Annotated in this window: 127 protein-coding genes, 2 tRNA genes and 1 CRISPR repeat array (2 of these 130 cut by a window edge); of the genes, 60 read left to right on the top strand and 69 right to left on the bottom strand. The window is 50.2% G+C overall.

Features of this window, described 5'->3' with window-relative positions:
• Nucleotides 1-408: direct repeats of the CRISPR family, unit length 30 nt; unit sequence GTTCAGGGAGAAACAAGGAGAGGGTGGAGC (it extends 364 nt beyond the left edge of the window).
• Nucleotides 409-633: 225 nt separating this feature from the next.
• The 7 genes from GAH_RS01590 to larC all read right to left on the bottom strand — a co-directional run bounded on the left by GAH_RS01590 (nt 634) and on the right by larC (nt 6225).
• Nucleotides 634-717 (bottom strand) — tRNA-Ser (locus tag GAH_RS01590).
• Nucleotides 718-777: 60 nt separating this feature from the next.
• On the bottom strand, nt 778-1278 hold the full coding sequence (locus GAH_RS01585) for a rubrerythrin family protein (RefSeq protein WP_048094384.1): 501 nt from the start codon (nt 1276-1278) through the stop codon (nt 778-780).
• Nucleotides 1279-1329: 51 nt separating this feature from the next.
• Complete coding sequence (locus tag GAH_RS01580; protein WP_048094383.1) at nt 1330-1857, bottom strand: hypothetical protein; 528 nt, start codon at nt 1855-1857, stop codon at nt 1330-1332.
• Nucleotides 1854-2471 (bottom strand): metal-dependent transcriptional regulator, encoded by a 618-nt coding sequence (locus GAH_RS01575; protein WP_084632224.1) that lies wholly within the window; start codon nt 2469-2471, stop codon nt 1854-1856. Before GAH_RS01575 ends, GAH_RS01580 begins: the two co-directional genes overlap by 4 nt.
• A complete protein-coding gene (feoB, locus tag GAH_RS01570) occupies nt 2468-4390 on the bottom strand; it encodes a ferrous iron transport protein B (RefSeq protein ID WP_048094382.1) in 1923 nt (640 codons plus the stop codon). The genes GAH_RS01575 and feoB overlap by 4 nt, the downstream gene beginning before the upstream one ends.
• Nucleotides 4391-4424: 34 nt before the next feature.
• On the bottom strand, nt 4425-5081 hold the full coding sequence (gene radB, locus GAH_RS01565; RefSeq protein ID WP_048094381.1) for a DNA repair and recombination protein RadB: 657 nt from the start codon (nt 5079-5081) through the stop codon (nt 4425-4427).
• A complete protein-coding gene (larC, locus tag GAH_RS01560) occupies nt 5059-6225 on the bottom strand; it encodes a nickel pincer cofactor biosynthesis protein LarC (protein ID WP_245604045.1) in 1167 nt (388 codons plus the stop codon). Before larC ends, radB begins: the two co-directional genes overlap by 23 nt.
• A gap of 44 nt (nt 6226-6269) precedes the next feature.
• Here larC and GAH_RS01555 point away from each other — a divergent pair, with 44 nt between their 5' ends.
• From GAH_RS01555 to GAH_RS01540, 4 genes are read left to right on the top strand one after another with little or no spacing between them, the layout of a single operon-like run.
• Nucleotides 6270-8681, top strand: coding sequence for a CDC48 family AAA ATPase (locus GAH_RS01555; protein ID WP_048094380.1), 2412 nt, complete (start codon nt 6270-6272; stop codon nt 8679-8681).
• A gap of 48 nt (nt 8682-8729) precedes the next feature.
• Nucleotides 8730-8963, top strand: a complete 234-nt coding sequence (locus GAH_RS01550) for a PRC-barrel domain-containing protein (RefSeq protein ID WP_048096641.1) — start codon at nt 8730-8732, stop codon at nt 8961-8963.
• Nucleotides 8963-9649, top strand: a complete 687-nt coding sequence (locus GAH_RS01545) for a DUF1614 domain-containing protein (protein ID WP_048094379.1) — start codon at nt 8963-8965, stop codon at nt 9647-9649. Before GAH_RS01550 ends, GAH_RS01545 begins: the two co-directional genes overlap by 1 nt.
• Nucleotides 9650-9680: 31 nt before the next feature.
• A complete protein-coding gene (locus GAH_RS01540) occupies nt 9681-10508 on the top strand; it encodes an arginase family protein (protein WP_048094378.1) in 828 nt (275 codons plus the stop codon).
• Here the strand turns inward: GAH_RS01540 and GAH_RS01535 are convergent.
• Nucleotides 10483-11316, bottom strand: coding sequence for a class I SAM-dependent methyltransferase (locus GAH_RS01535; RefSeq protein ID WP_048094377.1), 834 nt, complete (start codon nt 11314-11316; stop codon nt 10483-10485). The genes GAH_RS01540 and GAH_RS01535 overlap by 26 nt on opposite strands.
• Before the next feature lie 102 nt (nt 11317-11418).
• Between GAH_RS01535 and GAH_RS01530 the strand changes: the two genes are divergently transcribed.
• Entirely contained in the window at nt 11419-12168 is a 750-nt protein-coding gene (locus GAH_RS01530; RefSeq protein WP_048094376.1) for an ATP-binding protein, read from the top strand.
• The gene (locus tag GAH_RS01525; protein ID WP_245604044.1) at nt 12161-12823 is read left to right on the top strand and encodes a DUF166 domain-containing protein; all 663 of its coding nucleotides are present in this window, start codon (nt 12161-12163) and stop codon (nt 12821-12823) included. The genes GAH_RS01530 and GAH_RS01525 overlap by 8 nt, the downstream gene beginning before the upstream one ends.
• On the opposite strand, the gene GAH_RS01520 is transcribed toward GAH_RS01525, so the two are convergent.
• Nucleotides 12798-13670, bottom strand: coding sequence for a UbiA-like polyprenyltransferase (locus tag GAH_RS01520; protein ID WP_048094375.1), 873 nt, complete (start codon nt 13668-13670; stop codon nt 12798-12800). The genes GAH_RS01525 and GAH_RS01520 overlap by 26 nt on opposite strands.
• Nucleotides 13671-13709: 39 nt before the next feature.
• On the opposite strand from GAH_RS01520, the gene GAH_RS01515 reads away from it, so the two are divergent.
• Together GAH_RS01515 and GAH_RS01510 are read left to right on the top strand one after the other, a co-directional pair.
• Complete coding sequence (locus tag GAH_RS01515; protein WP_048094374.1) at nt 13710-14561, top strand: triphosphoribosyl-dephospho-CoA synthase; 852 nt, start codon at nt 13710-13712, stop codon at nt 14559-14561.
• Entirely contained in the window at nt 14549-15112 is a 564-nt protein-coding gene (locus GAH_RS01510) for a DUF447 domain-containing protein (protein ID WP_245604043.1), read from the top strand. The genes GAH_RS01515 and GAH_RS01510 overlap by 13 nt, the downstream gene beginning before the upstream one ends.
• Here the strand turns inward: GAH_RS01510 and GAH_RS01505 are convergent.
• The 5 genes from GAH_RS01505 to purM form a co-directional block, all read right to left on the bottom strand.
• Nucleotides 15109-16023, bottom strand: coding sequence for a C-GCAxxG-C-C family protein (locus GAH_RS01505; protein WP_169745332.1), 915 nt, complete (start codon nt 16021-16023; stop codon nt 15109-15111). The genes GAH_RS01510 and GAH_RS01505 overlap by 4 nt on opposite strands.
• A gap of 111 nt (nt 16024-16134) precedes the next feature.
• Nucleotides 16135-17307: an NAD(P)/FAD-dependent oxidoreductase gene (locus GAH_RS01500; RefSeq protein ID WP_048094372.1), complete on the bottom strand. Its 1173-nt coding sequence runs from the start codon at nt 17305-17307 to the stop codon at nt 16135-16137.
• Entirely contained in the window at nt 17304-17483 is a 180-nt protein-coding gene (locus GAH_RS01495) for a 4Fe-4S binding protein (RefSeq protein WP_048094371.1), read from the bottom strand. Before GAH_RS01495 ends, GAH_RS01500 begins: the two co-directional genes overlap by 4 nt.
• A 20-nt stretch (nt 17484-17503) precedes the next feature.
• Nucleotides 17504-18400, bottom strand: coding sequence for an arsenic resistance protein (locus tag GAH_RS01490; protein ID WP_084632222.1), 897 nt, complete (start codon nt 18398-18400; stop codon nt 17504-17506).
• Nucleotides 18390-19370, bottom strand: a complete 981-nt coding sequence (purM, locus tag GAH_RS01485; RefSeq protein WP_048094369.1) for a phosphoribosylformylglycinamidine cyclo-ligase — start codon at nt 19368-19370, stop codon at nt 18390-18392. Before purM ends, GAH_RS01490 begins: the two co-directional genes overlap by 11 nt.
• 51 nt (nt 19371-19421) lie before the next feature.
• On the opposite strand from purM, the gene larE reads away from it, so the two are divergent.
• Entirely contained in the window at nt 19422-20234 is an 813-nt protein-coding gene (gene larE, locus GAH_RS01480) for an ATP-dependent sacrificial sulfur transferase LarE (protein ID WP_048094368.1), read from the top strand.
• A 3-nt stretch (nt 20235-20237) separates the two neighbouring features.
• Here larE and GAH_RS01475 read toward each other — a convergent pair whose 3' ends face one another.
• Entirely contained in the window at nt 20238-20552 is a 315-nt protein-coding gene (locus GAH_RS01475) for a cupin domain-containing protein (RefSeq protein ID WP_048094367.1), read from the bottom strand.
• A gap of 149 nt (nt 20553-20701) precedes the next feature.
• Between GAH_RS01475 and GAH_RS10760 the strand changes: the two genes are divergently transcribed.
• Genes GAH_RS10760 through GAH_RS01465 form a run of 4 tightly spaced genes read left to right on the top strand, consistent with a single transcriptional unit; the run spans nt 20702 to nt 21735 of the window.
• Nucleotides 20702-20860: a PIN domain-containing protein gene (locus tag GAH_RS10760; protein ID WP_169745331.1), complete on the top strand. Its 159-nt coding sequence runs from the start codon at nt 20702-20704 to the stop codon at nt 20858-20860.
• Between the two features lie 2 nt (nt 20861-20862).
• Entirely contained in the window at nt 20863-21039 is a 177-nt protein-coding gene (locus tag GAH_RS10515) for a PIN domain-containing protein (RefSeq protein WP_245604042.1), read from the top strand.
• A gap of 50 nt (nt 21040-21089) precedes the next feature.
• Nucleotides 21090-21281, top strand: coding sequence for an antitoxin family protein (locus tag GAH_RS01470; protein WP_048094366.1), 192 nt, complete (start codon nt 21090-21092; stop codon nt 21279-21281).
• Nucleotides 21265-21735 carry a type II toxin-antitoxin system VapC family toxin gene (locus tag GAH_RS01465; protein WP_052747714.1) on the top strand — a complete coding sequence of 157 codons (471 nt, stop codon included), beginning with the start codon at nt 21265-21267 and terminating at the stop codon, nt 21733-21735. The genes GAH_RS01470 and GAH_RS01465 overlap by 17 nt, the downstream gene beginning before the upstream one ends.
• 14 nt (nt 21736-21749) lie before the next feature.
• On the opposite strand, the gene GAH_RS01460 is transcribed toward GAH_RS01465, so the two are convergent.
• Both GAH_RS01460 and GAH_RS01455 read right to left on the bottom strand, forming a co-directional pair.
• A complete protein-coding gene (locus GAH_RS01460; RefSeq protein WP_048094364.1) occupies nt 21750-23024 on the bottom strand; it encodes a thiolase family protein in 1275 nt (424 codons plus the stop codon).
• Between the two features lie 49 nt (nt 23025-23073).
• Nucleotides 23074-25326 (bottom strand): DUF2341 domain-containing protein, encoded by a 2253-nt coding sequence (locus GAH_RS01455; RefSeq protein WP_048094363.1) that lies wholly within the window; start codon nt 25324-25326, stop codon nt 23074-23076.
• Nucleotides 25327-25406: 80 nt separating this feature from the next.
• Between GAH_RS01455 and GAH_RS01450 the strand changes: the two genes are divergently transcribed.
• The 3 genes from GAH_RS01450 to GAH_RS01440 are packed head-to-tail and all read left to right on the top strand — an operon-like array spanning nt 25407 to nt 29669.
• Nucleotides 25407-26939, top strand: a complete 1533-nt coding sequence (locus GAH_RS01450; RefSeq protein WP_048094362.1) for a type II/IV secretion system ATPase subunit — start codon at nt 25407-25409, stop codon at nt 26937-26939.
• Nucleotides 26940-26941: 2 nt separating this feature from the next.
• The gene (locus GAH_RS01445; protein ID WP_048094361.1) at nt 26942-28867 is read left to right on the top strand and encodes a type II secretion system F family protein; all 1926 of its coding nucleotides are present in this window, start codon (nt 26942-26944) and stop codon (nt 28865-28867) included.
• Between the two features lie 37 nt (nt 28868-28904).
• Nucleotides 28905-29669 carry a metallophosphoesterase family protein gene (locus GAH_RS01440; RefSeq protein WP_048094360.1) on the top strand — a complete coding sequence of 255 codons (765 nt, stop codon included), beginning with the start codon at nt 28905-28907 and terminating at the stop codon, nt 29667-29669.
• Here GAH_RS01440 and GAH_RS01435 read toward each other — a convergent pair.
• The 6 genes from GAH_RS01435 to GAH_RS01410 form a co-directional block, all read right to left on the bottom strand.
• Nucleotides 29666-29893 (bottom strand): hypothetical protein, encoded by a 228-nt coding sequence (locus GAH_RS01435; protein ID WP_048094359.1) that lies wholly within the window; start codon nt 29891-29893, stop codon nt 29666-29668. The genes GAH_RS01440 and GAH_RS01435 overlap by 4 nt on opposite strands.
• A 41-nt stretch (nt 29894-29934) precedes the next feature.
• The gene (locus GAH_RS01430) at nt 29935-30792 is read right to left on the bottom strand and encodes a cytochrome c3 family protein (RefSeq protein WP_048094358.1); all 858 of its coding nucleotides are present in this window, start codon (nt 30790-30792) and stop codon (nt 29935-29937) included.
• 375 nt (nt 30793-31167) lie between these two features.
• A complete protein-coding gene (gene nrfD / locus GAH_RS01425; protein WP_048094357.1) occupies nt 31168-32370 on the bottom strand; it encodes an NrfD/PsrC family molybdoenzyme membrane anchor subunit in 1203 nt (400 codons plus the stop codon).
• Complete coding sequence (locus GAH_RS01420) at nt 32371-33132, bottom strand: 4Fe-4S dicluster domain-containing protein (RefSeq protein ID WP_394298884.1); 762 nt, start codon at nt 33130-33132, stop codon at nt 32371-32373.
• On the bottom strand, nt 33122-33607 hold the full coding sequence (locus GAH_RS10260) for a multiheme c-type cytochrome (protein ID WP_052747712.1): 486 nt from the start codon (nt 33605-33607) through the stop codon (nt 33122-33124). The genes GAH_RS01420 and GAH_RS10260 overlap by 11 nt, the downstream gene beginning before the upstream one ends.
• A gap of 167 nt (nt 33608-33774) precedes the next feature.
• On the bottom strand, nt 33775-34086 hold the full coding sequence (locus GAH_RS01410) for a hypothetical protein (RefSeq protein ID WP_048094356.1): 312 nt from the start codon (nt 34084-34086) through the stop codon (nt 33775-33777).
• A 73-nt stretch (nt 34087-34159) separates the two neighbouring features.
• Between GAH_RS01410 and GAH_RS01405 the strand changes: the two genes are divergently transcribed.
• From GAH_RS01405 to truA, 4 genes are read left to right on the top strand one after another with little or no spacing between them, the layout of a single operon-like run.
• Complete coding sequence (locus tag GAH_RS01405; RefSeq protein ID WP_048096631.1) at nt 34160-35080, top strand: NOL1/NOP2/sun family putative RNA methylase; 921 nt, start codon at nt 34160-34162, stop codon at nt 35078-35080.
• Nucleotides 35073-35468: a methyltransferase RsmF C-terminal domain-like protein gene (locus GAH_RS01400; protein ID WP_048094355.1), complete on the top strand. Its 396-nt coding sequence runs from the start codon at nt 35073-35075 to the stop codon at nt 35466-35468. The genes GAH_RS01405 and GAH_RS01400 overlap by 8 nt, the downstream gene beginning before the upstream one ends.
• Before the next feature lie 30 nt (nt 35469-35498).
• A complete protein-coding gene (locus GAH_RS01395) occupies nt 35499-36287 on the top strand; it encodes a carbon-nitrogen hydrolase family protein (RefSeq protein WP_048094354.1) in 789 nt (262 codons plus the stop codon).
• Nucleotides 36281-37063, top strand: a complete 783-nt coding sequence (truA, locus tag GAH_RS01390; RefSeq protein ID WP_052747711.1) for a tRNA pseudouridine(38-40) synthase TruA — start codon at nt 36281-36283, stop codon at nt 37061-37063. Before GAH_RS01395 ends, truA begins: the two co-directional genes overlap by 7 nt.
• On the opposite strand, the gene cobA is transcribed toward truA, so the two are convergent.
• From cobA to GAH_RS01360, 6 genes are all read right to left on the bottom strand, one after another.
• Complete coding sequence (gene cobA / locus GAH_RS01385; protein WP_048094353.1) at nt 37041-37790, bottom strand: uroporphyrinogen-III C-methyltransferase; 750 nt, start codon at nt 37788-37790, stop codon at nt 37041-37043. The two genes, truA and cobA, sit on opposite strands and share 23 nt — an antisense overlap.
• The gene (gene hemC, locus GAH_RS01380) at nt 37787-38668 is read right to left on the bottom strand and encodes a hydroxymethylbilane synthase (protein WP_048094352.1); all 882 of its coding nucleotides are present in this window, start codon (nt 38666-38668) and stop codon (nt 37787-37789) included. The genes cobA and hemC overlap by 4 nt, the downstream gene beginning before the upstream one ends.
• The gene (hemL, locus tag GAH_RS01375) at nt 38650-39921 is read right to left on the bottom strand and encodes a glutamate-1-semialdehyde 2,1-aminomutase (RefSeq protein ID WP_048094351.1); all 1272 of its coding nucleotides are present in this window, start codon (nt 39919-39921) and stop codon (nt 38650-38652) included. Before hemL ends, hemC begins: the two co-directional genes overlap by 19 nt.
• Nucleotides 39922-40887, bottom strand: coding sequence for a porphobilinogen synthase (gene hemB, locus GAH_RS01370; RefSeq protein ID WP_048094350.1), 966 nt, complete (start codon nt 40885-40887; stop codon nt 39922-39924).
• Nucleotides 40805-42127 (bottom strand): glutamyl-tRNA reductase, encoded by a 1323-nt coding sequence (hemA, locus tag GAH_RS01365; protein ID WP_048094349.1) that lies wholly within the window; start codon nt 42125-42127, stop codon nt 40805-40807. The genes hemB and hemA overlap by 83 nt, the downstream gene beginning before the upstream one ends.
• A 136-nt stretch (nt 42128-42263) precedes the next feature.
• Nucleotides 42264-42446 carry a DUF5350 domain-containing protein gene (locus GAH_RS01360; protein WP_048094348.1) on the bottom strand — a complete coding sequence of 61 codons (183 nt, stop codon included), beginning with the start codon at nt 42444-42446 and terminating at the stop codon, nt 42264-42266.
• 94 nt (nt 42447-42540) lie between these two features.
• On the opposite strand from GAH_RS01360, the gene GAH_RS01355 reads away from it, so the two are divergent.
• Genes GAH_RS01355 through gatD form a run of 4 tightly spaced genes read left to right on the top strand, consistent with a single transcriptional unit; the run spans nt 42541 to nt 45972 of the window.
• Complete coding sequence (locus GAH_RS01355) at nt 42541-43056, top strand: ArsR family transcriptional regulator (RefSeq protein WP_048094347.1); 516 nt, start codon at nt 42541-42543, stop codon at nt 43054-43056.
• Entirely contained in the window at nt 43046-43276 is a 231-nt protein-coding gene (locus GAH_RS01350; protein ID WP_048094346.1) for a DUF504 domain-containing protein, read from the top strand. Before GAH_RS01355 ends, GAH_RS01350 begins: the two co-directional genes overlap by 11 nt.
• Before the next feature lie 31 nt (nt 43277-43307).
• A complete protein-coding gene (argH, locus tag GAH_RS01345) occupies nt 43308-44762 on the top strand; it encodes an argininosuccinate lyase (RefSeq protein ID WP_048094345.1) in 1455 nt (484 codons plus the stop codon).
• Nucleotides 44743-45972, top strand: a complete 1230-nt coding sequence (gene gatD, locus GAH_RS01340) for a Glu-tRNA(Gln) amidotransferase subunit GatD (RefSeq protein ID WP_084632398.1) — start codon at nt 44743-44745, stop codon at nt 45970-45972. The genes argH and gatD overlap by 20 nt, the downstream gene beginning before the upstream one ends.
• A 4-nt stretch (nt 45973-45976) precedes the next feature.
• Here gatD and GAH_RS01335 read toward each other — a convergent pair whose 3' ends face one another.
• The 3 genes from GAH_RS01335 to GAH_RS01325 are packed head-to-tail and all read right to left on the bottom strand — an operon-like array spanning nt 45977 to nt 48400.
• Nucleotides 45977-46936 carry a peptidase U32 family protein gene (locus GAH_RS01335; RefSeq protein ID WP_245604039.1) on the bottom strand — a complete coding sequence of 320 codons (960 nt, stop codon included), beginning with the start codon at nt 46934-46936 and terminating at the stop codon, nt 45977-45979.
• Nucleotides 46936-47802 carry a peptidase U32 family protein gene (locus GAH_RS01330; protein ID WP_048094343.1) on the bottom strand — a complete coding sequence of 289 codons (867 nt, stop codon included), beginning with the start codon at nt 47800-47802 and terminating at the stop codon, nt 46936-46938. The genes GAH_RS01335 and GAH_RS01330 overlap by 1 nt, the downstream gene beginning before the upstream one ends.
• Complete coding sequence (locus tag GAH_RS01325) at nt 47771-48400, bottom strand: U32 family peptidase (protein WP_048094342.1); 630 nt, start codon at nt 48398-48400, stop codon at nt 47771-47773. Before GAH_RS01325 ends, GAH_RS01330 begins: the two co-directional genes overlap by 32 nt.
• 111 nt (nt 48401-48511) lie before the next feature.
• Between GAH_RS01325 and GAH_RS01320 the strand changes: the two genes are divergently transcribed.
• Nucleotides 48512-49504, top strand: coding sequence for a tetratricopeptide repeat protein (locus GAH_RS01320; RefSeq protein WP_048094341.1), 993 nt, complete (start codon nt 48512-48514; stop codon nt 49502-49504).
• A gap of 105 nt (nt 49505-49609) precedes the next feature.
• On the top strand, nt 49610-49807 hold the full coding sequence (locus tag GAH_RS01315; protein ID WP_048096625.1) for a TRAM domain-containing protein: 198 nt from the start codon (nt 49610-49612) through the stop codon (nt 49805-49807).
• Here the strand turns inward: GAH_RS01315 and GAH_RS01310 are convergent.
• Complete coding sequence (locus tag GAH_RS01310; protein ID WP_048094340.1) at nt 49804-50103, bottom strand: winged helix-turn-helix transcriptional regulator; 300 nt, start codon at nt 50101-50103, stop codon at nt 49804-49806. The two genes, GAH_RS01315 and GAH_RS01310, sit on opposite strands and share 4 nt — an antisense overlap.
• 36 nt (nt 50104-50139) lie before the next feature.
• Nucleotides 50140-50601, bottom strand: coding sequence for a deoxycytidylate deaminase (locus GAH_RS01305; protein WP_048094339.1), 462 nt, complete (start codon nt 50599-50601; stop codon nt 50140-50142).
• Nucleotides 50602-50673: 72 nt separating this feature from the next.
• Here GAH_RS01305 and GAH_RS01300 point away from each other — a divergent pair, with 72 nt between their 5' ends.
• From GAH_RS01300 to GAH_RS01275, 6 genes are read left to right on the top strand one after another with little or no spacing between them, the layout of a single operon-like run.
• Complete coding sequence (locus tag GAH_RS01300) at nt 50674-51504, top strand: D-aminoacyl-tRNA deacylase (protein WP_048094338.1); 831 nt, start codon at nt 50674-50676, stop codon at nt 51502-51504.
• A 44-nt stretch (nt 51505-51548) separates the two neighbouring features.
• Nucleotides 51549-53066: an AMP phosphorylase gene (locus GAH_RS01295; protein ID WP_048094337.1), complete on the top strand. Its 1518-nt coding sequence runs from the start codon at nt 51549-51551 to the stop codon at nt 53064-53066.
• 13 nt (nt 53067-53079) lie between these two features.
• A complete protein-coding gene (locus tag GAH_RS01290) occupies nt 53080-54204 on the top strand; it encodes a citrate/2-methylcitrate synthase (protein ID WP_048096623.1) in 1125 nt (374 codons plus the stop codon).
• 48 nt (nt 54205-54252) lie between these two features.
• The gene (locus GAH_RS01285; RefSeq protein WP_048094336.1) at nt 54253-55410 is read left to right on the top strand and encodes an LL-diaminopimelate aminotransferase; all 1158 of its coding nucleotides are present in this window, start codon (nt 54253-54255) and stop codon (nt 55408-55410) included.
• The gene (gene lysA, locus GAH_RS01280; protein ID WP_048096620.1) at nt 55403-56662 is read left to right on the top strand and encodes a diaminopimelate decarboxylase; all 1260 of its coding nucleotides are present in this window, start codon (nt 55403-55405) and stop codon (nt 56660-56662) included. Before GAH_RS01285 ends, lysA begins: the two co-directional genes overlap by 8 nt.
• 39 nt (nt 56663-56701) lie before the next feature.
• A complete protein-coding gene (locus tag GAH_RS01275) occupies nt 56702-58213 on the top strand; it encodes a xylulokinase (protein ID WP_048094335.1) in 1512 nt (503 codons plus the stop codon).
• On the opposite strand, the gene GAH_RS01270 is transcribed toward GAH_RS01275, so the two are convergent.
• The gene (locus tag GAH_RS01270) at nt 58205-59602 is read right to left on the bottom strand and encodes a pyridoxal phosphate-dependent decarboxylase family protein (protein WP_048094334.1); all 1398 of its coding nucleotides are present in this window, start codon (nt 59600-59602) and stop codon (nt 58205-58207) included. The two genes, GAH_RS01275 and GAH_RS01270, sit on opposite strands and share 9 nt — an antisense overlap.
• 147 nt (nt 59603-59749) lie before the next feature.
• Between GAH_RS01270 and GAH_RS01265 the strand changes: the two genes are divergently transcribed.
• From GAH_RS01265 to GAH_RS01215, 11 genes are all read left to right on the top strand, one after another.
• Nucleotides 59750-59885, top strand: a tRNA-Trp gene (locus tag GAH_RS01265).
• 52 nt (nt 59886-59937) lie between these two features.
• Entirely contained in the window at nt 59938-61149 is a 1212-nt protein-coding gene (locus GAH_RS01260; RefSeq protein ID WP_156967353.1) for a hypothetical protein, read from the top strand.
• Nucleotides 61150-61194: 45 nt separating this feature from the next.
• On the top strand, nt 61195-61440 hold the full coding sequence (locus tag GAH_RS01255; protein ID WP_048094332.1) for a hypothetical protein: 246 nt from the start codon (nt 61195-61197) through the stop codon (nt 61438-61440).
• A gap of 6 nt (nt 61441-61446) precedes the next feature.
• Nucleotides 61447-61848 carry a hypothetical protein gene (locus GAH_RS01250; RefSeq protein ID WP_156967352.1) on the top strand — a complete coding sequence of 134 codons (402 nt, stop codon included), beginning with the start codon at nt 61447-61449 and terminating at the stop codon, nt 61846-61848.
• Between the two features lie 34 nt (nt 61849-61882).
• Nucleotides 61883-63430: a hypothetical protein gene (locus GAH_RS01245; protein ID WP_156967351.1), complete on the top strand. Its 1548-nt coding sequence runs from the start codon at nt 61883-61885 to the stop codon at nt 63428-63430.
• A gap of 66 nt (nt 63431-63496) precedes the next feature.
• Nucleotides 63497-64870, top strand: coding sequence for a hypothetical protein (locus GAH_RS01240; RefSeq protein ID WP_048094329.1), 1374 nt, complete (start codon nt 63497-63499; stop codon nt 64868-64870).
• On the top strand, nt 64863-65228 hold the full coding sequence (locus GAH_RS01235) for a hypothetical protein (protein ID WP_048094328.1): 366 nt from the start codon (nt 64863-64865) through the stop codon (nt 65226-65228). The genes GAH_RS01240 and GAH_RS01235 overlap by 8 nt, the downstream gene beginning before the upstream one ends.
• Nucleotides 65221-66249, top strand: a complete 1029-nt coding sequence (locus GAH_RS01230; RefSeq protein ID WP_048094327.1) for a hypothetical protein — start codon at nt 65221-65223, stop codon at nt 66247-66249. Before GAH_RS01235 ends, GAH_RS01230 begins: the two co-directional genes overlap by 8 nt.
• The gene (locus GAH_RS01225) at nt 66246-66506 is read left to right on the top strand and encodes a hypothetical protein (protein WP_048094326.1); all 261 of its coding nucleotides are present in this window, start codon (nt 66246-66248) and stop codon (nt 66504-66506) included. Before GAH_RS01230 ends, GAH_RS01225 begins: the two co-directional genes overlap by 4 nt.
• 112 nt (nt 66507-66618) lie before the next feature.
• Nucleotides 66619-66885 carry a hypothetical protein gene (locus GAH_RS01220; protein WP_048094325.1) on the top strand — a complete coding sequence of 89 codons (267 nt, stop codon included), beginning with the start codon at nt 66619-66621 and terminating at the stop codon, nt 66883-66885.
• 46 nt (nt 66886-66931) lie between these two features.
• Nucleotides 66932-67120, top strand: a complete 189-nt coding sequence (locus GAH_RS01215) for a hypothetical protein (RefSeq protein WP_048094324.1) — start codon at nt 66932-66934, stop codon at nt 67118-67120.
• Here the strand turns inward: GAH_RS01215 and GAH_RS01210 are convergent.
• From GAH_RS01210 to GAH_RS01175, 8 genes are all read right to left on the bottom strand, one after another.
• Complete coding sequence (locus GAH_RS01210; RefSeq protein ID WP_048094323.1) at nt 67117-67377, bottom strand: type II toxin-antitoxin system RelE family toxin; 261 nt, start codon at nt 67375-67377, stop codon at nt 67117-67119. The two genes, GAH_RS01215 and GAH_RS01210, sit on opposite strands and share 4 nt — an antisense overlap.
• A gap of 75 nt (nt 67378-67452) precedes the next feature.
• Nucleotides 67453-67914 carry a hypothetical protein gene (locus tag GAH_RS01205; RefSeq protein WP_048094322.1) on the bottom strand — a complete coding sequence of 154 codons (462 nt, stop codon included), beginning with the start codon at nt 67912-67914 and terminating at the stop codon, nt 67453-67455.
• 54 nt (nt 67915-67968) lie between these two features.
• A complete protein-coding gene (locus GAH_RS01200) occupies nt 67969-68508 on the bottom strand; it encodes a hypothetical protein (protein WP_048094321.1) in 540 nt (179 codons plus the stop codon).
• Nucleotides 68492-69433, bottom strand: a complete 942-nt coding sequence (locus GAH_RS01195; protein WP_048094320.1) for a DUF6731 family protein — start codon at nt 69431-69433, stop codon at nt 68492-68494. The genes GAH_RS01200 and GAH_RS01195 overlap by 17 nt, the downstream gene beginning before the upstream one ends.
• Before the next feature lie 44 nt (nt 69434-69477).
• On the bottom strand, nt 69478-69828 hold the full coding sequence (locus tag GAH_RS01190) for a winged helix-turn-helix transcriptional regulator (RefSeq protein ID WP_048094319.1): 351 nt from the start codon (nt 69826-69828) through the stop codon (nt 69478-69480).
• 18 nt (nt 69829-69846) lie between these two features.
• Nucleotides 69847-70296 carry a hypothetical protein gene (locus GAH_RS01185; RefSeq protein WP_048094318.1) on the bottom strand — a complete coding sequence of 150 codons (450 nt, stop codon included), beginning with the start codon at nt 70294-70296 and terminating at the stop codon, nt 69847-69849.
• Nucleotides 70296-71288, bottom strand: coding sequence for an AAA family ATPase (locus tag GAH_RS01180; RefSeq protein WP_052747710.1), 993 nt, complete (start codon nt 71286-71288; stop codon nt 70296-70298). The genes GAH_RS01185 and GAH_RS01180 overlap by 1 nt, the downstream gene beginning before the upstream one ends.
• The gene (locus tag GAH_RS01175; RefSeq protein WP_048094317.1) at nt 71285-71632 is read right to left on the bottom strand and encodes a winged helix-turn-helix transcriptional regulator; all 348 of its coding nucleotides are present in this window, start codon (nt 71630-71632) and stop codon (nt 71285-71287) included. Before GAH_RS01175 ends, GAH_RS01180 begins: the two co-directional genes overlap by 4 nt.
• Before the next feature lie 126 nt (nt 71633-71758).
• On the opposite strand from GAH_RS01175, the gene GAH_RS01170 reads away from it, so the two are divergent.
• Genes GAH_RS01170 through GAH_RS01150 form a run of 10 tightly spaced genes read left to right on the top strand, consistent with a single transcriptional unit; the run spans nt 71759 to nt 75519 of the window.
• Complete coding sequence (locus GAH_RS01170; protein WP_048094316.1) at nt 71759-71941, top strand: hypothetical protein; 183 nt, start codon at nt 71759-71761, stop codon at nt 71939-71941.
• A 3-nt stretch (nt 71942-71944) separates the two neighbouring features.
• Nucleotides 71945-72457, top strand: coding sequence for a hypothetical protein (locus GAH_RS01165; protein ID WP_156967350.1), 513 nt, complete (start codon nt 71945-71947; stop codon nt 72455-72457).
• A gap of 13 nt (nt 72458-72470) precedes the next feature.
• Nucleotides 72471-72626 carry a hypothetical protein gene (locus tag GAH_RS10625; RefSeq protein ID WP_156967349.1) on the top strand — a complete coding sequence of 52 codons (156 nt, stop codon included), beginning with the start codon at nt 72471-72473 and terminating at the stop codon, nt 72624-72626.
• Between the two features lie 2 nt (nt 72627-72628).
• Nucleotides 72629-72751, top strand: a complete 123-nt coding sequence (locus GAH_RS11005) for a hypothetical protein (RefSeq protein ID WP_281173930.1) — start codon at nt 72629-72631, stop codon at nt 72749-72751.
• Entirely contained in the window at nt 72748-72888 is a 141-nt protein-coding gene (locus tag GAH_RS10620; protein WP_156967348.1) for a hypothetical protein, read from the top strand. Before GAH_RS11005 ends, GAH_RS10620 begins: the two co-directional genes overlap by 4 nt.
• Nucleotides 72875-73003, top strand: a complete 129-nt coding sequence (locus GAH_RS11000) for a hypothetical protein (RefSeq protein ID WP_281173929.1) — start codon at nt 72875-72877, stop codon at nt 73001-73003. Before GAH_RS10620 ends, GAH_RS11000 begins: the two co-directional genes overlap by 14 nt.
• Entirely contained in the window at nt 72996-73169 is a 174-nt protein-coding gene (locus tag GAH_RS01160; protein WP_156967347.1) for a hypothetical protein, read from the top strand. Before GAH_RS11000 ends, GAH_RS01160 begins: the two co-directional genes overlap by 8 nt.
• Nucleotides 73147-73335, top strand: coding sequence for a hypothetical protein (locus tag GAH_RS10615; RefSeq protein ID WP_156967346.1), 189 nt, complete (start codon nt 73147-73149; stop codon nt 73333-73335). The genes GAH_RS01160 and GAH_RS10615 overlap by 23 nt, the downstream gene beginning before the upstream one ends.
• A complete protein-coding gene (locus GAH_RS01155; protein WP_048094313.1) occupies nt 73322-73618 on the top strand; it encodes a hypothetical protein in 297 nt (98 codons plus the stop codon). Before GAH_RS10615 ends, GAH_RS01155 begins: the two co-directional genes overlap by 14 nt.
• A gap of 26 nt (nt 73619-73644) precedes the next feature.
• Nucleotides 73645-75519, top strand: coding sequence for a hypothetical protein (locus tag GAH_RS01150; RefSeq protein ID WP_048094312.1), 1875 nt, complete (start codon nt 73645-73647; stop codon nt 75517-75519).
• Nucleotides 75520-75523: 4 nt separating this feature from the next.
• Here the strand turns inward: GAH_RS01150 and GAH_RS01145 are convergent, their stop codons facing one another.
• Nucleotides 75524-75703 carry an AbrB/MazE/SpoVT family DNA-binding domain-containing protein gene (locus tag GAH_RS01145; RefSeq protein ID WP_048094311.1) on the bottom strand — a complete coding sequence of 60 codons (180 nt, stop codon included), beginning with the start codon at nt 75701-75703 and terminating at the stop codon, nt 75524-75526.
• Nucleotides 75704-75783: 80 nt separating this feature from the next.
• Between GAH_RS01145 and GAH_RS01140 the strand changes: the two genes are divergently transcribed.
• Nucleotides 75784-76035, top strand: a complete 252-nt coding sequence (locus GAH_RS01140; RefSeq protein ID WP_048094310.1) for a hypothetical protein — start codon at nt 75784-75786, stop codon at nt 76033-76035.
• On the top strand, nt 76022-76534 hold the full coding sequence (locus tag GAH_RS01135) for a hypothetical protein (protein WP_048094309.1): 513 nt from the start codon (nt 76022-76024) through the stop codon (nt 76532-76534). The genes GAH_RS01140 and GAH_RS01135 overlap by 14 nt, the downstream gene beginning before the upstream one ends.
• A 343-nt stretch (nt 76535-76877) precedes the next feature.
• Here the strand turns inward: GAH_RS01135 and GAH_RS01130 are convergent, their stop codons facing one another.
• Nucleotides 76878-80303, bottom strand: coding sequence for a fibronectin type III domain-containing protein (locus GAH_RS01130; protein ID WP_048094308.1), 3426 nt, complete (start codon nt 80301-80303; stop codon nt 76878-76880).
• 234 nt (nt 80304-80537) lie between these two features.
• Here GAH_RS01130 and GAH_RS01125 point away from each other — a divergent pair, with 234 nt between their 5' ends.
• The gene (locus GAH_RS01125; protein WP_156967345.1) at nt 80538-83897 is read left to right on the top strand and encodes a hypothetical protein; all 3360 of its coding nucleotides are present in this window, start codon (nt 80538-80540) and stop codon (nt 83895-83897) included.
• Here the strand turns inward: GAH_RS01125 and GAH_RS01120 are convergent.
• The 18 genes from GAH_RS01120 to GAH_RS10255 all read right to left on the bottom strand — a co-directional run bounded on the left by GAH_RS01120 (nt 83880) and on the right by GAH_RS10255 (nt 101253).
• Nucleotides 83880-85304 (bottom strand): MATE family efflux transporter, encoded by a 1425-nt coding sequence (locus tag GAH_RS01120; protein ID WP_156967344.1) that lies wholly within the window; start codon nt 85302-85304, stop codon nt 83880-83882. The two genes, GAH_RS01125 and GAH_RS01120, sit on opposite strands and share 18 nt — an antisense overlap.
• Nucleotides 85301-86308: a lipid II:glycine glycyltransferase FemX gene (locus tag GAH_RS01115; protein ID WP_156967343.1), complete on the bottom strand. Its 1008-nt coding sequence runs from the start codon at nt 86306-86308 to the stop codon at nt 85301-85303. Before GAH_RS01115 ends, GAH_RS01120 begins: the two co-directional genes overlap by 4 nt.
• On the bottom strand, nt 86283-86801 hold the full coding sequence (locus GAH_RS10995) for an acyltransferase (RefSeq protein ID WP_052747709.1): 519 nt from the start codon (nt 86799-86801) through the stop codon (nt 86283-86285). Before GAH_RS10995 ends, GAH_RS01115 begins: the two co-directional genes overlap by 26 nt.
• Nucleotides 86798-88384, bottom strand: coding sequence for an alkaline phosphatase family protein (locus tag GAH_RS01105; protein ID WP_169745330.1), 1587 nt, complete (start codon nt 88382-88384; stop codon nt 86798-86800). The genes GAH_RS10995 and GAH_RS01105 overlap by 4 nt, the downstream gene beginning before the upstream one ends.
• Before the next feature lie 7 nt (nt 88385-88391).
• Complete coding sequence (locus tag GAH_RS01100; protein WP_048094303.1) at nt 88392-89357, bottom strand: glycosyltransferase; 966 nt, start codon at nt 89355-89357, stop codon at nt 88392-88394.
• A 12-nt stretch (nt 89358-89369) separates the two neighbouring features.
• Entirely contained in the window at nt 89370-90353 is a 984-nt protein-coding gene (locus GAH_RS01095; RefSeq protein WP_048094302.1) for a GNAT family N-acetyltransferase, read from the bottom strand.
• A complete protein-coding gene (locus GAH_RS01090; protein ID WP_048094301.1) occupies nt 90340-91338 on the bottom strand; it encodes a GNAT family N-acetyltransferase in 999 nt (332 codons plus the stop codon). The genes GAH_RS01095 and GAH_RS01090 overlap by 14 nt, the downstream gene beginning before the upstream one ends.
• 2 nt (nt 91339-91340) lie before the next feature.
• Nucleotides 91341-92657: a polysaccharide deacetylase family protein gene (locus GAH_RS01085; protein ID WP_156967342.1), complete on the bottom strand. Its 1317-nt coding sequence runs from the start codon at nt 92655-92657 to the stop codon at nt 91341-91343.
• A 68-nt stretch (nt 92658-92725) separates the two neighbouring features.
• Nucleotides 92726-93754: a hypothetical protein gene (locus GAH_RS01080; protein WP_156967341.1), complete on the bottom strand. Its 1029-nt coding sequence runs from the start codon at nt 93752-93754 to the stop codon at nt 92726-92728.
• Between the two features lie 98 nt (nt 93755-93852).
• Nucleotides 93853-94899, bottom strand: a complete 1047-nt coding sequence (locus GAH_RS01075) for a DUF354 domain-containing protein (RefSeq protein WP_048094298.1) — start codon at nt 94897-94899, stop codon at nt 93853-93855.
• 6 nt (nt 94900-94905) lie between these two features.
• Nucleotides 94906-96057 (bottom strand): carboxylate--amine ligase, encoded by a 1152-nt coding sequence (locus GAH_RS01070; RefSeq protein WP_048094297.1) that lies wholly within the window; start codon nt 96055-96057, stop codon nt 94906-94908.
• A gap of 2 nt (nt 96058-96059) precedes the next feature.
• A complete protein-coding gene (locus GAH_RS01065; RefSeq protein WP_052747708.1) occupies nt 96060-96764 on the bottom strand; it encodes a PHP domain-containing protein in 705 nt (234 codons plus the stop codon).
• Nucleotides 96742-97506: a polysaccharide deacetylase family protein gene (locus GAH_RS01060; protein ID WP_052747707.1), complete on the bottom strand. Its 765-nt coding sequence runs from the start codon at nt 97504-97506 to the stop codon at nt 96742-96744. Before GAH_RS01060 ends, GAH_RS01065 begins: the two co-directional genes overlap by 23 nt.
• A 24-nt stretch (nt 97507-97530) precedes the next feature.
• Nucleotides 97531-98352 carry an archaeosortase C gene (gene artC, locus GAH_RS01055; protein ID WP_048094295.1) on the bottom strand — a complete coding sequence of 274 codons (822 nt, stop codon included), beginning with the start codon at nt 98350-98352 and terminating at the stop codon, nt 97531-97533.
• On the bottom strand, nt 98337-98966 hold the full coding sequence (locus GAH_RS01050; protein ID WP_048094294.1) for a PIG-L deacetylase family protein: 630 nt from the start codon (nt 98964-98966) through the stop codon (nt 98337-98339). Before GAH_RS01050 ends, artC begins: the two co-directional genes overlap by 16 nt.
• Complete coding sequence (locus GAH_RS01045) at nt 98967-100460, bottom strand: hypothetical protein (RefSeq protein ID WP_156967340.1); 1494 nt, start codon at nt 100458-100460, stop codon at nt 98967-98969.
• Nucleotides 100457-100792, bottom strand: coding sequence for a DUF1616 domain-containing protein (locus GAH_RS01040; RefSeq protein WP_048094292.1), 336 nt, complete (start codon nt 100790-100792; stop codon nt 100457-100459). Before GAH_RS01040 ends, GAH_RS01045 begins: the two co-directional genes overlap by 4 nt.
• Nucleotides 100789-101253, bottom strand: coding sequence for a VanZ family protein (locus GAH_RS10255; RefSeq protein WP_052747706.1), 465 nt, complete (start codon nt 101251-101253; stop codon nt 100789-100791). Before GAH_RS10255 ends, GAH_RS01040 begins: the two co-directional genes overlap by 4 nt.
• A gap of 94 nt (nt 101254-101347) precedes the next feature.
• Between GAH_RS10255 and GAH_RS01030 the strand changes: the two genes are divergently transcribed.
• The gene (locus GAH_RS01030) at nt 101348-101809 is read left to right on the top strand and encodes a hypothetical protein (RefSeq protein ID WP_048094291.1); all 462 of its coding nucleotides are present in this window, start codon (nt 101348-101350) and stop codon (nt 101807-101809) included.
• Here the strand turns inward: GAH_RS01030 and GAH_RS01025 are convergent.
• From GAH_RS01025 to GAH_RS01015, 3 genes are all read right to left on the bottom strand, one after another.
• Nucleotides 101806-102063 carry a hypothetical protein gene (locus GAH_RS01025; protein WP_048094290.1) on the bottom strand — a complete coding sequence of 86 codons (258 nt, stop codon included), beginning with the start codon at nt 102061-102063 and terminating at the stop codon, nt 101806-101808. The genes GAH_RS01030 and GAH_RS01025 overlap by 4 nt on opposite strands.
• Before the next feature lie 10 nt (nt 102064-102073).
• Nucleotides 102074-103045: an MraY family glycosyltransferase gene (locus GAH_RS01020; RefSeq protein ID WP_048094289.1), complete on the bottom strand. Its 972-nt coding sequence runs from the start codon at nt 103043-103045 to the stop codon at nt 102074-102076.
• Nucleotides 103046-103166: 121 nt separating this feature from the next.
• Entirely contained in the window at nt 103167-103523 is a 357-nt protein-coding gene (locus GAH_RS01015; protein WP_048094288.1) for a hypothetical protein, read from the bottom strand.
• Between the two features lie 159 nt (nt 103524-103682).
• On the opposite strand from GAH_RS01015, the gene GAH_RS01010 reads away from it, so the two are divergent.
• Nucleotides 103683-104441 carry an undecaprenyl-diphosphate phosphatase gene (locus GAH_RS01010; protein WP_048094287.1) on the top strand — a complete coding sequence of 253 codons (759 nt, stop codon included), beginning with the start codon at nt 103683-103685 and terminating at the stop codon, nt 104439-104441.
• Nucleotides 104442-104559: 118 nt separating this feature from the next.
• Entirely contained in the window at nt 104560-106503 is a 1944-nt protein-coding gene (locus GAH_RS01005; RefSeq protein ID WP_048094286.1) for an IGHMBP2 family helicase, read from the top strand.
• On the opposite strand, the gene GAH_RS01000 is transcribed toward GAH_RS01005, so the two are convergent.
• Nucleotides 106483-107304, bottom strand: a complete 822-nt coding sequence (locus tag GAH_RS01000; RefSeq protein WP_048094285.1) for a DMT family transporter — start codon at nt 107302-107304, stop codon at nt 106483-106485. The genes GAH_RS01005 and GAH_RS01000 overlap by 21 nt on opposite strands.
• 67 nt (nt 107305-107371) lie before the next feature.
• Nucleotides 107372-108013: a hypothetical protein gene (locus GAH_RS00995; RefSeq protein ID WP_048094284.1), complete on the bottom strand. Its 642-nt coding sequence runs from the start codon at nt 108011-108013 to the stop codon at nt 107372-107374.
• 123 nt (nt 108014-108136) lie between these two features.
• Here GAH_RS00995 and GAH_RS00990 point away from each other — a divergent pair, with 123 nt between their 5' ends.
• Nucleotides 108137-110719 (top strand): ATP-dependent helicase, encoded by a 2583-nt coding sequence (locus tag GAH_RS00990; protein WP_048094283.1) that lies wholly within the window; start codon nt 108137-108139, stop codon nt 110717-110719.
• Here GAH_RS00990 and hypD read toward each other — a convergent pair.
• Nucleotides 110716-111468, bottom strand: partial view of a hydrogenase formation protein HypD gene (hypD, locus tag GAH_RS00985; RefSeq protein ID WP_048094282.1) — the 3' portion only. 306 nt of this gene lie beyond the right edge of the window; only the last 753 of its 1059 coding nucleotides appear in the window; its start codon lies off the right edge, out of view; the stop codon is at nt 110716-110718. The genes GAH_RS00990 and hypD overlap by 4 nt on opposite strands.

Here is a 111468-nt window from a genome sequence, read left to right as displayed (position 1 = left end):
GAGCCGGAGGGAACGAGAAGACCGGCTCTGTCGTGCTGCTGAGTTCAGGGAGAAACAAGGAGAGGGTGGAGCTACTTCTTCACAACATCCTTCACGGGGAACGTGTCCCCGTTCAGGGAGAAACAAGGAGAGGGTGGAGCTATTCTTACCGAGCCTGCCTTTGACGTATGGGGGGAGTTCAGGGAGAAACAAGGAGAGGGTGGAGCGTCAATGTCGGTGAACTTTCTCTTAATCCCTGTCGGGTTCAGGGAGAAACAAGGAGAGGGTGGAGCGTGTTCTGCTCCTCTATTACGATAGATCCCCCTCCAAGTTCAGGGAGAAACAAGGAGAGGGTGGAGCAAGACGAGGGTGTTTGAGAAGCTTCAGCTCATCGAGGAGGTTCAGGGAGAAACAAGGAGAGGGTGGAGCGCTTTGGCACCTTCGGGGATCTCCTTATTTCGTTGGTTCAGGGAGGAGCATTTAAAGTTTGAAGCCATATCCTACCAAAAGTCCGTACCACCATCACATTAAGAAAAGACGTAAAAGAGCTCGCAGACAAGTTCGAACTCAACATCAGCGAAATAGCTGAGAACGCAATAATTTAGCGTGTCAGAGAGCTGCTTTTGGTTAAATACGGCTTCACATTGGAAAACACGCCGGGGGTGGGACTTGAACCCACGCGTGCCTTACGGCACACGGGCTCTCCAGGCCCGCGCAGTGCCTCTCTGCCACCCCGGCCCGCAGGTTGAATTTTCCCGGGCAGGTTTATCAAACTTTTGGTAAAAATGGAGAGCAGGTTCAGAAGACCCTGAAGGTCTCCCTGGAGACGCTGCAGAGCGGGCAGACCTCCGGAGCCTCGCCGACGAATATGTAGCCGCACGTCGGGCAGACGTAAATCTTCTCCTCAAACGCCTTGTCCCTTCCGCTCTCCACAAGAACCTTGAGCCTCCTGTAGACTTCCGCATGCTCCTTCTCCGCCTCCATCGCCCATCTGAAAGACGTTGCTGCCCTCTTTTTGTTCTCCTTTATCGCCTCCTCGTAGAACTTCGGGTACATCTCCTCGACCTCGTAGGTCTCGCCCTTAATGGCCTCCTCAAGGTTGGCAACAGGATCGTCCAGATCCCTTAGGTTCTTGAGGTGGTTTTTGGCGTGAACGAACTCTGAGAAGGAGAAAGCCTCAAAAACTCTCGCGAGGTTTCTCAACCCCTTCTCCTTTGCCAGCTCGGCAAAGATCCTGTACTTCACGCTGGCCTGACTCTCGCCTGCAAAGGCACCCTTAAGGTTTTCCTCGGTTGACATGCTATCACCCTTTTTACTGTGTAGTTTCGAAAAATATATAGTTTTTGAACATCAACCAAAAAGTTCGAGAATTCTACCTTTCACTTCCCTATACGCACCCTCGCTGAAGTCCCGCTTGTAAGCCCTTAGGATCTCCGCAAGCTCTTCGTGCCCCATCAGCCTCAGTCGGGTGTTTAAGTACACCGCGAACTGCGTCAGATTAGAGGGTCTGTTTTTGAAAACGCTCCTCTCGAAGTCGACGAAGACGACTCTCTCCGAGAGTATTACGTGCCTGTCGGGGTGGTTCATCTCCTCCTTCTGTATTCCGAGCCTGTCGAGAGTCCTACAGATGTCGAGAATCTTCTCGACCTCTCTCTTTCTCAGAGAATCCAGCACCTCTCCCAGATGTGTGCCCTGCACGAACTCCATCTCTATCTCAAGCTCCGACGGCCTTACGGAGTACAGCTTCGGAACGAAGCTGAAGGGCTGGAGCATCGTCAGAACTCTGGCCTCCTTCCAGAAGTTGTACTCAAGCCCCCTCCTGAACCTCTTGATGACCCTGTCTCCCCTCAGCACAATCTCGGAGTGTCTCCCCCTCATACCCTCATTACGTGTATTGCCTCTCCAATTTTCTCGTCGAGGGCGATCTGCGTGTTGCCAACCTGAACGAGGAATGTTGGGAACACCCTCAGGACTCTGATCCTCTTCCCGGGAAGGAGGCCTATTGAGATGATTTTCTTTATGATGTCCTCGTCCCCGGACAGGTACTTTATCTCACCCTCCTCCCCCGGAGACAGGGAGGTGAGCCTGACAACGAGGCTCTTGACCTCCTCCTCTCCCCTTATGCAGCACTCTCCCCTCGGTATCTCCCTGCCGTGGGGACAGACTGTGGGATGCCCGAGGAGTGTGCAGATCGCCTCCTCAACCTCCTCGCTTATCACGTGCTCGAACCTGCATGCAGAGCTCTCAACTTCATGCTCGCTCGCCCTGAGAACATCGTGCAGCAGCCTTTCAGCAAGCCTGTGGAGCCTTATTATCTTCTTCGCCCTCTCGAGACCCATTTCGGTCAGCCTGCCGTGATCGTCTATGTATCCGAGCCTCCTGAGCTCTTCTCTGAGCCTGCTGTCCTCAATCTCGAAGCTCTCCTCATTCTCAACAGTTCTCACGTAGATCTCCTTCAGCAGGTTCTCCAGCTCTTCCCCGTTTTTCCTCACATGATCACCTCTAAGGCGAGCCTGAGTATGTATCCGGTTGTGAATGCTATTGTCAGCGCGGTTAAAAACGTGACTGCCGCGAACCTAATTCCCCTCTCCTTGGCCATCGCAGAAAACTGTGCCACACAGGGCACGAAGAGCGTCAGCGTAACCATGGCCACGATCACCTGAGAGTAGTCAAGCAGGCCGGACGAGATCAGGTCGTAGAGCCCTGCGGTGCCGTAGTCCCTCCTGAAGAATCCGTACAGGAACACCTCCGCCATCTTGTCCGGCAGGCCGAGGAATCTCGATGGATACGTGAGGGCCGAGATCACAAGGTCGAAGATGCCCGTGATCCTTCCAACCCATATCGCGACGCTGATCATGACGAATATGGGGATGACCTCCTTGATGTACCACTCGAGCCTCGAGAACGTCTTCATGAACACGTTTGAGATGGACGGCATCCTGAGCGGTGGGATCTCCATATAGAAGACCGGATTCTCTCCGGGCATGTACTTGGAGGCGAGCAGGCCTATCGCAATTAGAATCCCGAACACCACCCCGGCCCAGAGCATCAGCGAGGTGAAGTCCGGGGCGATTCCGAGCATTATCCCCAGCTGGGCTGAGCATGGTATGGCAACTGCGAGCATGAGCGTGGCTATCATCCTCTCCCTCCTCGACTCGAGCACCCTCGTGACAATCACTGCCATCGTCCCGCACCCGAGTCCGAGGATCAGGGGTATGACAGCCCTCCCGCTCAGGCCGACCTTCTTGAACAGCCTGTCGAGGAGCATGGCCATTCTCGGCAGGAAGCCAGAGTCCTCGAGGAGGGAGAAGGCGAGGAAGAACATGGTAACGATGGGAAAGACTATCGCTATTGCGTACCTCAGTCCGAGGGTTATCACCCCGTACTCCCCTCCTATTAGCTCCCTCGCCCAGTAGCTTGGGACGTTCGCCTTGAGCCACGAGTTGAGGGGGACGTTTATGTACGTCTCGTACCACGTCTCGATGGCGTCCACAAAGATCTGCGCCCCGAGAACTCCGGCGAAGAGGTACAGAAGGACGAGGGCCAGAAGGGACATTGGGATTGCAGTTACGGGGTTCAGGCTGAGCTCGTTGATCCTGTCGTAGTACCTCCTCTTTTTCTCCTCGTAGCTGACGACTCCGCTCAGAATCTCGGAGGAGATTCTCTGGTAGTCAAGCGCGAGGTGGAATGCAGGAGACCTCCCAAACCTGTGCCTGATTCTGCTGAGGAACTCCCTGTCGAGGCCGTACTCATCGATAACATCCTCGTCGTTGGCGAGGGCAAGGATCGCGAGTATCCTCCTGCTTACTGCATGCTCACCCTCAATCTTCTCCTCCACCTCCTCTATCGCCCTTTCGAGGTCATCCGAGAATCTGAATGTCTTCTTCTCCTGCTCGCCTTCAGATACCTCCCTGATCTTCTCCACGAGCTCCCTGATGCCCTTCCCCTTTGTCGCAACTGTGGTGATGACTGGAATTCCGAGCCTCCTCTCAAGCTTCCTCGCGTCTATCCTCATCCCAATCTTCTCGGCCTCATCCATCGCGTTGAGCACGAGGATGACCTTGAAGCACGAGTCGATAAGCTGGAGGGTCAATGGCAGGCTTCTGTCTATGTTCTTCGCATCCACGACGTTCACGACGACCTTGGGCCTCGAGCTCAGGAGAATCCTCTTCGCGACCCTCTCCTCTTCGGTTATCGAGAAGAAGGAGTACATTCCCGGCAGGTCTGCTATGCTCATTCCGAGGCTCTTTATCCTCCCTACCATTATGTCCACCGTTGTTCCCGGGTAGTTGGAGACGTCCGCGTACCTGCCGGTGAGCCTGTGGAATATCACGCTCTTTCCAACATTGGGGTTGCCCACCAGCAGCACGTCGTAGCATTCGATGATGTCGCTTGACCCATGGCAGTGCATAAATTTAGGGTAGCCTAAAAACATATAAACTTTGCTAAGGCTCTATGCCCCTGTCGGTGATTTTGAAAAAGCAGTAGATGCCTTCAGGCCTCGACCTGTGCTTGATGAGCCTCGCAACCCTCTCGTTTCCGCTCTTCTCGAACGAGATTATTGTTTTTGACAGGTGGTCTATGCTCGGGCCTCCGAGGGGCTTTATCACCCCCGTGCCTATATCCGTGAACATCTGGTTCGTGAACACCACTGCAAGGTCGTGCTTCCTCGCAATTCCGAGGAGGAACGTGAGCTGGGAGGTGAGCTCCCTCTTCATCTTCAGCTGCCTCTTCTCGTCCTCAAGCTCGCTCCTGTACAAAGCGGTGAGGGAGTCTATCACCACAAGCTTCACGTCCTCGCCCTTCACGAGCTTTGACACTTCCCTGATCGCCGTGCTCTGCTGTCTGAAGTCAAAGACCTCGTAAATGAACACGTTCTTTAGCAGCTCCTTTTCCTGAAAAATCTGGTCTATCCTCTCGCCTGAAAGACCCTCTGTGTCTATGTACGCGACCTTGTGGCTCTTCGCGGTGTTGTAGGACAGCATCAGGCAGAACGACGTTTTTCCCGTGCCGCTTTCCCCGTAAATCTGCGTGACACAGGCGGTCTCCACCCCTCCTGAGAGGAGCTCATCTATGCACTTACTCCCGGTTGGCAGCTTCATCCATCTCCCTCTTCACGATCTCCCTCAGCCTGCTCATGCTAATCCCGGTCTCGACCGCTATCCTCCTGAGATCCTCGTACTCTGGCTTAGCCCTCCCCCCTGCGACCTTGACTCCTACCTCATATTGTCTTCCCAGCACCTCGACCTCAACTCTCCCAGCCCTCCTGACCTCCTTGACCCTGTGGTACGCCGGGAGTATCCTCACGCCTATGGTGGTGGTGTGCTCCATCATGGCCCTCGCAACATCCTCAGCATTGCTCAGGTCGCTTATCGCCCTGATAAGGTAAGCAGGCCTCCCCTTCTTTCCGAGAGCAGGTATCACGGAAACGTCGTGGCTGAGCTCCATTATCCTCTCCACCGCGAAGGCCAGATCCTCCCCGCTCATATCGTCCACATTCGTTTCGACAATCGCTATCTCATCTCTCTCAAAAACTTCGGCGAGAATCAGCCTGAGGACGTTGGGAACCTCTCTCTCCACGCTCCCCGCTCCGTAGCTAACCTCCCTCACCATAAGAGGGTTCGGCGGCTCCCCCTCGGAGAAGTGGGCTAAGATGGCAGCCCCTGTTGGCGTGAGCAGCTCACCCTCCCCATCGATCACGAGCTTCAATCTGCTTTCTCTGGCGATCTCAAGCGTTGCGGGAGCGGGAATGGGGTATCTGCCGTGCATGGTCTCGGCAAACCCCCTGCCTGTCATGATCGGTGTGGTGAACACCCTGTATCCCATGTCCATGAGCCTCAGAATGCCTATGACGGCCGAGACGACGTCGAAGATGGCATCATCGCCTCCAACCTCGTGGAAAACTGCTTTCCTGTAGTCTCTCCCGTGAACCCTTCCCTCGGCAACCGCGAGCCTCTCGAACACCTTCAGACTCTCGGCCTTAACTCTGCTGTCCAGTTCAGAACCTCTGATCAGCCCGACAACCTCTTCAAACGTCCTTGTTTTCCCGCTCCCCTCGCTCACCTCGATCAGCGGGGCGGATATGCCCTTTCTGCTCACCTGCCTGACCTCAAAATCGAGGTTGAGGTTCAGCTTCCTTACAACATCCTCGAGATCCCTTTCGGTGAGCGTGACGTTGAGGAGGGACGCGAGGATCATGTTTCCGCTCGCTCCTGAAAAGCAGTCAAATATTGCTGCTCTCATCATACCACCACAACACTTTTTATGCTCCCTCCGGTTTAACTATTACTATGGAAGAGATCACTCTGAAGGTTAATCAGGCTTACCCCAGCGATTCGGGGAGGGGTATAGCCAGACTCGATCCCGAAACGATGTTCAGGCTCAACATCTCACCCGGAGACATCATCGAGATTGAGGGGAGAAGGAAGACCGTTGCGAAGGTGTGGAGAGCACCGAAAAAGGACTGGGGCAAGGGAATAATCAGGATAGACCGCTTCATAAGGGAGAACGCGGGGGTCAGCATAGGAGATACGGTCAAGATAAGGAAGGCGGACTACAAGATAGCCAAGCAGGTCATCTTCGCCCCGCTCAAGAAGCTGGACTTCAGGATCCTCGGCGGGGATGTGGAGGGGTACCTGAAGCACCAGTTCCTGAAGAGGCCCGTCGTTGAGGGTGACATCGTCCCCGTTCTCGGAACAGCCTTCAGCTTCGGCAGGCAGCCCCAGCAGGCGGTTCTGCTTGCCGTGGTCAAGACGGAGCCCAAGGGTGCGGTTATAATAGACGAGATCACCAAGATAGTCTTCAGGGACAAGCCCGTCAAGGGCTTCGAGAGGTTCGGGAGAGGTGGAGTCACCTATGAGGACATTGGAGGCCTGAAGAAGGAGCTCCAGAAGGTCAGGGAGGTCATAGAGCTTCCGCTGAAGTATCCGGAGCTCTTCAAGAGGCTCGGCATAGACCCGCCCAAGGGCGTGCTTTTACACGGCCCTCCGGGAACGGGGAAGACCTTGATAGCTAAGGCCGTCGCGAACGAGATAGGGGCGAGCTTCTTCACGATAAACGGGCCGGAGATAATGAGCAAGTTTTATGGGGAGAGCGAGCAGAGGCTGAGGGAGATTTTTGAGGAAGCGAAGGAGAACTCTCCGAGCATCATCTTCATTGACGAGATTGACGCCATAGCCCCCAGAAGGGATGAGGTCACGGGAGAGGTCGAGAGGAGGGTCGTGGCCCAGCTTCTCACCCTGATGGACGGCCTCGAGGAGAGGGGGCAGGTCATAGTCATAGGTGCAACCAACAGGATTGAGGCCGTCGATCCTGCGTTGAGGAGGCCGGGCAGGTTCGACAGGGAGATCGAGATAGGTGTCCCTGACAGAGAGGGGAGGTTCGAGATTCTGCAGATACACACGAGGAACATGCCGCTCGAGCCGGACTACTCCTTAGAGTTCGTCATACCCGCCCTTGAAAGCCTGAGGGAGTCCCTCAGGGAGAATGGGGACGTCAGGTGGAGGGACATAGACTTCTTCATGGAAGAGGTCAGGGACATGGAGAAGGCGGACGAGATCAGGAAGGCCGTTGAGAACATGCTGCCGTCCGACCTCAGGGAGGAGCTCTCGAGGGAGATCATAAGGGCGATGCTGAGGTACCTTGCCGACCAGACCCACGGCTTCGTCGGTGCGGACATCGAAGCGCTGTGCAAGGAGGCGGCGATGAAGGCATTACGCAGGATTCTGCCCAAGATCGACCTGAACGAGGACACCATACCCCCAGAGGTTCTGGAGTCCGTGAGGGTGACTATGTCCGACTTCAAGGAGTCGCTGAAGGAGATCGAGCCATCGGCGATGAGGGAGGTGTTCGTTGAGGTTCCGAAGATAACGTGGGACGACGTTGGCGGGCTCGAGGACGTGAAGAGGGAGATCGTCGAGGCGGTGGAATGGCCCCTCAGGTACCCGGAGAAGTTCAAGAAGTTCGGGATCAGGCCGCCGAAGGGCATACTTCTCTACGGCCCTCCGGGCACGGGGAAGACCTTGATAGCTAAGGCCGTCGCGAACGAGAGCGAGGCGAACTTCATAAGCGTCAAGGGGAGCGAGCTCCTCTCGAAGTGGCTCGGTGAGAGCGAGAAGGCTGTCAGGAAGATATTCAGGAAGGCAAGGCAGGTGGCACCGTGCATAGTCTTCTTCGACGAGATTGACGCGATAGCTCAGATGAGGGGGATTGACGAGGGGAGCAGGGCTGTGGAGAGGGTGGTCAACCAGCTGCTAACCGAGATGGACGGGCTTGAAGAGCTCGATGGGGTGGTGGTGATTGGCGCGACAAACAGGCCCGACATCCTTGACCCCGCACTGCTAAGGCCCGGCAGGTTCGACAGGCTCGTCTACGTGAGGCCGCCAGACAAGGCGAGCAGGTATGCGATATTCAGGATCCACACCAAGGACATGCCCCTTGCCGATGACGTGGATCTCGAGGAGCTTGCTACAATAACCGAGGGTTACGTTGGCGCCGACATCGAGGCAGTGTGCAGGGAGGCGGTCATGCTCGCCCTCAGGGAGAACCTGAACGCTGAGAAGATAGAGATGAGGCACTTCCTTGAGGCGATAAGGAAGATCAGGCCGAGCATGACGGAGAGCATGATAAGCTTCTACGAGAAGTTTGAGGAGAGAGTGAAGGAGGCGAAAAGGAGCGAGAAGGCTCTGCTGGGCTACGGTTAGCGAAACTTTTATACCCTTCAAAACTTTATTGTTAAACAGGTGGTGCTGATGGTTTTAGCAAGGGAAATGCTCAACAAGGTCGTGCTGCTTTCTGACGGAACAATAGTGGGTGTTGTGCACACCCTCACGTTCGACTACAAGACCGGGAGCCTTGTAAACGTGGTCGTCAGGCCCAAAAACGAGGTTGAGGGGTTGAAGAAGGAGGATGGTTACTACATAATTCCGTTCGAGAGCGTCAGGTCTGTGAGCGACTACGTCGTGATAGACAGGAAGAGGATCTGATGAGGGATTACTTCTTCCCACCCCTCGTCCTTCCGCTTTTCCTGCTGCTCATACTTCTACCCCTGTTTCTACTCTTCTTCGCCTTTTCCGCATCTTCGGCAATCTCCATCGTCCTCGACATGCCGGTCAGCGATGCTATGCTCGTCTTCGTGATGATCGCGATAGGCTCGCTGATAAACATCCCTCTCTACGAGAAGGAGGGGAGGGTGGTCGAGCAGAGGTACAGCTTCTTCGGCTTCATCTACACCGTCAGGAGGAGGACGAGGATAATAATCGCGGTGAACGTTGGGGGATGCGTCATTCCCGTCCTTCTTTCAGCCAAGCTCCTCACGAGTCTGAACCTGAACGCGTTCCTGCTCAGTTTCGCCATAACCACTCTGGCCACGTACTCCTTCGCCCGCCCCGTTCCCGGGGTCGGCATAGCCGTTCCGATGTTTCTCCCCCCGCTCGTTTCTGCCCTCTCAGCCTTCCTCTCCGCCCAGATCTTCTCCCTTCCAGCGATCGACATTCCGAGGCTCGCGTTCTCTGCGGGAGTCCTCGGCTCGCTTGTCGGCGCGGACATCCTGCACCTCAACGAGATCGAGAAGGTTGGGGGAGGAGTGGTGAGCATAGGTGGGGCTGGAACGTTTGACGGCATATTCCTGACAGGAATATTCGCGGTCTTCTTCGCCCTCTGGCTTGTGTAAGGTTTTTAACGATAAATCGCAACGTTTGATCATGAAGCCCACCGGCGTTTTCTACCACGAGAGCTTCAGCAGGAGGAGCTACCTGACCGTGGGCACGAGGCTCAGGGACTTTCCTCAGGCTTTCGAGCCACTCAAAAGCTTCGAAAACTTCAGGCTAATTGAGAGCCCGAGGGTGAGCGAGGATCTCGTCCTTCAGGTTCACACTCCAGAGCTTCTTGAGGGCGTGAGGGCAGACACTCTGTGCAGCACCGCTTGGCACTCAGCTGGTGGAGTTGTTAAGGCGGTGGAGATGGTCTACGAGGGCGAGCTGAGAAACGCCTTCGCCTACATAGGTGCTGGAGGGCATCACGCCGGGAGAAGCTACTTCTGGGGGTACTGCTGCTTCAACGATGTTGTGCTGGCCACGAGAAACCTGAGGAACAGGCACGGGGATGTGAGGGTCGCGGTGATCGACACAGACGCGCACCACGGGGATGGAACGAGGGAACTCGTGAAGGGCGATGGGAGCTTCCTGCACTACTGCATATGCTCTTCAAGCTACGAAAGCAGTGATGGGCTGAAGGTTGACGTGAGCTACTTCACAACCCCCTACCACTCAGCCGTGGAGGGGTTTGGGGAGCGCGTGTCAGAGTTCGAGCCCGACATCCTGATCTGGTACTTCGGACACGACACGCATGTTGGCGACTACGGCGACATAGGGCTCACGGTCGCGGACTATACAAGAATCGCGAGGTTTCTGAAGGGGCTTGCTGCAAGGTGCTGCGACGACAGGCTTGTGGTGGTTCTTGGCGGGGGCAGCGTGCCGGAGATAGCAAGAGAATCGACGCTTGCGATCATCCGCGAGCTCTTGAAACCCTGACGTCGAAGACGTACCTGTTCACCCTCGGCGCGAAGTTCCCGCACTCCCTGTAGAACAGCACCTCTCCCTCGAAGCCAAGGTCTCTGAGCCTCTCGAGGATCCTCTCCCTCTTCTCCTCCACCTCCTCCTCTCCCGCGAAAGTGTAGATGTGGATCACTCCCCCATCCTTGACCTTCTGAACCGCTATGTCCAGAAAATCGTCCGCGTTGTACGGGGCTGGCATCAGAACTCTATCGAACTCGCCCTCAAGCCTCGGCACGACCTCCCTGACGTCCCCCTCGTACACCCTCACTATGCTCTCAACCTTGTTGAGCCTCACGTTCTCCCTGAAGTAGCTGACAGCCGCGGGGTTTATCTCGACACCCACGACCTCCCTTGGTCTTGATAGCCTCGCGATTACGATCGCGTAAGGCCCGACGCCCGCGAACATCACGAGAACTCTCTCACCCTCCCCAACAAGCCTCGCTATTCTCTCCCTCTCCCCTGACAGCTTGACTGTGTAGTAGGCCTTCGTCGGATCGACCCTGAACCTGCACCCGTGCTCCCTCGCGATGGTCTCGGTTTCGCCGCCATAGATCACCTCGTACCTCGCCACCCTGTACTCTCCGCTCACCTCCCCTGTCTTCCTGAGAATCGTCTTGACGTGCTTGTGCTTGGTGAGAATCGCCTTAACGATCTCGTCCTTCAGGTGGTAAACCTCGTCTGGGATATCCACTATCACGACGTCGCCGATTATCTCGAAGCTCCTCCTGACCTTCGCCAGCTCCTCCGGCTTAACCCTGTCTTTCAGCAGGTCTCTGAGGCTCATCGAACAGACTCCTCTGGCGAGATATAATAACTTTCCAGAGGTGTGGTGAAGCGCGGGTCAAAAAACGCTAACGTTTAAATCACTGCTGGAGTGAGTGGAATTATGGTCAAGCTCGCGGTTTCAGGAAAGGGGGGTGTCGGGAAGACAACCCTCACCGCAGTCCTCGCTCATCTATTCGCGAGGGACGGGTACAACGTCACAGCCATTGACGCTGACTCTGCCATGAATCTTCCAACAGCTCTTGGCGTCAGCGGGGTGAAGCCCCTCTCGGAGCTGAAGGAGGTCATTGACGAGAGGGTGAGGGGGCCGATGGGAACGTACAGGGTCAACCCCAAGGTTGACGACATCTTCGAGATGTACTCGGTGAGAAACGAGGATGGCGTCAGAGTGGCGGTGCTCGGCACCATAGAGAAGGGAGGTGATGGGTGCTTCTGCCCTGAAAACGCGTTTCTCAGGGCGATTCTCAGGCATGCAATATTCAGGGAAAAGGACGTGCTCCTTCTGGACATGGAGGCCGGCATAGAGCACCTCGGAAGGGGTACGGCCAAGGGTGTTGACCTGCTGATAGCCGTGGTCGAGCCCGGGATGAGGAGCTTCGAGACCCTCGCGAGGATAGAGAAGCTCGCCAGCGACATAGGGATAGACAGCATCGCTGTTGTTGTCAACAAGTACATAGAGAGCGAGAGGGCGAGGGAGCTTGTGGAGAGCATAGAGAAGCCACTTCTTGGAGTAATTCCCTACAGTCAGGAGTTTGTGAGGGCCGACCTTGAGAATATCCCGCCATACAAGGTTGTTGATCTCAAACCCTTTGAGGAGATCAAGAGGAACATAGTGAAGCTTGTGGGTGAGTGAGGTGAGGGTGGCAATAGTTCTGAGGAAGAAGTACGGCAGGAGGGCGGCTGAGCAGATTGCAAGGAAGTTTGAGGTCGTTACCTTCAGGCTGCCCGACGAGCTGCCTGAGATAATAGACGAGCCTGAAGAGATCGAGCTCCCGGACTACATCTTCGACGCGGACATAATCCTGAGCTACGCGCTCCACCCGGACGTCAACTACGAGATCATCAGGAGGGCCGAGGGTACGCGCGTCAAGTACGTGATACTGCCCGGAGGTGCCAAGAGCGGATCGAGGATGCAGCTGAAGGAGCTCGGAGAGACGCATGGTGTTAGGGTGGTGTGGGAGGACGTGTGCTGCGCCACTCCACTGATCGATGACGAGGAGATCGGGGAGTTCTTCAGGGAGTTCGGGATGCCCGAGTTCGAGATCGTGGTGGAGGACGGGGTGATTAAGGACGTTATCGTCAAGAGAGCGGCGATTTGCGGCTCCACGTACTTCGTGGCAGAGAAGCTGAAGGGCATGAGGGTCGATGAGGCTCCCTCAAAGGCTGGCTACTTCACCCAGATCTACCCGTGCTTCGCCTCCCGCGGAATTGACGGCAAGATTCACCGCGCCGCCCACATCCACAAGAGGCAGGTGGAGAGGGCTATAGGAGAACGTCAAGAAAAGTGAAGACGAGCAGAACCGAGCTGAGAGCAGCGTTCATGTAGAAGAAGGCTATCTGAATGGCCTTCTCGTCCTTTCCAAGGTTGACGATCAGGTGCTCAGCTATTATGATCGCCAGAATAGTCGCGAGACCGATTCTGACAAACAGCCCGGGGCTGTAGACGTGGAGCATCGCGTAGCTCAGGATTGAGAAGAATGCGATGTGGTTGATGAACGCCACAGCCTTGCTGGCCCTTATGCCAAATCTGGCCGGGAAGCTGTGGAGGCCGTGCTTCCTGTCGAAATCGTAGTCCTGCAGGGCGTAGATCATGTCAAACCCGGCAACCCAGAATATCACGGCCACGCCTATCAGGAACGCCAGCATGTCCTTTCCGAGGAAGTCGAAGCTGTTGGTGACGGCTATCCACCCTCCCATCGGTGCAAAGGCAAGATTGAGCCCGAGGACGTAATGGGAGAGAACTGTAAACCTCTTGAGGTAGGGGTAGACGTAGGCGGTAATCACGGGGATTGGGGAGAGTATGAACGCGGTCTCGTTGATCAGGTATGCGGAGACGAAGTAGACGGCGAGGGAGATCGCGACTATAGCATAGGCCTCTCTCAGGGAGATGAGCCCGGCGGGAATGTGCCTGCTCGCGGTTCTCGGGTTCAGGGCGTCTATCTCCCTGTCTATTATCCTGTTGAGGGACATGGCGGCAGTCCTCAGCCCCGTGAATGCTGTAGCTATCAGTATGAACGTTCTCAGGCTGATGAGCCCGTTCTGGGCGAGAAACGCCCCGAGGTAGGCGAAGGGGAGGGCAAAGAGGGTGTGCTCGATCTTTATGAAGTCCATTATCAGCCCAAGCTTTTTAATCATTGAACGCAAATCTCGCTGTGGGTTTAAAAAGGTGATACCATGTTCGAGAGCCCGGAGAAGGCTGCAGTCTCAGCGGTGCTTTCCATGCTTCTCGAGGTCTCTGCGAGCCCCAAACCGGGAAACGTGGATAGAGATCACGACTTCCACGATCTGAGGTACGAGCACTTCTTAGCCTCAGCGTCTGCAAGCTTCCCAGTGTTCGTGAGGATAGCTCAGGGAAAGCTTGGTGTTGGAGAGGGCGTCTTTGAGCTCGTGAGAACCACTTCTGAGCTACACCTCGCGGATAACGTGCACTTCGGTGCCTTCCTCCTTCTCTCACCGCTCGTGGCCTCTCTCGGGGATGCTGGGAGGGCGAGGGAGCTGGTCGAGAGCACCTCCTGGAAAGACTCGATTGCGGTCAAGAGGGCATTCGACCTGTCGAAGGCGAGGGTTGTTGACGCGCACACCATGGATTTGAGGGGTGATGAGGTGGAGAGGGAGATTGAGGAGAAGGGACTTAGCCTTGTGGACTGGATGAGGCTCGCGCCGGAGGAGAACTTCATAGCCAAGGAATATGTTACCGGATTCAGGCTCAGCTTGACCGGAAAGGAGAGGATCATGGAGTTCTACGGCGAAACGGAGGACGTGAACAGAGCCATAGTTTTGTGCTACCTCTCCTTCCTGTCAGAGCTCGAAGACCCCCTCATAATCGCCAAGAGGGGAAGAGATGTGGCGGTCAGGGTTAGGGAGATGGCGGGAGAGGCGCTGGAGGTTTACCAGAGCACGGGAAACTTCGCGGTATTCGAGGAACTTGACCTGAGGGTTAGGGGTCTCGGCGTGAACCCCGGAAGCGTCGCGGATCTCGTGATCTCTTCGATATATTTAGCTCTTGCTGAGGGGTGGAGGTTTTGATATCCGAATTCGGGCTGAGGGAGGGGATAAACGAGGTAATCGGCATAACACTGGGCGAGTGGATCAACACGGCACCGCTGGGCATAATAGTGGGAGATGACGTGAGGGTCAGGCTCTACGGCAATCACACGAGGAGGTTTCTGGAGAGGACTGGAGTTCTCTACGTGAACGTGATTCACGATCCTGTCGTCTTCGTCATCTCCGCGTTCGAGGATCTGGGGGAGGAGTGGTTTGAGAGCCTGAACCCTCCGGTGATAAGAGGGAGTGAGAGCTGGCTGAAGTTCAGCGCCAGGGTTGAGGGGAATTACGCTATTCTCGACTTTGCTGAAGGTGAGGTGCTCAGGAGTGATTTGAGGGCTATCAACAGGGGTTTCAACATGCTGATTGAGGCCACAGTTCATGCGACGAGGTACGTCCTCTCAGGCAGCGAGGCTCTCGCTGAGAGGATAAGATACTGCGGAAGGATCATCGAGAGGTGCGGTGGAAGGAGAGAAAAGGAGGCTTACGAGCTCCTTCTGGGGTATGCCGGCCTAAAAAAAGAGGAGGGTTAGATCTTGGGGTGCACCTCTATGCTCTCTATGTGGGTTGCACCCTTGTCGCTGTGGCAGCTGACACAGTACATCTTTCCTCTCGTGTCCTCCAGAGTGCTTCCCTTGTTGGAGTGGCACGAGCCGCAGGTGTTGAGCTCGGTGTTCTTGTCGTAGTACACGTAAGCGAACGTTCCATCGTGCATGGCGTTTATGAGCTCGATCGTCTTTCCGGCGACATCTGCCGTGAGTCTCGCACACCTCTCGCTCCTCTCCTTGGAGAACGCCCTGTAGCCCGAGGCGGTGCACCAGTTCGTGACCGAGGCGTGACACAGCGGGGAGTTTGCGACGGAGGTGGGCATCGGATCGAGAGAGGCCTTCATGGCCTTGGGCGGCTTGTACTTGGGCAGCTCCTCGTACTGGTACCAGGCGAAGAGCTCGTTGATCACCTTGTCGGCCTCCTCTTCAGGCAGAACCAGATACGTTGCCCATGCTGCACCGTTTAGTGCACCGCAGACCGTGCTCCACCCGACTATTCCACCCTTTCCAACCGTGGCCATGCTGGTAACCGGAATGAACTCCTTGTATGGAGACCCTACCTCGTCCGCGAGTGCCTTTATGATCGCGTAAAACGCGCCAAAGCAGCAGTGCGCTCCGGGAAGCTTCTCACCGCTGAACGTCTTCCCGCAGTACCCCTGATAGCCGAGCTCCGCGACCTCGTACGGGTCGAGCTTCCTGTACTCCCAGGGCGGCTCCGGAATCTCGACGATCTTCTCCACGACCTCAGCTTCCGGTGTGGGCGTTGTGGCTGGAGTGGGTGTTGGCTGGGGCTTCTTGGCAAGCTCCTCTTCCTGCACGCATCCCATCAGTGCAGTCGCGAACGCTGCACCCATCATGCCGAGAAAACTTCGCCTGAACATATTCATCACCATCATTATAGTTGTCATTCCTCCCTATAAACCTTTTCGACTTTTGAATTTTTCATGTTTAAATGTGTAGAAATTCGAACCGGAAAGAAGAGAATGAAGCTGGGAAAAAGGAGGGAGTTACTTCAGAAACTCCCTCAGATCCCACAGAAGCTTCGGGTGCTTCTTGAACAGCTCGAGCGCGAGCCTCTTTACGCTCATCTCCTCTATGGGCACACCCTCCAAGCTCTCGGTCAGCTTGTCGAGCGTAGCATCATCGAGCTTCACCATCTTCTCCTGCAGCTTCTTGTTCCTGACGAGGTTCTCACCGAAGTCTCCCTTCCAACGCTCGTCGTACCTCTTCAGGAAGCCTGCGGTGTAGTCTTTCGCCTCAACCGACTCGTATGCGGTCAGTCCTGCATAGTATCCGGCTTTCATCGCGTTTATTATCCCTCCACCAGTTATCGGGTCAGTGTGCCTTGCCGCATCTCCTGCGAGCATCACGTTGTCTGCAACCGCACTGTCTATCGCGCCCTTCACAGGGACACCGCCGACCACAACCTCTACGATCTCTCCCTCAGGGAAGTTCTCCTTCACGAATCTGTCGAGGTACCATTTCGCGTTCCTCTCGGCGAGGCTCGGCATCACACCTATGCCCACATTCGCAGCATCCTTTCCCTTGGGGAAGAGCCAGATGTAGCCGCCCGGTGCGTACTTCCTGCCCACCCAGAAGTAGGTCTTGTCGTCCTCGAAGTCTATGTTCGTCATCAAGTACTGCACGCAGCTCTCGATCTCGTTGAGCTTTAGAGTTGTGTCTATTCCCGCCCACTTGGCAACCCTGCTCTCAACCCCATCAGCCCCGATCACCAGCTTCGTCATTACCTCCTCGAACTCGCCCATGCTCCTTATTCCGAGCCTTACAATCCCGTCCTCTCTCCTGAACGACACTGCAGCAGTTTTTGTGAGAACATCCGCACCGGCCTTGCTTGCGAGCCTTGCGAGGTATCTGTCGAATATCTTCCTCTCGAGAACGTACCCAACCTCATTCCCGGCGCTCTCTGCAGAGAGAACGACCTTGTGGTTTGAGGGGGAGATTATCTCAGCACTCTCAATCTCGCTGGCGATCCACCTGCTGTCAGGCTTCACGAAGCTCTCAAGACCCTCCCTGCTAACACCTTCAGCACACCTGACCGGAACTCCGATCTCCTGCCTCTTCTCGATCAGCAGGACGTCAAGACCCTTTTCAGCAGCCGTTTTCGCGGCGATGCTGCCAGCAGGCCCGGCTCCAACAACAACGACGTCGTAGTCTGTCATTCGACCACCTCTAAAGCGTTCATCGGACACGTCTTCACACAGGCCATGCAGAGGGTGCATTTATCGTGATATATCTCGAGGTATGTCTCAACAAGCTCGTTGGCGTTGAACTTGCAAACGGCCACGCATGCACCGCAGTAGCCACACTTGTACCTGTTGACAGCAAGTCTTTTCATGGCATTAAGACAGGGCACCCTTAAATAACCTTTTCTCCTTTTCTCACCTTCGCATAAACGAACAGGGTCACTATCTGGGTGAACTGGTGCACCATAACATAGACAGCATAAACGGGCGAGAGCGATAGGGTCAGAATTGCAATAACGCTCGAGTTGTTCTTTCCGGCGGTGATGAACACGTAGGATAAGTGCTCCCTCAGGCTCATGCCGAGAATTTTGGAAAGCAGCTCGGCGAGGAGGATTGCCGAGAGTATGAAACCGAGGGATAGGGGTATCTGGCTCAGGATGTACTCGGGATGAACAAACCTCGCCTTGGAGAAAAATATCGTGAAGACGAGCAGGTTCAGGCTGAACTCCGTTAGCCTGGATATCCTCTCCCTGTCTGGGTTGAAGAACCTGCCCGCCAGATTTCCGAAGGCTATTGGCAGTATGACTACAACGAATAGCGACCTCACAACCGCGTGCATGTCGAGGGCTATGCTGTGCAGTCCCGTTATCGCTTTGAGAAGCACGGGAAACGCCACAACTCCGGCGAGGAAGTTCACGGCCATGAGAGATACCGAGAGTTCGAGGTCTCCACCGGAGATAAGCACGTAAACCGGGTTCATGCTCGGAACGGGCATGAGGAGTGAAGATGTAAGAGCAATCCCCATCTCGTAGTTCTGCGCGAGCCTTAAGACAAGCAGCGCATAGAGTGGGGAGTAGATGAAGTTGATGATCAGCGAGGCAATTAGGGGCTTTCTCGCAAGCCTCGTCGCCCTGAGCCTGAGCAGCATCATCGAGGGTAGGATTGTGGTGAAAACGAGGATGGTTATGACCGTGGAGAGGAGCCCCTGAACGCCGGTGGTGTCGAAGGTCCTGCCGAGAACGTATCCCACAGATGCGGAAACGAAAATCAGGAGGAGCTTAGACGTCAACTCTCACCTCATTCAGGTAGACTCCCTCTCCCTCCTCGACATGTCCAACGATGTCTCCCTCCACCTCTCTCCTCAGCTCCTCGGCCGTGCTCTCGTCGCATATCAGCATGAAGCCCATCCCCATGTTGAACGTCCTGTACATCTCCGTAACGTCTATGTCGCCAAGCTCCTGCAGGAATGTGAATATTCTCTGGGGCTTCAGCGGGCTGTCGATCACGAACTTGACCTTCTTCAACCTCTTCAGGTTCAGCAGCCCTCCGCCTGTGATGTGGGCCATCCCGTGGATGTCATGCTTTCTGGCAATCTCCAGCACCTCGGAGTATATTCTGGTTGGAACGAGCAGCTCCTCCCCGATAGTGTGGTTCTCGAATTTATCGAAGTAGCTCAGGCCGCTTTCCTCCACAAGCTTTCTTGCCAAAGTCAATCCATTGCTGTGGATGCCCGAGCTCGGAATTGCAAAGATAACATCTCCCGGCTTGATCCTCTCTCCTGTAATCATTCTCTCCTTGTCCACGAAGCCTATAACCGTGCCCGATAGATCCCATCCGTTTACGATGTCGAGCGTTGCGGTCTCACCGCCGACGAGGGTCATGTTTGCCATCTCGCATCCCTTATTCAGCCCCTCTCCTATCTCGGCCATGATTTTCTCGTCAGGCCTGTTTGTGGCTATGTAGTCCACCATTGCAACTGGCTCGGCGTTTATTGCGTAGAGATCGTTGACGTTCATCGCCACGCAGTCTATACCTATGGTTCTGAAGTTGTTCATGATCTCGGCAACCTTTATCTTTGTCCCCACGCCATCGGTTGTGATTGCGATTCCAAACTCTCCAGCATCAATCACGCTCGCATAGTGGTTTGTCAGAATGGGCTGCCCGAAGCCCTTTCTCACAAACTTCAGCCCGGATATGAGGCTTTTTACGGCCCTCTCCTCTCTCTTTATGTCGACTCCGGCATCAGCGTAAGATTTCATGCTCAGCCTTTCACACCAAACCTTAAAAAATCTACTGCAAATTGTGGAGCAATGGAGAAGCTTGAGAGGCTGAGGAACTTCATATCTCAGTTTGAGAGTGTTGCCGTAGCCTTCAGCGGAGGTGTTGATAGCTCCACTTTGCTTGCCCTTACCGCTGAGGTTCTTGGAAAGGAGAGAGTTTTTGCCGTGACTGCCTCCAGCCCTACAGTCCCATCCCGCGACCTCGAGGATGCGAGGAGATTTGCCGAAGAGATTGGGGTGAGGCACGTTTTGATCGACCTGAACGAGCTTGAGGACGAGAACTTCAGGAAGAACCCTCCGGACAGGTGCTACTTCTGCAAGAGGATGCTTCTCTCAAGAATAACCGAGTTTGCCGAGAAGGAGGGGATACAGGCGGTCTTTGAGGGCACGAACGCTGATGAGCTCAGGGGACACAGGCCGGGATACAGAGCAATAGCGGAGTTCGAGAACGTCTATTCCCCCTGGGCAATGTTCGGCATCACAAAGGAGGAAATAAGGGAGGTTGCGAGAAGCATGGGGTACGAGTTTGCAGACAAACCGTCGATGGCCTGTCTTTCATCAAGAATTCCGTTCGGGGTTGAGATTGACGAGGAGAAGCTCAGGAGGATTGATGCTGCTGAAAACCTCATCATAGCCATTGCAGGGGTCAGGCAGGTAAGGGTGAGGGATTTTGGTGAGAATGCGGTGATTGAGGTTGGCAGGGAGGAGAGGAGCAGGCTTTTCAGCGAGCACGTGATGGACAGGATTGTCGAGGAGCTGAGGAGGCTTGGTTATAAGAATGTGCTGATGGATCTGGAGGGGTACAGGACCGGGAAATTATCGGAAAAAGTTGCTGGGGGATAGTCTTTAGTCTCTTATCATCACCAGAAGCATCTTGAACCTGCTCAGGGCCTTCAGAGCGTGGGGCTCGTTGGCCGGCATCACTATCATGTCTCCTTCCTTGAGGTGATACGGCCTGCCGGAGATCTTCACCTCAACCTCTCCCTCAACAACGTAAACTATTGCATCGAACGGAGCAGTGTGCTCGCTCAGCCCCTGCCCCTTGTCGAAGGCGAACAGCGTTACGGTACCGGTTTCCCTGTCTATTATCGTTCTGCTCACGATTGAGTCTTCTTGGTAGCTGATGAGATCTTTGAGATTTGAAACCTCCAAATCCGGCATTCAGATCACCCAGTGGTAGTTTTGTCGCAGGTGGTTTATAGTTTTATTTGATAGTCGCAAAAACGCAAAAAGTCGTGGTTTGAAATTCGGTTCTCTGTTGATCTCCACAAAAGCATCACCTGTCAGATACAAGAGAGGAAGCCACCATTTTGATTGGTAAAGTGGAGGATGGAGAGATCTCCGGATTTATCAGCGATGTGGTAATATCTGAAGTTTCTTACGGCTATGTAAGGGCAGTAACGGGCCTAAAGGCTTATGAGCTTAAAAGAAAAGTCGGAAAATTGGGATTGACTTTACTCCTCTTGTAGATTTGTTTGGCCTTTTTGAACTGCTTCCAAGCAATGTTGGAATTGAAACTGTGGATTTCATGAGGAAATATGAGTTCTTACTAAACGACGCTTTGATAGCGGCTACATGCAGACATTATGGCATAAAGAGGATAGCAACATTCGATAATGATTTTGAGAGGTCGATTTCCTTGAAGTAGTCACACTGTAGGAAGGTATTTTATATTGTCTGGCTACATAAATTAATTTGATGCCAGAGGTGATAGAGGTAATCTATGAAAATGGAGTTTTAAAACCTGTGGGAAAAGTCAATCTTAAGGAAGGTGAGCGGCTGAAAGTCATTTTGAAGAGGGTAGATCTTGAAGAATTTGTAATGGCCAAATTGCCTGAAAACAAGATTAAAGAGCTTGAAGAGAGGTTCGAAAGTGAAGGTGTTCATTGATACCTCGGTTCTCATCAGGCACTATTATGGAGTTGATAAATCTATAAGGCTCCTCAATTTTGCTTTAAACGAAAACGATGCGGTCATTTCACCCAATGTTATTGAAGAAACGTTCTTTAAGCTACTTTACATTGAAACCGAGAGGCTTTTCGGCAAAACTGGGAAATATGCTGTTAAAGACAGGTTCCTGAAGCACAGAGAAAAGTTCAGGAGTGTTGAGAAGTACATTGTCGGATTCATCATCGAAAATGTCGAGTCGGGCATTATTGAGCTGCTGAACGTTAACAGCGAAATTTTAAGAAAATCGGTTGAAATCGGATTTAATTATGGACTGCTTCCCAACGACGCTCTGATAGCAGCAGCCTGCAAGCATTATGGAATAAAGAAAATAGCGACCTTCGATGATGACTTCAGAAAAGTGGATTTCCTTGAAATAATCACACTACACGAATAAAAATTGAAAAGAACTCAAACCCTCTCAAACACCACTGCAATTCCCATTCCACCGCCGATGCAGAGCGAAGCAAGACCGTAATCTGCCTTTCTCCTCTCCATTTCGTGGATCAGCGTGACGGTAATCCTCGCTCCTGTCGCTCCGATGGGATGTCCTAGGCTGATTCCGCTGCCGTGAACGTTCACCCTCTCGAGATCAAGGTTCAGCTCCTTCACCACAGCCAGAGCCTGGGCAGCAAAGGCCTCGTTCAGCTCTATAAGCTCAATGTCGTCCAGGCTTATCCCTGCCCTCTTCACCGCCTTCTGGATCGCCGGAATCGGCCCGAGGCCCATGTACGCGGGATCAATACCTGCCGAGGCGTAGCTCACAACCCTCACCTTCGGCTCGAGCCCCAGCTCCTCTGCGTACTTCTCATCCATCAGAAGCAGAGCAGCAGCGCCGTCATTCACTCCACTTGCATTCCCTGCCGTGACTGTTCCACCCTTCTTGAAGACGGGCGGGAGCTTTGCGAGCTTTTCAAGGCTCGTGTCTCTTCTCGGGTGCTCGTCCGTGTCTACAACAACCTCTCCCTTCTTGGTCTTGATGACGACAGGCTCAATCTCCTGAGCAAAGATGCCGTCATCTATCGCCTTCACGGCCCTCATGTGGCTCTCGTAAGCCAGCTCGTCCTGCTCCTCCCTGCTTATGCCGTAGAGCTCGGCTATGTTCTCTGCCGTGTTGCCCATATGGTATCCATAGAACTTCTCCCACAGCCCGTCGTAGACCATCACGTCAATGACCTCATCTATTGCGTTGATGCTCATCCTGTAGCCCCATCTCGCCTTTCTCATCGCATACGGGGCGTTGCTCATGCTCTCCATTCCACCCGCCACAACAGCCTTTGCCCCATCGCCGATCGACTGAGCTGCAGCCACAACAGCCTTCAATCCGCTTCCGCAGACCTTATTGAGAGTATATGCAGGAATCTCCTTTGGAATTCCAGAGTAAATTCCGGCCTGTCTTGCCGGGTTCTGGCCCTGCGCGGCCTGCAGAACGTTGCCCATGATCACCTCATCAATCTCGACCTCAACACCATCGAACTCGTAGTCTCCCTCAAGCTCTATCCTGCCCTTCGGCAGCTTTGCCGGGTAGAAGTCGTATGAGTCCTTGGTTGCGAGTGGCTTCACTCCGGCTCTCTTCATAAGGGCTCTTATCGCAATCGCTCCGAGTTCGTAAGCCTGCAGATCCTTAAGCGAACCTCCAAACTTTCCCACAGGGGTTCGCACGCCATCAACAATGACCGCTGGCATAATGTCACAGTTGATGGTGACAATATAATCTTTCCGTTTTTGGTAACTTTCAGTACCTCTCCTCTGGGCCAATGATGACTGTGGGCTCAGAGCTCGCGTACTTTCTGACGTAGATGTAGTCCGCATAGAGCGGGCCGTACCCGAGGTGCTCCACGAATCCAACCTTTGAGTATCCCGTGAGCTGGTATGCACTCGCAACGCTCTGGCTCCACGTAAGGGTGCCATCCACATACAGCCTGAAGCTATCGGGATGTGCTTCGACCTCTATTTTGTACCATGTCCTCGCAGATATTGAGCAGGGCCAGTGGGTGTACACCCAGCCCTTGTCAACCCCGCCGATGTACGGTCTGAATATGTCCCTGTTACCTCCGGTGTACAGCTCCATTCCCCACCAGTTCCCGTCATCCACGTAGTGGAGCAGCACGCTGCCTGCGGGATTCCTGTCGTAGATGTATGCGCCCACGATGTAGTCCTGCAGGCCTATGTTGCAGTTCAGGGGCACGGCGAAGTGCTGAAAGCTCGTCGAGCCAGTTGGATAGAGATAGAGGACATTTCTTCCAGAGAATGCAAGCCCAGTTATCCAGGCATTTTTCGAGTACCAGTCCGACACATCTCCGTCGTCAAAGTCGTCAAAGAAAACGAACGTGCTCGTCCCGTTGCTTTCGGAATTTGCTGCGGAATTTCCGTAGTACAGGTATATGGTTGTCGTTCCGCTCGCGGGAATGCTCGGAACCTTCACCCAGATCTTCGCGGAGGTTCCGTAGTTCCACTCTTCTATCCAGTAGCTCAGCGCGTTTCCGAACTCGTCGGTGAACCTCACGTCCGAACCGTCTGAGCTGGTGGCACTCCAGTTGAACGAGCCATCGAGGGTGATGAGGACCTGGTAGTCTGTCAGTCCGGTTCCGGAGTTCTCCTGAATCGTTATCGGCACCCTGTAGCTCCACCCGGCGAGCCAGAACTTCGTGACGTTCACGACGCTGTAGCTCAGCACGTCTCCCGCATCACCGGCGAAGGCGTATATGCTGACACTCCCGTTGGACTTCGCGAACGCGAGGGTGTAGGCGATACCGTCTGCGTTCGTGTAGGCTGAGGTCGTGTTCAGCTCGACAACGCTCGTGTTGCTCACAGCAAAGCTAACGGGGACTGACGGGATTGGCTGCCCTGACGTGTCGGTCACCTTCACGGCAAGCAGCCTCAGAAATCCGGACGTGCCAACATCCCACGTCCCGCTGGTGTTCAGCCAGCTCACCTGCAGAATTCCTCCTGCAGCGCTCCCCGTGCTTTTCACGGTGACCTCGTAGCTCTGCGAGAGGTTGGCGTAGGTGAACGTAACCGAGCCAGTTCCGGGTGTGGTGGCCCTGAACGTGGCCCTTGCCACCCCTGCCGTGTCGGTTTCCGTGAGGTCTGGTGTTGCTGTCCCCACTCCGCCAGAAACCGTCACGTTAATCCTCTCCCCGGCAACCGGGTTGAGGTACCTGTCTATGAGCTGCACCTCGAAATCCACAGTGTCTCCGGGAGAGAGGGTGTAGCTGTCGAACGGGTTAAGCTTGATCATGGCCTGCGCTCTCTCCCTGCCACCCTCAACCGGGGACAGCACGGTTGCCGAGAAGAAACCCGACGGGATCTCTATGCTCACCCTGTTCCCCGTGACGTTGTATCCCAGCCCCCTCCAGTAGTTTGGGTAGTAGCTATCGAAGCTGACGGTTATGTTCTTGGCGTAGTACCTCCCGCCCGAGGAAACGACGTGGAATGCGAACTCATGCGGGGAGTTGTATGCAGATGACATCTCACCCCTGATCAGAACGAGGTTCAACCCGTTTTTAACCATCTTCTGGTCTCCAACGGCCGCAACTCTGCCGTTGCTCTCCTGAAAGAGGGCGGTGTTCTCGAGAACGAACGTGGTGTCTGGATAGAAGTAGTTCTCCACCGTCAGGTACAGCCTCGCGCTCTCGAATGCCCTCTCCACACGCACCTCGGTTCCGTTGGGAAGGGTGAGGTTCATGCTCACGTTAATCGTGAAGGGCTCGAGCCTTATCGAGAACCCTGCGGGCTCGGGGGTGAGCAGGAAGAGGTAGTCCGGGTACTGAGGGGTTTTGACCACGAGATACGCGTTCTCGCCAGATGAAATCTCTGCAGAGAACTTGTCGAACTCCGATTTGATGACCTTGACGTTGTCGGCCTCTATTCTCTTCAGCTGGTCAGGGATGAGGGTGGTCTGGACAAATGCGAGGAAGATTATCAGTATCTGAAGCAGGAGAATGAATCCGATTACGGGCGAGACTCCCCGGCTGTCTCTCAGCACAATTCAGTTTTTCCTGTGGAAACTAATAAAGTTTCTGCCGATTCACAACCCTTTTATTTTTGGAGAGCAATTGAAGTTCGATGCTCAGCAATCCTCGCTACGACGACCTCAGGAGGATGATGGACGACTACGGTGTTGAGGTGCTCGAGGAGCAGGAGGTTCCCGAGGGTGAGAGGCTTGTTGACGAGTACTGGGTGATTGACGGCATAGCCAAGGTCAGGATCCTCGAAAACGAGGAGAGTCTGAAGAGGTCGTACAACCTTATGGAGCCCCAGGTCTCTCACGACGAGGCCACGCTCCTCTTCACGGTTTACGAGGATGTGAGGCAGAAGCTGATCTACTCGATGGATGATGATGCTTTCAGCTCGCTAATGAGAACTGTTAGGGAGGTGCTCAACGACTATGCAGTGAAGACGTCAGACGTGCTATTTCTGAAAATGCTCTACTACTTTGTCAGGGACTTTCTCGGCCTCGGCATAGTGGAGCCAATTCTGCATGACGAGAACATCGAGGATGTAAGCTGCGACGGGTACGACATACCCATCTTCGTGTACCACAGGAAGTACGGAAACCTCGCCACCAACATCACCCTTGACAAGGAAACGCTCGACAACTACGTGCTACTGCTCGCCCAGAGGGCCAACAAGCACCTGAGCTACGCAAACCCAATAGTTGACGCAACCCTGCCGGACGGAAGCAGGATTCAGATCACCTATGGTAGTGAGATCTCGACAAGGGGGAGCACATTCACGATCAGAAAGTTCAGGAGTGAGCCGTTCACACCCATTGACCTGCTCGAACTCGGAACCCTCTCTGCGAGAATGCTCGCCTACTTCTGGCTCCTGATCGAGCACAAGAGGAACCTGATGGTGATCGGCGAGACCGCAAGCGGAAAGACGACCACGCTCAACGCCCTGCTCATGTTCATCCCTCCAGACAGCAAGGTGGTGTCCATAGAGGACACGAGGGAGATCCAGCTGTACCACGACAACTGGATTCCTGAGGTGACGAGGCTAAGCATAGAGGGGCAGGAGATTGACATGTACGATCTGCTTAAGGCCGCCCTCAGGCAGAGGCCGGAGTACATAATCGTGGGAGAGGTGAGGGGAAGGGAGGCACAGACACTCTTTCAGGCAATGGCCACAGGACATGCCGCCTATGCTACATTCCATGCCGGTGATGTTAATCAGCTCATACACAGGCTCGAGGAGGAGCCGCTGAACGTTCCGAGGGTTCTGATCCAGTACCTTGACACGGTCATCATCCAGAGCAGGTGGGTGACGAAAACAGAGAAGAAAAGGAGGGCAAAAGCTGTTTTCGAGATACTCGGGATAGAGCCTTCCTCGAAGGAGATTCTGCTCAATCCCGTCTACAAGTGGGATCCTGCCGGAGACGTGTTCCTTGAGAGCTCGTCCTCGAACAAGCTCGAGACGATTTCCCGCTCCACCGGGATGAGCATATCGGAGATCCTTGAGGAGCTGGACAGGAGGACGAGGTTTCTGGAACTCATGCACGCCCGTGGTGTGAAGAGGTTCAGGGACGTGACGAGGATGATCTCCCTCTACTACACCAATCCCGAACTCGCGTTCAGTCGCCTTGAGTCGGAGGATTAGCGATGTACGCTCCGGGGTTCCTGAAAAGGAGGTACTCGAGAAAGTACCTGAAGAACAGGGAAAAGTACGAGGAGCTTGAAAAGGCGCTGAGGAGCTCGAGGTTGCCGCTTACAGTCTACGAGCTCCTCGCATCATCGTCATTCTACTCGCTGCTGACCTTCGTCCTCACAACTCTGCTGTTTTCCCTCGTGCTCGCATTTCCCCTTCACGACGTCTCCACGGCTTTCGTGAACCTCGTTCTGGACAGGCTTTCTGGAGTGTCCTTTTACGCTGATCGCCTAAGTTCGTTCCTGACCCCGGATGCTGCTGGAAAGCTCAGGCTCTACATGCTCGAGTACTACTTCCTGCTCAGCGTGATTCCCGGCTACGTTGCCTACCGCCTCGTGAAGTACCTGATCCTCTCCTACCCGTTCTTCGTGAGGGACAGGAGGAAGGGCGAGATAGACCTTTACGTTCCGCACGCGATAAACATGATGTACGGAATGGCCGTTGGCGGTCTCAGCCCCGTGGAGATAATGAGAGAGATCTCGAAGCTCGAGCACCTCTTTGGGGAGCTGAGCGTGGAGTTCAGGGAGGTGCTGAAGAACTTCGAGGTTTTCAGGAAGGACATATTCACCAGCCTCAGGTACGTCAGGGATACGACTCCGAGCAGGAGGCTCTCCGCATTCCTCGACAGCCTGATAGTAGTGCTTCAGGGTGGTGGCAGCTTTTCATCCTACCTCAAATCGAAGTCGGAGGAGTACGAGGAGGAGCAGGAGATAACCTTCAGCGAGGCGACGAGCTTCATGGAAATCCTCTTCGAGATCTACATCTCAATCTTCATGATGTTCCCGATGCTGCTGCTTATAGTCCTCGTCGTCTCAAAGTTTGTGTCAGGCAATGTGATGGACGGGTACGTGTACCTCATGTACGTTACCCTCCCACTGGCGTCAGCCTTCATAATAATGCTGGCCAAGTCCACCCTCCCGTTTCCGAAGGCGGAGATAAGGAGGGTCAGAGAGGAGGTTCACGGAACCCATGTTTGCATCTACGACAAACCCGTGAGGCGCTACAAGTTCAGGAGGGTGAAGAAGGCGCTGTCATCGGTTTTCAGGCTCCTCACTCACCCCTACACGACGCCGATCGCCTACATGGATCTGAGAATAGCGGCTGCGCACGTCCTCATCTTTTCTGCGGTGGTAATTTTCGCCCTGACGAGGTATGGCTACCTGAGACCTGAAGACTACGCAATCCCAGCCTTCGTCGTGTTTCTGGCCCTCGTTGCGATAGTGGAGGTGAAGCACAGGATCATAAGGAGCGCGGAGGAAAAGCTTCCTGAGTTCTTCAGCGAGTTCGCGATGCTGAACGAGTCCGGAGTGTCGATATTCGAGGGCGTCAGGCTGGTATCGAAGTCCGGAACGGACGTCCTCTCAAGGGAGTTCAGGAACATCAGCAGGTACATAGAGCTCGGCCTGCCACTGACAAGATCCATAGCGAGGCTGTCATACAGAATAAGGAGCGAGATATTCGCGAAGGCAATACCCATCGCGGTTAAGGCGCTCGAAACGAACACGAGCATAAAGGACGCGTTCACGACGGTGTCGAGGTATGTTGAGGCCGAGCTGAACTTCAGGAAGAGGCTGAAGTCCAGCCTGATGCCGTACCTCGCCATAGTGTACATGTCCGTTGGAGTCTTCCTGTTCGTCAGCTACCTCCTCATCTCGAGGTTTCTGGTCGTCTTCTCCGGGATGAACGTCAGCGTCATGGGCATCTCTGCGACCTTCGACGTGGAGCTGATCAGGGAGACGTTCATGAAGACAGTCTACCTCGTCTCGTTCCTTTCCGGAATCATCGCGGGAACGATATCTGAGATGAGGGTGAGCGGCGGGCTGAAGCACGCGTTCATTCTGACGCTGATGAGCTATCTTGCCTTCACGTACTTCATCTGATGTGAAGGGATATATACTCGCTTTTCAGACATTAGCTATGCTCGAGCTAATCGAGCAGGCTCTGGAGGTCAGGTATCCTAAGGTTCTCGAGCTGTCCCCTGACAGGTTCAGCGTGGTCGGCGACATTCACGCGGATCTCACAGCCTTAAATCTGATCCTGAGGAGGGCCGTCAGGCCGGTGATATTTCTCGGTGACTATGCGGATCGCGGCGACAGACCGGCAGACGTTTACAGGACGATCCTTGAGGGTTACATCTCCGGCGAGTTCATACTCCTCAGGGGGAACCACGAGACTCAGGACGTGCACCCCCACGACCTCCCCTACAGGCTCGAGGAGGGCGGACATGACGGTGAGGTATACCTCGCTCTGAGAAGGCTCTGGGACTCGCTGCCAGTGTGTGCGGTGGTCAACGAGCTCTTCCTCGTTCACGGCGGGGTTTACACTAAGGCCTGCAGAATTCTGGACGAGGGTGTGTCGCTGTCCGATTTGAGAAGAGAGGCGGCCATGGTGGAGATGCTGTGGAACGACCCGTGGGAAAAGGATGGATGCGATCACAACTACGAGAGGGGGCTCGGTTTCTTCTTCGGCAGGCTGGCAACACGCAGGTTCCTCGACGACATTGGCGTGAGGACTGTCATCAGAAGCCACGAGCCTTACAAGGTCCTGAAGGCAGAGCAGGACGGGATGGTCGTTACGGTCGGATCCACGGGAGTTTACGGGACGAGAATAGCGTTTCTGAACATAACGGGAAAGGTGAAAAACGGTTACGAGGTTGTGGGTAAATACGGGCACGTTCTTTAGGCGAACTTGGTCTTGAGGGTCGCGAGTATCTTCAGCAGCCCGTTTATCGCAAAGAGTGCACCTATGAGAGCGATCATCACGTGCACTCCGCCCTCGTACGCCGGTATTGCGCCCGAGCTCATGACCCATACCCACATTCCGGCTATCTGCAACCCGCCCACGACGAGTCCGGCAAATATCAGCATGAGTATGAGGTTCTTGAGGTCAAGCCTGCCGAACTTCATAATCTCTAAAAAATTGAGGAGTTATTTAAGCTTTCCGAGTTTCACTTGTGGCAGACCGTACAGCTGAGCGTCGGATAGTGGTCAACCCTGTCGGTGTGGCAGCTCTCGCACGTTGGCCTGATGTCTATCTGCTGGTGCGGCACGTGGCACGACTTGCAGTCCTTGTCAGCATGATTCTGGTGGATCGGCTTGTCCGGCAGGCTGTGGCACGTCTGGCAGGAGAACGGCTCCTCCGTTATGTGCGGCTGGTGGCACATGTCGCAGTTGCTGTTCGCGTGGGCTCCTTCGGGCATTGAGAGGATTATGTTCCTGTCGCTGTGGCACTTCCTGCAGTCCTGCGGCTTCGGCAGGATGTCCTCTCCGTTCACCTTGACGTCTGCGAGGAAGTTGTGGCAGTTCGTGCAGTGGAAGTTCATCTGCTTGACCTTGATCACCTTGTCGCTGTGGCAGTTCAGACATTCATTCCTGTCGGGAACGAACCTGTGAACCCTCCCTCCGTGGCAGTCTATGCAGTTCGCGTGGGCGTTCTCGAGGTGGAATTTATGCCCAGCGGTCTCGGCAACGTATGGCCACTTCTCGCTCTTTGTGAAGTGGCAGTGCTCGCACCTCTCGTTGGGTATGACCACGTGGACGTCATCCGAGACTTCCTCCGGCCTCAGGGTGAAGTACGTCACCAGCAGCCTCATGTTGTCCTCCATGTTTGCCTTGTGGCACTCGTGGCAGGTTATCTCCCTGTGAGGGCTCTCGTTCCACTTGTACCATGCTTCCTCCATAAGGTGACAGGTTTTGCAGAAGCGGGGATCGTCCTCTACGAACTTGTAGGTGTTGTAGCCCTCAACTGCGATGAGAATTCCGGAGATTATGAGCAGTGCTATCAGCGGTAGTGACTTGAAATTCATAGCCCACCTCTCAGGTGAATTAATAAAAATTTTGCGATTCTGATGCGGTTTGTATCTGAAAACGAAAACCGATGAACGCTCGGCACACTTCAATGGATTTTCTCTTAGAGGTTTTAGCCGATATTCCTCAGCAAATTTGCGTTTAACGCTGAAAATGAGGCCGCACCTACCTTCTTCGCCGTTAATTCTGCTTTAGATGTGGCCAAAACGATATATACTTTCGTTTCTGTAATTACAAATAATGAAGTTTGTTGGCTCTCTCGGGAAGGGCGAGTTGTTCAGGCTGTTCGGAAAGCACGTCTCCCCAGCAAAGGCCCGCTTTTTCGAGACGATAGGATTCGACTTTGTTCCGGGAAAAAATAAAAAAGGTAGGATTTACTCGAGCTCTGCCCTCTCCCACTCGTGCGGGTGCTCCCATGGTGGTAGCAGCTTTATGAGCACCGCAAGTATGATGAACGGCAGTATCCAGATTCCAACTGCAAGCAGCACGCTCTCTGGGCCAAAGAGCGGCATTATGTACGTGGTGTATCCCATGTAGGTCTTGGACAGGATCTGCCCGCCTATGACCACGTTCCACCTCATCGCAAACACGCCTATCAGCGTGAGCACTGTGGCGAATATGTAGATGTACTTCCTGATGCTGAACCTCACAAGCCCGGTTCTCGCGAACAGCAGCAGGAATATTGGCACGAGCGTTCCCAGGAATATCTGTATGACCACGAACGTCCAGAATATCTTCTCCGAGATCAGGTACCTTATCGCGTCTATCCCTTCTTCCTGCGTGTAGAACAGGTGTGCGAGCTCCATGAACTCAAGGCTCAGGTCGAGCAGGTAGGAGTAGAGCAGGTAGTTGGCGAGCGTGTCCGTGCATGCTCTGTCAAGCTCAACCCCTCTTATGTAGCTGCTGACTATGTATATCAGCAGGACGAGCGCTATTCCCGAGACCATCGCCGAGAACAGGAAGATTATGGGCATCAGCGGTGAGTTCCACCACGGGTTCGCCTTCACGCTGCCGAATATGAATCCAACATATCCGTGCAGGAATGCGGCTGATGGGAGGCCTATGACCGTGACGATGTTCACGATCTTGTTGTCAGACCTGACAGCTTTCTCGCTTATGTTATAGTCGCCGAGGGTGAGGATTCTGTAGATCATTCCCTTCAGTCCCGTCTTCTCCTGAGCCCACATGACTATGTCTCTTCTGTAGTCGAAGTACAGCTCTATCAGCAGCACGGCCATCAGGTACCATGCGTAGACGAACCCAAAGCCTGCCATGGCCGAGGTGAGGTGAGGCGTCATCATTATCTCCAGAGCCCTCTCGGGATGCCCGAGGTGGGCGACGAGTGGTAGTGGAGCACACAGCAGGAACGCGAGGGCTGTGAGCAGGGCAAGCCTGTAAGTTGGCTTCACGGCCTCGACCTTGAATATTCTCTCAAGCGAGGCGACTATGAACGCTCCGGCCACAAGGCCTGTGATGTATGGGTACAGGGCGATCAGAACGCTCCAGTTCACTTCAACCTCGTTGGGGTAGATGTAGCCCTGAACGTGCTGCAGAGCCTCCCACAGAATCTCGCTCATTCACCTCACCTCCGAGTCAAGGCCTATGTAGAAGACCTTGGGCTTCGTGCCCATCTCAGGCTTCAGAACCTGAATCTTGTTCTCCTCGAGGATCCTGTGGATCTCGTCCTCCGGATCCTTGAGGTCTCCGAACCTTCTTGCCTGCGTGGGGCAGACCTCAACGCACGCAGGCTTGTATCCCCTCGTTATTCTGTGGTAGCACCACGTGCACTTGTCTGCCGTGTTCCTCCTGCTCTCCCTCGGCCCGTCCCTCGGGTAGAGGTACCTCGCGCCGTACGGACAGGCCTGAATGCAGTACCTGCACCCTATGCAGTACTTCTCGTCCACCAGCACGACCCCGTCCCTCGTCTTGTATGTCGCTCCAACGGGACACACCTGAACGCAGGGCGGCCTGTCACAGTGGTTGCAGAGCTTTGGAACGAAGTACGACTTGGCTATGCTCCTCTCATCGTAAACCGGTGGAAAGCCGTTGAACCCGCCGTTTGGTGAGTCCACCTTGGGCTCCTCCTCTCCCTTCAGCCAGACCCATCTCTCGACCCACGTTCTGAAGAAGAACGGGAGCCTCGGAACCTCGTTCTCTATCTTGCAGGCCCTCACGCACCTGCCGCATCCTATGCACTTCCTCGTGTCAACAACGAAGGCGTAGTGGTGAGCATTCCAGTCGTAGCCCTCGACAGGCTCCTGAGCTCTCACAGCGTTTCTGATTCCCGCAAGTCCGGCGATTCCGGCTATTGCGAGCAGGAGCTTCCTTCTACTCACCATTTTGAGCACCTCCCCTGAAGACCCACGGAGAGTGTGGGTTGTGGCAGTCTATGCACGCCCTCCCATACCCGTGCTCGTCTGTGAACTTCTGCGGGAAGCCCTCGGGCCTCGTTGGGTTGTACTCGTGACAGAGCTTGCACAACGCTCTCGTTGGATCTATGTCTGCCTTCACGTTCTGCGGGTCTTTTACATGACCCATGCTCGGGCCGTGACACGTCTCACAGCTGAGCGTCATGTGAGCCCCCCTGTCGAGGAACTCGACCTTCTCAGCATGGCACTGCATGCACGTCTCCTTGCTCGCGAACTTCATTTCAAGCTGCATCGCCTCTCTGACCGCATCGCCCCTGAACCACCTGTAGGAGTAGTCGTCGGTGAACTCCCCAAACGTTAGCGGGACGACTATCGCCCTTATGGCGAGAAACAGCAGAATCACGGACAGATACAACATCAGGAACCTTCTTGGTGCGGCTCTCATCCATTCACCCCGGTTATCACTGTTAAATCAAATGCTGAAAGCTCCTTTAAAAACTTTTTCCAGCCCGTCGAAAATTCTGAAGGTCTGGCTGGGTAACAGGAGCTACGGGATCAAAAATTGTTCAAATTTATATTCGTTCACGAGATATTTACGTGAAAGTAAAGAAGTCAGAGGCCGAGGGCCTTTGCAATCATCTGAAAGACGTCGTTCGCTATGTTTATACCGTTCATCTCGAGCAGAACGTTCAGAACAGCCCCTATTATTGCTCCGACGATCAGGGAGGAGATTATCCGGATTTTGATTATCAGGATTATCGCTATTATCAGCAGAACGAGCGTGGAGACTGCACCAATCTGCGCGAGCTGCTGCTGGGTCTCCTCCATCGCCATGCCCATGAAGTTGAAGAGCGTTGCTATGCCGGACATTCCGAACAGCAGGCCTATGATGAGGCCTATTGCAATAATCGTGTTGTCCCCCATGTTATTTCCTTCCACTCCGGGAAATATAAGGTTGACGTCACGTTTATTACCCGCGTGTGGGGAGGTGATGATGATGGACGAGCTGAGGGATACGAACAGGGCGTTCTTCGACAAGTACTCGGAGATAGACGACTCGAGAGAGTTTCTGGAGTTCATGGCAAAACCTCTGAGGCAGAGCTTCAGGGTCAACACGCTGAAGGCAGAGGTTGGTGAGGTTGTGGAGCGCTTATCCTCTCACTTCGAGCTTGAGCAGGTACCGTGGGTTGAGGAGGGCTTCTTCGTTTATGGTGAGGGCATCACAAACACCCCCGAGTTCTCCCTCGGCCTGATTTTCATGCAGGAGGCGAGCTCGATGATACCTCCACTTGCCCTCGACGTGGAGCCGGGGATGCTCGTCCTCGACATGGCCGCCTCACCCGGAGCCAAAACAACCCAGATGTCTGCCTACATGGAGAATACGGGGTGCATAATAGCGAACGATGTGAAGTACCCGAGGATAAACACACTCATCTCAAACCTTCAGAAGTTTGGGGCTGTGAACGTGAGGGTGACCATGAAGGACGGCAGGTACTTCGGCAGGTTCAGGGAGAAGTTCGACAGGATTCTGCTCGACGCCCCGTGCAGTAACGTGGGCATGATAAGGAAGAACTACAAGTACCTGAAGCTATGGAGGCAGAGGGACGTTGAGGCTCTCTCAAGGCTCCAGAAGAGCCTCATAATGGCTGCCTACAAAGCTCTGAGGCCGGGAGGAGTTCTGGTCTACTCCACATGCACCCTCGATCCCGAGGAGAACGAGGAGGTTGTGGACTACCTGCTGAGCAACACGGATGCGAGACTCGAGAGGATAGATCTTCCCGTGAAATCACGTGAGCCGGTAACCGAGTTCAGGGGGAAGAGGTACGATGAGGAAGTCAGGAAGTGCCTCCGGATTCACCCGCAGGACAACGACACCGAGGGTTTCTTCGTTGCGAAGGTGGTGAAGCCCGATGAATGAGAGCGAGATTCTCGAGACCCTGAGGGAGCAGTTTGGGGTTGAGAGCATCAACTTCAGGCTGAAGGTCATGGGCAAGAACAGGATCTACGCCTACAGGGACTGCTCGCTCGACGTTGAGGAGTACCACTCCGGAGTGTACTTCGGCAGGATCGAGAGGGACGGGATAAGGCTCTCCATCGAGGGGTGCTACCTGCTTGCAGACCAGCTGAGGAGGAACGTGGTTGAGGTCAGCTATGAGGAGATGGAGAGGTGGCTGAGGGGCGAGGATCTGGAGAGAGAGGAGAGGGGCTACGTGGTGCTGAGGTGGAAGAACTACTACCTCGGCTGCGGAAAGGGGAACGGAAAGAGAATAAGGAACTTTGTGCCGAAGGACAGGAGGCTCAGGTAGATTTTTAAGGTAACTCCCCAATCAGTCACCATGAAGCTCAGACTTTCGGCAGTCCAGTGCAGGGTTGGAACCGAGAAGGCCTTTGAGAGTGCTGTCAGGCTGATCTCTCAGTCAGACTCGGACGTTTACCTCCTTCCCGAGTACTTCTCATACCCCGTTGGAGACATGTCGATTTCAACGTCCAGAAAGACCTTGGAGTGGCTCGAAAGCGTTAGCAGGGAGCTCTCCACGGCGGTTGCCGGAAACGTGATAGTAAAGAGGGAGAACGGGCTGTACAACACCCTACACGTCTACCATGACGGGGAGCTCATAGCCACTCAGGACAAGCTCCACCCGACGAGGAGTGAGAGGGAGCTCGGCATCAAGTGCGGGAGAAAGCTCGAGGTCTTCGAGATCTACGGGGTGAGATTCGCTGGACTGATATGCGCGGACATCCTCTATCCAGAGCTCTGCAGGGTCGCGGGACTTAAGGGCGCAGAGATCGTGCTGAACCCGGTTGTGTCCTTCAAGAAGTCCGAGCTTCCGGCGCAGGAGTTCAGGTACTGCCTCTACTTCACGAGATCGTTCGACAACGCATACGCCATAGTCAAGGCTGGTGGGGCGGGCTTCACATTCCTCGGGGACGAGTGCGTTGGGAGGAGTCTGATCTCGACCCCTGACGGAATCCCAGCCAAGTTCAGGGACGAGAACGCCGAGGAGCTCATCACGGCCGAGGTGGACATAAGGAGGATCAGAGAGTACAGGAAGGTCAACTACTCGATGCAGGACAGGAACGTCAGGGCGATAGAGGACATCCTCGACGGAGGGATCGAGTGCTGAGGGTAGCTTTCAAGCTCGCGTACTTCGGCTGGAACTACCACGGCAGCCAGTACCAACCTCACGTGCCTACGGTTGACGGAGAGCTGTTCAGGGCGTTTGAGAGGATGGGCATAAACGCGAGGGAGAGGAGGTACAGGACTGCCGGCAGGACCGATGCGGGAGTGAGCGCGCTGGGTAACGTGTTTGCCCTCGATCTGGACACATTCGATCCATGGATGGTGAGGGTTCTGAACTCTCACCTGCCAGAGGACATCACGGTCTGGGCTTACAGGGTCGTGGACGATGACTTCGATCCGAGGAGGAACGCGGTGTCAAGGCTCTACCAGTACGTCATGCTCGACGAGGGGTATGATGTTGAGACGATGGACGAGGCTGCGAGGATGCTTGTGGGGAAGCACGACTTCTCGGGATTCGCGAAGAACTGCAGGCCGTGTGTGAGGGAGATCTACGTCTCAAAGGTGGAAAAGGATGGAGAGCTGCTGATCTACACAGTTGAGGGGAACGCGTTTGCCTGGAACATGGTGAGGAAGATTGTCACGGCCCTGAAGATCGCGGGGCGTGAGAAGAGCCCCGAGATTGTGGAGAGGGTTCTGTCAGGTGAGCAGATCCCCCTCACTCCCGCAAGCCCCTACGGCCTCATTTTAAAAGACGTCAGATACAGTTTCGACTTTGAGGTTGAGGAGAAGGGGCTTGCGACGCTAAGGGAAAGGATCGCGGAAAACTTCAGGAAATTTGCCCAGCTTTACGGAGTGTTCAGGATTCTTTCAGATTTCTGAGGAAGTTCCTGACCTTCTCTTCAACCTCCACAACGCCACCTATCACTATCACCGCCGGGGCTTTGACGCCCTCTTTTTCGGCGATCTCGGCTATGTCGCCGAGCCTTCCCCTGACAACCCTCTGCTCTGGAGTGGTGGCCCTCTCGATTATCGCAACGGGCGTTTCGGGGCTCTTTCCGTGCCTCAGCAGCCTCTCCACGTTTTCCCTCAGGGTTGACACGCCCATCAGTATGACTATCGTGGCGTTCAGCTTGGCAAGAGCATTCCAGTTCAACCTTTCCCTCTCCTGCTTCCCGGTTATGAGGACGAGGGCGGGATCGTACCTCCTGTGGGTCACCGGAATCCCCGCATACGCAGGGCCAGCTATTGCGGAGCTTATTCCAGGCACGACCTCGAAATCGATTCCGTGCTCGGCAAGAGCCTCAATCTCCTCCCCACCCCTCCCGAAAACGAACGGATCTCCGCCCTTGAGCCTCACGACCTTCTTCCCCGTTTTTCCGTACTCTACAAGCAGGCTGTTGATCTCCTCCTGCCTCTTCTTGTGCCTCCCGGCCCTCTTCCCCACATCTATAAGCTCGGCTTTGCTCTCCTTCCTTATCAGCTCCTTTATCTCCTCTCCAATGAGCTCGTCGTAAAGTATCACGTCCGCCTCCCTTATCAGCCTCAGGGCCTTCAGCGTGAGGAGCTCAACCTCCCCCGGGCCCGCCCCGACTATGTAGACCGTCATACTAAACCACTCAGCCCCCTCAGAATCTCCTCGACCTCTTCCTCGCTCCAGTCCCTGCTCACCCTCTCATCCACCCTCGCCTTGACCTCCCCACCCTCTCCAAGAACCTCGCAGACCAGCCTGATTTTGTTTCCCGCGCTCTCTGCGTAAACCCCTGCAGGCACTGCACATCCAACGCCCAGATAGCTTATAACAAACCTCTCGAGCATTGCCTCCCTGTAAGTTTCGTCGTGGTTCATGAATGAGGCAAGCTCCTCCTCGCCCTCCCTCGTCGCAACGGCTATGATTCCCTGATTGGCTGAGGGGACAAAGGTGTAAGGGCTGAGCCTCTGGTACTTCAGCTCCTCGTGGATTCCGAGCCTTATCAGCCCGGCTTCGGCCAGAAATATCCCGTCGTAAATCCCCTCGCTTAGCTTCCTCAGCCTCGTGTCCACGTTTCCCCTGAGATTCTCGATCTTCAAATCCTTCCTGAGCTTCAGAACCATTGCTCTCCTTCTGAGGGATGATGTGCCAACAACCGAACCGCCCTCAAGCTCCTCGAAGCTCCTCCCGTCTCTCGTCACGAAAGCATCGCATGGTGACTCCCTCTCAAGCACTGCGGCTATCACTGTTCCTTCAACCCTCTGGGTGGGAACGTCCTTGAGGCTGTGGACGGCAACGTCCACCTCTCCCCTCTTCAGCGCGAGGTCTATCTCCCTCACGAACGCCCCGATTCCCTTGAACTCGTGGAGGGGCCTGTCCTTCTTTATGTCGCCGGACGTCCTGATTATCCTGATCTCGGTCTCGTAGCCCTCTCTTTCCAGCTCCTCTCTAACCTTGTGCGCCTGCGCGAGGGCGAGCTTGCTACCCCTCGTCCCTATCACAACTCTGCGAGACATTTCAGGATCACTTCTGCTGTCCTCTCCACATCCTCCATGCTGTGGGCTGTGCTCATGAAGCAGCTCTCGTACTGGGAGGGCGGGAAGAACACGCCGTTTTCGAGGAGCTTCCAGTAGAACTTCATGAACCTCTCCTTATCGAGCCTCAGCGCTGAGGCGTAGTCCCTCGGCCTCTCGCCGAAGTAGACACAGAACATCGACTCAATGCTGTCCACCTCAACTCCCTCGACCTTTCCATCCTCAATACCATCTCTTACAGCCTTCACGAGCTCCTCGGTCTTCCTCCTCAGCTCGTCATACGGCCTCTCTTCCGAGAGAATTTTGGCGGTTGTGTAGCCAGCCGTGAGGCTCACCGGGTTCCCGCTGAAGGTTCCGGCCTGATAGACCGCTCCAGATGGCGAGAAGTGCTCCATTATCTCTCTCCTTCCTCCAACAATGCCTATGGGGAACCCACCTCCAGCAATCTTTCCGAGGGTCGTTATGTCAGGCTTGACTCCGTAGTACTCCTGAGCACCTCCGAGGGAGAGTCTGAAGCCCGTGATCACCTCGTCGAAGATGAGGAGCACGTCGTTCTCCTCTGTTATCTTCCTCACCTCTCTGAGGTACCCATCCTCCGGAATTATGAGCGTCGAGTTCCCCATGACGGGCTCGAGTATCAGGGCCGCAAGCTCGTCCCTGTTCTTCTCCACAATTTCTGCGAGAGCCTCGACGTCATTGTACGGGGACTGCAGCGTGTTCTTCACGAAGTCCTCAGGGACTCCGGCAGAATTGGGGGTGCCGTGGGTCGTGGCACCACTTCCCGCCTTCACAAGAACGGAGTCGTGGGCTCCGTGGAAGCTCCCCTCGATCTTGACGAACTTGTCCCTGCCGGTAAAGCCCTTCGCGAGTCTCAGGGCGGACATCGTTGCCTCGCTGCCCGTGTTGGTGAACCTAACCATGTCGATTGAGGGATATATTGAGGTGATCAGCTTCGCGTATTCAATCTCAAGCTCTATCGGCGTTCCGTAAACCCACCCGTTCTCGAGGGCGCTTTTAACGGCCTCCTTCACCCTCTCGTCCGCATGCCCGAGAATCAGCGGCCCGTAGGCCATGCAGTAGTCTATGTACTCGTTCCCGTCCACGTCGTATATCCTCGAGCCCCTCGCCTTTCTCGTGTAAAACGGAAACGGCTTTACAGCTCTCACCGGGCTCGAAACCCCACCCGGCATCAGTGTTTTTGCCACATCGTAAAGCTCCTTCGACCTCTCCCACATTCACAAAACCTCCGCAATCTCCTTTGCGTGATAGGTTATTATCAAATCAGCTCCGGCCCTCTTTATGGATGTGAGGATCTCGTACGCGATCTCCTTCTCATCGAGCCAGCCCATTCTGCCAGCGGCCTTGACCATGCTGTACTCCCCGCTGACGTTGTAAGCAGCCACCGGCACGTTAAATGCCTCCTTGACTCTCCTTATGATGTCCAGATAGCTCAGCGCGGGCTTGACCATTACTATGTCTGCGCCCTCTTTCAGGTCGAGTTTCACCTCCCTCAGAGCCTCGCTGCCGTTGTGGATGTCCATCTGGTAGCTCTTCCTGTCTCCGAACGCGTATTCGCTCTCCGCAGCCTCTCTGAACGGGCCGTAGAATGATGAGGCGTACTTGGCTGAGTAGCTCATGATCGCAACGCTCTCAAACCCGTTCTCGTCGAGGGCACTCCTTATTGCCTTCACCATCCCGTCCATCATTCCGGATGGAGCGACGATGTCAGCACCGCTTTTTGCGTGGCTGACAGCTATCTTCCCAAGTATCGGGAGCGTGGGATCGTTCAGCACCTCCTTGCCCTTCACAATTCCGCAGTGGCCGTGGGTTGTGTACTCGCACAGGCAGACGTCCGTGATGAGGACCGCATCTTCATGCTCCTTCCTGACATTCCTCAGGGTCTTCTGAATGACACCATCATCGTCAAAAGCTGAGGAGCCGACATCGTCCTTGTGGGAGGGGATGCCGAAGAAGATGAACGCCCTTATGCCGAGCTCCATGGCCTTCCCCACTTCATCCGCCACGTCGTGGATGGGGAAGCGGAAGTAGCCGGGCATGGAGGGTATTTCCTTTGGGGATGAGATGTTCTCGTCAACAAAAACGGGCATTATCAGGTCGTCAGTGCTGAGCCTGCTCTCCCTTAACAGGGGCCTCAGCCTGTCTCTCCTCAACCTCCTCATTCTCAGAGCGGGAAACTCCATTAGACCCACCTCCAAACAGATACTCCACGGCCTCGATAACCTCGGAATTTCCGTTCCTTGCAGCTTTTCTTATCCTGACGGTTGGCTTCCTTAGGAACTTCTTTATAAGCGAGTTGGCGAAGCTCTCTATCATCGGCAGCACGTCCTCGTCCACGCCGTATTTGGCGCTGAGCTTGTTGTAGAACTCGATTATCTCCTCGTTCTTTATGTAGTCCGCGTGCACGTACATCATGCATATCGCGTTCCTCGCCTTGAGCTCCTTGAGCCTGTCCATGAGGTCATCCAGCTCCTCCTTTATAATTTCTTCAGCCTTCTTCGCCTCCCTGAGCCTCTTTCTCAGGTTCTCGGTGCTGATCTCCCTCAGGTCGTCTATGGTGTAGAGCGTGACTCCCTCGACCTCTCCGACCTCCGGCTCCACATCCCTCGGGAGGGCTATGTCTATTATGAGCAAAGGCTCCTTCCTGAGGGCCATCACCCTCTCAACAGCGCCCCTCGTGATCACGTGGTGCGGAGCGGATGTTGCCGAAATGACGACATCGCACTCCACCATGTACCTCTCTATCCTGTCGAACGGCACGACCTCCGCGTTTCCAATCTCCTCAGCGAGCCTCCTCCCTCTCTCTGGAGTTCTGTTCGCCACGTATATTTTCTCAAGGTTCTTGTGGGCTATCGCCTTTGCCACGAGTCTTCCCATCTCTCCGGCTCCGATTATCATCGCCCTCTTCCCTCTGAGTGTCCCCAGCGTCCTCTCCGCAAGCTCCACTGCCGCACTTCCTATGCTGACCGCTCCCTTGTTTATCCTCGTCCTGTTCCTGACCTTCTTTCCGACCTGAATCGCCTTGGAGAAAACGAGGTCGAGAACCTCCCCTATGCTTCCGTACTCCTTTCCGAGGTTGTAGAACTCCTTCACCTGACCGAGTATCTGATCCTCTCCGACCATCATCGACTCGAGCCCGCTCGCAACCCTCAGCAGGTGCTCGAGGGTGTCCCTGTCCTTGTGGATCTCTATTATCCTCTCCGGCACCCCCATCTTCCCGGCAAACTCCTTGAGGGTCTCGAGGGTCTTCGTGCCGTAAACATAAACCTCAACACGGTTACAGGTGAGAAGGATCGCGCACTCCCTTATGTTCGGGTAGCTCATCACCCTGTCGAGGAGCTGGCGATAATCGCCGTGCCAGGCCTTTTGAATCTCATCTATGGATGCCTTCTTGTGGGAGATGACGAGGTTGGCAATTTCCATTATGTGTAAAGTTCCCGGGGCGTATTTTAAATCTTTTCTGAGGTCGTGCTCAACTGCCCTGACCTGAGAGCAGACACGCAGGTTCCTTTAAAAGTGGGTCAGAATAGCCTGAGGCAGAAAATCGTCAAAAAGGGGATCAGGTCTTTGCACCGAGTATGCTCTTCGGGCTCCTCTTGATCCTTCTCCTCCTCTTCCCGTCGGACGTGTACTTCTGGTTGGGCCCGGGCTTCTTGTACGTCTGGTACTTGGACGGAACGAGCCTCTGCCCACCCTTCCTGTTCTTGATCTTGATCCACTGAGTCGTGCCTGTTTTACCCATGGTGGAGACTGTCAGGAGAGAATTTAAAAAAATTTTGGTGCCAATTATCCCGAAGGCAAAATAATAAATATCGCAAGAGAGAAAGTTTTAGTGGATGGTCAGAAGAGCCAAGCTCGTTAACGATGCCGTGGATCTCGTCCCGGTTCTTCAGCTATTCTCCACCGAAACGTACAGGAGGGTGTACGAGACCCTGCTGAACGAGTGGAAAACTCTGAGCGAGCTAAGGGAGCTTTACGGTGAGGGTGTTGAGGAGGCGCTGCGAATTCTAAAGAATGCCGGTATGCTTGAAGTGAAGTGGAGGATGCCCTCTGAACCAACCGGAAAGCCGGAGAAGGAGTACCACGTGAGCTACACCCACCTGAGCATAAACGTTTACATCTCCCTGAAGGATCTCAACACAATCCTCAACGCAATCTTCATGGCCGAGGATGAGGAGAGCGAGGTCGTCGGCAGAATCACCGAGCAAATAAGCAGGGGAAGGATCTCGGTGCAACACATAAGCAGGGAGACCGGAATGGACAGCCTGTTCATTAGGGCGATAGCCAAGAAGTCCCTCAGGCTCAACCTCAAGGGACAGCTCGTCGAGATGGCAAAGGAGGATGAGATATAGCATAAAGAACATTCTGGACAGGCTGAAGTGGCATCCAGACTACGATTTTGAGAAAGTGGTTGTCAGGTACGTGGACAGGCCTAAAGGCATCTCCGAGATCTCGGGCAGCGACATCACCGACGTGGGCCACAAGTTCATCTACACCCACACCTCTGCCATCCCCCACCACAGGGTTGTTGAGATCCTGTATTCTGGTGAGGTTGTCTGGAGGAAGGGATAAAGTTATTTAGGGAGAGCACCAAAGCCAAGCGATGACCGTCAGGAGCAGGCTCGAGGGCAGGATGGATGAGAACGCCCTTAAGCTCACGACCTCAATGGATTTTGACGAGAACATCTTTCAGTACGACATTCTGGTGGATTACGCTCACGTGATCATGCTCGAGAAGTCCGGAATAATAGACAGGAATTCTGCGGCGAGAATACTCAGAGCGCTTAGGGAGATTGAGAGGAGCGGATTTGAAAGCCTTTCTAAGGAGTATGAGGATGTGCACGAAGCCATTGAGGCCAAGGTCATAGAGCTGGCTGGAGATGACGGCAAGAAGATGCACACCGCGAGGAGCAGGAATGACGAGGTTGCCACCTGCCTGAGAATGTTCGCGAGGGACAGGATCCTCGAGCTCCTCTCAACTCTCCTCGAGCTGAGGTCGGTGCTTCTTAAAAAGGCGAAGGAGAACGCCAACGCCGTAATGCCCGGCTTCACCCACCTCCAGTACGCCCAGCCCACCAAGCTCTCCCATCACCTGCTCGCATACCACGACATGATCGAGAGGGACTTCCAGAGACTTCTCGACGCGTTCAGGAGGGTGAACCTCTCACCTCTCGGCTCCTCTGCTTTTGCTGGAACCTCCTTCCCAATAGACCGGCGGCTCGTTGCCGAATACCTTGGCTTTGACGGCGTGGTTGAGAATGCAATGGATGGGGTCTCGAGCAGGGACTTTCTGATTGAGTCGGTCTTTGCCTGCACCTCTTTGATGCTCTCGTTCAGCAGAATCTGCGAGGAGATCGTGCTGTGGGCGTCTGAGTTCGAGTTCGTCGTACTTCCAGATGAATTTGCGTCCTCGTCAAGCATAATGCCCCAGAAAAAGAACCCCGACACGGCGGAGATCATAAGGGCCAAGGCTGGCCGAATGGTGGGGGATCTGGCCGGAGTGATGGCGATATACAAGGCGATGCCGTTCGCCTACAACAGGGACTTTCAGGAGATGAACAGGGTTATGTTTCAGGTGATGAACGAGACGCTTCTTGCGGCGAGGGTCATGGCAGGGCTGATGGACGGAATTGAGTTCAGGACTGACGTTATGGAGGGCAAGGCGGGGAAGGGGTTCTCGGTCGCAACGGAGATAGCGAACCTCCTCGTTCAGAAGGGCGTCCCCTTCAGAACCTCCCACAGAATAGTGGGCGAGCTTGCCAAGAGGGGGATCTACAGGCCAGATGCGAAAACTCTCACGACCATAGCGAGGGAGTTTGGTGTGAAGGTTGAGGTGACGCAGGAGGAGATAGAGGCGGCGTCGATTCCCGAGCTGGTGGTGGAGCAGAGGGGAAGCGAGGGAGGGACATCGGAGAGAAACATTCTTGTGATGATCGAGAAGAGGGTGGAGAGGATCAAAGAGGATGAGGTCAGGATAGCCTCAATCAGGGCGAGAATTTCCGACTCGCTCAAGAGACTCTTCGAAGAGGTTGATGCTTATGCGGGGAAAGAGGGTTAGGATCAGGGCGAAGGGAAGGATTTTCGAGGGAATAGCCCTCCCATCTGAGGACGGAAAGATTGTGCTGAAGCTGGACAACGGCTACAATGTTGGGTTTTACGATTACGAAATTATTGAGGAAGAGGAGTTCGAGGTGCCAGAGGTCAAGCTCCCGGCAGTGAAGGAGAGGGAGGGGTTGAAGAACGTCAAGGTAATCTCGACCGGCGGAACGATCGCGAGCAAGGTTGACTACAAGACTGGCGCGGTAACGAGCCAGTTCACGGCGGAGGAGATCGTCTCGGACATCCCTGAGCTGGCGGAGATCTGCAACATCTCGGCCGAGCTTCTCTACAACATTTTGAGCGAGAACATGAGGCCGGAGTACTGGATCACACTTGCGAGGAGAGTTTACGAGGCCATAAAGGAGGGCTACGAGGGTGTGGTCGTCACCCACGGCACGGACACCATGCACTACTCAGCCTCAGCGCTTGCCTTCATGCTCAGAACTCCCGTCCCGGTGGTTTTCGTTGGTGCCCAAAGGAGCAGCGACAGGCCGAGCAGCGACGCGGCGATCAACATGATCTGCTCCGCCCACACAGCGCTGAGCGACCTTGGGGAGGTGGCGGTGGTCATGCACGCCACAACCAGCGACGACTACTGCCACATTCACAGGGGCGTTAAGGTCAGGAAGAACCACACCTCGAGGAGAGATGCGTTCGAGAGCGTTAACTACCCTCCGCTCGGCAGGGTGTGGAGCGACGGGAGGATTGAGTGGATTGCAGAGAGATTCAGGAGGGGTGAGAGGGAGCTCCAGCTCTTCGACAGTCTCGAGGAGAAGGTCGCCCTGATAAAGTACTTCCCCGGCTTAACCCCTGAGATTCTGGAGTTCTTCCATGACAGGGGCTACAGGGGCTTCGTCATTGAGGGCACAGGACTCGGGCACGTCTCAACCGACTGGGTGGATACAGTTAAGCGAGTAGCGGAGGACAGCCTCATCGTCATGACCTCTCAGTGCCTGTGGGGCAGGGTGTGCGACAGGGTTTACGACACGGGCAGGTACCTGCTGAAGGCTGGTGTGATAGAGGGAGAGGACATGCTGCCTGAGACCGCGCTTATAAAGGTGATGTGGCTCCTCGGCAACTTCGAGCTGGAAGAGGCGAGAGAACTCGTTAAGAAGAATCTGGTTGGGGAGATAAACTACAGGAGCGGCTACGAGGAGGAGTTTGAGTAAAAAATTAGATCTCGCTTTTTTCCATCCTCGAAGCCTTCATCAGCTCGAGCGTCCTCCTCAGCCTCTCTGAATCTCTCTTTTCAGCTATCACGTCCAGCTCCGCTCTGTAGGCCTCTATGTCGACCTCTCCTCTCTCCGTGTACTCGTCTATGAAGTTCCTGTAGAGCTTGACGAGGTCGTGGATCAGGGAGACGCTGTACTCCCTGCCCTGAATCTTAAGGCAGTCCACGCCCCTGTCGATCATCTCCGGGATCTCGTCGAGCATCAGGAACATGCTGTTGGGCAGCTGGAAGTCTGAGGCGTAGACGTCATCTCCAGCAAGCTTCCACCCGAGCAGGCACGGTCTGAAGCAGACCCCACCCCTGTTGGGGCTTCCGACGTAATAGGCTTTCCCGTCTATGCTCTCGTACTTGAGGGCCTTGTAGCTGCTCATCCAGCACCTGCCGAGGTACGTGAAGTCTGTGTTTGCGTGGATGAGCACTTCAACCCCCATCCCCGTGTGGGCCTTGATCTCCATCATCTCGTCCAGACTCATCTTACAGTCCGCGACGAACAGATACGCTCCGGCATCCCTGTAGAGCATCGCCTCCTCCTTGTTGAGTATGCTCGCCCCGATGCTTGCGACTATCTTTAGATCAGGATACCTCTCCCTCGTGATCTTCATCAGGCCTATGTCGTTGAGGATAACGGCATCAATTTCCATGCTGTACAGGCTGTCCAGCTTCTCGATGTACATTCCCTCCTCTCCAGCCTTCGGCATCGCGTTTATCGCTGCCCTCAGCATCCCTCCGTAGTCGTGGGATATCCTGACAGCCTTCTTCAGCTCCTCATCACCCATCTCGTACTTCTTGCTCCTCCTGCTCCACCCCTTCACTCCGGCGTAAACACTATCCGCCCCGGCCTTGAAAACGGCCTCGACCATCTCCAGGCTTCCGCCCGGACCGAGAAGTTCGACCATAACCATCACCTCGGCACGTAAATCTGCCCCGCCCTGTTGAAGTAGTAGCCATTGGCTATTCCGTTCTCGGCGAGGCTCTTCAGGAGCTCAAAGTCTGACCTCGAGAAACCCCTCTCGAGAAGTTTCCTGTATATCGCTCCGACCTTCTCCCTGTATCCTATCCTCTCCGAAACGGCCTCGATTCTGAACGCGTCTGCAAACTCAAGCATCTCGATGTGCTCGTACATGCACACATCCTTCCCGCTGAGCGTCGCGTGGCCGAACGGCTTCAGCACGAGATCCTCGCTCTTGAAGTACATCTCCTCCCTGCAGATCTTGGGGCAGTCCTTCCCCACAACGTCGGCAAACCTCTTCAGGAAGCACTCGTGCCCTATGCCGACCGGAATCTTTCCGTGCACGACCACCTCTATCTCCACTCCGGTCTCCTTCATCTTTTCGATGTCCTCAACGGCGAGCTCGTAGGCGGGGATTATCCTGTCCACGCCTATGCTGTACAGGAACTCTGCCGTTGAGACTGTGTAAATATTGGCGAGACCACCGGCAATCAGCTTGATGTCCGGAAACTCCTTCGAGATGTACCTTATGACTCCGAGGTTGCTCGCCTCTATCCCATCGCAGACCTCCACAGCAGTATCTATCATCCTGTAGACTCTCTCGAGGTCTTTGTTCCTCGGAACCGCGAACGTTGTTGCGTAGGCCTTCTTGCCCATCTCCCTCACGATCTCTGCTCCGGCCCTCAGATCGTCCGGGCTTGAGATGAGGTTACCCTCATACTCCCAGCAGTACGGCATCCCCAGATAAATCGCATCGTAAGGCTTTATGCTGCACTCGCTCATGCTCTCAAGATTGGGAATTCCCGTTGTGAGCTCCATACTCCATCACCCCCACCTTCGTTATCTGTCTCGTCTCGTGCTTGACAAGATCAGCATCAACGCTGAAGTGCATGAGCCTCGGTCTGAAGGTGACCTCGGCCACAGCTCTGCCGTTATAAATAACCTTCCACCTCCTCGCGCATTCCATCCCGCACTCTCCATCCCTTTTAACGCTCCTTCCTGATGAGTAGGCGGAGAGCATGCACTTCCCCTTGTAGAACATCTCCACAAACGCTCTCCCAAACACCTCTATTTTCAGGCTCTTGCTCTTGAGCCCATCAACCTCATGGTTCAGCTCTGGAGGTATAACAACCGCATACGCCCCAAGCTCCTCATACAGCCTGATGTCCTCTCTGTTCAGCGCGTTCATTCCCACACTCACGGTCACCTTCTTCTTGCCGGAAACCCTTGAGATGGCTGCAAGCTCGTTGAGAACGACGTGCTCGTGCCTTATTTTCTCGCACACCTTCTCCAGCTCATCCGCCTCCTTCACCCTGTTGAGAGCCACCACTGCCTCATCCATCCTGTTTATCTCCTCAAGTGTGAACGCCTTGCTGTCCGAGTACCTGCTGTATCCCTTAAGCCCCACCAGCTGCACGATAGCAAATGATTTATCATGATTTAAAAGCCTTTTTCTTTTTCATTTTCGGCCCAACTTTTGCTCCACCTGAAAGGAAAATTTTTTAGTCTTTGGCGGTGTTTTTCTGGCATGGACAGGGTAACCCTCGCAATTGCCGTTTTCATAGCAACTCTGCTTGCGGTTGCAGGAGGAATAGCGTACTTCTTCGGGGTTGTGACTCTGCTCAAGCTTGTGTTTGGCCTCGCTTACCTTGGGCTTTTGCTGTTCTTCGGTCTGATGTTCGTGGTCACCCTCTACGCCAAATCATTCAAGTACTCTGCCATCCTGCTGATCCCCTTGGCCCTCTCGGCTTACGGGCTCTACAGCTCGTACGTCTGGGACGTTACTGGAGTAGTTGCCACCACTGCCGTGTTCGTCATAGGGTTTGTGGCGTTCATCTGGTACATAAGCGAGCCCGACCTCTCCGTGAGAGAGCGGCTTTCAAGCCCGGAGTCGCTGATGAGGAGCGGGAACTACAGGGCTGCTGGCAGGAAGTACGAGAAGAGGGGGGAGTACGTCAAGGCGGCCGAGGCATACATAAAGGCCGAGATGCTGGAAAGCGCGGCGTGGGCGTATGAGAAGGCCGAGAAGTATGCCGAGGCTGCTGAGATCTACAAGATGATCGCCGAGAAGTCCGGAGATGCTTACTACTGGAAGGAAGCGTATGAGATGTTCAAGAAGGCCGGAAAGTTGAGGGAGGCTGCTGAGTGCCTCGAGAAGTATGCGGAGGACGAACCATGGTTCTGGGAGGATGTTGCGGAGATCTACGCTGAGATTGGCGATGAGGAGAAGAGAAGGGAGGCTCTGAAGAAAGCACTTGAGTACTACAAGAAGGAGGCGGAGGAAGAAGGCGTGTTCTGGGAGGACGTGGCGAAGATATACGAGCAGCTCGGCGAGGAAGAGCTTGCAAAAGGTGCGTGGACGAAGTTTGCGAGGTACTGTGAGGCTGAAGCTGAGGAGGATCCGATGTGGTACAGGCATGTTGCTGAGGCTTACGAGAAACTTGGACTGTCTGAAAAGGCGGAGGAGGCGAGGAAGAGGTACGAGGAGTACAGGAAGGGAATCGCGAGAGAGGCCGCCTGAAGATCTTGGACATTCTGCCCATATTATTTTATTCAGAAATTTTGAATAGAAACGTTTATATATTCTCGCTCAGAACTTTATGAAATTCGAAGGTAGGTGTTTGAAATGGAATTTGAGAGGAAACCGCCTGTGCAGGTCGGAGATATTAGGGAAGTAAGGATTGAGAACATTGGAAGTGGTGGAGACGGAATAGCGAGAATAGACGGATACGTCGTTTTCGTGCCGGGCGTGAAGGTTGACGACGTCGTGACTATAAGAATTACGAAGGTCTTGAGGAAGTACGGGTTTGCGGAAGTCGTTTAAAGCGACTCTGCGAGCTTTTCAATCTCATCAATGTATTTCCTTATTTCCTGTAGGTCTTTTTTCATCTTTTCGATTTTTTCGTCCGCTCCCTCCGGGATTACCGCCCCGTGCTGTGACGGCTCAATCACTCCGGCATGCTCGAGGACCCTGAGCGAGTAGCGAACCTTGTGCTTCGGCATGTTGAGGACTTCGGCCAGCTTGAAGATGCCTATGGGCTGGTTCTCCTTCACGGCCTTCAGAATCTGGAAGTGCCTCAGGGCTATTTCCGCCTCGTACTTAAGCTTGCGCAGGGCCATTTTTTATCCCCGAAATAAAATGTTCACGATAGTATATTAATCTTCCTGCAGAGGATGGTAGACTATCACGATCCCGGCCTCCTTAAGAAATTCGAGCCCCCTGCTGTCCGCGTACTCTCTACCGTAAACGACCTTCTTTATGCCCGCGTTTATTATCATCTTCGCGCACATTATGCATGGCTGGTGGGTTGTGTAAAGTGTAGCGTCCTTTATGCTCACTCCGTGGTATGCGGCCTGAATTATGGCGTTCTGCTCCGCATGCACCGCCCTGCAGAGCTCATGCCTCTCACCAGACGGAACCTTCAGCTGCTCTCTCAAACAGCCTATGTCCAGGCAGTGGGGGAGTCCCATGGGGGCGCCGTTGTAGCCTGTCGAGAGGATTCGCTTGTCCCTGACAATGACTGCTCCAACGTTCTGTCTAAGGCAGGTTGATCGCGATGCGACGACCCTTGCGATCTCCATGAAATAATCGTCGAGGCTTGGCCTGTTGTGGGGCATGGTTGCTGGTTACCTGCAAAAAGTTAAATGTTTCTCCGATTGTTTTTTCAGCAGAACTACCGATCGCAACTCATGAAGCTCATCGTGTGCAGCAGAGTTGACCCGGCGAGCCAGAACATCAAAAACGCCCTCCTCTCAATGGGGAACTTCGAGCGGAAGGTTCTTGGAGATTACGAGTTCTTTGTTTCTGACAGCGTATCAATCGTGGACGTTGATGTCAGGTTAATCTACGCTGACGGGATTGACGAGAAACTCCTCAGGCTCATGGAGTTCGACGAGATCTTGTTCGCGTCGAGGCACTCCAGCAAGGATGGGAGGAAGATCGTGACGACCCACTGCACTGGAAACGTGGGGAGGGCAGATTTTGGTGGAAAGCCCTACAGCCTTGCGAAACCATCTCCCCTGACCATGAAAAACTTCTCCATGATCGTGGAGAGGAAGCTCAAAGGTACGGAGTACGAGTTCACGCTCGAGGCAACGCACCACGGCCCGTCTGAGATCAGAATTCCATCTGCCTTCTACGAGATCGGCTCAACTGAGGAGGAGTGGAGCGACGAGGACGTGGCATGGATTGTTGCAGAGTCAATGCTCGAGGCCATTGGCATGGAGGGTGAGTGGAAGGTTGCGGTTGGTGTTGGAGGCACGCATTACGTTCCGAGGCAGACTGAGATAGAGCTCAGCACAGTCTATGCCTTCGCGCACAACTTCCCCAAGTACACGTTTCAGGATCTGAATGAGTGGTTCCTCGAACACGCTTTCAGGCTGAGCGAGGCTGATGTGTTCATAATCGACGAGAAGTCCGCCAACTCTGCTGTGAAGTCTCTCGTGAATGCGGTTGCGGAGAGGCTCGGCGTTGAGGTGCTGAAGTCCAAGCACGCGAAGAAACACCAGCTTGACATATAAAGTGATACAAATCTATTTATACTCAAAACTCGAAGAAGAGTCTGATGAAGCTCACTGCCACGATTCTCCCGATAAAGGTGGGCAGGTACTCTGTGGCCCTTAACAAGGAGGATGCTGCAGAGATTGGTGTTGTTGAGGGAGACAGGGTCAGGATTGCGAGAAGAGGGAGGAGCGTTTCGGCGAGCGTTCAGATTGCGACAGGTCTGATTGCGAGGGGCAAGATTGGCGTTTATCAGGACGTTGCGGAGGAGCTTGAGATCGGTGAGGGTGGCGAGGTTGAGGTTTACCCGGTTTCGAGGCCAGTGAGTGTTGAGCTGATAAGGAAGAAGCTCGAGGGAAAGAAGTTCACGAGAGATGAGCTGCGCGAGATCATAGAGGACATAGTGGAGAACAACCTTACAGAAGTGGAGCTCACGGCCTTCGTTCTCGCGAACTACCTTGTCGGGATGGACTTTGATGAGATCGAGTGGATGACGAGGGCGATGATCGATACTGGAGAAACGATAGAGTTCGACAAGGGGATCGTGGTGGACAAGCACAGCATAGGCGGTGTTCCGGGCAACAAGGTCAGCCTGATAATCGTTCCGACGGTTGCATCTGCCGGGCTGCTGATTCCAAAGACTGCGAGCAGGGCGATAACCTCCGCAAGCGGGACTGCCGACACGATGGAGGTGCTCGCCAACGTCAACCTCTCCGTCTCTGAGATAAAGGAGATCACCGAGGAGGTTGGAGGGGTGATTGCATGGGGCGGAGCGACGAACATAGCCCCTGCAGATGACAGGATAATCAGGGTTGAGTACCCGCTCTCCATAGACCCGCGCCCCCAGCTCCTCGCGAGCGTGATGGCCAAGAAGGGGGCGATAGGGGCGAGGCACGTTGCGATAGACATTCCCGTTGGCAATGGCGCCAAGCTGCCGAATGTTGCGGAAGGTAGGAAGCTTGCAGGGGAGTTCGTGGAGCTTGGAAGAAGGCTTAACCTCAACGTCTCATGCGCGATAACCAACGGCTCCCAGCCAATTGGCAGGACTGTGGGACCGGCCCTTGAGGCGAGGGAGGCGCTGAAGCTCATGGAGGACAGGCAGGGGTCATCGAGCCTGCTCGAGAAGTCTCTCGGCATAGCTGGAATGATATTCGAGATGGCCGGGCTGACGTCAAGCGGCTACGAGATGGCTAAGGAGCTTTTCATGAATGGCAAGAGCCTTGAGAAGTTCAGGCAGATCGTCGAGGCGCAGGGAGGAGATGGAAACGTGAAGTCGGACGACATACGGCTTGGAGAGGAGAGGTACGTCATAGAGAGCAAGTTCGAGGGTGCGGTTGTGGACGTGATCAACAGCAGGATAGTCAAAATCGCAAGGCTCGCCGGCGCGCCGAAGGACAAGGGTGCTGGAGTTTACATACACAAGAAGCGCGGAGAGGTTGTTAAGCCGGGAGAGCCGCTCATTACGATTTATGCCGAAAAGGGCTGGAAGCTGAACAACGCGGTGGAGTTTGCGGTTGAGAATCCTCCCGTGATAGTTTCCGGCATGATTCTTGAGAGATATCCTTCCTTCAAGTACGTGTAGTGGGGTGAGCGCTGTGGACGTTAAGGACGGTCTTAAGGATGTAGTTGCGACTGAAACGAGCATTTCAAGAATAGAGCTTGTCGACGGTAAGGCCATCCTCGAGTACAGGGGCTACGACATTCACGAACTCGCCCAGAACTCGACCTACGAGGAGGTGGCCTACCTTCTGCTCTTCGGAGAGCTGCCGTCCAAGAGCGAGCTTGAGCTCTTCACGGAGGAGCTCAAGGAGAGGAGGGAGCTTCCACCGCAGGTTGTGGGGCTGCTTACTCACCTCTCGCCGTTCAGCCACCCGATGGTGGCCCTGAGAACGGCTGTCAGCTACCTCGGAACCATGGACAGGAACATCGCATACACGAGCCATGAAATAAGCATAGAGAAGGCAAAGAACCTTATAGCCAAGTTCCCGACCATCGTGGCCTACTTCCACAGGATAAGGATGGGCGAGAAGCTCGTTCACCCCAACGACGATCTGGGGCATGCGGCCAACTTTCTATACATGCTGCACGGAGAGGAGCCCACCGAGACGATGGTGAGGGCGATGGATCTGGACTTCATCCTGCACGCAGACCACGAGCTGAACGCCTCAACGTTCGCTGCGAGGGTGGCAGCCTCAACGCTTGCGGACATGTACGCGTGCGTTGTCGCTGCTACAGGAACGCTGATAGGTCCGCTTCACGGTGGAGCAAGCCAGAGGGTCATGGAGATGCTGAGAGAGGTGGCTCTCCCCTGGAGGGCTGAAAAGTACGTTCAGGAGAAGCTGGAGAGGGGAGAGAGGATAATGGGATTCGGCCACAGGGTCTACAGGAACGTGATGGATCCAAGAACGATCGAGCTGAAGAAGCTCGCCAAAAAGCTCTCGGAGGAGAAGGACTCCAAGTGGTACGAGATAAGCGAGGCCATAGAGGAGGCCGTGAGGAAGCACAAGAACCTGCTGCCGAACGTTGACTTCTACTCGGCAAGTGTCTACGCGAACCTCGGAATCCCGGACGATCTTTTCGTCAACATATTCGCCATCGGAAGAATTTCGGGCTGGACGGCACACATAATCGAGCAGTATGAGAACAACTCCCTGATCAGGCCGAGGGCAAAGTACGTCGGGCCTAAAAGCAGGAAGTACGTTCCGCTGAGCGAGAGGTAAAACAAATTTTTTATAATCTTTTCTCACGTTTCGTTTCAGGTGGTGATTATGGCATTCGAGTTAGCCGAGAGACTCAGAAGGCTTCCCCCTTACCTGTTTGCTGAGCTCGACGAGATGAAGGCGAGGAAGGAGAAGGAGGGCGTGAAGGTCATAGACTTCGGAGTTGGAGACCCTGACCTGCCAACGCCAAAGCATGTTGTCGAGGAGATGAAGAGGGCGGTTGAGAAGGTCGAGAACCAGAAGTATCCCAGCTATGCTGGCAAGCCCGAGTTCAGAGAGGCTGTGAGCAACTTCTACAGAAGAAGGAAGGGTGTGGATGTTGATCCCGATAACGTGATCGCGCTGATAGGGTCAAAGGAGGGGATAGCCCACCTCCCGCTTGCATTTGTCGAAAGCGGAGATTACGTGCTCTACACCGAGCCCGGTTATCCTGTCTACCACTCCTCCACCCTGCTCGCCGGAGGCATTCCCTACGAGCTCCCGCTCAAGGAGGAGAACGGTTTCCTGCCCGATCTGGAGAGCATTCCGGAGGATGTTGCCAGAAAGGCCAAGATCATGTTCCTGAACTACCCTAACAACCCCACCACCGCTGTGGCTGAGATGGACTTCATAAAGGAGGTCGTGGACTTCTGCACGGACAACAACATAATCCTCGCTCACGATGCTGCCTACAGCGAGATCGCTTTTGACTACAGGCCGAGGAGCTTTCTTGAATACGAGAATGCGATGGAGTGCGTGATAGAGTTCGGCTCGCTGAGCAAGACCTACAACATGACCGGATGGAGGATTGGTTACGCCCTCGGCAATGAGGAGGCCGTTAAGGGGCTGCTCAAGGTGAAGACCAACGTGGACAGCGGGGTTTTCAACGCCGTTCAGGATGCCGGTATCGCGGCGCTGAACGGGGACGACGGGGTTATAGAGGAGAACAACAGGGTCTACAGGGAGAGGAGAGACAGGCTCGTTGAGGGGCTCAGAGAGCTCGGGTTCGAGGTGGAGAAACCAAAGGCCACGTTTTACGTCTGGCTGAAGGTGGGAATGCCGAGCATGGAGTTCGCCAAGAACCTCCTCGACAAGGCCGGCGTGCTCGTGACTCCGGGAGTCGGCTTCGGAAAGAGCGGAGAGGGCTACGTGAGGTTCGCCCTGACAAGGGATGTGAACGTCATTGACGAGGCCCTGAAGAGGATGGAGGGTGCTGGAGTTGTTTGAGGCAAGAAACGGGGTGCTGCACATAGAGGATGTTGACTTCAGAGAAATAGTCCGGGCCACGGGCACCCCTGTTTACGTGACATCAAGAATGCTGCTTGAGGAGAACATTCAGACATACAGAACCCACTTCGGATGGGCGAGGCTGCTTTACGCGGTGAAGGCGAACAATAACCTCGCCCTGATGAGGATATTCGCGAGAGCCGGATTCGGGGCTGATGTTTTCTCGGCCGGTGAACTCTACCTCGCCCTTCTCGCAGGCTTTGACAGAAACTACGTGCTTTTCAATGGCAACTCTAAGAGCGACGAGGAGATTGAGTTTGGAGTTAGGACTGGAGTGAGGTTCAGCGTGGACAGCATTGACGAGCTTTACACAATCTCCGAGATAGCCTCGAGTCTTGGAAGGACGGTCAGAATTGCATTCAGGGTCAATCCTGACATAAGCCCTGAGACCCACCCGAAAATAGCTACCGGTCTAAGAACGTCAAAGTTCGGGATACCGTCCGAGGAGATTTTTGAAGCTTATAGGCTCGCACTCGAACTCCCGGCAGTTGAGCCCGTCGGGGTTCACTGCCACATTGGAAGTCAGATAACCGACACCTCTCCCTTCGTCGAGGAACTCGAGAAGATGTTTGAGATCGCCAAGCGGCTGGAGGAGATGGGGGTTTCGCTGGAGTTCCTCGACATGGGTGGCGGATTCGGGATAGACTACGAAGGAGATGGTAGAGCTGAGGTTGGTAGGTTTGCAAGTGCTCTCAGGCCAATCTATGAGAGAGGGGTTGCAGAACTCAAGTCAAGGCCGGAGCTCTGGATAGAGCCGGGAAGGAGCTTGGTCGCAAACACCACCGTTCTGATAACCAAGGTGAATTCTGTGAAGAGAGCCTACAAAAACTTCGTTGCGGTTGATGCTGGCTTCAACCTGCTCCTGAGACCGGCGATGTATGATGCTTACCACAGGGTCGCGGTTGCCAACAAGTTTGGGCTCGAGGGGGAAGAGGTCTACACTGTCGTTGGACCCATATGCGAGTCCGGAGACGTTCTCGCCAAGGACAGAAAGCTACCGAGGGTTGAGAAAGGGGATTACATCGTGGTGTTTGACGCCGGTGCGTACGGTTTTGCCATGAGCAGCCAGTACAATGGCAGGCCGAGGTGTGCGGAAGTCCTCGTGGACGGCAGTAGCTTTCGCGTCATAAGGGAGAAGGAGGGCTTTGGAGATCTTATATCCAAGCAGGTCATCCCCGAGGATCTGCTCTGAGTTCGTCAATTATAAATAATTTTAAATTCCACTTCTCTCATGGGCAGCCTTATTGCCGCCGTTGACGTTGGCACCACCTCGATAAAGGCCGGGGTTGTTGACACCGACGATTATTCTGTCAGGAGCTTCTCGTCGAGAAAGGCCGAGGTGATTCATCCGAGAGAAGGATTTGCTGAAAAAGATCCTGAGAGGCTCTGGAACACTGTGGCTGATTTGCTGAGGGAGGTTTGCGATGGGCACGACGTTGACGCTCTCGTTTTCACGGCTCACATGGCCGGGATAGTCCCGCTCGACTTGGAAGGGGAGCCTGTGGGCAACATGATCATATGGCTGGACGAGAGGGGCAAGGGCTATCCGAGGGAGCTCTGGTCCGGCCCGCTCAGGGTTCAGGGCTACAACCTCCCGAGGCTCCTCAGGTTTCTCAGGATAACAGGTGGCGCTCCGAGCAGAACGGGGAAGGATGTTGTATCAAAGCTTGCGTGGATGATGGAGAACGAGCCTGAAAGGTTCCGGAAGGTAAGCAGGATTCTGGATGTGAAGGGCTATCTGATCTACAGGGCGTGCGGGGAGATTGTTACGAGTCAGGACGAGGCGCACCTGACATGGCTCGCTGACACGAGGAAGGGGAAGGCGGAGTGGCATGTGGGCCTGATGAAGGAGTACGGTCTTTCACCAGACCTGTTTCCCGAGATAAGGGACAGCACGGACATCGCAGGCAGGGTTGGTGAGAGAGTTGCGGGAGAACTCGGGATCAGCCCCGGGACTCCGGTTGTGGTTGGAGCGGGAGATATGTGCACAGCAGCAATAGGGTCTGGGGCGATAGGTGAGGGCGAGGTGCACGTTTACATCGGCACGAGCGACTGGGTGGCGGCGCACATCTCGAAGAGGAAGGCCGACCTGAAGCACTACATTGGCACGCTGCTGAGCGGGATTCCCGGAAAGTACCTGCTCGTTGCCGAGCAGGAGGTGGCGGGAGGGGCGATAGACTGGCTCATGGATCTGACCGGGGTTGGTAGCCATGAGGAGGTGGAGAGGATTGCGAGGGCAGAGACGAACCTGCTCTTCACTCCATGGTTCTTCGGAGAGCGAGCACCCCTTGATGACGGGTACATCAGGGGAAGTCTCGTGAACCTCAGCCTTAAGACCGGGAAGGGAGAGGTCTTCCGGGCACTTATGGAGGGAATCGCCCTCAACATAGGCTGGGCGTATGAGATCGTTGAGGGGATAGTTGGAAGGCAAGCGGAGGTCAAGGTGACCGGTGGCGGGGCAAGATTCGATGTGCTGTGCGAAATAATTGCAAGCACGCTCAATAGGCAGGTTGTGAGGACTGCAAGCCCTGAGATGGCCGGTCTGAGGGGACTTGGAGTCATCGGCTCTGTTGCCCTCGGAAAGGACACGTTCGAGTCTGCTGCGAGCAAGTTCAGGTTTGACAGGACCTTTAAGCCGGATGAGAGGCTTGTGAATGTGTACAGGAAAAAAATGAAACACTTCAGGGACTACTACAAGAAGACGAAGGGGCTGTTCAGGAGCCTCAACAAGGGCCTATTCTGAGGGCCTGAATATCACCTCGTTTATCATGCTCCTCAGCACCTGCTCGACCATCTCCGGCGGGAGGCGGTGTATCAGCTCGTTTACCGGAGTAAGGTCATCGGGCAGCTCACCGGGCCTCATGCCAAGGGCACCCTGAATGTCCGAGAGAATTCTCTCGACATCGTATTCGGCCTTAACACCCTTCACCTCCTCGACAGACGCCCTGAGGTCGCTCAGGAACTTATCTACCACCCTCCCGTGCCCCGGATTTATTGTCAGGTGAATGCACTTCGGATACCCCAGTTTCTCCGAGCCGGGCTGCGACTGTATGTACCACCCTCTCCTCTCCATCGCGCCTGCAAGCAGGAAGACGTCCACGATATCTGACTTGAATGCCAGAACACTTCCCTCCGGCTTTCCTATGATCTCCAGCCCAATTTCTGGCAGCTCTTTCTCGAGCCTCTTCCTGACCTTCAGAACCCTCGCTGCCAGCTCCGTGTATCCCTTCCTTCCCAGATGCCTCATCACCGCCCAAGTGGCAGCGAGAGTTCCCGCTGAGCGGGTTGATAGGACTGCGGTGTTCACGAGCGGATACCCCGGCCATGAGGACATGACGAATATCTGCCCCTCTCTCAGCCCGGAATTTCTGTAAAGGACAGCCGAAGCTCCTCGAGGGGCATATCCGAACTTGTGGAAGTCCGCGGAAATTGACGAGACCCCATCCAGTGAGAAGTCGAAGTCCGGGATCTTCTCCCCGTTCTCCCTCATGAACGGAAGGATGAATCCTCCAAGGCATGCGTCCACATGAAGCCAAAGCCCTTTTTCCTCGCAAACCTCTGCAACGCTCCTCACATCGTCCACAACGCCAAATGGGTAGTTTGGTGCCGAGCAGACAACCATGCAAGTGTTCTCGCTCAAAGCCTCGCTCACCGCATCACCATTAGCCCTCCACTCCTCGTCCGTCTTCACTCTAACAGCTTTCAGACCGAGATACTCTGCGGACTTGTAGAATGCGGGATGGGCAGTGTCTGGCAGGACTATCTCCGGAACTGCGCTTTTTCCATGCTCCTTTCTGAACCTCTCTCTCGCGGCCTTAGCGGCGAGCATGATACTCTCAGTCCCTCCGTATGTGAAGTTTCCGACCGTTTCCTCATCACCTTTAAGTATCTCCCTCGCGAAGCAGATAACGTCGTTCTCCATCTTCAGCACGCTTGGGTAGACCGTGAAGTCGAGCATGGTCTTGTCCATGTACATGACGTAGGCCTTCCTGACTATCTCAATAACGTCCGTTAGTCCCGAGTAATACGTGTGACCCCACATTCTCCCGCTTAGGGGGTCAAAATCATCTTTTGAGAGCTCTTCAAGCTCTCTCAGAACATCGTCCTTTCCCAAACCTTCTTCCGGGAACATCTATCCATCACCCTCTTAGCACATTTCTGCTTTCCATCATGTGGAGTCTGCTGCTATCACCATATAATTTTCGATGATTTATCGTTGATTTACCACCACTCTCAAACGCAACAGTTATATTCAAATTGCACCCATCCTGAAAGCAGAGGGGTCGTGGCGTAGCCAGGAAGCGCGGCGGGCTCCAGCGGTGTGATGACTGATGGGTCTGCTGAGCGGTGATGATCCGCTGGAGTGCTGACCCGGGGAGACCCGCCAGTCGTGGGTTCAAATCCCACCGGCCCCATTTTTATATGGGTTCAGAAAAAAATAAGTAAACCTATGTGGCCGTTATTTTTATGCCATACAAGGGCGTAGAGTCCTTTAATATCGAAGAAGACTGCGTTAAAAAGTGGGCTTATGATTTGAGGCCTTCCACAGCGAGAAGTTACGTTTATTATTTCCTCAAATATCTCGAGTGGGTTAAGGAATCTGGGTATTGGAATTCTGCTGAGGAAATGTTGAACGATGCTAAAAAAGGGGATCAGGATGTTCTTTATACACATTTGGACATTCTTCTGGAGTACATCAAGCAGCAGAAAACAGGGGTAAAGGACAGAAAGAATAGATTTCAGGCAGTTAAGAGTTTCTATGAGTACCATCGGGTGTTCTTGCCAAAGTTATCGAGGCAGGAGATGAATAGGGTTTTTCAGCCAAGTGAGGCAGATAAACTCAGAGCGATTACGTTACCGCCTCTGACCATTGAGGAGCTGAGGGAGATAATAATTCACGCCCCACAGCCATACAAGGCAGCATATATGGTTTGTTTTCAGGCAGCTCTTGCGGCGGCGGAGTACGACCAGTTTAATAAATTTGCATGGAGGCAGATTATTGACAAGCTCGATGAAGAGGGCCCGGTTAGAATAGACCTTTTCAGGTCTAAAGTTAGCAAAACGGAGGTTAGGAAGTACTATACTTTTCTGGGAAAGGATGCGAAGATGCTGATCAAATCTTGGTTAAAAGAGCGGCCGGATTGTGACAGGGATGAGCTTTTTGTGGTTTACAACCGTAGGAAAAAAGAGTACGTCCCGTTGACCTCTCGATTGCTTGGGAATATGCTGACGAAAATTGCGAAAAGGATTGGAATTATAGAGCAGAATGGTTTGAATCGCTATCATGTTCATCTCCATGAGTTCAGAGATCTGTTTAAGTCGCTTTGCACTTTGTATGGTGTTAATGCTGTTGCAAGCGAGTTTTTCCTTGGGCACGTCATCGACAAGCTTGGTTATGACAAGAGTCCAGAGTATGATGTCGAATGGTTTAAGCAGGAGTATCTGAAAGTTGAGCCCGTTTTGAACCTACTTTCGAACGTTGGGGCGAAGGAGATTGAAAGAGCGAAAGAGGAAGTTAGAGCTGAGTTCAATAAAGCGCTTGAGTCCGTGGTTCTTGAAAATCGGGCTTTGAAGGAGAGGCTTCAGAAAGTTGAGAAAGCACTCAAGACGTTTATGGAAATAGCTATGACAGATCCTGAGGCCTTGCCTATGCTGAAGGACTTTTTAGATCGGAAATAATTTTTTAGCGGTTTTATATACTGGAAACCTATTTTCTGTTTTAAAATGAGGCGCCAGCACACAGAGTTTGCAGTATTGCTCGCACTCTTTGTTGTTCTGGAGTTGCTACTTGACGCCCTCGCTGGGGACTGGTTGAAGCAGTGGATTCAGCAGCATTTTGGCACAATACCCGCAGCGCTGGGTTTTGTAGCGGTGCTGGCGCTGATATGGGTTAGAGTTAGCAAGTATGAGGCGTTGGCGGGAATGAGCGGGAGAAAGAAGGGGAAAGGAGGAAAGAGAAAGAAAGGGTGAGGTGAGATGGCGAGAGGGAGTTTTAAGCGGTATTATGGGGGCGCCTACAGGAAGGGGAACGTGAGCATATACGAGGCTGCCCTGTTTGTGGTCTACGTGATCGCAGGTATTGCGACGTTTGGACTGGGCAGCATAAATCTGGCGTGGGTGACAGACTTCAGCTTCTGGATAGTGCTGTTCAGCGCCCTCGGTGTGTTCGCTCTGGACAAGCAGGTGAAGAAGAACCAGAAGGTTACAGCCCTTGAGATCGGAGCTCTGAGCGTGGCTATTGGCTTGCCGCTTGCGGCTGCTGGGTATCTTGCAGGCATCGGGATAGACATAAGCACGTACCTGACTGACCCGGTGAACAGCTTTATCATGCTGATCGTCAGCGTGGGCGCTCTGATAGTCGCAGCAAAGCAGGACTGAACTTTAACACTATTTTTTAACAGAGGTGGTGGCGGTGAGCGATAAGAGAAAAGCAGTAATGGCGGCTTTGATGCTTACAATGTTGATAGGGCAAACGGTAGCAGTCCCGCTCGTTTTGCCATTGATAGCGGCTGGTTTCGTAGCTTCAACCGTTTTCGGTTATTGGCTTGGAATCTTAGACTCAGAGAACTATCAGGAGTTAATTGATGATCTACAGGCTCAATTAACGTCAAACACGATTCAGAATGACATTGACACTCGTTTGTATCTGCAAGAGATTTATGCGAGAGATAACAATATAATCAGCCTTGGTCAAGATTTGCTTAAGTATTCAGAAAACTATGCATGGGCTTTGGCTAAATACAATGCTCTTAAGGTCATTGATTATGAATTGACCCAAAACGGTAGTGATTTCGTAACTGCAAAGACCTTAGCAAAGCAAAAAGCACACGAGGCGGTTTATAACTACTATCTGAACCTGACGAAGAACATAATAGCGCTTGCTAATGAAAGCGCTGAGCTGGTCAATTATTCTGTAGGCTACTATGTGCAGAATATAGGGGTCAGCGATATAGTCATTGATGTTGTGGACACTCAGATTGGGCAGGTATCGACTGAGACAGTGGATAAAGTAGAATATCATCCTTCGTGGAATCAGAAGGTTTTGGCTTTCCGTTGGGTTAACGGTAATTTGAACCTCAATCAGGAGAACTGGGTTAAAGATTACTTGGTTATCAGGACTTCAACGGTTACAGTCCTGGGTGACACTTATTCAATTAAAAGGCCGTTTGCGTGGTTTACATACAACGGATATAATAACGGAAATTGGTATCTTGCGACCATAACGGTTGTATTTAATGGAACTGAGACAGTGTATGACTTTAATCAATATCAGACCATACTTAACCAGATTGACAGCGAGTATAACATGGTAAATGCGAACATAGACGCTTATATCGACGGGCTGGCTCAGGATTACGTTAATCAGTGGAATATCACGGCGCTAATTGACCCCTACATTCTCGCAAGCATGCTTAACAATGACCTTAACCAGACGGGTTATTATGGCTATGCTTCGGCAGAACTGGCACTGATGGGGCTTAACACGACTGGAATCAACAAAACGATAAACATAACGGTCTATGATGCGAATGGCAACGCTACAACACTTGAAGGCTGGCTTTTCACGGACTGGACGGGAACACTTGAAAGTGGGCAGAACTACACAGCAGACAGCAATTACCTATGGTTCTTTGTCAGCGATGGTGGACTTTATGACTTGAAGGGCTATAATTTCACAGTTGGAGCTATCAAAGACTGGCAGGGTAACGAATTAACAAACGTAACGCTTACAAGGTATGTCAGCCACAGCGGGGACGTTCTCAAAATGTATGACGAGCTGGCACAGATAAGACAGCTTTACGAAGAATACATCAATAACCTGCAGGCAATGGCCGCAGGAGGCTCAGGTGGAGGCTCCAGCCTCTCCGAGTGGTGGGCATCTCTTGATCAGGCAGCAAAGATTGGCATCATAGCAATTGGTGCAGTTGGAGTTTACGCAATTCTTGGAAGGAGAAGGTAAACTCTCCTTATTTTTTACACGGTGATTCTCATGGCCAGGGCGTTAATTCTTTTTTTGATTTTATTGGTGCTTCCCGTGGCTTCAGCGGACTACATCGACATGTCCAAGTTCGCCAAGCAGAACACCACGGTTCAGGAGCTTGGAAAGTTCAGCAATCAGCCCGATCTGGTTTACTGGAGCAATGAAACGAGGAAGTTCATAACTGGAACGGGGAGCAAGTGGGACATTGACAGGTGGGCATACGTTGTGGACTACGATCTTGATGAGGGCTGGATTCTAATCTATGCCAACAGAACCGAGCCGGTGACTGTGGTTGATGTCTTTGGCGGAGTTTGGAAGAAGACAACCATACACAAGGGCTACAATCGCCTGAACTTCTCAGGGGTGCAGGAGTACGCAGGGCTGAAGGTCGTAACGGTTGGTTCTCCGTGGGGTTTTGCAATCCTGAAGCAGAAAAGGGATCTCTTTTACTTTGAGGACTATCCCATTGCGATCCTTAAGTCAGAACTTGCCAAATTCGGCTGGCAGAGGGCGGCTGGGGCTCTGGGAATCTTCTTGGTCGGCTTTGCTTTAAGCTACTGGCTGAAGAGGGACAGGCTCCTGATAAGCTTCGTTGATAATCTGATAATTCTTGTTGCCTGTGTTGTTCTGATCTTAGCGATTTTAAGCGTTGACTACACAACTGCAGCGGTAAGAATTCAGGCAGGCAACACGACGATAGTTAAGCAGATTCCTGCCTTGGAGCTTAACAGGGAGAAGATCAGGGACATGTACAACTGGGCTTTTGCGGTCTTCTTTGTTCTTGGCTTTATCTTCGCGAGGTATCTGGCAGAATATGAAAAGCTGTATCTTGCGATTGTCGACTATTCGAGGCCTATCAGGCTGTATGCGCTGCCGTATTTGTCCAAGAGAGGGCTTGTCAGAGATCATGACAACAGGCTGGCAAGGGTCAGTTTTAAGGATGACTTCAAGCAGCCTGTGAGCTTCGAGCTCGACGGAAAGAGCGTCAAGGGCATTCTCGCCGTGAAGGTGGAGGATGAGGTCTACAACAGCAGGGCGGAGTTTAATCTGAGGTACAGCCTGATCGCGTTCTTTGCCATGCTGGTCATCAGCGTGGTGGCGGATTTCCTGAATGTCTTCAGAATTGATCTGGCTTATTCTCTGTTCCTTGCGGTGCTGACTGCTATTATCTTCAACGTCAGGGCGATAAAGCAGCACTTCAGCCTTGAGGTCACAAAGACGAAGCTCGTTGAATGCAGTGAGATAATGAACGAGGACAACTACACCAGGATGCTCAAGAGCGCTCAGATCAAGCAGATTGCCGAAGACTACAACAAGCTTCTCAGGGCCTACGTCAGGGAGAAGATCACGATGCCGAGGAAGACCATCAGCGAGCTCTTGAGTGTTATCAGGGAGATCAAGGGTGGTGGCGATGAGTAGAGTGAACTTAAAAGCTAATGACAAGGTGGAACAGCTTAAACGCTTCATCAGCTACAGACTGGGCAGAAAGCTTGGTCTTGGAACCTTGGTTTTTGATCCCTTTGGTGATAGGCTTATTTTTCTCTTAGACATTGCGGAGAAGGAATTTGGCAAGGAGGCGAGAGAGGAACTTTTTGACTTTTTAGAGCCATACCACAAGATGAGGGTTTTGAAGACTCTGCAAGGTGAGGCTGTAAAGCAGAGGTTCTGGATAGCGGCAAGTGATCTGGCCAAGCAGGATGGGGGAGTAGAGGAAGGAGAAAGCGGGGATGACGACATTTTGAGCCTGTTTGATGACGTGGAGGGATTGGATGAATAAGCTCATGAATGCGATAAATTCTGCGATAGAGAATGACGGCTTCCTTTTTATCGGGATTCTTGGTGATAAGGGGCTTGGTAAGACTGTACTGGGCATGAACATAACATACGACATCCTGAGAGACTGGCGGGCTGTGTTGAGGCACATGGTGTTTACCATCACAGATTTCAGCAATCTGTCGGGGAGGAGCGATCTGATACGTCATACCGATGGCAGAATTAAAGCGGTGTTGTGGGACGATTTTGCTTTGCACACGTCATCGTATGGTTTTACAAAAAAGGGAGAAAGAGAACAGCTTATTGACTTTATAGAGGATTTTGAAGTTGTCAGAGAAGAGGTTGCTGTTCTGATTGTAACTGCAGCTACCTGGGAAATGATCCCTCCAAAGCTCAGGGATGCTGCTCACATCTTCATACAGATGACAAAAAGGGGGAAAGGAGAAGTATGGGCAAAGCAGAGAGGATGGCTGTTTCTTAGGAAGGACTACAAGAAGATTGGAGAAATTGAAAGTCAGAAGATCCCTGATGAGATCTATAACGAGTACAGGGAGATGAAGCGCAAGGCCAAGAGAGTCAAGGAAAAGATGACCGTGATCAAGCAGAAGGAGAGGGCGAAAAATTTGGCGAATGAACTTTCGCCAGAGGAGTGGGAGGACGTGGATCTGCTAACCGCTTACGGGATCCTCGACATGCACGGCAACCTGACAGAGTTCGGAAAGCTGGTCAAGAAGTATGCAGAGGAGGCAGGGGTGGATCATGGCGGTGCCCATATTACATATAATAGGTGGTATGTGCGTGGGATGGGAAAATCCCACTTTCAGCAGGTGAGTAAAGACAGCTCTAAAGTAGATGGTAAAGGAAGGGTCAGCATTCCACACAGCTTGAGGCGGAAGTATGGAATAGAGCAGAGGGATATATTTCTGTGGCTGGACTTCGATGGCTTTGTTATTGGAGTTCCGGATCAGCATTTTGAGAACTTCATGGACTACTTCTTCAAAAGAGAGGAGGAGGCTGAAGCATGACGGACTTCCTGAGTGCTTCCCCCCTCCTTATTCTTGCAGCCCTTGCGGCGGTTTCGTGGCTGACCGAGAGCAGGGCAGTTAAGCTCATTACCCTGCTGTTCTTCTTTGGTTATCCATTAGTGCAGGGCAAAACGGTAATGCCAGGGTTTGATTTAAACCAGGTTCTGGATTTCATTTTGAACACCGTAAATTACTGGCTGAGTGAGGCCCTGAATGCCTTGGTAGAATACATAAAGCAGAAGATTAGCCTTCTGTAGCCTTCTTTCAATTCTTGCAACATTTTAAAAAGAGAATTTCATGAAATAAAACATATTCACATTCACCGTGGGGTCAAGCTTTATAATATGAGATCTAATTTGCCGTTTTGGGGTGGGAGTAATGCAGGACTATCGCTTTCGTGTTCTGATAAAGAGTGGAAATGGCAGGGATCACGCCGTGGCGGTTGATGCGAGGAAGATAGCGCTTAGGAACAACATTTCGAAGGTCAACGGAACGTATAAGCTTGACTTGGAGCAGATTAAGGTTGAGATGGGAGAGGATCTGGCTATGGAGTTCTGGGAGATCCTGATGTACATGCTGCCTTTGGAAAAGGTTAAAAGGGCTATTGAAGAGTTTGCCGAGAGGGTTAGCTTTTGAGACCGGGAAGATAGCTTTATAAATGATAGATCCAACAATGATTTGTATGCAAACTGTTGCCAGTAAAAGAATTCTCGAGGATCTTAAGGAGCTCAGAGACAGGTTGGACTCACTCATTGAGACCTTAGAAATAATGAGCGACGAGGAGCTGATGGAGTCTTTAAGAAGGTCTGAAACCCAGCCAGAGAAAAGGGAGTTCAGGGAGTTTCTGAAAGAGCTGGATATTGACGCTTAGTAGCTCTTTTTTCTGTGAGCAACTGCCAATAAAATGACTTTCCTTTCGTTTTCGTTGATTTCATAAATAATCCGGTACTTCCCCACCCTCAAAGACCTCAATCCCGAGAGGTCGTAGGAAAGAGGCTTTCCCAAATACGGGTTTTCTTCCAGCTTCAGAATGGCTTTGGCCAGCCTTTCGGCTAATGGTTTATCTTTTTTGGTTAGATCCCTGAACTGGCGTTCAAATTCTTCTTTTGTTACGATTGTCCAAGTCATGTAATCGAATGTTTGTGTTCCTCTTTATTATCCTAATCCTCTATGACTGGTATGAAAAGTGTGAGTTGTCTGAAGTTAGCCCCTCTCTATTCTAACTTTTTCAATAGCCTCATAGAGATCTCGTATCGGCTTCTCCGTTTTACTCTTCAGCTTAACAAAGTATCCAAAGGACGTTAGAGTGAGAATAAATCTCCGCTCATGCCACCAAGCTATTAGAGCGAGTACTCCAAATATTGCCAGACCGACAGAAATGAGCTGCTTAATCACCTTTTCGAACAGAATAAAGCTATCATCTGGCGGTATGAAGTAGAATATTCCTGAGAAGATAAACAAACCGATTGCCGTTGCCAAATAACCTGTCTTTGGATCCCACCGATACCTCATGGCGTTGATGTATTGCGGCAAAAGACTTTCGACATCATTATCTCTTCTGATCACAATTCTGTCTTTAGTAACCCTCACTTCGGCGGTTTTAGTTTCTCCAGAAGAGGCGACATATTCGAGTTTTGTGGAGTATATCACTTCTTCACCCTCCATCTACATCACTCCTCCTTTAGAGGCTATTTATTATGCTTAAACAGACCTCGCCGATTATAGTAATTCATTTTTATCTGCCTCTATAATATTTTTAGTTAAAGTTTCTAAAATCCAAATACTCCAAACGATACGATCTACAGACGTTAAGCTAAGGAAAACAACCAGATAAAAAAGATAACCGTTAGTTGTCCAATTGAAAATTATGGTGAGTAGTGAAGTGATTGCCGTGGCGCCTGAAAATTTTATAGCACTATAAAACACGTCATAAGTCTTTGGGTATTGTTTGGACTTTTTGAACCTCTCTAAGATCTCTCTTGTTTCTGGCTTAAATTCGACAGAATACAAGAAAAAAAGTAGTATGGTTACTCCAGTTATTATGAATCCCGTCAAGCCACCAAATAATGTAACCATTGTCAAATAAAAGGATGTAATTTTCTCGCCATCAATTTTCTCAAAGGGATTAACAGTAATGGCAAGAATTAGCGTAAAGATTAGTACTACTATCAAATCGATTTGCATGAAATTTCTTTTATATATCGCTGGTATTTTCTGAATTTTTTCTTTTAAGCTTTGTTTCTCATTCTCTTGAGACATTGTTTATTCCTATAACTTCTTTTATTTCATCTTTGTGGTCATAGTAGGCTTCCTTTATTTTTTCGAACATATCAGACGAGTCAACACACCGGTATATGTCCAAGCGTGTGACTGTTTTTTTCGATACAATCAATTCGTTGAGGAGATCTAACCACTCAAATTCTCCGGTTTCGATATTTTTTGCTTTGATTTGTAGTAGGCTGAAAATGTCTGTGACATCTCCCCTTCCTAATATCTTCTTAAATTGCTTTGGAACTATCCCCAGAATGCCTTTTCTTTTTCTATAATCGGGCTTTAGCACAATATATACGTCTTTTGAGTTTGTTGCTTTTCCTATTGCGTTTATTGCGTCTGGTAAGGATTCATCAAGCTCACGGAATATTTCGGATTTATTCGGATTGAACCTCATTTTTAAAATTTTGATCTCGTCGTATTTTTCCAGTTTAGAGGAAATGTCCTTTCTCATGATTGGCTGCATTATAACTCTATCAACATGTTCTCGGGCTACTCTTTGTAAATACCAGCTAATTCGTTGAGGTCGTGGCCCATAAAAATTGTACTCGACACCAATGATATGGCTATTTCCGAGTTTCCAGATTATGAAGTGGATTGGCTCATAGAGCCCTTCATTTTCTGGGTCAATTTCTATTCCTGAAGTGTCTCCCGTATCCTCTTTAAAAATGAGTGGTAGAGCGTCTTTTCGTATTAAACCAAGCATACCTCTAATGGGGTACTTGGCTGAGTCCAATAACATACACATGTGGTCTGTGCCTCCATCAATTGGCAAAATCCTTCCATCTGGGGATAGGCTATAATCAAGTTCATTGATATGTCTGAAGATATGTTCTAAACTATTGACATGCTTTCCATCTTTTGCTACTTTTATAGTATAGAAGTAAATTTTCCTCTCTACTGACGACGCCATGATGTGCAATAATTTTATTTTTCTATTTAATGTTTGCTATTTCCCTAATTATCATCCAACAATTCGTTGATGAATTTCTCGGGGTCTTTTGGGGGTGCTTTAGAGTAGTAGTCTTCAAACTCTTTTTCCATTTGTTCAAGTAGCTGAACGATCTTTTGGCCGAGAGGTGTAAGCTCGTAAATTTTTGACCCAGTCGGAGTATCGAAAACAAGTTTGATTTGGATGAGGCCAAGGTTGGACAGTTCTCTTATTCTGTGACTGAGTGTTTTCTTGTCTTTTGCAACCTCAAGCAGGTTGCTCCATCTTTTACCTCCATCTTTAAGCCTAAACAGTATATCTAAACTTTTGGAATGGCTTAGTGTGTTGATTATGGAACTGATTGGCCTTTCTACCATTCTCTCAACCCATCAGCCTCATAAAAGATAACCTCTCAACGTCTCCAGTCTCTTGCTCCTCCCTTGAAGTTCTGAGAGGAGCTTTTCAAACTTATCAAGGTTTGAGTTTATGACCTTATGCAAGCGGTTTGGGTCATTCGGTAGCCCCATTCTCCTCAAATCTACACCAGCCTCTCGTGCTGTCCGGATGATCCACTCTTCCAAATTAGGGCAAACAACGATTAGATAATTACCGTTTCGGGGATCCAATAGTAGTTTTAAATCGTGTTTCTCTTCTTCGACTCTTAGTGATTTAATATAGCTTGGCTGCGAACTTCCGGGGTCTTCATCCACCATGCCTTTTGAGTTTTTAGTTCTCTCAAGTTTTTTGCAGACATTGCCTTTACTGTGTGCATGAATCACGTCTCTTTTTCGGACTCCTAACGATATGGCTAAAGATTCATCCGGATAGCACTCCACATAAAGCACTAAAACCCCTCCAGAAACCTCTGAAGGTTGAAGAAGACACTCGCATCCAGATCAAGGATTTCGGACTTCTGTTCGTCGGATAGAGTTTTAACTTTGGTCTGGTAGTCTTCAAAGTAGGTTACGAAAATCTGCACGTCTTTTTCCGGTGCTTTTCCCAGGATTGAGAGCAGCAAGTATGGATTGTGGGTAGATATGAAATACTGGTTGGACTCATCGAGAGCGATCCTCTCTGCGAGGAATTTCGTATAAAACGGAAATGCATTAGCCTCAGGCTCTTCGAAAATGAGGATTGAATCCTTGTTGCTCTCTATTGCGGTTATGTAGAAGATTATTCTCTGTAGAGTGTCTGAGATCAGAGAATAGGGGTATGCTATGACGATACCATCTATCTCTTTTTGAACTTCTATTTTCTTTTCAACTGGCTTAAAGACGGGTTTCAACCCAAACTTGTTGAAGACTTCGAAAATAAGTGATTTTAGTTCTTTGTTGGCAAGCAAGACTGTTAGGAGATTTTCTCCATCTGGAGGATAGAGGAAAGACGGATTATCTCCCGGGAATTCGCTACGCACCCGGAATTTGTAGTATTTGAATGGTGTCATTGCTATCGGTGGTGCAGGTCTAATTCTATTTGCCCCAGTGTAATTGAATCTTGCGTATACCTGATTTGCACTCTCTAAAATAAACTCGCCATTCTCGAATCTCAATTCCAAGAGATTGCTATTGTCGATGGAAATACTAATTCTTTCCCCCAAATCCAGATCATAGAAAAGATTCAAAAGGTTCTCATATCGGATAAACTCTCTTAAGTCTGTATTACCGTATGCAACCCATGACAATAGTCCCAAACTCTCTAAAATGTTCGATTTACCAGTATTCGGTTCTCCAATGAAAACATTGATCCTTCTGCAATCCAGCTTTACATGCTTGATTGATTTAAAGTTCCGAATCTCAAGAGTTTTCAACATCTCCATATTCTCCTTTTTCTCCCTCATTTTTCACCCTCCATCAACTCCCCAATAAACTCCTCCGGATCCTTAGTCGGCGCCTTAGAATGATACTCCTCAAACTCCTTCTCAATCTGCTCCAGAAGCTGAACAACTTTTTTACCAAGAGGAGTGAGCTGATAGGCTTTCGAGCCTGTAGGAGTATCGAAAACGAGTTCTACTTCAACGAGACCGAGATTTAGCAGTTCTCGTATTCCCTCGTGGACATATCTTTTGTTGATTAGCTTTTCCAATTCACTCCATCTTTTAGGACCTTCGTTTAAAGCGTAGAGTATTGTTAAAATCGGCTTCTTCGTTATTTTTCGAATTAACATGTCTTCTACTTTTTTCACCAACTTAGTTTGCGTTTTCGCAAATTTAGATTGTAGTGTGTGCTATTGTGAAGATGGTTTGTAAAAACACAACGTTTAAATAGTTGTATGTAAAATTAAAAACATAGTCTGTAGAGGTGAAACACTATGCAGGTGTGGAGCAACATCCCGGATGAGTGGGGGCCCAAGGTCAAGAAGGCCGCAGAGATCATGGGTGTGAAGGGAAACGTGAGCAGATATATCTGGCTCCTTGTCTGGCAGAACCTCAGAGAGCTTGGACTCCTCGGCGTGAAGAACGGAGAGGGTGAGACTGTTCTGCAGGAGGGCTGAGTTATGAGCTTTTTGGACAACCTGAGGGAAGGTATAGGTAATCTCAAAGAGAAGGTCAGCTCAGCAGGCAGAAAGTTTGAGTCCGGTGCCAGAAAGGCAAGCAGAGCAGCAGGCTCAGGCGCTCGGAAAGCTGCAAGGGCGACAGTCGGACGTGGTGGGGGTAGAATCAGCATCATTGAGTTTTTCGTGGGTGCTGTGATCTACACAGTCACGGCTCTCGTTTGTTTTGGCTTTGGAAGTCCGGATATTGCGATATTCAGGGATTTTGCACCGCTGGCTCTCGTTGTTGGTGCACTGCTGGTTTACGGAGCAGACAAAGAGTCTGTGTGGGACACAAGCCTCATCGAGATCGTCCTCCTTCTTGGTTCGATAATTCTCCCACTAACTGCTGCAGGCAACTTGCCGTGGATTGATCAGTATCTTGGGCTGAGCTCTTTGATTGCAGACGTTACGAGCGCGTTCATCGTCTTCATGGGCTCTGTGCTGATGCTGATTCTGTCTGCGAGGATGGATTAAGGAGGGCTGACTCATGCCGGTCATTGACCTCTCAGGCATTGAGCGGGCAAGGGGGCAGTACGTGGACATGATTCTGAGAGTCGAATTCGTCAGGGCTGATGAACTCCTGAGAAGGCAGAGGGAGAGCCTGATCGATGTCGACTGCGATGCTGAGGTCTGGGAGGGCTGACCATGGCGGTCGTCTATGCTTTTGAGTGTGCGTTCTGCGGTTCGAAGATTTCCGAGGGTGAACTCGTCCTCCTTGGCTGCTGCCCTCTGTGTAAGGACTGCTATGGGAGGCTGAGGAGGAAATGAGGTGCCACGAGTTCACGGTCTGGAGTCCGTTCAGGTGCAAGCTGAGGAAGCCGCAGAGGTGCAGGCACTTCGACCCTGAGAGGGCCGAGTGCACAAGGCCGTGGCTGAAGGGGGCGGTTCAGCATGCTCACGCTTGACGACTTCATCGAGGCCGGAGCCTGTCCGTGTGGTGGAGGGCTTGAGAGGACACGGACAGGCTGGAGATGCACGAGGTGCGGGTGGGAGATCATCGAGGCTGGCGGAGATGCCTGAGGTCAAGTATCCGGGGCTGAACAGGATGGCGGAGGAGCTGAGCAGGATCCTGAACAAGCACCCGGCAGCAGTCAGAAACACCATTCTGAGCAACGTGAAGCACCTGCTTGAGAACATCCCGCCCGAGGAGCTTCTCCCAATTTTTGAGGAGGAAGAGGATGAGTGAGGATTCTGATGTGATTGATAGGTTTTGCGAAGCTATTGAGGCCTTTAGAGGGTGGTGGGAAGAGAATAGAGCAAAAAAGGTGCTCCCCTCCCATGAAGGGGATCGAGCCGGTGCAATCCCGGCGGGGAGCAAAACCATGAGAGGTGTGGCGTATGGCAGAGGCTAAGGAGAAGGTGGATAAAAAGGTTGGGGAGAACGGGGAGAAGGTCAGGAGGCCGGTTGAGACCGTGAACGTGTACACCAGCAACGGAATTCTGAGCTTTTCAGTCTGGGAGGGCGGAAGCATAAGCGTGAGGGTCAGCAGGAGGAAGGACAACGGAGATGAATACGAGACGGTCTGGAGCGGCAGGATCAACCCCGTGGACTTCATAAGCCAGTTCGGAGAATTGCGAACAGTCGCAAAGACCGCACAGGACGAGCTGAAGAAGATTCTCGGTCAGGAGATCTGATTTTTTATTTTTTATTCCGGTGTAGCATGCAGAGGGTAGTTTTTGCAGTCTCACCCTTCACGGAAGAGCTGGAGATTTTAGGAGTAGATGGTGAGATATATCACATCCGGCCCGGAGAGGTCGTAATTCTCCCTAAACTCAACGCTGAGATTTTCGAGAAGCACGGCGTTGGCAAGGTCGTTGGAGATTACGAGGCCGAGTTCGACTGGGAGGAGTACTTCGAGAGGTTCATTCTGGGCGATACCAATCTCTCCGACCAGATTGTTGAGGAGGATCCGGTCAAAGAGTGGGCAAAGTTCGCCCTGAAGGTCGAGCTGTCCAAACCCAACCCCGACCCTGACAGGGTCATCGAGCTCAAAATGGTCCTCAACGGAAAAAATCCACTTCAATTTTATAAATCTGTCGGAATTAAAAACGCCCCCCAACCTGCCCCCAACCCTGTCTCGAACGCATGCCCCACGGGTTTATCTCGACCTATTTACAATACGGCACAGGTCCATAATTCTGACAGTTTTATAAAAGAGGAGGATGAAATTAATATCACAGACTTGGAGTTGATGCTCTACACTTTTGGTTTGAGTAAGAAGGCAACTCTAAAGGTCAAGAGGGTTTCCGGCCTTAATGAGCTCGATTTGAGTGGTTACTCAGTTCTCGATTATGGGTTTACGAGGGTGGAGGTTCATCCGGAGTTTAGAAAGCTTATGGTGTATCTCGGATATGACGAGAAGGACTATAGGGCTTCTGTGCTTTTTGGGCATTATGTTTGTGAAAAGCATGGAGATGTGTTTAAGCCCGTTCTTGACAGCGAGGTGAGAGGATATCTCGACGAGCACGGTAACAGGAAGACCAACTATGTTCCTCTCGCTGGTAGGAGGCATCCTTTAAAAAAGCAGAGTGATGTGAAGAGATATTCACATCTGAAATTTGAGCAGTTTGTTGCTATTGCTGAGGCGGTCAGGAAGAAAGGTCTGAAGAGTTTTAGAGAGTTTGATGGGGAGTTAAAGGAAGTCTCGCAAAAGAAGAGTGATCTGGCTCTGATGTGGTTTGTGTTCACCATTCCGGATCAGATTAGCAGAGATCTTGTTAAGGAAACTCCCAAAAAAGCTGAGAAGATAATGAGAGAGGCTGTAAAGAGCACAATTAAGCGGTTTTTGAGGAAGTACCTCAAGAAGCATGAAAAAGTGCCTTGGACTGGCGAATTCAAGTTTGGTGGGGTTATGAACGTTCACTTGAATAAAACTGCCTCACCGAATGAAGCTCACTGCCACGTCCATTTTGCCCTCTGGAACTTTGTAATCTGGAACGGGCATTATGTGAGGTTTGCGCCCTATCTCCCTGAAAACTGGAAAGATGAGCTAAGGTATCTCTGGAAGAGGGAGTTTTTCAGGCAGATTAGAAAGCAGGGATACGGTGCTTATTACGACGAGCTGCATTGCAGGCTGTGGGAGGAGACTTATGAGTTTTTCAACTTCTATATGCGGTATACATGGTTTAATGAGGAAAATTATGGAAGGATAATCCACCACTTGCGCTACAACGCCAGAAAAGCGCTGATTGACATAAACGAGTTCTTTTATGAGGGTCATAAATTCGAGGATCTAAGCGAGGAGGAGATTGAGTGGCTGGGATTTTTGCTTGAATACAGCAACAGAACGAGCAATGTCGGGTTTATGAATAACTGGAGGGAGAACTTTGGCATTCCAGAGGAAAGAGCTCGTGAGGTCATTCAGAGGGCAAAGAACAAACGAAAAGACTTTTGCCCGATTTGCAAGTCTGAGCTCGAGTTTGTGGGCTACGTGACTCTTGAGGAGATCGCGAAGAGGGATAAAGTCCTCGTCCTGTGGTGGTTCAACAAAACGATGCATGTAGAGGTCTGGCGTAAAGATGTGGATTATGGATAGCAAGTTACTGTTTCTTCTCGGAGAATTTTGGAACTATCTCTGCTTTGGCTAAGATTATTTTGCCGTCATCTGACTCAAAATAGGCAATTAAATCTCCTTCCTGTAGATTTAGCTTTTCAATGACTGCTCTTATTATTGTGGTTTTTGCGCCTTTACTGAGTGTAGATGTCCCGAGTAACTTCATGGTCGTATTTTTGTTCGGAAAATATTTATAGTTGATTGTTCTTAAGTAACTTTAGAACTAAGTAACATGGGGGGATATGAATGGTAGAATGTTTGAACGGAGGGGCTAAAGTCTGCGTTATTGAAGCCGTTGAAAAAGTCACCTTCTACAAAAGAGGGGACTGGATCTACGTTGGATTAGATGATAGAGTGTGGTTGGCCTTCTCGAAAGATGCTTTTGAGCTCGTCGTGAGGGCTTTTGTATCTGTGGGGGCTGATTTGGGGATAGTTGATAGGTTTATAAGTATGGACGCAGAGATGTCGTTCAGGTGTCCTGCCTATGGATCGGCTTGAGAAGATCAAGCTTGCTAATGAGTATCTCTGGAAGCTGAGGACTTTTGGCTTGAGTGAGGAGGATCAGAAGAAACTGGTAAAGGAGATGTCCAAAAAGCTCAAGCTGGTCGGCATTGGAAGAAAGAATCCGAAAAAGGTGTGGGAACTCGTTTACAGGCAGCTAAATGCTGGGATTTGCGTTATCTGTGGAAAACTGTATCCTGTTGAAGATCTCGAAGAGTGTGCAGACTGCAGTAAATGGGAGGGATACTGTCCAGATTGCTTGCGTACGCATCGCTGGAGCCTGAGTGATTATGTGGCTCGATTGTTCATGAAGTATGGTCTTAACGTTTCTCCAGACATCTTTCCTTTGATGGTTGAGCTCGAAGTTGATGGGTTTGAGATAAATGAGGACTTTATTAAAGACTTGTGTGAGTTTGCAAAGGCGAATGGGGAGCCTGTTGTTAATGAGAGGGTTTTAAAGTTGTTCTTGAGTGAGAAATTATCAAAGAACAAATAAGACTGCGAGGCGTCGTCGGTTGTTGGTGTTGTGGTGGTTTGATAGGCGCATGCATGTAGAGGTTTGGAGAAATTGATGAACCCATTTCGACATGTATTAATATCCCACCGGCCCCATCCCTATTAATTCTCTTCTGTGGGTGCAATTTGGGAAAGCCATCATTATTATCTTAATTATTAGTATAATAATATTTTAACAGAAAAATTAAAATATTCAATTAAACATAGTACATTCTAATGCTGGGTCTCAAGGAGCTTGCCGGTATAGCTCTAACATTAAAACTGTTCGACATGCTGATAGTAGTGGTAGATCTGGTCAAAAAACTGCTTTTGGGCTGAAAAATTTAGAGAGAAAACAGGTTGGAGATTGCATTCACTATGGCCTTTATGATTGAGATTATTGCCTCTGTCACTCTGCTGATCATTCCCATCTTCTCCACACCCTCCTCTGCTGTCTGTGGGGTGGGTGTCTTGTAGGGCACATTTTCTGGGCTTGGAGTGACCTGAGGTGTGGGTGTTGGTGCAGGCGTTTCCGGTGCAGGAAGCACCTCTTCACTTGTGTGTGTGGATGTCTGGCTGGGTTCAGCACTCTGCTGAGAGCCTGCGACCCTCACAGTAACGGTCTTCGTGATGACATCCTTGCCGCGCGCGTAGACGAACTTCAGGGTGTAATTGCCGTGGGTGATGTTGTCTGGCACGAAGATGTGCAGCTCGCCAAGGTTTGCAGCAGAGAGAGACACATTTTCCATCCTCCACTCTTCCGGAAATACTATTGTGAGCGTTCCGTTCGGCTCTGGACACTTTACCTCGACGCTCACGTTTCTTCCTGCGGTGATGTTTTCCGGCATCTTGACCTCAAGGGATTCATTGGCCTTTACCTTGTTCTCCTCTTCACCAGCGTCAGCACTGCTGCTTGCGGCGGGCATTGGAGGTGATATTGGGGCGCCACCTCCAAATCCGCCACCGTAGTAGCCAGAACCACCCCCTCCACCGGAACCACCGCTCGATGGGGTTGGTGTGGCGGTGGGAGTTGGAGTGGGTGTTGGTGTGGGCTGAGGTGATGGTGTAGGAGTAGGAACAATTTCTGTGAGCGTCGTCAGGGAGATAACTTCACTCGTGTTTGTGTTTCCGGCCACGTCTTCAACGTGTACCCTGAAGTAGTACGTGGTGTTCGGGTTCAGCTGGTTGAGCGGAATTGTGTGGTTCGTTGAGTATGCTGTGCACTCAGCGACACTGCTCAGATGCTGAGGGTCGGTTCCGTAGTATATCTTGCAGGTGGTCGTCTCGTCTGTGTTCAGCGAAATTGTGGCAGAATTCACATCTGACAGCACGCTTATGTTTTGTATTTTTGGTGGAGTCATGTCTATCTTGAGTGTAAGTGATTTCACCTGCTCGGCACTTCCATTGACGTCTACGCTGTAGTACCAGATTGTCGTCTCTCCCTCGCTTGAGATTGTTATGCTGAATGGCTGCTCTCCCTCTATCTTCGTCCACGGGCCTTTCTCAGATACCATAGAATAGTTAGTGTAAGCAACCCCAACATCGTCGGTGCGAAAGAAGGTTATGGTTGCTGATGTGTTCAACCATCCTTGCTGCGGCGTTGGTTTAATCGTATATTCTGTCAGCGGTGGTTTCTCTTCAATCGATGTTGTAAAAGTATACTCTTCAGATTGAGCGTTGTTTCCGCTCATGTCTTTGGATATTATCACAAAATAATATTTCGTGTTGGGGATGAGGTTCGTGAGAGTCAGTGAGTGGGTTGTTTTGAACGTTGGGTCAGACATGTAGTAGGTGTAATTTCCGGATTCGGTTCCATATTTTACTGCACTGTCGGAATACTCATCGGTGTTCCATACTATCGTTGCAGAAGTTGCAGTTACTGATTTTATTGAAATATTCTCTATTTTAGGTGGTATTGTATCTGCTTCTAGAGAGTATGAGAATATTTCTGCACCCCAGTAATCATTGGCAGTGTAAATGTATCTGTCATCGGCCATTACGTCAACCACAGGCCCATGAGCGACGTGAAAATCTCCAAGTATTTTTATATTTACAGGATCTGAGATATCGAATATCTTGATTGAATCTTTAGAGCCAGCTATTAAATATTTGCCCTGTATCCAAAGCGATTGAATTGACATAGGGTCGCTCTCATATACCACCACTGGATTTGAGGCATCTGATATATCCACCACAAACACTCTTCCTTCTGCTGCTGCAAACATGTAATTTCCACTAAATACCGGGCGCGGGATGAACCCTTTTTTATCTTCAAGAACTCTTGAAACTATCTGTGGATTATAGGGGTTGCTTATGTTAACTATTGTTATTCCATTGTTTGCCGAGGTTATGAATGTGTAGTTCAGATATAATGCGCCCCTCCAGACACTTCCTATAAATACATTGGATATTTTCTTTGGCTGTGAGATGTTTGAGATGTCCACGATTTCAAGTTCTTTTGTAATGTGGTTGATTATGTAAAGGTAATTGTCCCTGATTCCAATCGGGCCAGTGTTGGGTGTGTATCTTGACAGTATTGTCGGTTTAGTAGGGTCTGAGATATCTACTATTGCTGGGCCGTACCACATAGAGTGTGTGATGGCCAGATTACGATTTTTGTCAATTATTAGCCCCCAGGTTCTCCCTATTTTCAAGGTATTTTCAAGCTTTGGAGTAGATGGGTCGGTGACATTTACTATCAGCAATCCACTGTCACTACCTATGAGCATATAATTGCCTATCACTCCGAGTCCGAAGCTTCTACCCACTGTAGGTATCTTATCGATAAGTTCGCCGTTTTGCACATCTGAAATATTGTATATACCCACCCCCGAATAATGCCCCGCTACAAAAGCCAGATTTTCGAAAATTTCAACTTCTCCTAAGTATCCTTTAAAACCAGTTGAGGGCAATTCACATATTAATTTTATATTGCTTGGATTTGAGACATCGTACACCACAAGACCTCTATACCATGTAGATACGAAGGCGTAGCCGTCTTTTACATTTATACCACTCGATTCGTATTCACCATAGTATGAACCGGTGCAGTTTCCCAGCACTTTTGGATTTGAAGGATCTGATACGTCTATTGCCCAGATCCCCCACGGGTATTCTGTAACGTATGCGATGTTGTTTGAGATTTTTATGTCAAAAGGTCTTCCTTTAGGCATTGTAAATGTGCTTTTTAGAACTGGATTGCTTGGGTTGGCTATGTCTATTATGTATATATCGCTGTAATCGTGTGTGAGTAGATAAACGTAATCACCCGATATTTTGAGTTTTTTGCCATATAGGTCTAGGTGAGTTACTTCTTTTGGTTTCGTTTTGTCTGAGACATCAAGTACTTGGAGGCCGTAATTGCCTGCAGCTACGAACGCGTAGCTACCATAAACGGCGATATCGTAAGCTTCATAATTCGATGTATTTTGTGTTACTTCTCCGATGATTTTTGGTTGAATGGGGTTAGACACATCTATAATAACAACCCTTTTTTCGTTTGCAACATACAGATAATTGCCCGACAAATTCATTCCGTAAATTCTCCACCCGAGTGATATTTCGCTGATTTTAGTCATGTTTTCTGGATCTTCAATGCTGTATACCCATAAAGTGGCACCTGCTCCGATGTACAGCAATTTGTTTTGTTTGTCAACCTCTAATGCTTTTACTGGCCCCCATCCAAACTGGCCGACGTTTTGCACCGTCGCTGCAGCGCATATCTGAATCGTTACTGTCATTATTATGATTAGAGTAATTATCCTAATCATAACAAATCTTATTTTCAGCACTACTTAAAAATATTTCGTCTTGTGTTGAATTCATTTGGTCTTGACATATAAAGATTAAATCACCTTCATAGTGTTTTTGGAATTGCAATCTCAAGTCGGTTCTTCAGGTGTTGGACTTTGTAATACGAAAGATTAAATACATTTTGTGAAAAACTCACCTCCAAGATGTTAAGTAGATTAAACCTTCAAATCCGGAAAAAAGATTGGTATTTGTTGGTATTGGTGTACCTCGTGTTTGTTGGTTATCTGTTTCCTGTTTTTGTGTACCAGGTTCCTCAGGGTACCGATGTATTTACACATTTATTTTATGTAAAACAAATGGTGTTATCCAATTCTCTAGATGATTTTTATCTTCAATGTCAGGAGAATCAGTTTATTGGATACAGATACCCTTTTGGGATGTGGCTATTCGATTCGATTTTGCTCAAAATAACTGGACTGGATGTAGCATCTGCTTCATTAGTCGTGCCGGTTATTCTGTTTTTGCTTATGTTGTTTGTCTACAGAAGCTATGCTCTTGGCTACGGATTAAGTCGCTTTTCAGTCGTGGCTTTATTGTTGCTTTTGACAACTCCGGGGGCAGTAATGGGCATGCTCCAGCACACCCCATCTGTTTTCGTTTTGCCTTTTCTTATAATTATTATTCATTCCCTGATACGGAATGATTATAGGCTTAAAATCATGGCAGTATTAGTTATAGGCATACTGCCCTTTACTCATGCAGGCTCATTTATGTTTGTACTGTATTTTGTTGTGTCTTACAGTTTTGTCTACAGTCTTTTGAATGGCAGGGTCAATTACCGGTCTTTAATGTATTTGGTCTTTTTAATGATTTTTTATCTTATTGGAATGCACACTTTCCCGTACGTTCACAATCAGTACATCAATAAAGCCAGACTCATCGTTTCGGTAACTGAGTTGTTTCCAATACCCTATCTGAATTCACTGGGTTTGTTGTTGTACGACAACGTATTCTTGAAATTAGATCTCATGTATGTTGTGCTGTTTATAGCATTAGTTTACGCTGTATCCAATGTTATGGTGTATATCCATATTATTTTTAAAGATATCTATTATAAGTTAAAAGAATCTATAAGTCTTCCAGCACTATTTGGTGTATCCTCACTTTCACACACACCGCCTTATTGGCCCATATGGCTCGGCCCGGTACATTCAGTTTTGGCTTTGCTTGGCTTTTTAAAAAACCGAATGACATTGGTCATGTTTTTGTCTATTGCAATTGTAGTAATCCCTTCTGCGTATTACGCTCAGGAAAGGGCACTTAGGGAACTTGCTTATTTTAGGCTTATCATTCCTATTGCAGCGACGTTTGGTTACTTAATCTTGCTGAGAAAAATTAAAACTCTGAAAAATGGCAGGGTTAAGTATTTCTTGGGGGTAACACTGTCTCTTCTTTTTTTCACCGCTTTGGTTGTTACTGTTGTTGTTGGAATGTATTACTTCTATCCAAAAATTAGTGGAGAAAGGTATTTGGTTACCGGGCTGGAGTGGTTGGGTGGTGTTGGCAGTCCGGATGAAGGGGCGGCGAGCTATGCATTAAGACATAGGATTTCAATTTATGGTGACAAAATACCACCGGATGTGACCTCTCTTGGTCACGGGAGTGAGCTGAGGAGATATGGTTTTGATCTGAGAAATACTTATTTTGGTATCGGGTCAGAGAAATACGTCAAGGACTTATACGCAACTTTTGGTGTAAAGTATGTAATTTTGTGGAGTAAAGTTTTTAGAATCGTAGGTCTGCCACCTGAAAGCCTTACGATTGATTCCAACACTCAACTCGACAAAATTTACTCGTCAGTTGATTTCTTCTCCATCTACAGATATATTAAAGAAGAAACTGTCTTTTCCAATATCAGTGATCGAATAACTTTTGATGAAAATGTGAAGGTCCTAGATGCAGGTGATACGTATCTTGTTGAGACAAGTGTTTATAAGGTGAGACTTAGCAAATCCACCCCAACAATTTTGTTCTTGGGGAATCGAACTACTAACCTTCTCGGTGAAGGTGGAATTTATGACTACATATCTTTTGATTTAGGGCCGTCTGGGGAAGAAGGTGGTTTTGTCACGCAAGAGTTACCATTCGATAAGGTTATAGTGGGGAAAAACAGGGTAATTTACTCTACAATTTACTCGATTAATGGGAAAGAGTACTTTAACGTTACATTAGAATATTGCTTTTTTGAAAAAGCAATTCGTAAAACAATTAAGGTATCTAATGACGTATCTGGGCATGCTGTGGCTAAGATCCGGTACACTACCATGTATTTTACACCAATTTCATCTTTTGAGTTCTGGGACGCCACTGGAAAAAGATATGATAGAAAAATTTATCAGAGTGAGGATAAAATATATATAAAGAATACAAAAATGAATCGACTTTATCTTGGAAATGGCTCTACACTTGGAGTTCTAACGTATTTTGAGCCATCTATCCCTTTCCCCAATCTGATCGCGTATCAGGGTTCGGTGAGGTACGACTACTATTTTGTTGATGTAAAGACCAGTGATATAGTGTACCCGGGAGAAACTTCTGAATGGATACAATGGCTGAGTTTGGGTAATGTTAGTTCAGCAACTGAAAACATCTATTTCTACAACATGCAGTTGCTACCATATTCTGACGGAAAAATTCCAGTTTCAGTACTCAGTTTGGTGGATCCCCATAATAACAATGCCTCGGTAGAAGGCTTGGGTTTTCTTAGAGATGCTGGTCTGAAAGTAACACCCATGTTTAGTATCAGGGATTTGAAAACAAATTTGAATAGCTCTAACCTGAATCAATATGCTGAAGTAGTTCTGTACGTTACTCGAGAGGCAAATGTGAGCGAAATTCTGGATTTCATCGAGTATCTGAGGGACATGGATGTGCATGTGGTGGGAATTTACTTTGAGGAGCCTGTTTATGATTTGGAGTCTCTTAAATTGCTGGCTGACTATGGAGTATCATATATTATAGCTCGCGAGATTCTACCACCCTATGACATTCTATTTCAGGAAGGTTATAGGCATTTTAGATCGCTGTATCTGAATGGAAGTGATATCCAAATAGTATCCGTTCCTCTTTCCCTTCCAAAGCTTGGTGGTGCACTGTATTTTTATCCAGAGCCCCTGTCCGCATATCGAGCGCTTCTGAATTCAGCACTCAACTCTGGAGATCCTGTTGTATTGCGATTTGACTCTTCGAAACTTCTCAGTAGTGATTACAGAAATGTTGTCTCCAATTTTACTTCGTTAATTACTTCAGAGGGGAGGTTCTACTCCATTCCCTTATCGGAGTTGGTATCCAATTTTGAAAGCCTAAAGGGTGTTTATGTGAAAGTTGCCGGAAATTCCACTGTTAGGTCCATAATACTGTATAACAATAACTCTGTAGATGTTGATTTGACGTTAGTTTTGACACTTCCGAACTATGGGGAGAAGTATTCAATCACTAACGGTAGTGTTGCGGGTAAAATCTGCCAGCATGGGTATTGCGAATATCTAATCCCAGTCCATATTGGGCCGAAGCAGATTAAACACATAATGATCTCAGAGAGAATAGAGTAGCTTTCTCAAGTCGAAATATTTCGTTTTAACAACTAATAGCGTAAATATTATGGCGGCTATAGCTATTTCGAAAATGAAGTTCAGTGTTCCCTTTGTAACCAATAGAAAGCTTATAGTTGCTACAGTAGATATCGTGAGGCGTTCTATTTTCGTTAGAAAGATTTTAGCTGTTTTTTTGCTCGAAACTTTCAGGCTGCCTGCAAAATAGACTACTTTAAACAGTAAATTGGAAACATATACGCCAATAAACCCGAACAATATAACAAGAATATGTGTGGTGGCTAAAAAGAGCACAAGACAGGCAATCGTAAATATGACAAACGGCCTGTACTCAGATAATGTTTCGTAAAATGATATCTCGACATAGGCTATAAATTGCTGGATAAACATGAATATACTACCCACTGCAAGGAAGACAACATATTCAGCTGCTGGGCTGTATTTTGATGAAAATAAAAACATTATCAGCTCATGAGGATATATAGATACGATTATCACTAAAAATACCAAGATTGATAACAGAAGTCTTGCAACATCGTTTATTTCACCGGTTAGCAACTCCTCTTTGGTATTGGCGCTTGTTGCCTCTGGTATTGTGAGAAAACTAAGTGCTATCATTGGGATCGATAGCAGTGTCATCAATGTAATTGAAATGTCCAAGTATCCTTGGTATGTGACATCAATGTCATACGCAATTATAAGTCGGCCTATTATCTGAAGTAGTGTGCCATAAGAGCCCACTGTGAATATAGATAAGCTGAATAGGAACATATCTAATTTTGGGAGAAAATATTTAGTGTGTATGCTGGATTTTATCGTTTGCCATTCATATGCAACGATTGCAAGAAGAGCAACCCATGTCGAAATAACTGTAGCAAGTATGGTGAGATTCAGGGTTAATTTTTGCAGTGTTACAGCAAGAATCGCTATGAACACGAATTTCAGAAAAGTTGGGAGGGATGAGGTTATTGTAGCTACTGAGTATTTTCTAAGACCTCTAAACAAGCCCATCAATACTACGGACACTGACATCGGGAATAGGAGTAATGAAAACGTCAGAAATGTAATTTGAGCATAGTCGGGTGAAATTTCAAACATTGTTAGGATTTTATCTAAGAAAATGTAGAACAAGGCTATTATCACAGCACAGGATAATATAACATAAAATAAACTGAACTTAAAATAGTGTTTGCCTTTTTTTGAGTGAGACAGTAAGTTGAAAAATGATAGGTTGGTTACAAATTGAAACATCAGGGGGAGCGAAATTGTGACAAATGTCAGAATTCCATACTCCAACGGAGAGAGGTACTTTGTTATGACGATCTTGCTCAAGAGTCCGCTTATTTTCATTAAGACTGTGATGAACATTACCAGTAATGAATAAAATGCCAAATTTCTCCTCATCATGTTCTTGATAACACCCTTTTTGCATAGCTTTCCACGTATTTTAAGAATTTTGGAACGTATTTGGTTGCGGAGTACCACGGAACTAAATCTGGGTTGAATTTCGATTTGTAGTGGATAAGCCTTGGATTGAGCCCGTCGTCCATTATCTCGACGCATCTGTATCCGTTGTTATATGCCCATTTTATGATCTCCCATTGCATCAGGTCATTTGGTATACCTCTCAATACCTCGGTTTTTGGACTACCAACCCAAAAAGAAACACGATTGTTGTGGCAAAGAACGATTTGCCCACTAATCATTTCGTTTTTGTATTTGGTTACAAAAACTCTAACGTAATCTGGTGAAAGGGCTGAATATACTTCTTTAAGATATCTTTTGAGACCTCTTCTGTTCATGCCTTGATCCCTGAACCTTTGTGTAATCATTTCATCGATAAAGCCTATGTCTTCTACATTACCTTCTTGAACCACCACGCCCTCGTTAGATGCCTTTTTTATATTCTTTCGCAACTCTTTTTTAAATCCATGCCACACTGTTTCTATTCCTTGGCTTATGTCAATTATGTAGGTAAATAATGGTTCTACTTCATATCCGCTCCACCTAAAATATCTGCAGTCTGTTATTCCGGGCACTGTTCTGATTCTGGTGTAGTTAATACGCTTTTTTGAAAGTATTTCATTGACTTTTTCTTGAGTTTCAATGAGGAGGGCTTCTCTCTTACTCTGTTTCAGGCTGTTATAATGTGCGAATATGGGTCCGAGATATAGCTGCAAGACTCCTGGTGGAGGTGAAAACGCCATTTTTAGGAGTCTCTTTTTTTGGTAATATATCGGATATACTCCAACAGGTTTATCACCTTTGTAGATTATGAACGGCATCAGTTTCCATTTTGAGTATTTTTCTGCTATTTTTAGCCAGTCCCAACTGTGGAACATTGTACCGTGCGGACTGGCTTGGACAATTTCGTTCCATAAGTTTTTATTCAATTCTGCCCTTATTTCCAACAGTGATCCCCTCTCGTGGCTTAAATTTTTCTAAGTAGTCTTCAACATCTCCAATTATTTTCGCTGGTATGCCAGCCACTATCTTTCTAGGTGGTACGTCTTTAGTCACAACAGCTCCCGCAGCCACAATCGCACCTTCGCCAATTGTTACGCCGGGCAGTATTATAGCTCCAGCACCGATGTATGCCCGTTTTTTTATAACGACCTTCTTTTTTACTATTGGTATGTTGGGGTCTATGCACCGCGGACTCGAGTCATGTGTAACTATTATGACGTTTGGACCTATGTCCACATAATCCTCTATTGTGACCAGTTCTGGAAAACTTTCTTCTATAAACACTCCAGTGGATATGTCTACATTTTTGCCAATACTGGTGCCTCTAAGGCTATAGAACAGTCTTTTAACTCTTCCAAAAGGTATTTGCATTGCTATTAGGTGAGTTATCCACAAATACAGATCTCTTAATTTCCTATTCATTATGACATCACTCATATGATCTTTAGTTTCTGTATTTTTCTCCTAATTTTATCTTTTTCTTCCATTTCTCGATACTGAGCGACGTCGATTATGCTTGGATCTCGCGTGGCTATTTCGCTATTTTCGCGGAAGACACTTCTGAGAATCTTTCCGTCCACATCGTTTGGTATGGGTAGCCCGAAAATATGTAGGATTGTTGGCATGAGATCATATATTGTGGCATCATCTAGTTTTGTTGGCTTTATGTCTCTCCCATAGAATAATACAATCCCATCTGTATCATGTGTTCCAGAAGGAAGGGGAATTTCTTCAATGATTGTGCCATCTTTTGTGATGGATGCGTTCATGCTGTATCCCTTTTCCAATAATATGACCAAGTCTGGGGCTGAAGATGAGAATTCTCCATTAAACAACTCTTCTCCTTTAAACACTCTTGTAATTACTGGTTTACCGGTTTTGGGATCTTTTACTTTTTTTAGAATCTCTATTATTTTTGTTCTCGTAGTTTCATATTCCTCCTTTGTAGAAAATTTTTGTTTGTTAATTAGTATGTAAGTAGACTCCATACCAAATTTGCCTCCAAAATATGCTACACTTTCTTTCATGTCGACATCGTATACCGATGTGGGTATACTACCTAGCAGTGATAATGGTAGGATTTTGACTACAATTTTGTCAAGTTTGAATTTTTTGAAGATTCTACCAAGATCCTTTTTCGTAATTCCTAACTTAAGCAGGACTCTATAGATGATATCAGTGTTCTTATTGTTTGATATTTTTTGATTATTTATTTTTAATAATTTATTTTTATACAATAAATTATTAATGTATATGTGTTTATTTAATGGAGAGAATCCATGATCAGACATCAGTATAAATATTGTATTGTCATCAAAATATCGATCTATGAACTCCGAGATCTTTGAATCAATGTATTTGTACACAGTGGCTATTTTATTTAAGTTCTTGAACTCCGAGTGCTGAATTATGTCGGTTTCGCGTACCAATATGAAGAAAAAGTCGCATTTGTACCTCTTCAATAAATAATCTGCAAATCTAAATCTTTTGTCAATTATCCTCAGTAGTTCGTTTATTAGCTCGTATTTCCCCCTGTACTTCTTTATCACATCCGAATCTACCTCAATCACATACCCGATCTCCTTGGCAATCTCCTCCACTTCAGGAGGATATGCGAAGGGCTTCCCCTCCGGTGTGAGCATGCCGGAGACCATAACCCCATTTATTTTTTCCACTGGATAGGAGTTGGGCAGATTAACCACTATAGACTTCAGACCAAAAAATCCCAGATAATCCCATAGTTTCTTGGACTTTATGTCCTTGGAAGTGACTATTCTCGATTCGCCATTCTCATCTACAACAAAAAAATCAAAAACTCCAAATTTTCCCGGGTTTTTTCCGGTTACAAACGCTGGCCAGGCCGGGATTGTAACCGGAGGGATTGTGCTTTTCAGCACACCCCACGCTCCATTCTCAATAAGTTTTTTGAAGGTAGGCAATTCACCTCTCTCGACCAGGGGGAGGATCACATCCCAGGTTGCACCATCGAGACCTATTACGAATACCTTTGGTTTTGACACAGCAGCATCACCTTTTTGACAGTTCCTCAATTATGGTCACCCACTCTTTTTCGAATTTTTTACTTGTAAATTTACTTGCGAATTTATATCCGGTATTTCCTAATTTTTTTCTAGTTTTCCTGTCTTCCAATAACTGCTCCACAATTGGCCTCAATTTCCCGAAATTTTTACAGATGATTTGCTTGCCGCCGTTTAGCAGTTCTTCCATGCCTCCGCTTCCAGACCCTATTACTGGTTTTCTGCACAACATACCCTCATGTGCTGTCCTGTTCCACGCTTCTGGAATTTTTGACATATTTATCACAATGTCTGATGATTTCAGGAGAATTATATGCTCGTCGTAACTCAACTCGAAATTTTTGGATGGCACGTCAACCATTTTTTTGCCACTGCTTACCAGGTGGGCATCCAGATCTTTCAGTTCTTCGTAGACTTCCAGCACACCTTTTTCTTTTCTGCAGTTCCCGATATATATTACTGGTTTTCCAGTTAGGTTATATTTCTGTTTGAACTCTGAAAGCTTTTGTTTGCTAATTTTAAACTTGTCTATCTCAAACGCGTTGTATGCTATTCTGGTATTTTTGTTTCCATTTGCTTCAAGCAAGTTCTTCATGTATTTTGATACCGTTACAACAACATCAACGTTTTTTATATTTTTTAGAAAAAGTTTATCAAACGTGTATGCTATTTTTTTCACACCACTTCTGTAAAGTGCGAACTGCAGTATTGTTATGTTTTTTGCTCTATTCATTTTACCTATCAGGGGTATGGTGTCGTGAAACCCTCTAATTACAACATCATATTTTTCGTCCAGTCTATTTGTGAGAGAGGCAACGTGTGCGTGGCTAACCAATGCACCAGGTTTTATTTTGACAGTTTCGACTTCGTAGTGTTTTGAAAGTGCATTTAATACCATTTTGCTGTATATTCCGGCTCCTAGTTCTCCGGATTCGCCTAACCAACAGATCCGCATTAAAATTTCACCTTAAAAATTTAACATTTTTAATTTTTTTAAAATTTTTATGAATCTCGCAGGTATTGTGCAAAATTCAGCGTTTATATATGGGGTAAACTCAGGATTAAATTTTGCTTTAAATGGGAACAGGGCCTCCTCGTGGGCACCCAGGATTTCAAACACCTGACAATCGTTTTCGATGCCCCACTCCATACCTTTCCACATGACAAGCTCGTTTACATACGGGGCTCTCGTTTTAGGAGCAGCATTTCCTATCCATGCAGTGATGACATTGTTGTATTTCAGAAAAAGAGTGCCGCTTATAAGTTCTCCGTCTTTTTTGGCGACTATTAGTTTGCACTCCATCTCCCTAGTTACATCATGGATCATCTCTTCTGGGCCATTCAAGTGTTTTTTCTCCTTGAGTCTTGCAATAATCTCTTGCAGCTCTTTTTTACCACCAGTGCAGATTTCGTACTTCTTCTCAGCAGACGCTATGTTTTTCCTAAGTTTTTTTGGTAGATTTGCCCAGGTCTCCATTCCATGCAGTTCTATAAAATATGTTGAAAACATGTTTATTCTGTAATTCCTCCACTGGTATGGCCGGTAATCTGTGCTCCTTGGTGGTGAAACTATACGCACATATGCTGGATCTAGGTTTTCAGATATATATTCCAGCATACTGAGCGTTATTTTGATTTTCTTCATCTCACTTCTCCAATTAATCAACGGTCCAAGGTATAGTGTGTGAGTCTTTGGAGGTGGCGAATATACTATGGTTCTTTTTGGCAGTTCATAGATGAAAATGGGTATCGCGGCAATTGTGCTGTGATCGTCGTACTGTAGTATTAATGGAATTAATTTTGGACGTTTTCCGAATTTTTTGGGAGCATATTTTTCAAGAATACTTAACCATTCCCATGTGTGGAACACCGTGGCTTTGTTTATTGCATCCACGGTTTTTTTCCACGTGTTTTTATCTGCTATGGTTATCTGTAAGTTAGAGCCCGACATACTTTGATACGCTCGTATATGTTTTTCTGGCAACTTTACCGAGAAACTTTTCTTTAGAAACTGAAAAACAGATCACCAGTTCCGGGTTGAAACGGGATTTGTAGGTTATTAAGTGAGGTGTATTGGCACCAATTTCATAGAACAATTTGTATCCATCACTACATGCTCTTTTTATCGACTCCCACATAAGCAAATCGTTTGGATAAACTCCGGAAATATTTGATTTTGTATTTCCTAGCCAACTGTACACCTTGCTTCCATCCAGTATGTTAATGACCCCGCCTATTGTCTCCCCTTCGAATTCTGCAGTGAGTATCTGGAAATTGTCTTCAAATTTATTGTATACTTCGTATATATATTCGAATGGGACTTTTACTTTTCTTTTTTGATCGATGTATCTTTTTCTCATCAGTTCTAAAATGGTTTTCAGCTCTTTTAGTCCTCCTTCCTTAATTTCAAACATGCTCATACCCTTTTTTATGCTTTTTCTGGCACTTCCTTTGAAATTATTCAGTAGCGTTTTTTCTCCCGGTGACAGGTCTATTACATAATGGTATGTCGGCTTGACCTCATATCCTTCCCACAGGAATGGTCTGACATCAGGTATCTCTGGATGCAGTATCATTGAAAATGATGTTGACGTTTCGCTCAGTTTGTTTATTAGCTTACAGCTTTCCTGTATGAGTCCTTCTTTTTTATTTTGTTTCAGCGAGCTGTATTTTGAAAATGCAAAACCTAGAAATGGAATTGCGGAATGAGGGGGTGGTGAAAAGCTAAATTTCAACTTGAACTTGTTTATGGTAAATATGGGCATCACTCCTGCGGGTGTTTTTTTGTTGTAGAGTATATATGGCTCGAAGGTGTATCCAGAGAACGTTTCAAAGGTTTTTAACCACTCCCACCGGTGGAATATTGTTGCATTTGCCTCTTCAACGATTTCATTCCATATTTTCTTCTCGTCTGCAATTTCAGCTCTAAGCTTCACCGTTAACCACCTGTCACTCGGGTTCTGTTCTCGTTCCACCACTTTGTGAGATCCCTACCATTGCATATCCATGCATCCATCTCAATAGCTTTTTCTATTATTTTTTCATAGATCCTGTCCCAACTATGATATTCCTCTGAAAATACTGTATGGTGCCAGAGGATGTTGCAGACACCACCGAAGTAACTTACCGTTTCCAGAATTTTCTCGAAGTCTCTCAACCTGTACCCTTGATTTATGGATATATCCATAATTGTTGTAGGTATCTCCAACAAGCCCTTGACAGGGTAAAATGGAAAACAAACTCCTCCCCTGAATCCGATGTATCTACCACCTTTGAATCCCAGGCTCATGTCGTACACGAAGCCAGCATCTCTCTGTAGTTCCCAGGTGTCTGGGATTAGCAAATTGAGATTGTGCTGTCTAATCCCAACAACTTTGTTTTGGGTGACCTGCTCAAGCTCTTTTTTCTCGGTTGACAGCAGTTTAAGACTCTTGTATGATTCATAAGACCCATGGAGTCCAATCTCCCACCCGTTCCTGTTCAGCTGCTGTATTTTTTCTTTTATTTTTGGTTCATTCCAATTGTATCTCCTGCCGTAGTGTTTCCATGTTTCTGGAGCAAATGGGCGCACCTTTGCCGTCTCTTTTAAAAAGAAAAATGTGGATCTGACATTATACTGCTTCTCTATCTCCTCTATCTGATCGAAGGTCCAATATGGATTTTTGTCCAGTAATTTGTCCGGAACAGCAGAAATAAAATTTCTTACAGCACGTCTTAATTTCCGTTGTTTTATGTAATGGATAGTTCTAGTGAGGTATTGGTATGTTTTTTTCAGTTCATCAACGTCGTGTGTCAAGCATAGTGCAAACCTTTTTTCGGATGGCCATGGATTTTTCTCAGGAACCCCGCACTCCAGCAGTATCTCTCTGAATGCAGCTGCCAGAACATCTGCAACAGGTGTTTCAGCCATTTCTTCCTTTTTATCAATTTTCTGGAATATTTTGTCGTAGTTTGTTATTATTTTCGTTGCCATCTCTGGTATATCGATTTCAATACTGATGCTGTTACGGTCGCTCTTTACAAAATTCTCGAGAATCCATTCTACCTGCTTTTTATGATTTTTTATTTTTATAATTCTTTCAATTATTTTCTCAATTGGCATGTTGTTGTTCTGAAATTTTATCGTTTTTTGTTGTCGAGATCTGATCTCCACTATGTTGTTTTTTAATGAGTAGTTTTGAGGGTGAGTGGATAGCATGTATCTTATACCTATGATTGACTCTCTTTTGACATTCTCCAGTATCACTCTTGACAACAATTGACACCTCTTTATAAAAGCGCTAGTTTTGATAAAATATATTTAAAAGATATTTAAAAATGTATTTATTTTGCCCCTCTCCTGTAATGAATTGCTGAAACTACTCCAATTATCAGACCTATTGGCGCAATCAGCGTAACGAACTCTGGTATTGAGACATTGCCAGCGTCGTTACCACATCCGACCTCTGAGAGGTGGACTTTGAAGTATCTATCTACAATGAATGTTCCATTGGTTAATCCTATCTTCGTTTTTGGTATCGCTAGTTCTACTATGTATATTGGTTTCTTGTCATATGTCGAGTCTTTGAGGTTTCTGACGTATTCCCATATTCCCCATTTTTCTGAGGCGTTGATGTATGCTCCAATTGCGTTTCCTACTAAGGTAGCATTGGCGGTATCAACAACTACTGGTGAGTTTGAATCATAGTCCACAGCTTCATGCCAGTCTCGATCTTCGTCGGTTCTGTATATCCCAAACTGCACCGCGCCACCGTCTCCATCCCATGTGCCAAGTCTAACTCCAAAATCGTACCCGCCAAATCCTCCAGGAATGTCAGTCCTCACATCCAAAGCAAGATCTCCTGCAGCTCCCCTTGGCCACCCAAGGTTCTGGTACCCATCTGGCGGTGCTGAAACCACAGCGGCGACATAAAGGTAGTCTGCATCTTCGTCAACGTATATTGCTTCTACGTCAAAATCGTCACCCCATGTGCCATAAAGCAGCCCATTGTGTGGCGAAGGCTGAATTCGCCCGTTTACTTTTGGTTCCTTATATATCCAGAAATTCGCACCATATCCTGCGAAATGCGGTCCAAAATCGTAGCTCTCTGGATTAGTAATGGCATATTGCGGGTCGACATCATCCTCCACAACCCATCGTGGGGAAGCCATTCCGACATATTCTGGTTTCCAGACATCTCCTGTACATACTGTTGCGTTGGGGTTACAGTTAAGGCCGGTTTCGATTTCTGTTGGTGTAATCCCCCAGTCTGTCAGATCTCCGTCGATAGTGAACTTAAGTGCATTCACTGCACCTATGCTCATCATCATTGTTGCAAGGGCAATTGTTATCCATTTAATTGTTTTCTTCATCTCAAATCCCCAACCCATTTACATCTCCCCTCTATAAAAAAGTTTCGTAGTGTTAAATTTATTTTAGTCAGAAATGATTTCAGTTGTTATGACCATAATCATAATGGGAATTCGGTAACGAATTCGTAAATCCATTTTGAAACGTCTATCTTCTCTTTCAAGAGTCTGTTCCTCTTTTTGTTCCACCGCTTCTTTATTTTTTTGTCCTCAAGGAAGTTTATGGCTTTATCAACTGCACTCTCCTGTTCTGAGTAGAATTCAAGCAGCCCGTATTTATTTTTCAGTTCTATAAAGTTCCCTGATGTTAGACCGGTTGGCAGTCCAGATGCTGTTGCCTCTACGTGGATTGATGGGGTACCAAGAATTGCAGATTCGACTGCCATTGTACCCCCTTCTCCCAAATACAGGTCTGCGTAATATAGAAGCGAATGGATTTTCTCAGGTGGTATGCTGACTCTGTATTTTTCCAGAAACCTGTCGTTATTTTCGCTAATTACAATGACTCTGGCATATTTTTCGAGTCTTTTTATCGCATCTCTGTAGTCTGAGAGGCCTCTAAGCCCTGCATCATGGTAGGCGTCCCATGAGATCGTTCTCATTACTATGTATCTTTCGTCTGGGGCAATGTTCAGCAGATCTAAAACGCTTCTGTCTGGTTTGAAATATTCTGGGTGGAGATATGCAAGCTCAAAAAAACCGTCAAACCTGATGTGTTTTTTTCCAAAATCTCCAATGAAATTTTTCGGAGTCACGATCGCATTGCAGAACGGAACGGTAATCCTGTGCAGCAGTTTTGCCATCTCTGTGTCTTCGAAGATTATGTATTTAGTTCCACACGCAGCACTTGCATGTATCAGGTGTGGAATTGCTCTACCGATCGCAATGTTTGGTTCAATCCTTTTCAAAAGCTTCAGCGATTTTAATTCGAGTGCGGAAGTGTGGATGATTTTGCTGTGCAATTTATCTTTGCTTTCTCCGATGATTGTATATTCACTACTGTTAAAGTATTTTTTTAGCAGATAGCCCGTTTCGCCCTTGTTAATCGCTATTACGTATATCTCGTGTCCCTCTTCCCTCCATTTGCTGGCTGGATTCTTGAATATGTGGGCATGCTTTGGATGAGCAACACCTATAACGATTTTCATTTGGAATCACTCCGTATTGAAGATATTTCTGACAGCCTCTTCGATCTCAGATAGTGGGAATATGAATGCTGGTAACGGATCTTCGCTTGAAAACTCATCGAAGGCATCTATTTTGGTGATTTTAAGCACTTTTCTAATTTTTCCGCTCATAAGTGCGGATATTACCGCCCTCATATCGTTCATGAAATAGGCAGTAACTATTCCGGTTTTGTAGTCGGTGACCTTTTCCACATCTCCTTCTGTGACCATCTTGTAGAGCAAATAGGGGAAATTGACCCCGGAAACTATGGCGTGGTTTATTGAACCCCAGAATCTCGGGTTTACCTCTATTATCACCGGTTTGTTGAACCTTTCGTCAAGCTTGAATTCAACCATCGCTACACCGTACCACTCCACCTCTTTTAAGAGCTCCCTTGCTATTTTCTCCATTTTTCTATGTCGTGTGCTGAGTCTCAGCGAACTCGGGCCACCTGTAGCAGGGTATTCCCGCAATCTCTTATGGGTGAATATCGCTCGAAGATCTCCATTGTTGGTAAGAAGGGACACGCCATACCCATCACCCGGGATATACTCCTGAATTACTGGATAGTTTTCGGGTTGTAAACCATAATCTTTTACGGTTTTTTTGTAGTTCTGCAGTAGCTCCTCCCTATTTTTCGCATATGTGATTCCCTTGCTACTCGTGGCGTCGGTAAGTTTTATCACTACAGGGTACTCCACTCTTTCTGCGATTTTTCTCACATCCTCCATGCTGGTGGCCCTGTAGGTTTTTGGAATCGGGAGGCCGAGATTCTCGGCTAGCTCGTAGAATCTGCGCTTGTCGTGAAGCATTAAGAGTCTGTTATATTCCTCAAAAGGAATTCTTGTAACCTTTTCCAGCAACTTCTTCTGCTTGGCGATTAACATAACCTCAGTGCTGTTCACCGGTAGCAGCACATCCGGTCGGAGTTTCGATAGATGGGTATAGAGTGATTTTATGAAGCCTTGCGGGTCTCTTTCTGGGTTGGGGTGGAGAAATCTTGAATTCACGTACTTCGAGAAAAACGTTGGTGAGATTCTTTTGTGGTCTGCTGCAATAACTGAGACACCCATTTTCCCCAGTCCTCTGGCAATTGCTAAAGATTTGACGCTGGATGCACTGGTTATTACAGCACTCATGGTCAATCTCTCCCCAAAATTTTTTTGGTACCTGCGCGAATCAATCCCGTCAGTCCTTTGTTTTTGTATGCCGATATGCCCCTGCTGAGGATCTGGAGGTGCTGTGGTGTCTCTGAGCCCCCTATCTGGAATTCACCCGTTCTGAGGAGGGATTTTATTTCGTTTTCTGATGTTATTTGCATGGTAAATTTTACATGGGCTCTGCCCACCTCGAAAGGTGTGTGTGCATCGCTGCCTGCGATTGGCATGATGTTCGAACTTCTGCTAAAAATCAACGCTCTTTGGTTTGATTCTTTGGAGCTTCTGGCGTTAAGGACCTCGATCAGGTCAATTTTTTTTAGCAGCTCATTGGAAAGATTCTGCAATCCTCTTTTCCGAAATGGATGTGGCAAAATGACGAGACCACCCTGCTCGTGTATTTTGTCACATACCTCGTACGGGTCTATTGACGACAGCTCCTCATTTATGAAGAGACCTATTATGTCGCCTACTCTGGTCTGAATTTCAATTCCATCGATGATCGTGAGGTCTGCATTTTTCAGGAAATCCTTCACCTTTTGAATACCCTTCGTTGTATTGTGGTCTGTAATTGCGACTCCGTTGAGTCCGCTTTTCAGAGATGCCTTTACCAGTAGTTTTGGTGTGATGATCGAATCGCCAGAGTATATTGTGTGAACGTGAAAGTCAATTTTGAAGAGCTCTTCCATACCTTATTACCTTTTTTCCTAAATTTTTAACATTTTGCGAGAACAACTCGACCAACCACTCAAAATAAGTCGTTGACCACCTGTTTGGGTGGGTTACTATGTAGATCTGCTCGAAAACTCCCTCCCTGATAATCCTGATAACGTCGTCTGTTGTTTTAATGCGTAGTTTTTCTTCTTTTTTGCTGTTTGAATTTATGGTGTCTTTAATGCTGTACTCCCCAGACCAGCATCTTCCGGTGTCTGAGAAATACCGGATGTCCTCGTGTTTTATTGAGAGGTAGGCTTCACCGATTATGTTGAACTTCTCGAAATCGTATTCTTTCCAAAGATCTCTGTTATCCCATGGAGTGAGCGGGTTTCCGTGCATGCACACTGTCTTTACTTCCACAATCTCCCTGAACTCGTTCAGCTCTTTTTTGAATATCTCAATTGCCTTTTGCAGGTCTCCCTTTGCTTTGTCCACAACTTCGTAGTGGTAGCCCACCTCGTGTCCAAGTTTTGAGATCTCTGTGATAATTTCCGGTATGAAAACTTTGGGTTTTACCCTGAAGTAGTATGTTGACGAGATTCCCATCTCCGCTTCAAGTTTTGCCATTTCGAGTGCTTTTTCTGGATTCCTGTCGACGTCATGCCTCATTATTGCAACCTTTGAATACTTTTTACGGCCGAGCAGAAAGTCCTTTACGGTAACAGGGGAGTATCTGTCCATTACTGCGGCACACAGCTCTCTGTACTTGTCCATAGTAAAATCTCTCGGCATACCTTTCTACCTCAGAAACTTGTAAGCTGTTGGGAACACTATCAGGGCAAAGAAGATCCAGCCCAGATGAGCGTGAACAACAAGCATAGTTTCCACTCCGTAGTAGTATGTCAGCATAACCAGAATTGCCACTCTGATCAGATTTGCTATGTACACAGCTATGCACATCAGAAGAGCAATCTTGGCCAAGCTCCCCCATGTTTTGTTGCTAAACGTTAGGCCGTATGCTGCGAGCATACTAATCACGAGAAGCAGCGAATACCACCCAAAACACGCGAGATCTATTTTCAGCAAAGCATTTTCTACGCCGTTTACGAAAATCAGTCTCTCTCCGTACATTCCTATGTTGAGGTTCATTTTTTGCAGCAGGGTAACGACTGGCAGGGTTACGGCGTAGTGGCCATAGTAGTAGGGCAGATCGATCCCGGCTTTTATCGGGAACACGAACAGCATTGAAAACAGAGCAAGGAATATTGCAGAAAAAAAGAACCCGAACTTGCCCATTTCCGAGTATTTCGTTCCAGACTTGTAAATTACAAGTGAAATCCCGAGGAGGATGACTATTGAGTCAACTGTTTGGATTTCAGAGCCACTCATTGTGTTGTATACTATGTCAGCTGTGACAATTGCCAGTCCGGCCACAGTCCCGGGAATGGATCTTTTTAGCGTGGCATGCGGGGTCTTGGGAAGGAACGTCAGCGTGCCGACGGCAATAACGAGAAACAGGAGTCCGAGGATTTTTGAACCATAGGAAAGCTCTATAAAGGATGCAATTAGCAGGAATGCAAGTAACAGCGGGGCGTATTTGGACTTTATCGTATAATCCAACGTATCACCTCAAAGACTTCGGCGAACTCTGTTCGTATCTGCACACCTCTCGTTCTTGCCAAGCTTTTGATGAATTTTTCATCAAAATATGTTTTTTCAGCTTGAGATTTGTACATTTTGAGTGCAGATACCTTCAAGTCAACATGTCTCTCATCGAGCGGTACAAATGCGATTGTATCGAATGTTATGTTGTTCCATGGCTGCTCGTATCCGAGTATGGTGCAGTCCTTGAAAGCTCTCAGCGTCTCTTCTCTGACAACCTTGTGATCCTGATGGGTGTCGAAAGAGGAGGGCGTGAATACAATGTCTGGACTCACGTCCTTTTTAACTTGGATTAGCGTATCCAGTATTTCCTGCCTGAATGTAGGAAATTTCCTAACCTCAAAGTCGAAGAGCAGCAGGTTCTTCTCTTTAATCCCAAGAATCTGGGTAGCGGCCTTTACTTCCTTTTTCAGTATGTCTTTCGGAAAGCCGTCCGGTACGCTCTTCTCGCAGGCAGAAAGGGCAACGTATATAACCTCTTTCCCGTCCTCCACAAATTTGGCAATCGTTCCTCCGCATCCGAGTTCTCCGTCGTCAGTGTGGGGACTGAGAATTAGCACCCTTTCGAACATTCACACCCCTCCGAGAATTCCCAGAGGATCGGCTCTGAGGTTTTCTTTTTCAAGGACCTTTACCACCTCATAACGCTCTCTTGCACCCTCCTCGTATTCAACGTCCCTTTCAACCTCCACGGGAAAAGTGTTCGTTTTTCTGACTTCGGAATCTTTTAATGCAAGGCCCCACGCTCTTCTGACGTGTTCGGGCCCGTATTCTGACAGAATGTCTATTATCGATGGGGTTGTGGAAAAGACGTTTGCAGCAATCTTCAGCAGGGTTCCGGAGTATCTGTAGCTTCCGAGGCTCTTTGGTTCCCCTCCTGTCAGTGCAAGTTCACTTCTCAACCTCTTCAGAGCGCTTATTGCGTTTTCTTTGTTAAGGCTCTCTCCAACTTTCAGGAGACGCGTGATTTCCCTCAGCACCTTCCTGTGCGCAGCCCCGAGGTAGTAGTCCCTGCTCCTCCACACAATCGTGCGGGGAGCTTCAAAGCCAAGTGCTCTGGAAACAGCATTGGCCACCGCTCCGTACCTTACCCCACCACCTGCGCCCGAAATGAAGACTGATGTACCGAAACCGTCGGAAAAGATAATGTTCCTCGGCACCGCTCTGGGGCTCAGGTTCTGGAATTCGCTTAGCGGGTCTTCTATCTCGTAACTTTCCCCGCACACGGGACACTCTCCCGCGTAAACTTCTCCATTGTGAAACGTCTGAACCTTTCCTCCACACGGGCAGTGGTACCAGAATGGAGCAGTTCTCTCATCTATTATTTTCAAACCGAGCTCTGGATTCTGGGAGACGGTTTTGTTGTACTCGGCATTTATCTGCCGGAAATCTTCCAACACCTTTTCCCAAGAGTCCCTCAAGACACCCCTCTCTTGAAGATCAGAATACCTGAAAAATAGCACATCAATGCCGAGCATCCTGCAGAGCCTGATGAACAGTATTGTGTTGACCTCCGCGAGGCTCTCTCCCCGATGGTAGCTCGTCCACATCTCCTCTATCAGCATCTCTGCAAATTCTTTTCCGGAGTTCTGGTAGTGACTTCTCAGTTTTTGAGTTAGGGATTCCCACTCCTCTTCTTCTGGCTTCGGGAGGGAGTTGAACCTTTTCCACATCTCTCGAGATCTGGGCTTTTTCAATCCGAAGCCAACAAATCCGTTTTTGTTCACCGCCGGAAGCCTGTTCTGGAACAGGTATTTGGACGTGCACAGGTTGTAATCCGCAATACCAAAGATCGAAACTGTGTTTAGTCCACTTTCGCTGAGTGTTCTTTCAATCCACTCTGCCAGAAAAGCCTTTTTCAGAACTCCGCTGTATGGAAGGAAGTTGGGCTGGTGCCCGGATTCGATCACAATCGTGTCCTGGTCAAGTCTGCTGACCCTTTTCTCCTTCACTCCCGCAATCCTGTGGAGTTCGGCAGACGTCCTGACAACCTCTTTCAGATTATTTACTTGCTCTTTTGAGAGCCCTCTGAAACTTTGTGATGACAAGAAGCTTGCCAAGTTCACGAAGCGTTTGCACCCCCATCTTTTCGGCCTTTCCTCTCCATATATAGCACTTCCACCCTCCAGATAGCCAGCATGATCCCCGTGAACACGAGAAGGGAAATGAAGATGTTGATGCCGGTGGTGGGTATCCCGAGGGCAAGATCTATGAAAAGTGTTACCAGTATGTCGGCCACGATGCTGAGAACTCCAGCATATCCGATTCTCTCGACCGTAGATATCTCGTCCTTCCTCGGGAAGAGCGCAAGAGTTGCCGCGTATCCAGGAACAAAAAAGAGGAAAATCAAGCCAAAGACCACCCTGAAGAAGTGCAGTACCTGATAGACATCGATCATTGAACCACCTTGCGTCTGTTTTTGAGTTTTATCACCTTCACCATCCCGATGATTACAATCTGGGAAATCAGGAGCCCGACAAAGTCCGCGAAGAGGTCGCTGACGGTTGAAGAGCGGTGCGGAACGAAGCTCTGGTGGAACTCGTCACTCGCCCCGTAAAGGGTTCCGAAAACTATCGTGAGTGCTTCGGGGTGCTTGTTGATTGTGGATCTTATCGCGGGGTTTAGCGTGAATCCGAACCCCATGTAGAGGAGCATGTGGGCGAGCTTGTCCGGGTGCCTGTAGAAGATGTAAAAGGGGTAGGCGATGAACTCAATCCCCATTTCCACGAGCATCTTGTGGAGCTTTATCAGGAGTTCGGGGGTTACCGGATTTGGAGGGGACTGCAGAGATGAGAGGTAGAATATCAGTCCCGCATAGGACACGGCCACTGCTACGGAGATGTATTTGGTAATTTGCATTGAAACTCTCCTCTTTCCTTGTCTCTATAAATAATTTCTGCCTCATCATCAGATCAGGTTAAATTTTAAGTACTGCACTGGGTTTTACACAACAATGAGTTCTGAAAAGGCAAGTGACGACACTGCCGGGAGCGAAGAGCTGCAGATGGACGAGGAGCTTGACAGGATCATGTTCAGGTCTGCGATTGCCGCGATGATTGTAGGCTTGGTGGTTGCCGGCTATCTCCTGTGGCTGACATCTCAGGAGAGTTACTCTGCCCTTTACATCTACCCTGATTCATACTCCAACTACGTCAAGCCGGGAGAGGTCGTCACCTTCAGGTACGGGATTGAGTGTCACGAGAGAGGTGAAGCTCACTACACCATCCGCATCTATCTTGGGGATCAGCTCCTCAAAACCCGGGAGGTTGTGCTGAGAAGCGGGGATGTGTGGGAGAGCAATGAGAGCATAACCCTTCCGCAGAACATCAGCTTTCCGACGAAGGTCAGAATCGAGGCCGAAGTCAACGGTGCTGTTTACGAGGTTCATTTCTGGTTGAAGGAGCGTGGAAGTTAGGATTTTCTCACGAGAGCTATCATCCCGCCGATAGCCACAGCAATTCCTGAGATTCCGGAGAACTCCGGAATCGAGTAGCACTGCTTGTTGCACCCACACGTGCCAGTATTGCAGCAGCTGCTGCAACCGCAGCTCTTTCCCGTGCACCCCTTCCCCTGACTCCCGCATCCGTGCCCACTGCCGTGAGCGGACACGAGAGAAGCCAGCACGACCAGCAAAACCAGGGCTACAAAAAGCTTTTTTGCGTTTCCCATTCACAACACCTCAATAGGGTATGAAAAGGCTCACAGCACAGAAAAATCCGGTCAGCGCGTACATCGCCAGAACTATCTGCCTCTCCGTCACCCTGAAGTAGTACGGGAGAACCCATTTCAGCGTGTAGGGATTCGGTGCCTCTATCGTTTTGTCTTTCCTGACCCTGCCGAACTTCACGAGCTCGTAGCGCTTGTCATGGGGCCTTAAAAACCGCATGATTCTCCAGTAAACGTACATCAGGAAGTTCACGGTGTGCGGAATGAGCATTATGAATCCAGAAACGTAAAAGCCGCCGAGCACTATCCCCAGCCCAACGACGGATCCCATGGTGAATGCCCCGATGTTCCCGTCGAATATTCTCGAGGGATACCAGTTGTAGTAGAGGAAGGCTATGAGGGCACCCAGCATGGCGGATGTTACGAGGATGCTGCCCTTGCCGGTTAGCAGGGTTTTTACCAGCAGGGTTCCGAGGAGGAGGGATGTGAGACCTGATGCCATTCCGTTAAACCCCGAGTGCATGTTTATCAGGTTGGCGACCACCATCACGTACACGGGTGCCACCACGAACAGCAGCGCACCGTCAATGCTGCCAACCACAGGGGCCCATCCCTCTTCCGCGACAAAAGCTATGGGGATTGCGAACATGGGTGGAAGGATGACCTTGCTTATCCTCCCCACGTCTATCAGATCGTCGAGGAGGCCAAATAGCCCGTAAAGTGCTATTATGAATGCCGCCGTGACCTCTGGAAGTGACACGTTCAGGGGAAAAATTCCGGTGAGGGCCAGAAAGAGTGGAGTGTAGAACGCCAGAAGAACTGAGAGCCCACCTGAGGTTGGCACGTACCTTATGTGGTTTTTGTAGTAGTCAGGTACCACTACCCCTTTTTCGACGAATTTTTTGATCTGGAGCGGCAGGATCGATGCTCCCACCGCAAATGCCGTCAGCATTACGATAATCCACTCGGAATTTTCTCCCCACATGACCGATTCTCCCCAAAATATTTTTCAGTATGTTACACAATGACAGTATCCACTAATTCTGGCCACCCTCCCATCACAGATCAGTTCAGGTGGCCAGAAAAAACTGTCAACCTTTTTTGCTCTACTCCATGAACCCCATAACGTACCCTTTGGTGACCTTCACGTACTTTCTAACTATTGCAGCAAACACCTCTTTCTGCTGAGAAAAGGACACAGAATAGGGATCGGCAAACCCGCTGCTCTCGAATTCGAGAAGTACAAGCCTGATCTGAGCACGACCTACCTTGTAGCCCTTCCTCTCAAGGTGCGCTCTCATTCTGCTGAGGACGTTTGAGAAGTAACCGATACCCCTCCCCCTGTCAGTTGTGACGTTCTTAACCGTTCCACAAGAGCCACAGTAGGTGTGAAGACGGAGTATGTAGTTGTAAGAAGGCAACCATTCCTTTTTTCCTGAATCTTTGTGTTCACATGAGTACATCTTTAAAAATGGTGCTTAGTGGAGTAAATAAATTTTACGAACATAATATTTATTACAAACACAATAATGAGCATGAGGATTTTAAACTGCTCGCTTTCGGTTAAATGAAGCATCATACACAAAAACAGTTATAAGCTCCCTTCCATTTCATCTGGTGAGATGGAACCGCTTCATCTACCGGAACTCGTGGCTCTTGGAATCGTTCAGGGTGTGGCCGAGTGGCTCCCGGTGAGCAGTGAAGGGATGATCATGCTGGTTCTGCTAAACGTCTTCGGAACTGACGTGGCTTCTGCTTTCAGCTACGCCGTCTTTTTGCACCTCGGAACGATGCTCGCCGTGCTGGTCAAGTTCAGAAGGCATATAGTCCAGATCATCGCCGAACGCTCTGCATCGCTCAGGATTATAGCAATCGCCACTATATTTACAGCATTCACCGCTCTGCCCCTGATGCTGGTCGTGAAGAATGTGGAGGGCCAGCTCGCCAATCTCGTCATAGGTGCGCTCCTTATAGTTACTGGTCTGTTCTTGAGGATTCCGAGAGAGGGGTACAGGGCTTTTGGCGAGATGAGTAATCTGGAAAGTGCCGCTCTCGGAATAGCTCAGGGGTTCGCGATTCTGCCCGGCATATCGAGGTCTGGCACAACAGTCAGCTACCTGCTTTTGAGAAAAATCCGCGAGGAGGACGCTCTGAGGCTGTCCTTTCTTGTGAGTATCCCAGCCACTGCTGGGGCAGTGGTGATAGGTGGAGTTCCCGAAAGCATCTCCGTCACGAGCGCGCTAATTGTTCTGGCCACGACGTTCGTGACAGGATATCTGATGATCGACGTGCTGCTGAGGGTTGCGAGGAGTGTGGGTTTCTCTGCGTTCTGCATAATATTCGGGAGTGTTGCGGTCATCTTTACCCTCATATCGATGTAGCCTGCACCTCCAAAACATTTATCACCCCTCCTCTCATACTGGCAGTGAATGATGAATTTGGCAGGAACTGAGCGTGAGCGATGATGAAGGCCGTACTTTCTGATTTTCCGTGGTGGTTATGTTAAAGGAGTACATCAGACACCTCCTGCACCTTCTGGAGCTTGAGAGGGAGGAGGAAAAGAAGAGGGCGATTGAGGAGATCAGGTCGCTCTCTGGCCCGGAAAGGGAGAGGGCTGGAAGGGCTGTTCTCGGGCTGAGCGGCAGAGTTGTCTCGCGAACCCCAAAGAGGGTGGTTGTGAGGTTCGGAAGGGGGAGGGAGGTGGAGACCGACATCGAGCCGGGAGACATCGTGCTTGTGAGCAACGGGAGACCTCTCGAAAAGGGCTTCGAGGGCACGGTCGTTGAGAGGGGAAAGAGGTACATCTCCGTGGAGTTCGAGAGGTTGCCGGCCATAAACCTGCGGAATGTTCGGATTGACCTGTTCGTGAACGACACGACCTTCAGGAGGATGGAGGAGAACCTGCTCAGGCTCTCAGGCAGCGGAGCCATGGCGCTGAGGCTGATGCTCGGGGAGGCTGAAACGGAGGATCACGGTGAGGTGGAGTTCACACCGCTTGACAGGAACCTCAACCCATCCCAGCTCAGGGCCGTGTCGAGGGCGCTCGCTCAGGATGACTTTTTCCTGATCCACGGCCCCTTTGGCACGGGGAAAACGAGGACGGTTGTGGAGTACATAAGGCAGGAGGTGTCACGCGGAAGGAAGGTTCTGGCAACGGCTGACAGCAATACCGCTGTGGACAATCTTGTGGAGAGGCTTCACGGGAAGCTGAAAGTCGTCAGACTCGGGCATCCGAGCAGAATCGAGCCACACCTTGTTGAGACTTCCGTCTTCAGCCTGATGAGGAGCCACGAGAGGTACAGGGAGGTGGAGGAGATATGGAGGCAGGCAGAGGAGCTCATGTTAAGGAGAGACAGGGAGACCAAACCCGCTCCGCGATTCAGGAGGGGCCTCAGCGATGAGGAGATACTCAGACTCGCGGAAAAGGGAATCAGGAACTACAGGGGCGTCAGCGGGGCGGTGATAAAGTCAATGGCCCGCTGGATAAAGCTCAACGAGGAAGTGAGCGAGCTTGTGGAGAGGGCCACGAAGATCGAGCAGGAGATTATTGACGAGCTCGTCTCTGAGGCTGACGTTGTTCTCAGCACCAACTCCACGTCCTTCCTTCTGGATGCGCGTTTTGATGTAGCTGTGGTGGATGAGGCCACTCAGTCAACGATCCCGAGTGTTCTGATCCCCATTTCGAGGGCGGAGAAGTTCGTTCTTGCAGGTGACCACAGGCAGCTGCCACCGACTGTTGTGAGTCAGCAAGCTAAGGAACTTGAGAGGACGATGTTCGAGGCCCTGATCTCCCGGCACCCGTTCAAGTCCGAGATGCTGAACGTGCAGTACAGGATGAATGAAATACTCGCAGAATTTCCCTCGAAGGTCTTCTATGGCGGGAGGCTGAAAACCGACAGGAGCGTTGCCAGCACGTCTCTGAAAGACGTTGGCGTGAGGGCCAGAGATAAGCTTGTTGAAACGATGGTCAGCAACCCCCTCGTCTTCATCGACACCTCGGACAGCGAGAGGAGGTTTGAGAGGAGGAAGAAGTCCTCCACGTCTATTTTCAACGAGTACGAGGCGAGGGTGGTCAGGAGTGTTGTCGAGAGGCTCATCGATGCGGGAGTTGATGCGGGCAGAATAGGTGTGATCTCGCCGTACGACGATCAGGTGAGGCTGCTCAGGAAGCTCCTGAAATGCGAGGTCAAGACTGTGGACGGCTATCAGGGCAGGGAGAAGGACGTGATAGTAATATCCATGGTCAGGAGCAATAAAGAAGGGAGGGTGGGGTTCCTCGAGGACGAAAGGAGGTTCAACGTCTCGATAACGAGGGCGAGGAGACTTCTTGTTGTCATAGGCGACTCCTCGACTCTCAGCAGCCACAGGCTTTACAGGCAGTTTTTCGAGCACGTGAAGGAGAGAGGAGTTGTTTTCAGCTCCTCATCTGTCCTGAAGGACTGATATTGATATCACGGCCACGAATACAAGCAGCACCCCCGCGTACTGGGTGAGCGTTAGCATCTCTCCAAGAAACGCCGCGGCGAATATATGAGAGAACACGCCCTCGAGGGACAGGATGATCCCCGCATCGACCGACTTGGTGTGGGCCTGCATGTAGTTCTGCAGGATCTTGGCGAGGAAAGTTGCGAGCAGCCCGGTTATTGCAAGGGCTATGAGCATGTAGCTGTTGAACTCGAACCTTGTTGTGGTAACCATGGCGGGAAAGACCGAGAAGAACCCTATGGCGAACACCTGCCACCCTGCGAGGCTCATGGGGTTCAGTTCCTTGGCATACCTCGATATCATCGCGATCTCGAACGCGAAGGCAATGGCGCAGAGGATCATCAGAATGTCCCCGTAGTTGAAGCCTGAGTAGCCCGAGAGCAGGTATATTCCGGTGAAGGCCAGAACGACCGAGGCAATCTCCATCTTAGACAGCCTCTCTCTGTAGAGCAGGTAGGCCACAACCGGGGTAAGGACGACGTAGGTGGAGGTTATGAACCCGGCGTTTGTTGCAGTTGTGTACTCGAGCCCGACAGTCTGAAATGCATAGCCGAGAAACGAGGCGAATCCAATCATCATTCCGGCCCTGAATTCTCCCCTTCTCACGAAGGGCACGAAAAGGAGGAACGTCAGGAGGAACCTGACGGAGTTGAAGGCGAAGGGTGAGATGTAATCAAGCGCGAGCTTCACGACGGGAAATGTGGCGCCCCAGATGAGGGCAACGGTGAGCAGACCGAGGTCGGCGTAAATCCTTTTCATGAATCGCGAGAAAATGGGGGGATTAAAAATTTTTTTAAAAATTTTATCAAAAAAGCTTGATTTTTGGTTACTGCTGCATGAAGGACATCATCGAGCACACGTTTCCATCTGGCTGGAAGAGTGTGAGGTCGACATCGACGAACTTGCCCTCGTACGTTTCGGTCACCTGACCCTGATGGCTGACAGTCGCGGTGAACGCATCTCCTACGGGCTCATCCTTTACCTCCTCAGCTTCTGAGGGGCTGACGGTCTGGGTAGTCTTCATCTCCACCCAGTCGCAGTTTGGCGGCATCTCCATGCCCTGCATGTCTCTCATGTACATCACCGTCGTGAGGGTGTTGCCCTCGTACCTGTTCTTCATTATCAGTATCCCACCATCAGAGTGCTCCATCCTGAGCATCTGCTCGTTGTTGTCTGCATCGTAGTAGTACCAGAACTCTACGGTCTTCGTCTCCCCGTTCTCCGTTACGGAAGCCTTTCCGTAGTACATCTTCTTAGCCATGAAGAGGTCGTACAGCGTGTTTATGCCACCTCCAGCACTCGTGCCCGAACCTCCGCTCCCTGCTGGAGCTTGCTCAGCCGTCGGTGTAGAGGTTGGCTGGGCAGCTGGAGTTGGGGTGGTCTTGGCCTCCTCTTTCCCACCAGAACACCCGGCGAAGAGAACCGCCAGAACAGCCAGAACCAGCACTAACTTCCTGACATCTACCATTCCTGATACCTCCGGATTTCAATAGCTGAATTTTTGAGTTCATAATTATTTATACTTTTCTGGAATCTGACAGTTTGATAAGAGTACCTCAACGTTTTAAACAGCAAGCCCGAAGGTGGGTTGATGATCATTCAGGGCAAGCCTCACGATGACTCCGAGATACTCCAGCTCCTCAACCCCCTGCTAAGGGAGTGGTTCATGCAAAAGTACGGGGCTTTCACACCCCCGCAGAAGTATGCAATAGTGGAGGCCTTCAGGGGTAACAACGTTCTCATCTCCTCGCCAACAGGTAGCGGGAAAACCCTTGCAGCATTCATGACCGCGATAAGCAGACTCCTCGACAGGGCGATGAACGGGGAGCTTGAGGATAGAGTTTACGCCGTCTACGTCTCACCCCTCAAGGCCCTCAACAACGACATAAGGAGGAACCTTGAGGAGCCGCTCGAGGAAATATACTCCCTCGCAGAGAAGAAGGGGGTGAAGCTGCAGAAGATCCGGGTTGCTGTGAGGACTGGAGACACCGACAGCAGCGAGAAGCAGAAGCAGCTCAGAAAGCCGCCGCACATTCTGATAACCACCCCTGAAAGCCTGGCGATCGTCCTGTGCTCTCCGAAGTTCTCGAAGGCTCTGAAAAAGCTGGAGTTCCTCATCGTGGACGAGCTCCACTCGCTTGCTGAGAACAAGAGGGGCTCCCACCTCACGCTCTCGGTTGAGAGGCTTCAGGAGATTCAGGAGGGCAGGATGACCAGAATCGGGCTCTCCGCCACCATACACCCGCTTGAAGACGTTGCGAGGTTCCTTGTTGGATACGAGAATGGCAGGGAGAGGGACTGCGTCATAGCCGACGTGACGTTCGAGAAGAAGCTGGACATAAGCGTAATCTCCCCGGTGGAGAATCTGTTCTCCGCTACCGCGGAGGAGATAAGCGAGACCCTGTACAGGACACTCGCTGAAATGGTTCTCAGGTCGAGGACAACCCTGATATTCACAAACACAAGGAGCGCAACAGAGAGGGTCGTGTTTCACCTCAAGAAGCTGCTCGGCAGGGATTTTCCTGTGGCTGCACACCACTCCTCACTCTCAAAGGAGGTAAGGCTTGAGGTAGAGGAGAAGCTCAAGAGGGGGGAGCTAAGGTGTGTGGTCAGCTCAACGAGCCTCGAGCTCGGGATAGACATAGGATACATAGACCTCGTGGTTCTGATAGGCTCGCCCAAGAGCATAAACAGGGCTCTGCAGAGAATAGGGAGGAGCGGGCACAGGCTGCATGAGACGAGCGTCGGCAGGATCGTTGTGGTCGACCATGACGACCTCGTGGAGTGCGCTGTGCTGGCGAGAGAGGCGCTGAACAGGAGGCTCGACAGGATACACATTCCCGAAAAGCCACTGGACGTTCTGTGTCAGCACGTCGTTGGAATGGCGATAGAGCGAAGGTGGAAGGTTGACGAGGCTCTCAGGGTGATAAGGAGGGCATACCCCTACAGGAATCTAAGCAGGGACGAGTTCGTCTCTGTTCTCAGGTACCTGTCCGGGAGGTACTCGGAGCTTGAGGAGAAGCGGGTTTACGGGAAGATATGGTTCGATGAGGAGACGATGGAGTTCGGAAGGAGAGGAAAGATGGTCAGGCCCATCTACTACCTGAACACTGGCACGATTCCGGATGAGGTCGCTGTCGCCGTTGTGACGAAGGACGGGAAGATGGTTGGCAAGGTCGAGGAGGAGTTTGCCGAGAGGCTGGTGAAGGGCGACATATTCGTCCTTGCAGGAAAGACGTTCAGGTTCCTCAGATCGAGGGGCATGAAAATCGTGGTAGAGGAGGTGAGGGATGAGAAGCCCACGGTTCCGAGCTGGTTCTCGGAGCAGCTTCCCCTTAGCTACGACCTCGCTCTGAGGATTCAGGAATTCAGGCTGGAGATGGAGAGGAGGCTCGAGGAGGGCAACGCCCTGAGCTGGCTCATGAGGGAGTTCCCGATTGACGGAAACGCTGCAAGGTCGATAGTCGAGTACTTTGACGAGCAGAGGAGGTTCAGCGTGATTCCCCACATAGAGCGCCTCGTGGTTGAGAAGCTCGAGGAGGACAGGAACTACTACTTCTTCCACACCCTAATCGGGAGGAGGGCGAACAACGCGGTTGCGAGGGTCTTCGCCTACAGGGTGGGCAAGGTGAAGAGGTGCAACGTGCAGTTCACGGTGAACGACAACGGATTCGTGCTGATCCTGCCGGAAAACAGGGTTTTGAGGGAGGATGAGATTCGCTTCCTCTTCCGGACCGAGAACTTTAAGGAGGACCTGATGGAATCCCTGATGAAGACTGAGATCCTCAGGAGGAGGTTCAGGCACGTTGCAGTCAGAAGCTTCATGATCCTGAGGAACTACCTCGGCAGGGAGAAGAGCGTGTGGAGACAGCAGCTCAGTGCAGATACCCTGCTGAGGCTCCTTCTCAAAAACTTCGGCAGGGACTTCCCGGTCATAAAGGAGACGTTCAGGGAGATAATGGAGGACGCCATGGACGTTGCGAATGCTCTCGACTACCTATCGAGGGTTGGCAGTGAGGTGGAGCTGGAGATAACGAGGGTTCCCTACCCGAGCCCCTTCGGCCTCAACCTGTACGTAATGGGAGATGAGGACGTGGTGCTGATGGAGGACAGAAGAAAGGTTTTGAGGGAACTGCACCAGAAAATCCTTAGCTACCTTGCGGCCCAGTCTTAGCCAACCCCGTACTTTGCCCAGATTGCGCAGGTTCCTTCGAAGCTCACCATGCAGGGGCCTATCGGGTTCCTCGGCGTGCAGGCGGTCATGAAGAGCCTGCAGTCCTTTGGGGTTATGAGTCCCTTCAGCACCTCACCGCACCTGCAGTGCTTCTTTCTCTTGTCCTCCTTGGGGACAAAGTCCTCGAACACGTCCTCGAAAACCCTCTCTGCGTCCTTATCCTCAAACTCCTTCCTTATCCTCACTCCCGTCTCCGGTATAATTCCGAGCCCCCTCCACTCACCATCGTCCGCCTCAAAGACCTCGCTCATAACCCTCTGAGCGTTGACGTTGCCCTCATACCTGACAGCCCTTGTGTACTCGTTGTATATCCACGGCTTCCCCTCGTTTATCGCCTTCACGAGCATGTATGTGGCTAAAAGCACGTCCTGTGGCTCGAATCCTGCGATGGCCATCGGAATTCCATACTTCAGGAACCTCTCGTACGCCTTCACCCCCACAATCGTTGAGACGTGGCCGGGGCAGATGAACCCGTCTATCCTGAGCTCTCCCTTTATTATGGCCTCCATCGCCGGAATGAAGTACCTGTGGGCGGAATAGACATAGAAGTTCTCTGGCGAATCCTTTATGGCCACAGCTATGGACGGCATGGTCGTCTCAAAACCTATCCCGAAGAATACCACGTCCTTGTCAGTCTTCTCCGCAATTTCCACGGCATCAAAAACGCTGTAAACAACCCTGACGTCCTT

Source organism: Geoglobus ahangari, assembly GCF_001006045.1.
Taxonomy (GTDB): domain Archaea; phylum Halobacteriota; class Archaeoglobi; order Archaeoglobales; family Archaeoglobaceae; genus Geoglobus; species Geoglobus ahangari.
The sequence above is the reverse complement of the archived record's forward strand: the minus strand, read 5'-3'. Positions and strand labels throughout refer to the sequence as shown.

Excerpts from the sequence above, each read along its gene's own strand:
- GAH_RS01585 (WP_048094384.1), bottom strand. The coding sequence starts at position 1,278 with ATGTCAACCGAGGAAAACCTTAAGGGTGCCTTTGCAGGCGAGAGTCAG.
- GAH_RS01580 (WP_048094383.1), bottom strand. The coding sequence starts at position 1,857 with ATGAGGGGGAGACACTCCGAGATTGTGCTGAGGGGAGACAGGGTCATC.
- feoB (WP_048094382.1), bottom strand. The coding sequence starts at position 4,390 with ATGCACTGCCATGGGTCAAGCGACATCATCGAATGCTACGACGTGCTG.
- radB (WP_048094381.1), bottom strand. The coding sequence starts at position 5,081 with ATGAAGCTGCCAACCGGGAGTAAGTGCATAGATGAGCTCCTCTCAGGA.
- larC (WP_245604045.1), bottom strand. The coding sequence starts at position 6,225 with ATGATGAGAGCAGCAATATTTGACTGCTTTTCAGGAGCGAGCGGAAAC.
- GAH_RS01555 (WP_048094380.1), top strand. The coding sequence starts at position 6,270 with ATGGAAGAGATCACTCTGAAGGTTAATCAGGCTTACCCCAGCGATTCG.
- GAH_RS01550 (WP_048096641.1), top strand. The coding sequence starts at position 8,730 with ATGGTTTTAGCAAGGGAAATGCTCAACAAGGTCGTGCTGCTTTCTGAC.
- GAH_RS01545 (WP_048094379.1), top strand. The coding sequence starts at position 8,963 with ATGAGGGATTACTTCTTCCCACCCCTCGTCCTTCCGCTTTTCCTGCTG.
- GAH_RS01540 (WP_048094378.1), top strand. The coding sequence starts at position 9,681 with ATGAAGCCCACCGGCGTTTTCTACCACGAGAGCTTCAGCAGGAGGAGC.
- GAH_RS01535 (WP_048094377.1), bottom strand. The coding sequence starts at position 11,316 with ATGAGCCTCAGAGACCTGCTGAAAGACAGGGTTAAGCCGGAGGAGCTG.
- GAH_RS01530 (WP_048094376.1), top strand. The coding sequence starts at position 11,419 with ATGGTCAAGCTCGCGGTTTCAGGAAAGGGGGGTGTCGGGAAGACAACC.
- GAH_RS01520 (WP_048094375.1), bottom strand. The coding sequence starts at position 13,670 with ATGATTAAAAAGCTTGGGCTGATAATGGACTTCATAAAGATCGAGCAC.
- GAH_RS01515 (WP_048094374.1), top strand. The coding sequence starts at position 13,710 with ATGTTCGAGAGCCCGGAGAAGGCTGCAGTCTCAGCGGTGCTTTCCATG.
- GAH_RS01505 (WP_169745332.1), bottom strand. The coding sequence starts at position 16,023 with ATGATGGTGATGAATATGTTCAGGCGAAGTTTTCTCGGCATGATGGGT.
- GAH_RS01500 (WP_048094372.1), bottom strand. The coding sequence starts at position 17,307 with ATGACAGACTACGACGTCGTTGTTGTTGGAGCCGGGCCTGCTGGCAGC.
- GAH_RS01495 (WP_048094371.1), bottom strand. The coding sequence starts at position 17,483 with ATGAAAAGACTTGCTGTCAACAGGTACAAGTGTGGCTACTGCGGTGCA.
- purM (WP_048094369.1), bottom strand. The coding sequence starts at position 19,370 with ATGAAATCTTACGCTGATGCCGGAGTCGACATAAAGAGAGAGGAGAGG.
- larE (WP_048094368.1), top strand. The coding sequence starts at position 19,422 with ATGGAGAAGCTTGAGAGGCTGAGGAACTTCATATCTCAGTTTGAGAGT.
- GAH_RS01475 (WP_048094367.1), bottom strand. The coding sequence starts at position 20,552 with ATGCCGGATTTGGAGGTTTCAAATCTCAAAGATCTCATCAGCTACCAA.
- GAH_RS01470 (WP_048094366.1), top strand. The coding sequence starts at position 21,090 with ATGCCAGAGGTGATAGAGGTAATCTATGAAAATGGAGTTTTAAAACCT.
- GAH_RS01460 (WP_048094364.1), bottom strand. The coding sequence starts at position 23,024 with ATGCCAGCGGTCATTGTTGATGGCGTGCGAACCCCTGTGGGAAAGTTT.
- GAH_RS01450 (WP_048094362.1), top strand. The coding sequence starts at position 25,407 with ATGCTCAGCAATCCTCGCTACGACGACCTCAGGAGGATGATGGACGAC.
- GAH_RS01445 (WP_048094361.1), top strand. The coding sequence starts at position 26,942 with ATGTACGCTCCGGGGTTCCTGAAAAGGAGGTACTCGAGAAAGTACCTG.
- GAH_RS01440 (WP_048094360.1), top strand. The coding sequence starts at position 28,905 with ATGCTCGAGCTAATCGAGCAGGCTCTGGAGGTCAGGTATCCTAAGGTT.
- GAH_RS01435 (WP_048094359.1), bottom strand. The coding sequence starts at position 29,893 with ATGAAGTTCGGCAGGCTTGACCTCAAGAACCTCATACTCATGCTGATA.
- GAH_RS01430 (WP_048094358.1), bottom strand. The coding sequence starts at position 30,792 with ATGAATTTCAAGTCACTACCGCTGATAGCACTGCTCATAATCTCCGGA.
- nrfD (WP_048094357.1), bottom strand. The coding sequence starts at position 32,370 with ATGAGCGAGATTCTGTGGGAGGCTCTGCAGCACGTTCAGGGCTACATC.
- GAH_RS01420 (WP_394298884.1), bottom strand. The coding sequence starts at position 33,132 with ATGGTGAGTAGAAGGAAGCTCCTGCTCGCAATAGCCGGAATCGCCGGA.
- GAH_RS10260 (WP_052747712.1), bottom strand. The coding sequence starts at position 33,607 with ATGAGAGCCGCACCAAGAAGGTTCCTGATGTTGTATCTGTCCGTGATT.
- GAH_RS01410 (WP_048094356.1), bottom strand. The coding sequence starts at position 34,086 with ATGGGGGACAACACGATTATTGCAATAGGCCTCATCATAGGCCTGCTG.
- GAH_RS01405 (WP_048096631.1), top strand. The coding sequence starts at position 34,160 with ATGGACGAGCTGAGGGATACGAACAGGGCGTTCTTCGACAAGTACTCG.
- GAH_RS01400 (WP_048094355.1), top strand. The coding sequence starts at position 35,073 with ATGAATGAGAGCGAGATTCTCGAGACCCTGAGGGAGCAGTTTGGGGTT.
- GAH_RS01395 (WP_048094354.1), top strand. The coding sequence starts at position 35,499 with ATGAAGCTCAGACTTTCGGCAGTCCAGTGCAGGGTTGGAACCGAGAAG.
- cobA (WP_048094353.1), bottom strand. The coding sequence starts at position 37,790 with ATGACGGTCTACATAGTCGGGGCGGGCCCGGGGGAGGTTGAGCTCCTC.
- hemC (WP_048094352.1), bottom strand. The coding sequence starts at position 38,668 with ATGTCTCGCAGAGTTGTGATAGGGACGAGGGGTAGCAAGCTCGCCCTC.
- hemL (WP_048094351.1), bottom strand. The coding sequence starts at position 39,921 with ATGTGGGAGAGGTCGAAGGAGCTTTACGATGTGGCAAAAACACTGATG.
- hemB (WP_048094350.1), bottom strand. The coding sequence starts at position 40,887 with ATGGAGTTTCCCGCTCTGAGAATGAGGAGGTTGAGGAGAGACAGGCTG.
- hemA (WP_048094349.1), bottom strand. The coding sequence starts at position 42,127 with ATGGAAATTGCCAACCTCGTCATCTCCCACAAGAAGGCATCCATAGAT.
- GAH_RS01360 (WP_048094348.1), bottom strand. The coding sequence starts at position 42,446 with ATGGGTAAAACAGGCACGACTCAGTGGATCAAGATCAAGAACAGGAAG.
- GAH_RS01355 (WP_048094347.1), top strand. The coding sequence starts at position 42,541 with ATGGTCAGAAGAGCCAAGCTCGTTAACGATGCCGTGGATCTCGTCCCG.
- GAH_RS01350 (WP_048094346.1), top strand. The coding sequence starts at position 43,046 with ATGAGATATAGCATAAAGAACATTCTGGACAGGCTGAAGTGGCATCCA.
- argH (WP_048094345.1), top strand. The coding sequence starts at position 43,308 with ATGACCGTCAGGAGCAGGCTCGAGGGCAGGATGGATGAGAACGCCCTT.
- gatD (WP_084632398.1), top strand. The coding sequence starts at position 44,743 with ATGCGGGGAAAGAGGGTTAGGATCAGGGCGAAGGGAAGGATTTTCGAG.
- GAH_RS01335 (WP_245604039.1), bottom strand. The coding sequence starts at position 46,936 with ATGGTTATGGTCGAACTTCTCGGTCCGGGCGGAAGCCTGGAGATGGTC.
- GAH_RS01330 (WP_048094343.1), bottom strand. The coding sequence starts at position 47,802 with ATGGAGCTCACAACGGGAATTCCCAATCTTGAGAGCATGAGCGAGTGC.
- GAH_RS01320 (WP_048094341.1), top strand. The coding sequence starts at position 48,512 with ATGGACAGGGTAACCCTCGCAATTGCCGTTTTCATAGCAACTCTGCTT.
- GAH_RS01315 (WP_048096625.1), top strand. The coding sequence starts at position 49,610 with ATGGAATTTGAGAGGAAACCGCCTGTGCAGGTCGGAGATATTAGGGAA.
- GAH_RS01310 (WP_048094340.1), bottom strand. The coding sequence starts at position 50,103 with ATGGCCCTGCGCAAGCTTAAGTACGAGGCGGAAATAGCCCTGAGGCAC.
- GAH_RS01305 (WP_048094339.1), bottom strand. The coding sequence starts at position 50,601 with ATGCCCCACAACAGGCCAAGCCTCGACGATTATTTCATGGAGATCGCA.
- GAH_RS01300 (WP_048094338.1), top strand. The coding sequence starts at position 50,674 with ATGAAGCTCATCGTGTGCAGCAGAGTTGACCCGGCGAGCCAGAACATC.
- GAH_RS01295 (WP_048094337.1), top strand. The coding sequence starts at position 51,549 with ATGAAGCTCACTGCCACGATTCTCCCGATAAAGGTGGGCAGGTACTCT.
- GAH_RS01285 (WP_048094336.1), top strand. The coding sequence starts at position 54,253 with ATGGCATTCGAGTTAGCCGAGAGACTCAGAAGGCTTCCCCCTTACCTG.
- GAH_RS01275 (WP_048094335.1), top strand. The coding sequence starts at position 56,702 with ATGGGCAGCCTTATTGCCGCCGTTGACGTTGGCACCACCTCGATAAAG.
- GAH_RS01270 (WP_048094334.1), bottom strand. The coding sequence starts at position 59,602 with ATGTTCCCGGAAGAAGGTTTGGGAAAGGACGATGTTCTGAGAGAGCTT.
- GAH_RS01260 (WP_156967353.1), top strand. The coding sequence starts at position 59,938 with ATGCCATACAAGGGCGTAGAGTCCTTTAATATCGAAGAAGACTGCGTT.
- GAH_RS01255 (WP_048094332.1), top strand. The coding sequence starts at position 61,195 with ATGAGGCGCCAGCACACAGAGTTTGCAGTATTGCTCGCACTCTTTGTT.
- GAH_RS01250 (WP_156967352.1), top strand. The coding sequence starts at position 61,447 with ATGGCGAGAGGGAGTTTTAAGCGGTATTATGGGGGCGCCTACAGGAAG.
- GAH_RS01235 (WP_048094328.1), top strand. The coding sequence starts at position 64,863 with ATGAGTAGAGTGAACTTAAAAGCTAATGACAAGGTGGAACAGCTTAAA.
- GAH_RS01230 (WP_048094327.1), top strand. The coding sequence starts at position 65,221 with ATGAATAAGCTCATGAATGCGATAAATTCTGCGATAGAGAATGACGGC.
- GAH_RS01225 (WP_048094326.1), top strand. The coding sequence starts at position 66,246 with ATGACGGACTTCCTGAGTGCTTCCCCCCTCCTTATTCTTGCAGCCCTT.
- GAH_RS01215 (WP_048094324.1), top strand. The coding sequence starts at position 66,932 with ATGCAAACTGTTGCCAGTAAAAGAATTCTCGAGGATCTTAAGGAGCTC.
- GAH_RS01210 (WP_048094323.1), bottom strand. The coding sequence starts at position 67,377 with ATGACTTGGACAATCGTAACAAAAGAAGAATTTGAACGCCAGTTCAGG.
- GAH_RS01205 (WP_048094322.1), bottom strand. The coding sequence starts at position 67,914 with ATGGAGGGTGAAGAAGTGATATACTCCACAAAACTCGAATATGTCGCC.
- GAH_RS01200 (WP_048094321.1), bottom strand. The coding sequence starts at position 68,508 with ATGTCTCAAGAGAATGAGAAACAAAGCTTAAAAGAAAAAATTCAGAAA.
- GAH_RS01195 (WP_048094320.1), bottom strand. The coding sequence starts at position 69,433 with ATGGCGTCGTCAGTAGAGAGGAAAATTTACTTCTATACTATAAAAGTA.
- GAH_RS01190 (WP_048094319.1), bottom strand. The coding sequence starts at position 69,828 with ATGGTAGAAAGGCCAATCAGTTCCATAATCAACACACTAAGCCATTCC.
- GAH_RS01180 (WP_052747710.1), bottom strand. The coding sequence starts at position 71,288 with ATGAGGGAGAAAAAGGAGAATATGGAGATGTTGAAAACTCTTGAGATT.
- GAH_RS01170 (WP_048094316.1), top strand. The coding sequence starts at position 71,759 with ATGCAGGTGTGGAGCAACATCCCGGATGAGTGGGGGCCCAAGGTCAAG.
- GAH_RS01165 (WP_156967350.1), top strand. The coding sequence starts at position 71,945 with ATGAGCTTTTTGGACAACCTGAGGGAAGGTATAGGTAATCTCAAAGAG.
- GAH_RS10625 (WP_156967349.1), top strand. The coding sequence starts at position 72,471 with ATGCCGGTCATTGACCTCTCAGGCATTGAGCGGGCAAGGGGGCAGTAC.
- GAH_RS11005 (WP_281173930.1), top strand. The coding sequence starts at position 72,629 with ATGGCGGTCGTCTATGCTTTTGAGTGTGCGTTCTGCGGTTCGAAGATT.
- GAH_RS10620 (WP_156967348.1), top strand. The coding sequence starts at position 72,748 with ATGAGGTGCCACGAGTTCACGGTCTGGAGTCCGTTCAGGTGCAAGCTG.
- GAH_RS11000 (WP_281173929.1), top strand. The coding sequence starts at position 72,875 with ATGCTCACGCTTGACGACTTCATCGAGGCCGGAGCCTGTCCGTGTGGT.
- GAH_RS01160 (WP_156967347.1), top strand. The coding sequence starts at position 72,996 with ATGCCTGAGGTCAAGTATCCGGGGCTGAACAGGATGGCGGAGGAGCTG.
- GAH_RS01155 (WP_048094313.1), top strand. The coding sequence starts at position 73,322 with ATGGCAGAGGCTAAGGAGAAGGTGGATAAAAAGGTTGGGGAGAACGGG.
- GAH_RS01150 (WP_048094312.1), top strand. The coding sequence starts at position 73,645 with ATGCAGAGGGTAGTTTTTGCAGTCTCACCCTTCACGGAAGAGCTGGAG.
- GAH_RS01145 (WP_048094311.1), bottom strand. The coding sequence starts at position 75,703 with ATGAAGTTACTCGGGACATCTACACTCAGTAAAGGCGCAAAAACCACA.
- GAH_RS01140 (WP_048094310.1), top strand. The coding sequence starts at position 75,784 with ATGGTAGAATGTTTGAACGGAGGGGCTAAAGTCTGCGTTATTGAAGCC.
- GAH_RS01135 (WP_048094309.1), top strand. The coding sequence starts at position 76,022 with ATGGATCGGCTTGAGAAGATCAAGCTTGCTAATGAGTATCTCTGGAAG.
- GAH_RS01130 (WP_048094308.1), bottom strand. The coding sequence starts at position 80,303 with ATGATTAGGATAATTACTCTAATCATAATAATGACAGTAACGATTCAG.
- GAH_RS01120 (WP_156967344.1), bottom strand. The coding sequence starts at position 85,304 with ATGATGAGGAGAAATTTGGCATTTTATTCATTACTGGTAATGTTCATC.
- GAH_RS10995 (WP_052747709.1), bottom strand. The coding sequence starts at position 86,801 with ATGAGTGATGTCATAATGAATAGGAAATTAAGAGATCTGTATTTGTGG.
- GAH_RS01100 (WP_048094303.1), bottom strand. The coding sequence starts at position 89,357 with ATGCGGATCTGTTGGTTAGGCGAATCCGGAGAACTAGGAGCCGGAATA.
- GAH_RS01095 (WP_048094302.1), bottom strand. The coding sequence starts at position 90,353 with ATGTCGGGCTCTAACTTACAGATAACCATAGCAGATAAAAACACGTGG.
- GAH_RS01080 (WP_156967341.1), bottom strand. The coding sequence starts at position 93,754 with ATGAAGAAAACAATTAAATGGATAACAATTGCCCTTGCAACAATGATG.
- GAH_RS01075 (WP_048094298.1), bottom strand. The coding sequence starts at position 94,899 with ATGAAAATCGTTATAGGTGTTGCTCATCCAAAGCATGCCCACATATTC.
- GAH_RS01070 (WP_048094297.1), bottom strand. The coding sequence starts at position 96,057 with ATGAGTGCTGTAATAACCAGTGCATCCAGCGTCAAATCTTTAGCAATT.
- GAH_RS01065 (WP_052747708.1), bottom strand. The coding sequence starts at position 96,764 with ATGGAAGAGCTCTTCAAAATTGACTTTCACGTTCACACAATATACTCT.
- GAH_RS01060 (WP_052747707.1), bottom strand. The coding sequence starts at position 97,506 with ATGGACAAGTACAGAGAGCTGTGTGCCGCAGTAATGGACAGATACTCC.
- GAH_RS01050 (WP_048094294.1), bottom strand. The coding sequence starts at position 98,966 with ATGTTCGAAAGGGTGCTAATTCTCAGTCCCCACACTGACGACGGAGAA.
- GAH_RS01040 (WP_048094292.1), bottom strand. The coding sequence starts at position 100,792 with ATGATCGATGTCTATCAGGTACTGCACTTCTTCAGGGTGGTCTTTGGC.
- GAH_RS10255 (WP_052747706.1), bottom strand. The coding sequence starts at position 101,253 with ATGCAAATTACCAAATACATCTCCGTAGCAGTGGCCGTGTCCTATGCG.
- GAH_RS01030 (WP_048094291.1), top strand. The coding sequence starts at position 101,348 with ATGAGTTCTGAAAAGGCAAGTGACGACACTGCCGGGAGCGAAGAGCTG.
- GAH_RS01025 (WP_048094290.1), bottom strand. The coding sequence starts at position 102,063 with ATGGGAAACGCAAAAAAGCTTTTTGTAGCCCTGGTTTTGCTGGTCGTG.
- GAH_RS01020 (WP_048094289.1), bottom strand. The coding sequence starts at position 103,045 with ATGTGGGGAGAAAATTCCGAGTGGATTATCGTAATGCTGACGGCATTT.
- GAH_RS01015 (WP_048094288.1), bottom strand. The coding sequence starts at position 103,523 with ATGTACTCATGTGAACACAAAGATTCAGGAAAAAAGGAATGGTTGCCT.
- GAH_RS01010 (WP_048094287.1), top strand. The coding sequence starts at position 103,683 with ATGGAACCGCTTCATCTACCGGAACTCGTGGCTCTTGGAATCGTTCAG.
- GAH_RS01005 (WP_048094286.1), top strand. The coding sequence starts at position 104,560 with ATGTTAAAGGAGTACATCAGACACCTCCTGCACCTTCTGGAGCTTGAG.
- GAH_RS01000 (WP_048094285.1), bottom strand. The coding sequence starts at position 107,304 with ATGAAAAGGATTTACGCCGACCTCGGTCTGCTCACCGTTGCCCTCATC.
- GAH_RS00995 (WP_048094284.1), bottom strand. The coding sequence starts at position 108,013 with ATGGTAGATGTCAGGAAGTTAGTGCTGGTTCTGGCTGTTCTGGCGGTT.
- GAH_RS00990 (WP_048094283.1), top strand. The coding sequence starts at position 108,137 with ATGATCATTCAGGGCAAGCCTCACGATGACTCCGAGATACTCCAGCTC.